The organism is Microbacterium sp. NPDC086615 (assembly GCF_040686055.1).
GTDB lineage: Bacteria > Actinomycetota > Actinomycetes > Actinomycetales > Microbacteriaceae > Microbacterium.
In genome coordinates this window covers 55,702-170,118 of the sequence record NZ_JBFBJJ010000005.1, presented here as the reverse complement: position 1 = coordinate 170,118, position 114,417 = coordinate 55,702, and the positions used below count along the sequence as shown (strand labels likewise).

The window sequence follows — 114,417 nt, the reverse complement described above, 5'->3', positions numbered from 1 at the left end:
GTCGTCGTGGTCGCGGCGTCGAACCGCAGCGCCTGCAGGCGCTTGCGCGCCATCCGCGCACCCTTGATGTCGTGATGGTGGAAGGTCACGCCGCCGCCGGGCTCCAGTCGCCGGGTCGCGGGCTTGCCGATGTCGTGCAGCAGGGCCGCGAGGCGGAGGGGCACGTCGGGCGCGGCATCCGGGTTCCGCTCCTTCTCGAGCGCGATCGCCTGGCGCAGCACCGTGAGCGAGTGCTCGTACACGTCTTTGTGGTGGTGGTGCTCGTCGACCTCGAGCCGCAGCGCGGGGACCTCGGGGAGGAACTCGTCGATCAGCCGCGTCTCGACCAGGACCCGGATGCCACGCACCGGGTCATCCGTCTGCAGAAGCCGCACGAGCTCGGCCTGGACCCGCTCGGGACTGACGATCCGGAGCGTCTCGCGCAGAGCGCTCATCGCGTCGAGGGTGTCGGGGTCGATCGCGAACTCGAGCTGCGACGAGAAGCGCGCCCCGCGCAACATGCGCAGCGGGTCGTCGCCGAAGCTCACGGCCGGGTCGATCGGGGTGCGCAGGCGTCCGGCGATGAGGTCTTCGACGCCGCCGGTCGGGTCGACGAGCGCCCGCGCGGGGACGCGCAGCGCCATCGCGTTGACGGTGAAGTCGCGACGGCTGAGGTCGGCTTCGAGCGTGTCGCCGAACTCGACGGTGGGCTTGCGGGTGACGCCGTCGTAGCTGTCGGCGCGATAGGTCGTGATCTCGACCTGCTCGCCCTTCACGCGGGCGCCGATCGTGCCGAAGGCCCGTCCCACGTCCCACTGCACCGACGACACGGGCTTCACGAGCGCGAGGATCTCGTCGGGGCGGGCATCGGTGGTGAAGTCGAAGTCGTGCGTCACGCGCCCGAGCAGCGCGTCGCGCACCGGGCCGCCCACAATCGCGAGATCGCGCCCCGCGTCGGCGAAGACGCGGGCCAGGGTGGCGACCACGGGATGCGCGGCGAGCTCTTCGAGGCGCGCGAGACCCTCGGCCATGTTCAGCATGCTTTCGAGCCTATCCGGGGCCGCTGACAGCACCGCAGCGGTGCCGCCTCCGGTTGAGTGTCCAAGACACGCCGTATCGCACCCCGCAGTTGCGGCGTGTCGTGGACACTCAAACAGGCGAGGGCCCTACGCGTCGAGGAAACGCAGAAAACCGGTCACGATGAGCTCGCGGACGCGGGGGAGGAGGTCGGCGCGGAGGTCATCGGCATCCACCTCGAGAAGCTCCGCGATCGCGCCGATCAGCGCTCCCACCTCGAGATCTCCGTCGCAGGCGCCGACGAGGGCGGCGAGCGCGGGGTCGACCTCGATCGTGCGACCGAAGCCCCCGCCCTGGCGGAGCTCGATCACCGACGGAGACTCCTCGCCGGGACGATGGTGCCGGGCCTCCGTGACGTCGGGCGCCACACGAAGGGTCGCCGCAGCCAGCCCGTCGTCGTCGAGCAGGGCGGCGCGGTCGTGCTCCTCGAGGCACGCGGCCAGGTGCGGACCGAACGCCGTCTCCCCACCGCCGGCGACCCGCTCGTAGCGCGCCAACGTCGGAGCCCCGGCGAGCGGTCGACGTAGGAGCACGTACCCGAAGCCGACGCCCGTGACCCCGCGCCGATCGAAGTCCTCGAGCCAGGCGTCGATCAGACGGGCGTAGGCGGGTGTCCCCGGCACCGTTCCCCCGTCGCGCACCCACAGCTCGGCGTAGGCGAGCGGGTCCAGTACCTCGCGCTCGATCACCCACGCGTCCAGTTCGGGGCCGACCCATCCCTTCACGCGGTCGAGTCCGCTCTCGTCCGCGCGGTACTCCCAGTTCCCGAGCGACTGCGCCACCCCGCCCGGCGCGAGGTGCGCCCCGACACCGGCGATCACCGAGGCCACGAGAGCGTCGCCCTCGAGCCCGCCGTCCCGGTACTCGTACGCCGGAACCCCCGCCACACGCGGGGTGATGACGAACGGGGGATTGGATGCCACCCGCTCGAACAGCTCTCCCTCGACGGGTTCGAAGAGCGAACCGTGCCGCGTCTCGATCCCGTCGACGTCGTTCAGAAGGGCGTTCAGGCGCGTGAACCGCAACGCCCGTTCGGAGATGTCGGTGGCGACCACTCGCGGCACCAGGCGACGCAGGCGGAGAGCCTGGATGCCACACCCCGTGCCGATGTCGAGAGCCGAGGCGGCACGCCAGGTGACCTGCAACCGAGCGAGCGTCTGAGACGCCCCACCGACGCCCAACACATGATCCTCGGGAAGAGGGCCGCCCAGCGCCGCCTCGTCGAGGTCGCTCGCGATCCACCACTCCTCCTCGCCGTCCGCGTCGGCGATGGCCTGCGGGCGGACGAGAACGGTCGGCGCCACGGTGTCTCCGTCCTCAACGGCGAGGCCCAGAGTGACGGCTCCCGCAATCCCGACTGACGGCAGGGTAGCGGCGAGGTCGTCGCGCCTCACCGCACGACCGAGCCCCCACAAGCGCCCCAGCACCGCGAGGGGATCGCGCCGGTCGCCCAGCGCACGCATCGCGGGGCCGAGCAGTCCGCGTGCGACGGCGTCGTCCGCTCGCGGACCCCACGCGCTCCTCAGCTCGGTGCTGCGGTAGCCCGCCGCCCGCAGGTCGTCGGCGAGGAGGCGGCAAAGCGTCGGATCGGGTTCGGGAAGCACCGCTCCATTCAACCGTCTTCGCGAGGCTATCGGGGGGCTCCGAGGTGGGCGGCCCTAGACTCGTCGCGGTGCGAGACCCCTCGCCCACCGACGCTCGTATGACCGTGATCTCCCAGCCCTCTGGCTCACCCGTGCTGCGGCGCCCTCTCACGCGCCGGCTGCTGGCGACCCTCGCGGCAACCGCCCTCGCGCTGGGTATGGCCGCGCCCGCCGCCGCCGTGGCTGCTCCGACGGCCACGCCGACGCCCTCCGCCACGGCGAGCGCCGCACTGGTGCTCGCGGTCGCTCCGGCGGCCAACGGCATCCTGCGCAGCGGAGACGCACTCACCGCGACCGCGACCCGAGCGAACCCCAGCGGGGGAAGCGCCCTCCCTGCCTCCTCCGTGGCCCTGTCGATCGGCACACAGGCCCTGGCCGACGACTCGGCGCTCACGCGCTGGCTCGACGGTGATTCGACGGGCGTGACGCTCCAGCAGATCGCCACCGGGATTCTGGATGCCACTCCCTCCGGCGCGCAGGCGTCGACGACGTTCAGCGTGCCCGCGACCGATGCCGCGGTGGCCGGTCGGGCCGCCGGTGTGTACCCGCTCCTCGCCCGCACGGCCGACGGCCTCACGGCGCTCAGCGTCGTGGTGGTGACCGCCGACGGGGGAACGCCGACGCCCCTGGGACTGGTCGTCCCGATCACCGCCTCGCCGATGACGCGGGGTCTTCTCACCGCGAACGAGCTCGTCGATCTGACGGCGGTCGACGGTCCGCTCTCGGCCCAGCTCGACGCCGTCGACGGCACGCGGGCGACCCTGGCGATCGACCCGGCGATCGTGGCATCCATCCGCGCACTGGGCTCGTCGGCACCTCCCACCGCCGTGGCGTGGCTGCAGAGACTGCTGTCTCTGCCCAACGAACGCTTCGCTCTGCAGTTCGGCGACGCCGACCTGGCATCGCAACTGCGCGCCGGGCTCACGGCGCCCCTCGCCCCGACCTCGCTCCAGTCGTACATGACCGCGAGCGATTTCACGCAGCCCCCTGCGGTCGCGAGCCCGTCGCCGGATCCCTCCGCGACCCCCGGTCAGCCGACGCTCCCCGACCTGGCGACCCTCCTCGACATCGGCTCTTCAACTCCGTCGGTGTATTGGCCGGCCTCCGGCTCCGCGGGTGCCGACACGGTGGCCGCTCTCGGCGGTCAGGGGACCGCGGATGCCCCCACACGAGTCCTGGTTCCCTCGAGCACCGTCGCCGGTGCGGGCGAGGCCGTCCCGGCGAACGCCAGCGTCGGAGGAGTGTCCACCCCCGTGTACGACGCCGAGGTCTCGGCGGCGCTGACCCGCGCGGCCGGCGAGAACGACACCACCCGACGGGGAGCCGACCTCGCCGCAGCGCTCGGCTATCTCGCCTTCGCGCGCACAGCGAACGCCGACCGCCCCGTCCTCGCCGTCCTCGACCGCGGCACGGACCGATCGCGTGGGAGCCTGCGCGCCACCATGACGGCCGTCACGACCGCGCCGGGCTTCACCGGGACGACCCTCGACGCGATCGCCGGGCAGCCGGCATCCGCGATCTCGCTCGTCGACGCTGCGGTCGACAGCACGCTCGTCGACGACGTGACGAACCTCGTCGCCGACGAGCAGGTCATCGACCGCTTCGCGACGATCCTCGAGCAGCCCGACCTGCTCACCGGTCGCGAGCGCGCCGAGGTCCTCCAGGTGCTGAACGTGGGATGGACAGGGGATGCCGCCCGCACGGCCGTCTCCGACCATCGCGCCGCGACACAGACCACGCTGAACGCGGTCGGCATCCTGTCGTCGGACTTCCGCCTGGTGAGCTCGAGCGCGCCGCTGCGTCCATGGGTGCGCAACGATCTCCCGTGGACGATCTCGGTCGTGCTCGCGGTCCGCCCCGACGACGCCCGACTCCGGGTGCAGGATCGCACCCCCGTCGAGGCCCAGGCCTCGGCGAACACGCGCGTCGAAGTGCCCGTCGAGGCGCGACTGGCCAACGGCGAGGTCAGCGTCGCCCTGCAGCTCTACAGCCCCACGGGAGAGCCCGTCGGCGCCCCGCAGGTCGTCGACGTCGAAGTGCGCGCCGAGTGGGAGAGCATCGGCCTCATCGTCGTGATCGTGCTCGTCGTGGTCTTCCTCGGCGTGGGCGTGATCCGTACCCTCGCACGTCGACGGCGCGCCGCCGCCGGCCAGGAACCAGAGCCGACACCCGACGACGAGCCGGCCGACGGACGCGCGCCCGCCGAGGGCGATGCCGTCGACGACGACCCCACCGCCCCCCACGCCTCCGAGGAGTCCCGCCCGTGAGCAGCATCGGTCGCGCGAGCGTCCTCATCGGGGCGGGCACCGTCGTCTCGCGGGTCAGTGGCCTGCTCCGCACGATCGTGCTCGTCGCCGCGATCGGATCCTTCGGCGGCGCCGGCGACGCGTTCGCTGTCGCGAACCAGCTGCCCAACAACATCTACGCGATCATCTCGACCGGCCTGCTGACCGCCGTCGTCGTCCCGCAGATCGTCAAGGCCGCAGCGCACGCCGACGGCGGCCAAGCGTTCATCTCGAAGCTCTTCACGCTCGGGACGGTCGGGCTGCTCGGCGCGACCGCCCTCGCGATGATCGCCGCGCCGTTCCTCGTGCAGGTGTACGCGAGCAAGTTCACAGCGGACCAACTCGCGCTGTCGACGGCGTTCGCCTATTGGTGCCTGCCGCAGATCTTCTTCTACGGCCTTTATGCGCTACTCGGTGAGATCCTCAATGCTCGACGGGTGTTCGGCCCGTACACGTGGGCACCCATCGTCAACAACATCGTCTCGATCGCCGGTTTCGGCGCGTTCATCCTGATCTTCGGCGGTCCCCAGACCCGGGTGGATGCCTGGACACCGAGCATGATCGCGGTGCTGGCGGGAACGGCGACGGCGGGCATCGTCGTTCAGACCCTCGTGCTGGTGTTCTTCTGGCGGCGGGCCGGCTTGGCGCTGCGGCCGGACTTCCAGTGGAAGGGCGTGGGCCTGCGCCACATCGCCCGACTGGCCGGGTGGACGTTTCTCATGGTCGTCGCGGGTCAACTCGCCGGCATCGTGCAATCCAACGTGCTCTCTGGCGCCTCTGGGGAGGACCCGGCGATCTTCGCGTCACAGAACGCCTGGCTCCTCTTCATGCTCCCGTACTCGATCATCGTGCTCTCGATCGGGACGCCGTACTTCACGCAGCTCAGCGAGCACGCGGCATCCGGACGGCACGACGAGGTGCGGGCCGACATCGCTCGCAGCATTCGTACGCTCGGGTTCTTCATCGTCGTGGCCGCTGCCGCCCTCGCCGTGGCCGCGGTACCCGCCAGCCGCATCTTCACCAACGGCGCCGAGCAGGCGACCGCCGCGGCTCCGGTGCTCCTGTGCTTCCTGCTCTGCCTGGTGCCTCTGGCCGTCCTGTTCGTCGTGCAGCGGACGTTCTACGCGTACAACGACACCCGGACCCCGTTCTTCTTCACGCTGCTGCAGTGCGCTCTCGTGGCCGGTGGCGCGGTTCTCGCGGGCCTCCTCCTCGATCGCAGCGTCCTCGCCGCGGGGGTGGCCCTCACCCAATCCTTCGCCAGCATCGTGCAGGTCATCGTCGCGAGCGTGCTGCTGCACCGGCGCCTCGGCGGGATCGGGGCTGCCGCGTGGCTCCCCGCGCTGGTCAAGTTCACCCTCGCGTCGCTTCCGGCCGCGATGGCCGGATTCGTCGTTCTCTCGCTCCTCGAGGGATCGACCGGCTGGATGACGACGAGCTCTCTCGCCGGAGCGGTCGGAGCCGGCCTGATCGGAACCGTCGTGCTGGCGGTGTACGTCGGCATCCTGGCCCTCTTCCGCACCCCCGAGGTGGTGTCGGCGTTCTCACTCGTGCGCCGGTTCCTGCCCCGACGCTAGCCCTCAGCCCCGCGGAATACCCCGGGGCTACCATGGGTTTCATCCGACGGAATTAACGAGAGGAAGGCGCAATCGTGCGTCACGTCATCATCATCGGGTCGGGTCCTGCCGGCTACACGGCCGCCATCTACGCCGCCCGGGCGAACCTCGAGCCCCTCGTCGTCGCGAGCTCCGTCGAAGCCGGCGGCGACCTCATGAACACGACCGAGGTCGAGAACTTCCCCGGGTTCCCCGACGGCATCCAGGGCCCCGACCTCATGGCCAAGATGCAGGCGCAGGCCGAGCGTTTCGGCGCGGAGGTCCTGTACGACGACGTCGTGTCGCTCGACCTCGAGGGACCCGTCAAGAAGGTCACGCTCGGCAGCGGCAAGGTCGAAGAGGCCGTCTCGGTCATCTACGCGACCGGCTCCGCCTACCGCAAGCTCGGCCTCGAGGGTGAAGACCGGCTCTCCGGCCGCGGCGTCTCGTGGTGCGCCACGTGCGACGGATTCTTCTTCCGCGACCGCACGATCGCCGTCGTCGGCGGCGGCGACTCCGCCATGGAAGAAGCCAACTTCCTCACGAAGTTCGCGTCGAAGGTGTACATCATCCACCGCAAGGACACCCTGCGTGCCTCGAAGATCATGCAGGAGCGCGCTTTCGCGAACCCCAAGATCGAGTTCATCTGGAACAGCGCGGTCGACGAGATTCTCGGCGACGAGGCCGTCTCCGGCGTCCGCCTGCGCTCGACCGTCGACGACACCACGCGCGAGCTGCCGCTCGACGGCCTGTTCGTCGCGATCGGAAACGACCCGCGCACGCACCTCGTGCACGACAAGCTCCAACTCACCGACCAGGGCACCATCTGGGTCGACGGACGCTCGTCCCGCACCTCGGTCGAGGGCGTCTTCGCCGCCGGTGACGTGATCGACCCCACCTACCGCCAGGCGATCACCGCGGCCGGCAGCGGCACGGTGGCGGCCCTCGACGTGGAGCACTTCCTCGCGGCACGCGGTGAGGCCGGCGAACCGGCTGTCGCCGACAGCCTCATCGAGGGCCTGCCCGACGCTGCGGTGGTCTGAGGAACAATTCGACGCCCTCGGGCGTTTCACCAACTGACGCTCTCACTAAGGAGAAAAGCACATGACCGCCAAGGCGACGACCTCCGCGACCTTCGAGCAGGACGTCCTGCAGGCCGACGGACCCGTTCTCGTGGACTTCTGGGCCGAGTGGTGTGGACCGTGTCGCATGGTCGCCCCCGTGCTCGACGAGATCCAGTCCGAGAACTCGGGCAAGATCACGATCCTCAAGCTCAACGTCGATGAGAACCCCGACCTCGCGATGAAGTACCAGATCACCTCGATCCCCGCGATGAAGGTGTTCCAGGGCGGCGAGGTCAAGACGACCATCATCGGCGCGAAGCCCAAGTACGCGCTCGAGCAGGACCTCGCGCCGTTCATCGGCTGAGTCCCCTCGCGAATCGAATCCCCGGTGCTTCGGCGTCGGGGATTCGTCGTTTCCGCCGGCGCATCGCCCCGGGGGTCGCAAGGACAATGGATGCCGAGCAGGGCCCGCGCTCGATCACGCCCGGGGTGCGCTGGGGTGAGGCCCACGGAGGCTTCATCATCGACGCGGCGGGGGAGAGGACGCTACGGGGTCGCGCTTCGGGGTTTGCGTCGCGCGGACCGTGTCTTACCGGGGTGTGCAACGCGCGCGGTGTGCGCCGTGCACGGATCGCGTCGTGCGCGGACCGCGTCGTGCGGGGGTGGGCGCCGTGCGCGGCTCGCGCTCTGCGCGGACCGCGGAATGTACGCCGCGCGGTCCCAACGTCGTACCGGGAGTGCGGCGCGTCAGGCGCCTGAGGGCCGTCAGGAGGCGTCGAGGCGCACGCTGGCGTCCCAGCGCCGGTGTGGCTCTTCTTCGCCCAGGATGCGCCACACAGCGCGCGTGAGCGGGGGATAGTCGAGAGCGATCTGCCGCAGGACGCGGTAGTTGCGCGCACGGTTCGGGCGCTGCCCGCCGTTCTCGGCGATGTTGTCGGCCCGCAGGGTCAGGACGACAAGCTCATCGACGCTCGGGAGGTCTTCCATGAAGTCCCACGGGTCTTCGCCACCGCGCAGCCGCTCATGGATGAGCACTGCCAGTTCGTCGGATGCCTCTGCCCGCAGCAGTTCCAGACTCGCCCGCCGGGGCGGGTCTTGCTCGTTCGCGGTCACCTTTCAAGGGTACGCGCGACCGGCGACACCCGGGGCTGTCCGTCAGCCGGTGTAGCCCTCTTCACCCAGGGCGGATAGGATGCGATTCAGGTCTTGAATCGAAGCGAAATCAATGCTGATCTGGCCTTTCTTTGCCGTCAGCGAAACGCGTACTTTGGTGTCGAGTCGGTCACCGAGCCGCTCCGCGACGTCGTCGAGACCGGAACGTCGCGACCCTGCCTTCGGCTTCTGTCGCGCGGGCGAGACCCCCGGCATCTTGGCCGCTGCTTCCGCAGCGCGCACGGAGAGATCCTCGTTGACGATCTTGTCGGCGAGCTTCTGCATCTCCTGCGGGTCGTCGAGCGACAGGATCGCGCGTGCGTGCCCCGCGCTGAGTACTCCCGCCGCCACCCGCTGCTGAACAGGCACGGGGAGCTTCAGCAAGCGAATGGTGTTGCTGATCTGTGGACGAGAGCGACCGATACGAGTGGCCAACTCCTCTTGGGTGATGCCGAAGTCCTCGAGGAGTTGCTGGTAGGCGGACGCCTCTTCGAGAGGGTTGAGCTGCGAGCGGTGGAGGTTCTCGAGGAGCGCGTCGCGCAGGAGATACTCGTCGTCGGTCTCGCGAACCACGGCGGGGATGGACTCGAGGCCCGCCTCCCTCGAAGCGCGCGTCCGGCGCTCGCCCATGATCAGTTCATAGGTGCCGTCGCCCTTGTCGCGGACGACCACGGGCTGGAGCACCCCGAACTCCCGCACGGAGTGCACGAGCTCCGCGAGGTCTTCGGGGTCGAAGTGCGTACGTGGCTGGCGAGGGTTGGGGACGATCGCCTTGGGGTCGATGTGTACGAGACGAGCGCCCGGCACCGAAACGAGGTCGTCCGCGGGCGAAGCCGCGTCCGTTCCAGCGGGGGACGCCAGCTGGGCCGACGAATCCTTCGCCGGCGCGCCGGGAAAGAACACGTCGACCGGACGCGCCTCCGATGCCTCCGCCGTGGGGATCAGGGCGCCGATACCGCGCCCGAGTCCGGTCCTCTTCGCCATCAGGAGCCCTTCGTCGTGGTGTCGCGGTTGACGATCTCGACCGCGGCTTCGCGGTAGGCGATGGCGCCCGCTGACTGGCCATCGTACGCGATCACGGTCTGCCCGAAGCTCGGTGCCTCCGAAACGCGCACAGAGCGGGGGATCACGGTATCGAGCACTTCGTCCGTGAAGTGGGAACGCACCTCGTCGGCCACCTGCTGAGCCAGACGGGTACGCCCGTCATACATGGTGAGGAGGATCGTGGAGACATGCAGCGTCGGATTGAGATGCTTCTGGATCATCTGAACGCTGCCGAGAAGCTGGCTCAACCCCTCCAGCGCGTAGTACTCGCACTGAATCGGGATCATGACCTCGTCGGCCGCCGTGAACGCATTGATGGTGAGCAGACCCAGCGACGGGGGACAGTCGATGATGACGAAATCGAGATGATTGCCATCGATCGCGAGGTAGTCGCGCAGCGCTCCTCGAAGACGGTGCTCGCGAGCGACCTGTGAGACCAGTTCGATCTCGGCGCCCGCCAGGTGGATGGTGCTGGGCGCGCACAGGAGGTTCGGTGACTCGGGACTCGTCTGGACGATATCCGCGAGAGGCACCTCGTTGATCAGAACGTCGTAGATGCTCGCGGTCTCTGCGTTGTGAGCGACCCCCAGCGCCGTAGAGGCATTCCCCTGCGGGTCGAGGTCGACCACCAGCACGCGCGCTCCCACAGACGCGAGAGCGGCGGCGATGTTCACGGCGGTCGTCGTCTTGCCGACGCCGCCCTTCTGGTTCGACACCGTGAAGACGCGCGTACGACCGGAGAGTTCGACCTTCGCGCTCTCGAGCGCCCGACGCCGCGCGGACAGATCGGCGATCTCGCGTGCGATGGGGGAGTCATAGAACGAGGATGACGATGGCGTTTCGTCGGACTGTTTCACGTGAAACGCTCTCCCTTGCCGTCGCCGAACTCGCCCAGTCTACCCGCGAGGCGGTCGCGACGATCGCCGAGCGCCGGTTATCCACAGAGTTGTGGGCGAGGTTCGAGCCCACTTCGTGGGGGTGGTCGGGATGCCGTTGCCTGCCTCGCCCACCCCAAGGCGCGGTCTTGTGGAGGTCGCCGGGGCGGTAAGACGCTGTGGACATCAGGGAGAGTGGCTAAGTCGCAGCCTGGTGTCGCGAGGCGTCAGCACCCTGCCACCCGTGAAGTGCCGCCTGCCACGAGCGACTCTCAGAGTGGCAAGTGACGACCACCGAGTCCTGACTGCCGAGCCCCAAGCACCAAGCACCAAGTCGGGAGCGCGAAGCGTCCAGCGACGAGCCCCGAGTGCAAGGTCTCGCGTGAGCAACGTCTGCGGTGCGCTCTGTGCTCGTATTCTGCGACATGCGCCGCGGGGGAGGACGAGCGACTCAACCAGGAGCCAAGGCGTGTCAAGACCACAGAGTTCGAGTGCACAGAGAACACGCGGAGGATCGCAATCAGCTCTGTTTCGCCGATCGAGCAACTCACCACGGGTCGCGAACTTCGCTGCCTGCCGGGCGAAGCCGTGCAGCAGGCTTCTTGCACGCCGTGCGTGGCGGGCGCGCCAGCGATCACGGCCACACAGCACTCACGGTGCCATGTCGACCAGCCTCGACGCGCGAGGAGTAGTCAGAACCGACAGGGGCGCTTCATGCAGCGCAGACAGCCCGGCTGGCATCGCGAAGGCTCGAACAGTCGGCGTTTCTCGCGATAGACCGTCGACCTCGTTCGACGAGGGAGACACAACCAACCGGACTCCTCCAGCGACACTCTGACGTGAGCGAGATCGACCCGGGAGCGACTGGATGCATGACCGATTGACGTGATCGGTTCTCGTGACGTGAACTTGATCAACTCTCCGCCGCTGGGGAGACTCTCCGGCTCCCGGCGACGTCCTGCACTCTTTCCCACGCGTGGGCACATCCCGCGCAGCGAGATCCGTTGGTCGGTTTCACGTGAAACACCCCGAAGCGCCGAACTGGCTTGCAGTTCGCGGTGCGGTCCGATTGTCCCAGTCACGCTCGCGTATCGATCACCCGTCGAAGCAATCGCCAGTCTCCTGCTTCAAGACACCCACTCCTCGCGCCTTCTTCACGTTGGGCGCGAGGCGAAGTCGGCCAGGAGGGCAACGCCGCGATCTTGACGAGACCGCCGTCGACTCACCCCGACTCTTTCCACTCCGGTGCCCCGTCGGCCCCCCACCACATTGGACCCGCGCGGTATTCTCTCTTCTTCATACTGACCCGAGCAGCACGCCGGCGCCCGCAACATGTTTCACGTGAAACACCGCTTGCGATAGACACAATGAGCCGATGGGGAACAGCGTCCTGGACGGTTCTCGCCGCGCACTCGCGCTAACCGCAGGTTCAGCACAACCCCAACGCGCGACCGGGCGACGATAGGTGGGAGCCAACCACTCAGCTCGCGACCCGGTCTCGACTGGCGGTTGAGTTGTCCCAGGAGAACGCCGCACGCCGCGGTGAGGGGTCGTCTCATCAGAAAGCACTGCCACGCCCGAGGCGTTTTCGCGCGGTGGCTCGTGCGAAAGTCGCGAGTCCCCGCGGACGGCCCGAACGCGGGTAACGACGCCGACGCTGCATTGGCTTCCAGCAGTCGTGGAGTACATCCGTCAGAGCTGGGGCTGAGCGGGTGCCGCCCGGACCTAGCTTTCACCCGCCGACACATCCCGCCCGCGTAGTCGTCTATGAACCGCGAGCCAGCAGGTATGCGGGCAGCGGACTCACTGCGAGATGCCTACACCCACACTCGATGTTGACACCAAGGCGTGAATTGCCCTCGGCGGATAGTTGCAGGTGTCAGTCGGGGCCGGACCCTGAGCAAGCACCTCGTGCGACCCATCTTGGATAATCGCCCATCCTCCGTCCGACGCCGTCCGGCAAGGCCGACGTTCGCTCCCGTGATGGCCTCACGTGCGCCGTAGCCACCAGAACAATGCAGGTCTCGCCGGCCGATCCTGGTGGACCGCTCGCACTGCTCAGCGTGCCCGCGTTCCACGTGAAACACGTCAGAGCCGTCGGCCGGACTCAGGCCACTCACCCAACACCATATGCGTGCACCTCATGGAGAATCGTGTTGGCACACGACCTCGGCGGGAACTTCCCTCGGCGCATCCGCCGCTCATGGGAAGGTCGACGCGTGCGCTCGGCTCCGGATTACACACCACAGGCTTGACCGCGGCCCTAACATCGCGGGGGAGATCGGGCTGATTCTGACCATCCACTTCAACGCCCCTTTCCCGCCTCGAGCAACCTCTACGCCGCTCAAGAGCAGCGCAGGCAGGATCTGGTGGCAAATGCTCGTGACGTACCGGGTGACATACCCCGGTCCAGACCGCGAACGTGCGACCAGCCATCGCGAAACGCGGGCACCACCCTTGAGGGACCTGTGGGGGATGAGCTCGGCGCATCATTCGATCAGGTCACTGTTTCGCACCCTGAGGCGTCCTGCTTTCAGCCACGAAGTCTTGCGCACACACAGGTTCCCGACCGCGCCCGGCGCCCTGCTTTCCACCGGGACAGTCGCGGGTCTTCTTTGGTCTGGACGGCGCGTATCGAAACCTCCGACCGTCCACTGCGTGTGACTTGCTCTGACGAGCAGTCCACTCACGTTCACAGGCCCCGACATCACCTGGAATGGACACGCTCGGCATCTTCGAGGCAATGGACCGGAGAACCCGCCGCCGTGCGCGACCTGCACGCGAACCACCGCACGCGTGGTGGCCTGGGCACGTACCTGCACGTGTCAACTGACTCCACGAACTCGCTCATCAGCCAGCCAAATCGACAAGCAGATGTCTCGAGATCACCGGCCTTTGCACATAAGCCTCGCGCGCCCGTGCGACCGTGGTGGTAGGTCTCGCGTGCCAGCAGCTCTTGCACAACTTGTGCGCTCCTGCGCTGCTAGGGCTTCTCGCGCGCGGACACCACTTACGTTCACACAGTACGCATGGGTCGGCAACGACATCCCGACGCCAGGGGACCGCGGGCGTACGACAAAGCATGTTTCACGTGAAACAGGAACGCCGATCGTGCGGGTCGGGTGCAATAACGATCGGATAGGCGTGACGTGCTCCTCGCGCCGCGAACTCGGCCCGCAGAACTGCCGCCACGCGGCGCCTCGACGTCAGGGGGAGTAGCGCACGGCTCGTTCCACGTGAAACATCACGCCTGGTCACACGCCTCAGACGTGCACACTCAGGAGGATCACGCGTGACGGGGCTTCAGCCCACTCAGACCGCTAGGCGACTCAGGCGTAGCGGATCTCGTGGACCTCTGCCATCGAGACGCGAGATGTATCCGAGACGCGACCCTGGCAGCGGCGCTTCTCCCACGCTTCCCTATGCACACGAAATGATCTCGGCAGTCGCGCGACGCCCAGCATCCTGCGACGACCGCCAAGATCACAGACGCCCGCGCGTCGCAGCATCCCATCACTTCCTCATCGAACCCCCTGTGCGACAACCGCGCTCCGCAGGACCATCACACGCAGCAGGTCGATCTGCTCGAACTCTCGATCCAACCTGGCACGCGAGCACGCAGGTCGGCTCGAGCAGCCCGCAGTGCGCCTTCACTTCCCTCCAGGAGCCGACAACCGTGTCACCCACGACCGTCTCGGCGGGCGACGCTCGTGTGCGCCGCGCCGCTCCGAGGGCGCCCGAAACCCGCGGCGGCACCGCACACACGCCGGGCTCCGAGGCCTAGCAACACGCCAGACACCAGTGTCCGGCGTCGCGGTGAGACGGTGAGCCGCGCAACACTGCAGGCATAATGGTGCGAGCGATGACCGGTAGAGCCGGGATGCCGTCCCATCGGGCCGCTCGCCCACGGAAACCGGGCGAGCGCCGGCCTCGCTCAAACGACTCTCGTGTCGAACACCGTCGCCTCTCACACCCTGATCGCGCCGGTCACCGACGACGTGCGCGTCGCCGTCTCGAGGTCTGTCTCCGACGCCTTGAGTCTCAACCGGGATCAGCCGAACAACGCGCGGGCGCGGTCACTCCTCCGTTCACGCCCCCGACACGAGCTCGCGCCGGGGAAGGGCCCTCGTGTCACACGACCTCGACATCGAACAACGCCCTCGCCGCCCATGCCCGCGAACCCTGGCAGTTGACAAGCTGTCCAACCGACATTGATGCCCATCGCAGAAGCCACTGCCCCTGCGTTCGGGGGCCGCAACTCCACCGCCGACAACGCCGCCGACGGCTCACGCCGGTGCTGGTCATCACCCTGAAACCACCCACTCTTGCGACCACGGGAGTCTTAGAGGTCGGGCACTTCCGACGATCACCAAGCAGCAGGCTTCCAGCCGCGGTGTACGGACACCTCCCCTGGCCGCGGGGGAGAGGTGAAGCGCGATCTCCCTTGGGCAGGACACCGAGCATGGCCTCCGCCACGCACCACATCCAGACGCGATCGGCTTCAGATGCTGATTAGAAGTCTCCGTCGAGCTTCTCCTGTCACCGCAATCGAGCGCAGGTGATTGAGGTCCCATGGCATTGCCCCACGGGCCCGCCAGATGCTTCCCACCAGACTCGGTCGAAAGGAGCCACGCCCACTTGGAAAAGGAATCGCACTCTCGCACCGCCGACGCACCGGGCCCATCACCGAGGGTGAGGATGCACATCCGTCATCGACACCACGGGACTCTGAGAGTGGCGTTTCACGTGGAACGCGCGCTCCTCATGCGGCGGTAACGTCCGCAGTGAGCATCTCAGGTTTGACGCACCCGGGCACCCGGTTCACACCGGAAGCATTGCGATGCACGTCTCTCAATCGAGAAGCTCGTGACGGTCGTACTGAAAGCGCCGCACGTACTTGTCATACATGTTCGCGGGCCAGGCTACGCATACGTCGAATCCGCGGCCCGAAGAGAACAGTGCTCCACCGAAGCCTCACCCGGGCTGGTGAGACAGCACCGCCATCAGTGGCGGTGATCAGGCTCGGGAGCGCCGGAAGAAAGAGCTCGTCAGCGCGACACCGTCGCGACGAACACGCGTGTCGGCTCGTCCAGCTGACCCTCGCCGACGACCTCAACGCGCACATCCGTCAGTCCGAAGCGGCGCACCTGCTTCGCGGCTGCGTCGATCTCGGCCGCGACATTCGCTCCCTTCAAGAGCACCAGTCGACCGCCCGGACGAACCAGGGGAGCGGTGAAGGGGAGCAAGGTGCGGAGCGCACTCACCGCACGCGCGGTGACGACGTCGAACGAACGCCCACCGGTCCACTCTTCCCCGCGCATTCGAGCGACCGTGACGTTCGAGAGTCCGAGGGCCTCCGCCTGCTCGGTCAACCAGATCGTCCGGCGCTCCATCGGCTCGATGAGCGTCCACTGCACGTCCGGGCGCGCGATCGCGAGAACGATCCCCGGCAGACCGGCACCAGAACCGATGTCCGCCGCCTGCCCTTCGAAGAAGGGCGCCGCGACAGCACTGTTGAGAATGTGACGTGTCCACAGACGTGGGACCTCGAGCGGACCGATCAGACCCCGTTCCTCGCCATGCTGCGCGAGAGCCTCGGTGAATCGCCGAGCGAGGCTGAGACGATCGCCGAAGATCTCCGCGGCGACAGCCGGCTCCGCCTCCAGCTCCAACGGCATCCGGGTCCTCAGCTACGGCGCAGAACGGTGTGACGATCCGCGCCCTCGCCGAAGGATTCGGACACGCAGCCGCGCTCCGCGGCGATGTCGTGGACGAGCTTGCGCTCGTAGCTCGACATCGCCGGCAGAGACGCCTGCGAAGCGCCCTCGTCCAGGCGTTCGATCGCGCGGTCGACGAGGTTCTCGAGCTGACGCTGGCGTGCGTCGCGCGAGCCCCCCACGTCGAGGATCAGCCGAGAAAAACGACCGGTGGCGTTCTGCACGGCCAAGCGCGTGAGCTCTTGGAGAGCCTGAACCGTGTCGGGGTGCGACAGCGACGACAGCGCGCTCGCGTCTTCCGCTTCGACGGACACGTAAGCGCGACCGGCGCGCACGTCGAGGGCGAGATCACCGTCGATATCGGCGATGTCGAGCAGACCTTCCAGGAAGTCGGCGGCGATGTCGCCCTCTTGCTCGAGCTGCTCTTCGGTGGCGGCGTTCTGGTCGGTCGAGATCTGCTCGGACGTCGTCATGATGTCTCCGGTCGTCAGGAGGAGGGGTCGGATGCGGCGGAGCCGGGGGCCGGCCGTGCCGGGGAGCCGCCGGGCTTGTTGCCCTGCTGCTTCTTCGCACGCTGCTTGCCGACCGGCTGCTGCCGCTTGGGCTGCGCTGCACGGGCGCGCTCGGCCTCCTCGAGGAGACGCTGCTGCTCGGCGCGGTACTTCTCGATCGGGACGACCTTGCCGCTCGAATCGATCGCCTTACCCTTGCGCGCGAGGCGCTCTTCGCGGGCCTTGGCCGCGTCCGATCCGGGGGTCGGCATCTCGCGGATGACGACGAACTGCTGGACCATCGTCCACAGGTTGCTGACGAACCAGTAGATGACGACACCGAGCGGGAAGAAGACACCCGAGAAGATGAACGCCAGCGGAAGGATGTAGAGCATCACCTTCTGCATCTGGTACGCCTGGCCGGTCTTCGCCTCGGGGGAGAGGTTCTTCGAGATGATCTGCAGCTGCGTGAAGAACTGCGAACCGATCATCAGCACCACCAGCGTGAGCAGGATCGCCACGGTGACCTGGCCGTCGGGCTGGCTCCACGCCGTCACGAGGTTCACGTGCATGGATGCCACGTCGAACAGACGTGCGTCGTAGAACTCGGTCGTGAGCTCGGGGGTGAGCAGACCCACACCACCGACGCCGCTCGCGGCGTGCTTCGACACGTCGTTCAGCACGCTGAACAGGGCGAAGAAGATCGGCATCTGCACCAGGAGCGGGAGGCAGCTCGAGACCGGCGTCGTGCCGTGCTTCTTGTACAGAGCCATGGTCTCGCGGCTCATCGCCTCGCGAGACAGCTGGTCGCGCTTGCCCTTGTACTTCTCCTGCACCTTGCGCAGTTCCGGAGCGATCTCCATCATCTTGCGCTGGCTCTTGATCTGCTTCACGAAGAGCGGGATCAGGGCGGCACGCACGATGAGCACGAGACCCACGATCGAGAGCACCCAGGTGAGGCCCGCGGCCGGCGCCATACCCAACGCCGTGAACAGCGCGTGCCAGCCCACCAGCACGAGCTCGACCATCCATTTCAACGGCCAGAGGATGGTCCCAATGAGATCGAATTGCACGATCAGTCCTTCCGGGAGGGCACGACGAATCCGTGCGGAGTGAGTTCGTGACGGAAGGCGCGGTGAGGACGGACATCGTCGATGCCTCCCTGAGCCCAGGGATGACAGCGTGCGAGGCGGGCCGCGGTCAGCGCGACACCCTTGACGAGTCCGTGCTGCTGCACGGCGCCTACCGAATAGGCAGAACAGGACGGGTAGTACTTGCAGACGTCGCCATAGACGTGCGAGATCGTCGCGCGATACGCGTGCAACAGGGCCAGTCCCGCGTTCCTGGGGAGGAGCGGGACGGATGCCACCACCGCGGACAGCTCGAAATGAGCCGTCCCGGTGGACGAGGTGGGGAGGGTCGAGGCGCTCATGCGAAAGCCTTCCGCTGCAAGCAACGAAGGACGTCGGACCGGAGCGACGCGTAATCGGCAGTCGCCGAGGAGGGGAGTGCCCGGATCACGACCGAGGCGCCCCCGCGGACAGACGGGAGCGCCTCGGCGCACACCGCCTTCAGGCGGCGGCGGACGGTGTTGCGGATCACCGCGGATCCGACCTGCTTGCTCACGATGAAACCGAAACGGGCGGGGCCGTCTTCGTCCACGCTGCCGACATAGGTCACGGCGTGCGTTCCGGCGCACCGAGTCCCCCGGCGGACAGTGGCTTTATAGTCCGATCCGCGGGTGAGTCGGTTCGGCTTCGCGAGCACCGGGTGAATCAGGCCGAGAGTTCGGTGCGGCCCTTGGCACGACGGGCCGCGAGGATGCCGCGGCCGGCGCGCGTGCGCATGCGGGCGCGGAAGCCGTGCTTCTTGGCGCGGCGACGGTTGTTGGGCTGGAAGGTGCGCTTGCTCATGGGTCACTCCGGAGGTGGTGTCGCCCGATGCTCTTCTGCCGGGGACGTGGGTCGGGACTGCCGTATAGGCATAAGTCAACCGACTAAGGCTACGTCGCGCGCGCCCTTAACTCAAACCGAGAAACCGACCGCCCATTATCCCCAGTCGTTGTCCACAGGCGTGGCAAAGACACGCGACAGCGTTCTACAGTGGATTTTGCTCCGGATGAGCCGCGAACTAGCGTGGCCCCGGAAGTTATCCACAGGTTCGACGTGACTCCGTCGGTCTGCCCGCGCGCCGAGATCCCGGAGGGGACATGTCATTGCACGAAGTACCGGATGTTCCCGTCTGGTCCGCCGTGCTCGACCACCTTCTCAAGGACGAGCGCGTCACGCCGCAGCTCCACGGCTTCCTGAACCTCGCCGTTCCCCAGGGCGTGATGGGCGGCACCCTGTACCTCGATGTCCCCAATGACCTGACTGCAGCGCAGATCAACAAGCGCATGCGGGCTCCCATCCTCGAGGCTCTGACCCAGGTTCAGGGGCCCGACCCCGAAGTGAACGCGTTCCGTGTGGTCGTGAATCCCGACCTGATCGATTCGCCGCGACCCACTCCTGCCGACGAGCGCTCCGTGTCGGCGCCGGCCGGTCACTCACTCATCCCCGAGCAGGCTCCGGAGCCGATCGTCCCGGCTTCTCGCAGCGACACCCGACTGAACCCGAAGTACACCTTCGACAACTTCGTCATCGGCCAGTCCAACCGATTCGCCCACGCAGCGGCTGTCGCCGTCGCCGAAGCGCCGGCGAAGGCCTACAACCCGCTCTTCATCTATGGGGACTCGGGACTGGGCAAGACCCACCTGCTGCACGCGATCGGCGACTACGCCGCGAGCATGTACGCCGGCATCCGCGTCCGATACGTCTCGAGCGAAGAGTTCACGAACGACTTCATCAACTCGATCGCGAACAACCGCGGCTCGGCGTTCCAGGCCCGATATCGCGACGTCGACATCCTTCTGATCGACGACATCCAGTTCCTCCAGGGGCGTGCCGAGACGCAGGAAGCCTTCTTCCACACGTTCAACACCCTGCACGACCACGACAAGCAGGTCGTGATCACGAGCGACCTGCCCCCGAAGCAGCTCACGGGCTTCGAAGATCGCATGCGGAGTCGCTTCGAGTGGGGCCTCATCACCGATGTGCAGGCACCCGACCTCGAGACGCGCATCGCGATCCTCCGCAAGAAGGCGCAGAGCGAGCGTCTCCTCATTCCCGACGACGTCCTCGAGTACATCGCAACGGTGGTGTCGTCGAACATCCGCGAGCTCGAGGGTGCCCTCATCCGCGTCTCCGCGTTCGCGAGCCTGAACCGGTCGACCCTCGACATGTCCCTCGCGCAGACCGTCCTCCGCGACATCATCGATCAAGACGACGCCAACGTCGTCTCGCCGACCGACATCATCACGGCGACGGCGCAGTACTTCAAGCTCTCGGTCGACGACCTCTACGGTTCGAGCCGATCCCAAGCCGTCGCGACCGCCCGTCAGATCGCGATGTATCTCTGCCGTGAGCGCACGAGCCTGTCACTGCCCAAGATCGGGCAGCTCTTCGGCAACCGCGACCACACGACCGTCATGTACGCCTACAAGAAGATCAGCGACCTCATGAAGGAGCGTCGATCGATCTTCAACCAAGTCTCGGAGATCACGAGCCAACTCGGACGTATGCGCTGAGAGCTCGTCTCCCGCACCGGGCCCGTCCGCATCCGCGGTCGGGCCTTTCGTCTTTTTCGCCCGGGAGAACCCGTCACAACCTCTTCCGCGAAGACTTCTCGCACGGTTCTACACAGTGTGGAAAACCTGTGGATAACTCCAAATCTCTGCGGATGACTTGTGTACGACGCGCCTTAACCTGTGGACGGCAGGCGCACCCCCTTCGAGTGCCGTCGTGTTAACTGCGCAGGCTCTCCGCAACGCCTCCACAGGTCACACTGGTGTCGTTCCCTTCTGTTAACAGGGATCCGTCGAGTTATCCACACTCTCCACAGCTGTTAACAAGATGAAAGATCCCATTTGAGTTAAGAGAGATTCGATGACCTTGTGGTGCGAAGGCACGCACATCGGGGGCGCCTCGGTCGGGGACTAGCATGGGTAAGCCATACCCGCCGTCAAGGGAGCGTCCGTGAAGTTCCACGTCAATCGCGATGTGTTCAGCGAAGCCGTCTCGTTCGTGGTCAAGCTCCTGCCGCAGCGCAATCCGCAGCCGATCCTCGCGGGTGTGCTCATCGAGGCCGGCGATCAGGGACTCACGCTCGCCGCGTTCGACTACGAAGCCTCCGCGCGGACGACGATCGAGGCGACGGTCGACGAGCCCGGCACGATCCTCGTCCACGGTCGTCTTCTCAGCGACATCGCCAGCCGCCTGCCGAACGCTCCCATCCAGATCGCCGTCGACGACGACGGCGGAATCCTGCTCACGTGCGGGTCGGCGCGGTTCACCCTCGCCTCGATGCCCGTCCAGGAGTACCCCGCCATCCCCGAGGTCACGGGTGAGTCGGGTCTGGTCCCCGCGGACGAGTTCGCCACCGCCATCGCGCAGGTGGCCTTCGCGGCGTCCCGCGACGACGTCACCCCCGTCCTCACCGGCGTCCAGCTCGAGGTGAGCGGAACGCGGCTCAGCCTCGTCGCCACCGACCGCTACCGCGTCGCGCTGCGCGAGATCCCCTGGGACGGCGGGCACGCGGCATCCGACGAGACGACCTCGGCGCTGGTGCCCGCGCGCACCCTGCAGGAGGTCGGCAAGACCTTCGCGCACGGCGGCGACATCTCGATCGCCTTCTCGGGCTCCGGCGATCGCGAGATCATCGCGTTCACCGCGGCGAACAAGACCGTCACGTCTCTCCTCATCAAGGGCAACTTCCCCCCGGTGCGCCGGCTTTTCCCCGAGCAGACCGAGCACCACAGCGTCGTGAACACCGCAGAACTGGCCGAAGCCGTCCGCCGTGTGGCGCTCGTCCTCGACCGCTCCGCTCCGCTGCGCTTCACCTTCGGCGCCGACGGAGTGTCGATGGACGCCTCGGGGACCGAGCAGGCGCGCGCCACCGAGACAGTGGATGCCACGCTGGTCGGCGACGAGGTCACGCTCGGCCTCAATCCGCAGTACCTGCTCGAGTCGCTCGGTGCCGTGCGCAGCGAGTTCACCCGCATCACGTTCACGTCGAGCGACAACGCGAACAAGCTGAGCCCCGTGCTGGTCACCCCGCAGACCTCGGTCGACAAGGGCGGCGAGGGCACGTTCAAGTACCTGCTCCAGCCGAATCTGCTGCTGCGCTGAGCCGGCCCGGGCCGATCCTCGGGCTTCGGTGTCGGAGGCGGCCGGTAGTCTGACTCGGTGATCGTGGAGCAGCTGGGACTCAGGGATTTCCGCAATTACGCGGAAGTCGACGTCTCGCTCGCCACCGGCGCCAACGTCTTCGTCGGGCGGAACGGCCAGGGCAAGACCAACCTCGTCGAGGCGGTCGCCTACCTGGCCACGCTCGGTTCTCATCGCGTCTCCAGTGACGCGCCGATGGTGAGAGACGGGGCGGATGCCGCGATCGTCCGCGCGCGTCTCGCCCACGGGGAGCGCAGCGTCCTGCTCGAACTGCAGCTCAATCGCCAGGGCTCCAATCGCGCGCGCGTGAACGGCGTGAACGTCCGCACCGCCGAGTTGCCGCGCTACGCGCAGGTGATCCTCTTCGCGCCCGAGGACCTTCAGATCGTCCGCGGCGACCCGTCCGCACGCCGGCGCTTCGCCGACCAGCTCATCGTGCAGCGGAGCCCCCGCATGGCCGCTGTCGTCGCCGACTACGACCGGGTCCTGCGTCAGCGCACCGCTCTGCTGAAGTCCGCTCGGGCGCGAGGGGTGCGCGGCGACGCCCTCGGCACGCTCGACGTGTGGGACGACAAGCTGGTCACCCTCGGGACCGAGCTCATCGAAGCCCGCCTGGCGCTGGCATCCGACCTGTCCGAACCGGTGGCGCGGGCGTATACGGCGATCGCCGGCGCCGACCACGAACCACGCCTCGAGTGGGCACTCTCCGTCGGAGGCGGCGACCCCGAAGAGGGCGACGCGGCGACCCCGACGTCGGCCGGGCCCCTCGCCGATCAGTTCCGCGCCGCCCTCACCGCTCGTCGTGCCGCTGAGCTCGAGCGCGGACTGACCCTCGTGGGCCCTCACCGTGACGACCTGGTCCTGCGTGTCCGCAACCTGCCCGTGAAGGGCTACGCCTCGCACGGGGAGTCCTGGTCGGTCGCGCTCGCTCTGCGCCTCGCCTCGGCCGAGATCCTGCGCGCGGAGTCGCGTCTCGGAGATCCGGTCCTCATCCTCGACGACGTGTTCGCAGAACTCGACGCCGGGCGCCGCGCGCGACTCGCCGAGCTCGTCGGCGGATACGAGCAGGTGATCGTCACCTCCGCGGTCGAAGAAGACGTCCCCGACGCCCTCCGCGCGCACGTGGTTCGGGTGGAGGCGGGGCGGATCGTGAGCGACGACGATGAGTGACGACGCCGAACTGCCCGAGACCATGGCGACCTACCTGCGCCTTCGAGGTCTCGAGCCGTCGCCCTACCGCAAGAAGAGGCGTCGTCGGCGCACGGACGAAGACGAGAACGCCCCCTTCACCCCCGGCCGCGATCCGCGCGGGCTCGGGGACGTGCTCTCGACGCTGACGCAGTCGGCGGGGTGGGAGCCGCAGCTCGCTCGCGAGGATCTGGTGCGTACCTGGCATGACGTCGCCGGCGCGGACACGGCTGCGCACACACGTCCCGTTGCGCTGGACGCCGGCACCCTCACGGTCCAGGCCGACTCCACGGCGTGGGCGAAACAGCTCCAGCTCATGCGCGCGCAGATCCTGTCGGAGATCCTGCGTCGCTTTCCCGAGGCGGGTGTCGAAGCGATCCGGTTCGTAGGACCCGACGTCCCCTCCTGGAAATGGGGGCCCAGAGCCGTTCCAGGCCGCGGCCCGCGCGATACCTACGGCTAGGCCATGGTCGATCCCGCCTCGGGTCGATTTATCGCCGCGTAGGGGCGTACACGCCATTTCTGCAGGTCGCGCGCGATAGGATGGAAGCTCCGAGAACCGATCTGGAGCGCGCGTACCCATGACGTCCGAAAACCCCGACAGCGTTTCCGAGGAACCCGAAGCACCCTCCACCAAGGTTCCCAACGAGTACGGGGCCGACGCCATCCAGGTGCTCGAAGGTCTCGAGGCGGTCCGCAAGCGCCCCGGCATGTACATCGGCTCCACCGGCGAGCGGGGCCTGCACCACCTCGTCCAAGAGATCGTCGACAACTCCGTCGATGAGGCCCTGGCCGGGTACTGCGACACGATCGAGGTCACGATCCTCAGCGACGGCGCTGTCCGCGTCGTCGACAACGGCCGCGGCATCCCGGTCGACATGCACCGCACCGAGGGCAAGTCGACGGTCGAGGTCGTGCTCACGGTGCTGCACGCCGGAGGAAAGTTCGGCGGTGGCGGATACGCCGTGTCCGGCGGTCTGCACGGCGTCGGTTCGTCGGTCGTGAACGCGCTGTCGACTCGCCTCGAGGTCGAGGTCAAGCGGCAGGGTCACGTGTGGCGCCAGTCGTTCCGTGATGGCGGACACCCTCTGGCCCCGCTCGAGAAGGGCGAAGAAAGCGACCAGACCGGGACGACGATCACGTTCTGGCCGGATGCCACGATCTTCGACACCATCGACTTCGACTACGACACCCTCCGCACGCGTTTCCAGCAGATGGCGTTCCTCAACAAGGGCCTGCGCATCAGCCTCCGCGACGAGCGTCCGCAGTCGGTGGTCGTCGAGGGCGAGCCGGGCGAAGAGGTCACCGAGGCGCGGAACGACTCGTTCCTCTACGAGCGAGGTCTCGTTGACTACGTCGAGCACCTCAACCGTGTGCGCAAGGCCGACGTCGTCAACGACGAGATCATCGAGGTCGAGTCGGAAGACACCGAGCGCCACATCGCGCTCGAGCTCGCGATGCAGTGGACCACGGCATACACCGAGAACGTGTTCACCTACGCGAACACGATCAACACGCACGAGGGCGGCACCCACGAAGAGGGTTTCCGTGCCGCGCTGACCACCCTGGTCAACCGTTACGCGCGCGCGAACAACCTGCTCAAAGAGAAGGACGACAACCTCACGGGCGACGACATCCGTGAGGGCCTCACCGCCGTCATCTCGGTGAAGCTGTCGGAGCCGCAGTTCGAGGGTCAGACCAAGACGAAGCTCGGGAACACCGAGGCCCGCGCCTTCGTGCAGAAAGTCGTCGGAGACAAGCTCGGCGACTGGTTCGATCGCAACCCGGGTCAGGCCAAGAACATCATCCGCAAGGCGATCGATGCGGCCACCGCGCGCCTGGCGGCGCGCAAGGCCCGCGAGACCGCTCGCCGCAAGAGCGTCTTCGAGTCGGCCGCGATGCCCGACAAGCTCAAGGACTGCACCTCGAAAGACCCCTCGATCAGCGAGATCTTCCTCGTCGAGGGTGACTCCGCCGGCGGCTCGGCCGTGCAGGGCCGCGACCCGCACACGCAGGCGATCCTCGCGCTGCGCGGCAAGATCCTGAACGTCGAGCGCGCGCGTCTCGACCGGGCACTGGGCAACAAAGAAGTCCAGGCGATGATCCAGGCCTTCGGCACGGGCATCGGCGAAGACTTCGACATGGCCAAGGCGCGCTACCACAAGATCGTGCTCATGGCGGATGCCGACGTCGACGGCCAGCACATCACCACGCTTCTTCTGACCCTGCTGTTCCGCTACATGCGCGGACTCATCGAGGCCGGTTTCGTCTATCTGGCTCAGCCGCCCCTCTACCGCCTGAAGTGGTCCAACCACCCGCACGAGTACGCCTACAGCGACCGTGAGCGCGACGCGATGCTCGTCGACGGCCAGGCCGCTGGTCGCCGTATCCCCAAGGACAACGGCATCCAGCGCTACAAGGGTCTGGGCGAGATGAACGACCACGAGCTCTGGGAGACCACGATGGATCCCGAGACGCGCACGCTGAAGCAGGTCACGATCGACGATGCCGCCGCGGCCGACGAGATCTTCTCGGTCCTCATGGGCGAAGACGTCGAGTCGCGCCGCAGCTTCATCCAGCGCAACGCCAAAGACGTCCGCTTCCTCGACATCTGATCTCTCGCCCGCGCGACCCCGCACGGAACCTCACGACGACGATCGACGACGTACTACGAAACTGAGAAGACATGGCTGACGACATCACGCCCGAGCCCGACGAGGTCCGGTCGGAACCCGCGCACAACCACGGCAGGATCGACCAGGTCGACCTCCAGCTCGAGATGCAGCGGAGCTACCTCGACTACGCCATGAGCGTCATCGTCGGTCGTGCCCTGCCGCGCGTCGAAGACGGTCTCAAGCCGGTTCACCGTCGCGTGATCTACGGCATGTACGACGGGGGCTTCCGCCCCGACAAGTCGTTCTCGAAGTGCGCCCGCGTGGTCGGCGAGGTGATGGGGCACTACCACCCCCACGGCGACGCCCCGATCTACGACGCCCTCGTGCGCCTCGTGCAGCCGTGGTCGCTGCGATACCCCCTCGCGCTCGGACAGGGCAACTTCGGCTCGCCGGGCAACCAGGGAGCGGCTGCTCCGCGCTACACCGAGACGAAGATGTCGCAGCTCGCGCTCGAGATGGTGCGCGACATCGAAGAAGAGACCGTCGACTTCGAGGACAACTACGACGGTCAGACGCAGGAGCCCGTGGTCCTGCCGTCGCGCTTCCCGAACCTGCTCGTCAACGGCTCGGTCGGCATCGCGGTCGGTATGGCCACGAACATCCCGCCGCACAACCTCCGCGAGGTCTCGGCCGGCGCGCTGTGGGCTCTCGAGAACCCGGATGCGACCCGCGAGGAGCTGCTCGAAGCCCTCATGGAGCGCATCCCGGGGCCTGACTTCCCGACCGCCGCGCAGATCCTCGGAACCCGCGGAATCAAGGACGCCTACCGCACCGGGCGCGGCTCCATCACGATGCGCGCCGTGGTGAACATCGAAGAGATCCAGGGCCGCACGTGCCTCGTGATCACCGAGCTGCCGTACCAGGTGAACCCCGACAACGTCGCGGTGAAGATCGGCGACCTCGCTCGCGAGGGCAAGATCACCGGTATCGCCGACATCCGCGACGAGACCTCGGGTCGCACCGGTCAGCGCCTCGTCGTCGTGCTCAAGCGCGACGCGGTCGCCAAGGTCGTGCTCAACAACCTCTACAAGCACACCCAGCTGCAAGAGAACTTCGGCGCGAACATGCTCGCGATCGTCGACGGGGTGCCGCGTACCCTGTCGCTCGACGGCTTCATCAGCCACTGGATCGACCACCAGCTCGACGTCATCGTCCGCCGCACCCGGTTCCGGCTCCGCAAGGCCGAAGAGCGCATGCACATCCTGCGCGGGTACCTGAAGGCGCTCGACGCCCTCGACGAGGTCATCGCGCTCATCCGTCGGTCTCCGACGGCTCAGGATGCCAACGAGGGACTGCAGAAGCTTCTCGACATCGACGACATCCAGGCGCAGGCCATCCTCGACATGCAGCTGCGTCGTCTGGCAGCGCTCGAACGGCAGAAGATCGTCGACGAGGCGACCGAGCTCGAGGCCCGCATCGCGGACTTCAACGACATCCTCGCGACCCCTGCCCGCCAGCGCACGATCATCCGTGACGAGCTGACCGGGATCGTCGACCGCTTCGGCGACGACCGTCGCACCCAGATCCTGCACGGCTTCGACGGAGACGTGTCGATCGAAGACCTGATCGCCGAAGAAGAGATGGTCATCACCGTCACGCGTGACGGCTACATCAAGCGCACGCGCAGCGACAACTACCGGTCGCAGCATCGCGGCGGCAAGGGCGTGAAGGGTGCGCAGCTGCGCGCCGACGACGTCGTGGAGCACTTCTTCGTCACCACGACGCACCACTGGCTCCTGTTCTTCACGAACAAGGGTCGCGTCTACCGTTCGAAGGCCTACGAGGTCCCCGAAGCGGGTCGGGATGCCAAGGGCCAGCACGTCGCGAATCTGCTCGCGCTCCAGCCCGATGAAGAGATCGCGCAGATCCTCGACATCCGCGACTACAACGTCGCCACCTACCTGGTGCTGGCGACCCGAAACGGTCTGGTGAAGAAGACGCGCCTCGACGAGTACGACACCAACCGGCAGGGCGGCGTCATCGCGATCAAGCTCCGCGGCCAGGTGGCCGAGGAGGGCGACGACACCGAGCCCGGCACGGCCGACGAACTGGTCAGCGCTCTGCTGGTCGACGAGGGCGACGACATCCTCCTCATCAGCCGGCTGGGAATGTCGCTGCGGTTCTCCGCGACCGACAGCGCGCTGCGGCCGATGGGTCGGTCGACGTCGGGTGTGAAGGGCATGGACTTCCGTGAGGGCGACAGCCTGCTCTCGGCATCCGTCGCCAAGGACGACGAGTACGTCTTCGTCGTGACCGAGGGCGGCTATGCCAAGCGCACGGCGGTGACCGAGTACCGCATGCAGAACCGCGGCGGTCTGGGCATCAAGGTGGCTCGTCTGACCGACGATCGAGGCGTCCTCGCGGGCGGAATGATGGTCTCCGAGGGCGACGAGGTCCTTGTGGTTCTTGCCAGCGGCAAGGTGGTACGCTCTGCCGTGGCCGAGGTGCCCGCCAAGGGACGCGACACGATGGGTGTCGTGTTCGCCCGTGCTGGAGGCGACGATCGCATCATCGCGATCGCTCGAAACGCCGAACGAAACTTGGCAGAGACGACGGAGACGACCACGGAGCCCGCCGCAGCCCCTGCGGACGAGGCCGACGCCTCCGCTCCCGAGACCCCCGAGGAAAGTACTGACGCATGAGCACGGTAGCCGACAAGCTCGCTAAGAAGTCGACTCACAAGACCCCCGCCAAGCAGGTCCGCCTGCGCCTGGTCTACATCGACTTCTGGTCGGCGGTGAAGCTGTCGTTCCTGGCCGCCGTGGCGGTCGCGATCGTGACCGTGGTGTCGTACTTCCTCATCTATCTCGTCGTGAGCGCCACGGGCCTCATCACGAAACTCGACGAGTTCTTCACGAGCTTCACCGACGGCGGCGCGACGCTGTCGCAGTACGTCGGGCTCCCCCAGGTGATGGCGTTCGCGGCGATCGTCGCGATCCTCAACCTGGTCGTCATCACGGTTCTCGGCGCGGTCGTCGCCGGAATCTACAACCTCGCGGTCAAGGTGACCGGCGGTCTTCTGGTCGGCTTCACCTCGAACTGAGGCCGATTCGGAAAAACCTCGGGATTCCGGTAAAGTCTTCGAGGTTGACGACATCACGTCGTCACAACGGGGCTATAGCTCAGGCGGTTAGAGCGCTTCACTGATAATGAAGAGGTCCCAGGTTCAAGTCCTGGTAGCCCCACCCCATCCCCACGGGGCCTTAGCTCAGTTGGTAGAGCGCCTGCTTTGCAAGCAGGATGTCGGGAGTTCGAATCTCCCAGGCTCCACATCTTCGTCACCCCGGCTCCGGCCGATGCGGGACTCTTCACGGTCCGAGGCGCACGCTGCCGCCGTCGCGCCGCTATGGTGTCGCAATGGACATGCGAGTCGCCGCCTATGCCATCGTCACCGGCTCGAGCGACCGTTTGCTGCTGGCGCACTGGGTCGAGGGCCGTCGGGCGGCGTGGACGCTCCCCGGGGGCGGTCTCGAGGCGGGGGAGGACCCCGAGCGCGCGGTCCGGCGCGAGGTGCGGGAGGAGACGGGCTACCGTGTGGTGGTCGATGAGCTGCTCGGCATCCATTCCCGAGTGATACCGGCGTCCGGGCGTCTGTCGGACGATGCCGACGGTCCGCTTCACACGCTGCGCATCGTCTACCGCGCCCACGTGGTCGGAGGGCGTCTCCGCCACGAGGTCGGGGGATCTACGGACCGTGCAGAGTGGTTCTCGTTGCCGGCGGTTCGCAAGCTTCGCCGTGTTCAGCTCGTGGACATCGCGCTCCGCATGGCGAAGATCTCGCCGCGCGGAACGGAGGAGTCAACGCTCACGCACGAGGCGCGGTGATATCGGCGACCGTCGCGTCGTACGCGTCGATCAGGTCGTCGGCCTCGACGAAGAGGCTGTAGCCGTGCGCCCCGGCCCCCATGGCGATGCGCTGCCCGACGATGCTCTCGTCGGCGTAGACCGGCCAGTCGGTCGTGCTGCCGATCGGCACGATCGTCCCGCGTTCGTATCCGGTCGCCGCCAGGGCGAGCTCGGGTTCGGGCAGTCGGAGCTTGTTGACTCCGACGACGGCGCGGAGCTTGGGCCACGAGATCGCCCGGTCACCCGGCACGAGCGCGAAGAGGTAGGTGTCGTCGGACCGCTTCACCACGAGCGTCTTCACGATCGCAGCGGACGGGATGCCGAGGAGCTCGGCCGCCTCGTCTAGGCTCGACGCCGCCGGACGCTCCCGGATATCGACGGAGAGGCCGCGCTCACGCGCGGCCTCTCTGACTCTGATGGTGGGGTCGCTCACGCGTCCGGTGCACGCAGCGGGTCGTCGGCCACCCACAGCTCGTCGTCGGCGCGCAGAGTCTGCCACGCGGCGTAGGCCACACCGGCCGCCGCGACCACGCCGAGGATGATGGCGATGACGCCGCCCGCGCCGATGCCGTCATTCTGGTGCGGAAGCTTCTTGGCGAGGTTCTTCGACGCCTTCTTGCCGTACTTCTCGGCACGCTTGGCGTACTTGTGGGCATCGAGCTCGAAGCCCTGGCCCTTCGCGAGACGGTCACGCGTGTCGCCCGCGGCATCCCACACCGACATCGCCCCGCCGACGACCGCACCGGCCGCCGGAATGAGCTTGTTGCTGAGGAAGCGGTTGCTGTACTTCACGCTCTTGTCGACGTAGGGCGCGGCGTACTTGTTGTAGCCGTCTTGGACGGCGGGGACGAGGTCTTCGCGGCTGAAGCGACCGAGCTGGTGGCCGGCTTCGCGAGCCACCTTTCCGCTCTCGCCCAGCAGCACCTGCTGCGACTCCCACACCTTCGCGGCGTGCTTCTGGAGCTTGCGCAGTTCCTTCTTGCTCTTGCGGCTGAGGCCCACGGCTCATCCTCCCTGTCGATGGGATGTACGTTGCTTCATCTTGCCAGACCGGGCGGTGCCCACCACGGACCCTTGCAGATAACTCTGAGAGAATGTACCCATGGCTACTCACACCGCCGTCGCGACCTTGCACACCAACCACGGCGACATCGTGGTCAACCTGTTCGGCGACCACGCTCCCCGTACCGTCCGCAACTTCATCGGCCTCTCCGATGGAACGCAGGAATGGACCAACCCCGCCACCGGCGCCAAGGGTGAGGGTCCGCTCTACAAGGACGTCATCTTCCACCGCATCATCCCGAACTTCATGATCCAGGGCGGCGACCCGCTCGGTCAGGGCATCGGCGGTCCCGGCTACAACTTCAACGACGAGATCCACCCCGAGCTCGATTTCACGCAGCCCTACAAGCTCGCCATGGCCAACGCCGGCCTGCGCCGCAACGCCATCACGGGCCAGGCCGAGGGCACCAACGGCTCGCAGTTCTTCATCACCACCGACCCGACGCCGTGGCTGCAGGGCAAGCACACCATCTTCGGTGAGGTGGCCGACGACGCGTCGAAGGCCGTCGTCGACGCCATCGCTGCGGTGCCCACCGGTGCCCAGGACCGTCCGAAGGCCGACGTCGTCCTGCACTCGGTCGACGTCGTGGCCGTCTGATCTTCGAGGCGGCGGCGGGTGTCCACGACCGACGAGTTCCGTCGTAACAGCGACAACTTCTGTTACCGGCATCCGGATCGACAGAGCTTCGTGCTCTGCCAGCGATGCCTGCGTACGGTCTGTTCGGAATGTCGCACACCCGCCGCCGTCGGCGTGATCTGCCCCGAGTGCATGGCTCAGCAGCGCGCCGCGGAGACCCCTGCCCAAAAGAAGGCGGAACGACGCTGGGCATCGCGTCGCCCGGCCGTCGTGGTCGCCTCGGGACGACCCCTCGCGACGCTGACGATCATCGCGATCACAGGCCTGGTCTACATCATCGGGATCATCCCCGGTCTCGGGTCGATCCTGAGCAACGCGCTCATGTTCTACGGCCCGTACCTCGTTCCGCAGTTCGGGGCGTTCGAGCCGTGGCGGCTGTTCACCGTCTCGCTCGTGCACTCCGGCTTCTTCCACATCGCGCTGAACATGCTCGCGCTGTGGTTCATCGGTCGAAACCTCGAACCGCTCCTGGGGCGATGGCGGTTCGTCGTCCTCTACGTCCTCGGCACACTCGGCGGATCCGTGGCGGTGGCACTCCTCGCGCCGCTGACCCCGGTCGTCGGCGCCTCGGGCGCGATCTTCGCCCTCTTCGGCGCCCTGCTCGTCATCGGGCGCCATATCGGCGCCGACATCCGCGTCATCGCCGTGCTGATCGGCATCAACTTCGCATGGCCGTTCGTCGTCGCGCTCATCACCTCGATCGGTACGGGCGACTTCATCTCCGCGCTCAACGGCGTCGGGATCTCGTGGCAGGCGCACCTGGGTGGCCTCATCACCGGGGCGGCCGTGGGCTTCGTCTACGCCCGGACGCGTCTCGCGCGTCAGAGAGCGTTGCAGATCGGGCTGCTGGTCGGGGTGGGCGCGGTGCTTCTCGCGCTGCTCGTGATCCCCGTCGTCGTGTACTACTGAGAGTTATCCACAGGCTCATCCACAGGTGGGGATGAATTACACGCGTGTAAGTCGGGTGAAATTCATCGCCAGCGCGTGGTCATCAGGAAGCCGACGAAGGCGATTCCGAAGCCGATGACGAGGTTCCACGGGCCGATGCCGGGAATGGGGAACTGCGAGTTGCTGAGGTAGAACACCAGGACCCAGACCAGGCCCACCAGCATGAGACCGATCATGATGGGCAGGAACCACACAGGGTTCGGTGCCGACGCGCCTTCGTTGCGCTCGGCGATCGGGTCGTCGCCGTTTCCAGTTCGAGCCATGCGGCCCAGTCTAATGCTCAGGTGCTGTGCGACCCACGGAACTAGAATCGCCTGGTGGACACCGCATCCTCTCCGCAGACGCGTCGCGACGCTCGCCGTGGCTCTCGCCGGCGTCCCGCTCCGCGGCGCCGGGTATCGGTCATCGGTGTCTTCGGTGACCTGCTGCTGACCGCGGGCGTGCTCGTGCTTCTGTTCGTCGCCTGGCAGCTCTGGATCGGCGACGCGATCATCGGTGCCCAGTACAAGAACGAAGCCAGTTCACTGACCGACAAGTGGGCGACCGAGACACCCGCCCCCGCTCCGTCACCGACCGCCTCGTCGTCTGGAGCGCCCTCCCCGACGGAGCCGGCCACCGCCGAGCCGCCCGCTCTGCCACAGCCCGGCGACGGCGAGGTCTTCGGCGTCCTGCGCATCCCGCGCCTGGGGTCGGACTACCAGTTCAAGCTGGCGGGCGGAGTGAGTTCGTCGGTGACACTCGACCCGATCGGCGTGGGGCACTACCCCGACAACGCGATGCCCGGTCAGGTCGGCAACTTCGCCATCGCGGGACACCGCGGCAGCCATGGCGCGCCGTTCGCCGACCTCCCCTCTCTCCACATCGGCGACGCCATCGTCGTCGAGACCCCCGACGGCTGGTACACCTACCGCTACCGCAACCTCGAGTACGTGCAGCCCGACGGCGTCGGCGTGCTGCTCCCCGTCCCGCAGGCCGCTCAGGTGGAGGCAACGGATCGGTTGATCACGATGACCACGTGCAGCCCGCGGTACGGATTCTCGGAGCGTGCCATCGGCTACGGCGTCTTCGAATCGTTCACGCCCCGCGCCAACGGCGCCCCTGCTTCGCTGACCTCTGGAGCCGCCTGATGTACGGAGCCCTCTGGCGTGTGCTGCCCGGACCCTGGTGGGTGCGGGTGCTCATCCTTCTCGTCCTCGCTGCCGCGGTGCTCTACGGACTCTTTTACTACGTCTTCCCCTGGGTGAGCGACATGGTCTACCCGCAGGAGGTCACGGTCGAGTGATTCGGTGGCGCGTGGTCGTCGTCGACAACCGCGACAGCTTCGTCCACACCCTCGCCGGGTACCTGAGCGATCTCGGTGCGAGCGTCGAGACGCTTCCCGCGAACGACCCGACGCTGCTCCACGCGGTCTCGACACGCGCCGAGGCCGTCGTCATCTCACCCGGGCCCGGTCATCCCGATCAGGCGGGAGGGTCGATCGAGGTCGTCCGAGCCGCACATGACGCGATGCGTCCGCTCCTCGGCGTCTGCCTCGGACATCAGGCGATCGCGGTCGCGTTCGGAGCCCGCGTCGACCACGCCCCCGAGCTCCTACACGGCATCACGAGCCACATCCGCCACGACGGACGAGGCGTGTTCGCCGACCTGCCCGACGGGTTCGCGGCGACGCGCTACCACTCCCTCGCCGTGTCGGACGGAACACTCCCCGCTGAGCTCGAGGTCACGGCGCGTACCGACAGCGGCGTGATCATGGGCCTCCGCCACCGGTTCGCGCCGATCGTCGGCGTCCAATTCCATCCGGAGAGTGTGCTGACCGAGGGGGGTCACCGGCTTCTCGGCAGATGGATGGAGGATGCCGGATGCCGCGGCGCCGCCGAGCGCGGGGCGACCCTCCACCCCCGCCGCGTCAGGAGCCCGAGCAGGACGTGAGCGTGATCTCGCTGTGGACCGGGACCTCACCGGGAGCCAACGACTGCGTCTTGACCGTGGGGCTCGGGACCGAGGCCGCGCAGCTGGGATCCTCTTCGACCTTGACCGTCAGCTGCGTCGCATCGGACTCGAGCTGGCGCTTAGCGGCATCCACGGTGTACCCCGTGTAGTCGACGATCACGACCTGGCCGCTGGCGACGATGAGGTTCACGGTGGTGTTCTTGGCGAGCTGCGAACCCGCCTCAACGTTCGTCACGGCACCGCCGCTCGCGACATTCGCGGAGATCACGGTGTTCGCGGCGAGAGCCGGGTCGTTCTGTCGCCGGACCGAACCGACGGAAAGCCCCGCCTGCTGCAGCGCGGTGCGCGCGGCCTCTTCGCTCATCCCCGAGAGGGTGGGCATGGTGGCGAGATCGGGGCCGCTCGAGACGTAGAGCACGACCTCCTGACCCTCCGCGACGGACGTGTCGGCGGCAGGCGTCGTCCGCGTGACGTTTCCGGCGGCGATCTTGTCGCTGGGTTCGTCGACGCGCTTGGCGACGAGGTCTTCCCCCTCCAGCGCCTCGACGGCCCGGTCGTACGACATGTCGACGACGTTGGGCACGGCTCGGCCGGCGGACGGGACGTTGTTCGAGGGCTGGATCTGCATCACCCAGAACAGCACGGCGACCAGGAGCACGGCGAGAACGGTGACACCCGCCCAGATCCAGGCGACGGGAGGGCCCGGCTGCGTACGGCGCATCGTCGTGTCGGTGCTGAGCTGGCGCAGCGACCGTGCGGTCTCGGCCGCCTGACGCGGGTTGGGTCCGTAGAGCTCGTTCGACAGCGCCGACATCTGACGCTTGGTCGGACCCTTGCCGTCCACGGTGGCATCCAGCGCTTCCCGGAAGCCGGCGGCATCCTGCGGGCGTTGGAACGGATCTTTCGCGAGGGCGCGGAGCACGATGGCATCCAGAGCCGTCGAAACGGATTCGTTGACCTCGCTCGGCGGCACCGGGGCTTCGCTGACGTGCTGGTACGCGACGGCCACGGGTGTCTCACCACGGAACGGCGGTCGGCCGGTCAGCAGTTCGTAGAGGACGACACCCGTCGAGTACAGGTCGGCACGCGCGTCGACCGACTCGCCCTTCGCCTGTTCCGGAGAGAAGTAGGCGGCCGTGCCGACGATCGCCGTCGTCTCGGCCACGGTCGACGAGGAGTCCGACACCGCGCGCGCGATGCCGAAGTCCATGACCTTCACACCGCCGGATTCGGTGATCATCACGTTGCCGGGCTTGATGTCGCGGTGCACGACACCGGCGCGGTGCGAGTACTCGAGCGCCTCGAGGATGCCGTCGACGTACCGCAGTGCGTCGTCGGTGGGAACGGGGCCCGCCGAGATGATGTCCTTGAGCAGACGCCCGTGGACGAGTTCCATGACGATGTACGGAACGGGACGTTGCTGGCCGTCCGGGCCCGTCTCCACGTCTTCGCCCGCGTCGAACACCCGCACGATCGTGGGGTGCGCCATGCGCGACGCGGCCTGCGCCTCGAGGCGGAAGCGCGTACGGAAGGCCGCGTCGCCGGCGAGATCGGCCTTGAGGACCTTGATCGCGACGGTCCGCCCGAGCGTCTGGTCGTAGCCGCGGTAGACGCTCGCCATGCCGCCACGACCGATGAGGTCGTCAACGCGGTAGCGTCCGGACAGGACGCGCGTCTCAGTGGTCACGAAGGAACTCCAGGGTGGTGCGTGTTCGAGGGGTCAGTTCTTGGGCGACGCGGAGGTCGTCGGCGACGGACCGCCGGAGATGGTGGCCGAGGCCTCGCCCGAGGGACCCGCGGTCCGATCGGTGCCCGAGCAGCTGACCGTGTAGGTGACGCGGAGAGTCGACCCGGGCGAGTTGCTCACCACCAGTTCGGCGTTGCGCTCGTCGGGGGAGAACGACGCCGTCGACGAGCCGTTGGTGGCGAAGGTGCCCTGCTCGGCGGTGAAATTGTACGACGTCACGTTGCCCGTGCCCGAGGGGCAGGTGTACTGCTGCCACGAAACCTGCACCGTGGCGCCGGCCGCGACCGACGACGGCAGAGTGGGTGTTCCCGGCTGGCTGAGGGGCGTCTCTTCGCCGTAGACCGTCACCGTGATGTTGGTGCCCGCGGGGTTACGACCGGTGGGGTCGACGATGTAGACCTTGCCGACCGCGTCGGCGCTGGTCGCCGCATTTCCGGTGGCGCACGTGGCGGCGAGGTTGTTCTCGCGGAGGATTGCGCGGGCCTCGTCACATGTGCGGCCGACCAGCTCGAGCGAGTCGACGTCGACGAGCGTCTGCGAGGGCGACGGAGCCGGCGTGGGCGTCGACGCGCTCGGTACCGGCGTGGCTGCGGTCGGAGCCGTGCTCGAGGGGGCCGCGTCGGGCTCGTTCTGGTTGGTCAGCAGAGCGGCGAGCGTTCCTCCGAGGACCAGGACGAGCAGCACGATCAGCGCGATGAGCGGCCACGTGAGCCGGCTTCGCTTCTTCTTCTGCGGCACGGTCTCTTCGGTGTGCTCCTCGGTGAGGAGCGACGTGGCCGCCGGCGTCGGCATGAGGCGCGTCGCCGCGCCCGTCTGTCCGGGAGACAGGAGCTGCGTGACGTCGTCGGCGATGGCGGCACCCGCGGCGATGGCGGGGACTGCGGCCGCGGCGGCGGTCAGGTCTCCCCGGCGCAGGGCCGTGGCGGCGCGCGAGACGGCGGCGGCCGAGGCGGGCCGGTCGTCGGGCTTCTTCGCGATCATCGCCATCACGAGGTTCTGCACCGGAACCGCCACGGTGGGCGGGAGCGGCGCGGGCTGCTCGTTGATCTGGGCCATCGCGATCGCGACCTGCGACTCGCCGGTGAAGGGGCGCTTGCCCGCGAGGCACTCGTACGCGACGATGCCGAGCGAGTAGATGTCGGTCGCCGGAGACGCCGGGTGTCCGGACGCCTGCTCGGGCGACAGGTACTGCACGGTGCCCATGACCTGACCGGTCGCGGTCAGCGGGACCTGGTCGGCGATGCGGGCGATGCCGAAGTCGGTGATCTTGACGCGGCCGTCGGGCGTGATCAGCAGGTTGCCCGGCTTGATGTCGCGGTGGACGAGACCGGCCGCGTGCGCAGCCTGCAGCGCGGCGGCGGTCTGCGCGACGATGTCGAGCGTCTTGTCGGTCGACAGCGAGCCCTCGCGCTCGAGGATCGTCGACAGGGCTTCGCCGGGGACGAGTTCCATGACGAGGAAGGCGCTGCCGTCTTCCTCGCCGTAGTCGAACACGCTGGCGATGCCCTCGTGGTTCACGAGGGCGGCGTGGCGGGCCTCGGCGCGGAAACGCTCGAGGAACCCGGGGTCGCCCATGTATTCGTCTTTGAGGATCTTGATGGCGACGGTGCGTCCGATCACATGATCGGTCGCCTCCCACACCTCACCCATACCGCCGATCGCAATACGCGTATCGAGCTCGTACCGTCCTCCGAAGGTCACTCCCTGCGTCGGTCTCATTTACCCAGCACCGCCTCCATGACCTTCTTCGCTATCGGGGCGGCAATGTCGTTGCCGCTCCCGCTCTGCCCCTGGCCCCCGCCGTTCTCGACCACCACTGCGACGGCGACCTTGGGGTCGTCGGCCGGAGCAAAACCCGTGAACCAGAGAGTGAACGGACGTGTCGATCCGTTCTCCGCGGTGCCGGTCTTACCGGCGACCTGGACCCCGTCTATTCTTGCATTCGACGCCGCGCCGTCCTGGACGTTCGCCGTCATCATCGAAACCATCTGTGCCGCGAGATTCGCGTCGAGCGCGCGGCCGAACTCGCTGTCAGCGCGCTCGTCGGTCACCGACAGGTCGGACTCGATCACGCGGTCCACCATCCGCGGGTTCATCACCACCCCGCCGTTCGCGATTCCGGCCGACACCATCGCCATCTGCAGCGGGGTCGCGGTCACCTGTCCCTGACCGAATCCGCTGAGCGCCGTCTGCGCGGCGTCGAGACCCGAGGGGTAGCTGGACGCCGTCGAGGTCAGGGGCATCGAGAACTGCTTGTTGAAGCCGTACTTCTCGGCTTCGGCCTTGATCGCGTCGTCGCCGAGCTCGACGGCCAGCTCGGCCATCGGGATGTTGCAGCTCAACCGCAACGCGGTGGCGATCGTGACGGTGTCGCCGCCGCCGCACGTGCCGCCGCCGGCGTTGCGCACGACGCTGCTCGACTGCGGCAACGTGTACTCGGCCACGTTCGGGAAGCTCGAGTCGGGGGTGTACTTTCCGGATGCCAAGGCCGCCGACGCCACGACCAGCTTGAACGTCGACCCCGGAGGGTTGAGGTTGCCCGCGATGGCGCGGTTGTCCATCGGCTGCGACGGGTCGGCGACCAGCTGATCGTAGGTCGAGTCGACGGCATCCGTGTCGTGGGACGCGAGGGCGTTCGTGTCGAAACTCGGCGTCGACACCATGGCCAGGATGCGGCCGGTCGAGGGCTCCATCGCGACGACAGCACCCTGCAGACCGCCGAGGGCGTCCCACGCGGCGCGCTGAACGTTGGCGTCGAGCGACAGCTCCACGTTCGCGCCTCGGGGCGCCTGACCCGTGATGGCGCGATTGATGCGCGAGAAGAACTCGTTCTCTCCCGAGCCGCTGAGCACCGAGTTCTCGGCATCCTCGATCTGGGTTCGCGAGTCGAGCACCGGGTTGACGTACCCGGTCACGGGAGCCCACATCTGCGCGTCGGTGTACTGGCGCTGCCAGCTGTAGACGTCGTCCGCCGGCACCGACTGCGCGATCGGGCTTCCGCTCGCGATGATCGAGCCGCGCTGGATCTCGTACGAGTCGTAGAGGGCGCGAGTGTTGCCGGGGGCATCGGTGAGATTGCCCGCCTGGGCGACCTGGATAATGCTCGTCGAGGCGAACAGGGCGAGGAACATCGCCAGCATGACGATGCTGAGGCGTCGGAGTTCTTTGGTCACGGTGCCTCCTCCGGTCGGGGAGCGCCGAGGGGCGCGGTGGGGGGCGCGATCGTGGGCGTCATCAACCGATCACCACCCGGGGGCGGCTGCGCACGGCATCCGAGATCCGCAGCAGGAAGGCCACGATGATCCAGTTGGCCACGAGCGAGGAGCCGCCGGCGGCCAGGAACGGGGTGGTCAGACCGGTCAGGGGGATCACCCGCGTGACGCCTCCGACCATGATGAACACCTGCAGCGCGATCGTGAACGAGAAACCTGTGGCCAGGAGCTTTCCGAAGTCGTCTTGACCCGCGAGACCGATGCGGATGCCGCGGCTCGCGAACACCATGTAGAGCGCGAGGATCGCGAACAAGCCGACGAGACCCAGCTCTTCACCGAGGCTCGGGACGATGTAGTCGCTCTGCGAGAGCGGCGTGATGTACGGGCGGCCCTGGCCGAGACCGGTGCCGAAGAGTCCGCCGTGCGAGAGGCCGAAGATCCCCTGCACGAGCTGATAGCTGCCGCCGTCGCGGTTGATGACCTCGGGGTTGAACGCGTCGAGCCAGTTGGCGAAGCGCCCGTTGACGTAGGGGAGGACCCGGGATGCCAAGAACGCTCCGGTCGCAGCGAGGACGACACCGATCAGCACCCAGCTCGTCTTGCCGGTCGCGACATAGAGCATCGCGACGAACATGCCGAAGATGAGCAGACCCGTACCGAGGTCGCGCTGGAGCACGATGATGCCGAGCGAGACGAGCCAGATGATCAGGAGTGGGCCGAGCTCGCGCGCGCGGGGCCAGGTCATGAAGAGGAACCGGGTGCCCGTGGAGGTCAGGCTCTCACGGGTGCGCACGAGGTAGCCGGCGAAGAAGATCGCGAGGCAGATCTTGGCCAGCTCACCCGGCTGGAACGACACGAACCCGAGCGAGACCCACACGTCGGCGTTCTGCTCGGTACCCAGGCCCGGGACGAACGGCAGGAGCAGGAGCAGGATGCCGATGAGACCCGAGAGGTAGGTGTAGCGGAAGAGCACGCGGTAGTTGCGCACGAAGATCACCACAGCGAGGGCGGCGACCAGAGCGATGGCCGCCCAGGCGATCTGACGGTTCGACGTGGCATCCCAGCCCTCGAGGCGGACCGCGAGGTCGATGCGGTAGATCATCGCGATGCCGATCCCGGTCAGCACCGTGGCGATCGGCAGGACGAAGGGGTCGGCGTCGCGGGCGCGCAGGCGCAGCACGACGTGGAGGATCAGCGCGAGGACGGCGGGAATGCTCGCCAGCGTGAGGAAGCCCGACTCGATCGCGCCGGTGGCGCCCAACTGCACGAGGACGAGAGCGGCGCCGTAGACGGCGATCGCGAAGATCAGCAGGCCCAGCTCGCGATTGCGCTGCGTGGCGGGGACGCGGATCTTCTTCAGGGCGCGCATCACGGCCGTGTCGGTCGACACGGCGTTGTCGCGGGTCAGCTTCTGATCGGTCATCCGCCGGCCTCCGGGGTGGGACGCAGACGCTCCACGATCTGTTCGGCGTCGGACAGGGAGCGCGCCGAGATCGTGGCCTCGACCGTCTGGCGGTCGAAGTCCGAGAGGTCGGCGAGGACGATGTTGGTGTCTTCGTACACCGACGACAGCGAGATCGGGCCGATGGACTGCTGCACTCCGCGGTAGATGACGACGGAATCGTCGTCGGCGCCCACGTAGTACCGCGTCTGGGTCCAGTTGTAGCCGGCGAAGAGAGCGAGGCCGATGCCGGCCAGCACGATCAGGAGTGCGGCGAGCCAGCCGAGGCGGCGCCGACGGGCGCGGCGCCGGTCTTCCTCGATGAGCTCCTCGAGGAACTCGGGCGCGGGTTCGAAGTGCGTCGGCTCGTTCGCGGCCTGGCGGACGGGGTGCAGCCAGTTCGATCGCGCCGGTCGGCCCGCGGGAGCGACGGCTCCAACCGGGTTCAGCGCCGAACCGACGATCGTCGGCGTGCCGGTGAAGACGGGGTGCTGGCCGCCGACGTCGACGATGACGACGGTGACGTTGTCGGGCGCCCCTCCGTCGAGCGCCTGCTTGAGGAGCGCGTCCGCGGTGCGGGCGGGCGGCATCCCGAGGGCGAGGGTGCGGTCCGTGTGCGTGTCGTCGACGACGCCCGAGAGTCCGTCGGAGCACAGCAGCCAGCGATCGCCATCCTGCGTCGGCATGATGAACGTGTCGATCTCGGGATCGGGGTCCATGTCGCCGAGCACGCGCATGAGGACCGAGCGGCGCGGGTGGTACCGCGCCTCTTCGGGGGTGATGCGACCCGAGTCGACCAGGCGCTGCACGAACGTGTGGTCGGTCGTGATCTGGGTGAGTTCGCCGTCGCGGTAGAGATAGATGCGCGAGTCGCCGATGTGGCCGATGACGGCGTAGTCGTCGACCATGATCAGCGCGCTGACGGTGGTTCCCATGCCCGCGAGCTCGGGTCGGCGCGCGACCGTGTCGATGAGCTCGGCTGCCGTGTCGGACAGGGCGTCGCGGAGGGCGTGCTCGGCGTCGGCGGGGGTCGGGAAGGGCTGGTCCAGCTCGGTCATGCGGTGGATCGCGAGGCTCGACGCGACGTCACCGCCCGCGTGGCCGCCCATGCCGTCGGCGACCACGAAGAGATTCGAGCCGGAATAGCCCGAATCCTGGTTGTTGGAGCGCACCTTGCCCGTGTGGGAGATGGCGGCGCTCGAGCCCTGGAAGACCATGGAGGAGGGTTACTTCCTCAACTCGAAGGTCGTCGCGCCCACCTTGATCGGGGCGCCGACCTTCACCTGCACCGGGGATGCCACGCGCACCCCGTCGTGCGTGGTGCCGTTGGTCGAGTCGAGGTCTTGCAGCATCCACTGGTTGCCCCACAGCACGAGCCGCGCGTGGTGGCTGGAGGTGTAGTCGTCGCGGACCACGAGACCGGACTCGCTCGAGCGGCCGATCGTGAGCGGTTCGGTGCCGAGCGGGAGCTCGAGACCGACCTTCGGGCCGCTCGTGATGACGATGCGCGAGACGGTTTCGGTGGTGGCGAGCCCGCCGGCGGGCGCGGGCGCCGGGGCGGGCTGCCGCTTGACCTGGGTGGTCACCGCGTCGGGAGACGCGACCGGGGCGGGAGCGGCGGGGGCGGATGCCGCCGGCTCGGGCAGCTTTCGCACCTTGACGCCGAAGAGGTCGGCGCGCAGCGAGTACACCACGCCGAAGACGAAGAACCACAGGAGGACGAGGAAGCCTCCCTGCAGCAGCAGAAGAGTCAACGGACTCATGACAGGGGCCCCCGCTCCCGAACGTCGAACAGGCGCGTGGCGTCGGAAACCGCCGCGCGTCGCGCCGGCTGCGCCTGCGCCACCACACGGAACACGATCGTGGTGCGACCGATGGAGATGGTCGAATCGGGCGGAAGTGCGGCTTCTGACACTTTACGGCCGTTGAGGGTCGTGCCGTTGGTGGATCCGAGGTCGCGGACCATCGCGCGCTCGCCGTCCCAGAGGATCTCGACGTGCTTGCGGCTGGTGCCGGCGTCGGGGATCGTGATGTCGGCGTCGCTGCCGCGCCCGATGACCGTGCGCGCGCGGGTGAGCTCGTGCCGCGTGCCGTTGATGTCGACGACACCGCGCCACGAGACCTGGCCCTCGCTGGTCTGCGAGTCGACGCGGAGGGTCCCCGTCGACAGCGACTCGTCGCGTTCGATCGAGATGGCCAGGGGGCCGGCGAACGAGTACCCCTGTGTGCTGGCGTGCTTCTTCACGAGCGTGGTGAGCTCGGTGACGAGGGTCGACCCCAGGGCGCTCATCTTCTCGTCGTCGGCGGGCGAGAGGCGCACCGCGAACGCGTTGGGCGCGAGGATGCGGTCGCGGGTGACCACGACAGCCTTCTTGTCGAGTTCACTCCGCAGCGCGGAGGCGATCTCCACCGGCTGGATGCCACTGCGGAAGGTCTTCGCGAACGCACCGTTGACGGCGCGTTCGAGACCCTTCTCGAAACTGTCGAGTAGTCCCACGAGACTCCTTCGGGCAGGCAGACCAGTAGGCACATCGTAGTCAGGGCGGCTGAGCAGGTCATGGATGACGCCTGCAGAGCCCGCGTTTCGCTGTGTTGACGCGGCCGTGATATTCTCGGGAAGTTGGTCGCGTGGCATCCTCGATGTCGCGCACGCGCGAGTGGCGGAATAGGTAGACGCGCTGGCTTCAGGTGCCAGTGCCTTCACGGGCGTGGGGGTTCAAGTCCCCCCTCGCGCACAGATGAGAAAGGCCCCCGGGTTCATCCCGGGGGCCTTTCTCATCTCTGCGGGAGCGGGAGGGCTTGGGACCCATTCTGGGTTGGGTCCACGCCGCCCGAGGCTCCGCGCGCCGCGAAGCGGCGTGTGGAGAGGCGGTGGGGAAAGTCCCCCCTCGCGCACACAACGAAGAAGGGTCCCGGGTTTTCCCGGGGCCCTTCTTCGTTGTCTGGTCAGGGGCGGCCGCGGCCGGGGCAGCACCCGAATCGGACACGGCGAACAGAATCGGATGCCACGCCCTCTGGCATCCGATTCCGTTGCGCTCGTCCGAATCTGCCGGGGGCGCCGCTCGGGTCAGGAAGGTTTCGCGGTCAGCCGCGCCTGCATCCACACCACCAGGAGTACCACCGCGGCACCGGCCGCTGCGAGGAGCACCGGGAGAGCGATCTCGTCCGAGGGTGCGAGGGCCTGCCCGGCGTCGTCCTGCCAGGGCCAGAGCGCGCGGAGGGAGCCCAGCATCAGCCCCGTCATGAGGGCGAGCATGCCCGCGTGGAACCGCGCCAGGAGAAGGCGCAGAACGTTGACGAAGAGGCTGAGCCCGACGACCGCGCCGACGGCGAAGGCCAGGATGTAGGGCATGTCGCGCTCGTTCAGGGCGACCAGCGTCGTCTCGTAGAGGCCGAAGACGAGGAGCAGGAACGCTCCCGAGAGCCCCGGCAGCACGAGGGCGCAGACGGCGACCGAAGCCGCCAGCGCGACGACGATGAGCGGCGGGTTCTCGACGGCACCGGAGGGCAGGCCGGTGAGGACGAATGCAGCTACGGCGGCGAGGAGCGTCAGCAGGCCAAGCCGCCACGTCCACTCGCGGCCCAGCAGGCGGACGGGAATGAGCAGGGATGCCGCGATCATGCCGCCGAAGACCGCGCGCGTCTCGGTCGGGTACTCCTGCACCAGCGGAGCGAGGATGCGCGCACCCAGCACGACCGCGAGCACCATGCCGACGAGCACGGGGGCCACCACACGCCAACGGACGGCCCGGAAATGGCGGGCGCTGCGCGCCAATCCACGTCCGCGCACGACGTCGGTCACCGCGACCGTGCCGCGCACGATATGGCTCGCCGCATCGATCAGCGTCGCGTACACCCCCACGATCAGCGCGACGGTTCCGCCGCTGACCCCCGGGATGACTTCCACCGCCCCGATCAGGGCGCCGCGGACCACATCGAGAGCGGGGCGGAGAGGTGAGCGTCGGTCGGCAAGGGTGTCGGCCATTCGTTCCACGCTAGGTGAGGGTCACCCGGTCGCCAAACCGCTCCCGTCCCACGCGCGCCGGCCCGCACGAGGTTTCGCGGTTTACTGGGCGGATGCCGAAGACCCGACGCACCGGCCTGATCGTGACGCTCGTGTTCGGCGGCGCTCTCGCCGTCCTGGTGGTGTGGCCGCAGCTCGTCGGTGCGCAGCGGCTTCAGGGGGTGGCGCTGCTGATCCCGTTCCGCGGCATCCTGGCTCTCGGATTCGCCGCGCTCGCCGTCGTCGCGGGGCTGGTCGCGGTGCTCCGGCGGCGGTGGGGCGTGGCGGCGGGGCTGGCGATCGTGCTCGCCGCGGCGTCTCTCGGCAACGCGGGCGTGCTCGTCGCGCGCGGTGGGGGCGGGGCGGCTGCTGACGGCGAGCTCGTCGCCGTGGCCTGGAACACGTACGGGGGCGGGGCGTCGCCCGAGAGCATCGCCCGACTCGTCCGCGAGACCGGGGCGGACGTCGTGAGCCTTCCCGAGACCGACGCGGACGCGGCAGCGGAGGTCGTCGGCATCCTGTCCCGCGAGGGCATCCGCATGACTCCTTCGACGTTGCAGGCCGCTCCCGGGGACGATCCCGTCCCCACGACGCTTCTCGTCGCGGATTCGATGGGACCGTACGTCCTGGATCTCGCGGCCGGGTCGACGCCCGGGGTTCCCAGCGGTGTCTTCCGACCCGCTCAGGGAGACGGGCCGACGCTCGTCGCCGCGCACCCGTTGCCCCCGTTGCCGCTCATCATGACCGATTGGACCGAGGGGATGGACTGGGTGGCGGCCCAGTGCGCGAGCCCCGACGTCATCCTCGCGGGCGACCTCAACTCGACGCTCGATCACCTCGCGGGTCTCGGGCGGAACGGCGGCACGGTGGGGGAGTGCCGGGATGCCGCCGCGGAGGCGGGAGCGGCCGCGGTGGGCACGTGGCCGGTGCGCCTGCCCACGGGACTTGCGGCACCCATCGACCACGTGCTCGTCGGGTCGGCGTGGGAGGTGCGCGGCTTCGAGGTCAGAACCGACTTCGACGACGCGGGCAGTGACCACCGACCGATCGTCGCGACCCTCTCGCGGCGCTGACCTTTACGCGGCCGCTCGCGCGCGCCTAGGTTGGGCGCATGTCGGAGAAGCGCAGAGAAGAAGAGGCCTACGCCCTCGCCGCCCAGCAGGCCGCCGCAGCAGAGGAGGACAGCGCCACGGACGACACGTCGGTCGACGCCGACGAGACGCTCGAAGAGAGCGAAGAACCGAACTAAGCCGACTCGACGCGGCGGTTGTGAACCGCCAGGGCGACGAAGTACGGGACGAGCAGGAACACCACGGCCACCGAACCCGCCAGGAACGGCACGAGCCAGGACGGCCCGTCGAGCCGCCCCCAGGGTGCGAGCCCGACGCCGAGGGTCAAGGTGGCCGCTCCGAACGCGCGCGCAGCGATGGCCCTGCCCGGGGCCTTCGGCGGGTTCCGCCACACCGGGACGCGCTCGCCGCGGTAGGCGCGGACGGTCAGAGCGATCGACCACCACCACAGCGCCCCGCCGGCGATGATCAGCACCACACTCGGAACGATCCCGCCCCACGTCACGTCGTTCATGTCGAGGTCACTCCAGAGTCGGGGGAAGGACGTAGACGATGTCGTCCCCGTCGCGCGAGTCCTCCACGAAGCCCAGCCCGGCGAGCACGGCGTGCGAGGGGTCGTCGTCGGCGGCGAGGCAGGCGTAGAGGGGGCGTTCGGGTTCGAGGACCGTGAGCAGGCGGAGGGCTTCGGTGGCCACACCCTCGACGGCATCGGGAGTCACAGCGAGGAGGATCTCGCGGTCGTCGTCGACATCGAGCGTGGCGGCGAGGCCGACGATGGCGCCGTCGGCGACCACCGCGCGGGCGGCCACGCGATCCTCGGCGACCCAGGCGTCGAAGGCCTCGCGGTTCTCGATCGTGGCGCGCGGCCACGAGGAGGCACTGTCGCGGACGGCGGCGAAGGCGGCATCCCGATCGTCGTCGGTCAGCTCGCGCAGGTCGATGTGGGCCATGGCGCCACGCTACCGGGGGCACCGTGCGGGGCGCTCGACGCTTGCGCGCTCAGGCGAAGCCGTGCAGAGCGAGGAAGGTCCACGTCGCGCCGTTCGCGTCGCGCGCGGCAAGCTGCGTGCGCAGATGCGCGAACAGCGTGGCTCTGGTGTCGCCCGTGATGCTCTCCCACCCCTCGAGGTTTCGCCGCAGGACGAGGTCGGTCTGCTCCAGCGTCCTCTGGAAGGGGATGTTGTGCGAAGCCGCGACCATGAGGGCATACAGGTCCAGGACAGCGGCCACGTACGTCTTCGAGGAGTCGGCGTCGCGCATCGCGTCGATGAGGGTGAGGGCGGTCTCGATCTCCTCGGGGGTGCAGCGCGGCAGCGCGACGCGCATCGCCGACGCGATGTTGTGCGCGGCGTACTCGCGCATGTCGGTGCGGGCGCGGTCGGTGAGCGCGGCGACGCGCGTATAACGGTTCGCGGCGACCTCGACGAGACCGATGCGTTGGAGCTTCTGCAGCGCTTCGCGGACGGGCGTTCGTGAGATGCCCATGTACGCGGCCAGCTCCACGTCACGGAGACGGTCTCCGGGGCGGAGGCGGCCGTCGACGATGGCCTCGCCGAGGGCCGCGTAGGCCTCATCGACGAGGGCCAACCGAGACCGTGGAGCGCTCATCACGCGGAGTCTACGTCGCGCAAATATCACAGTCTCGGACTTTGCGTTACGTATTCACAGCTTTCATGTCGCGCGGAGGCCTTCTGCGGCTGTAATGTCATCACCGTCACGCCTCGCGTGACATATCCGGGGGGATCCGTCGACGCCCGGGCTTCGAGCTCTGCTCAGCCCGGGCGTCGTATGGGCTTCGGCCCCGTTTCGGCATGCAACGTTTGTGTCACGGGTTCGTGCACCGTTTCGACGCGGACGCTACTTTTGGGGCAAGTCCGGCGCGCTCGGTGCCGGCTCAAGCGGAAAACGGCATGTCGATGAGCACGCAGGGCACGGTCAAATGGTTCAACGCGGAGAAGGGCTTCGGCTTCATCGCGCCCGATGACGGCGGGCAGGACGTCTTCGCGCACTACAGCGCGATCCAGTCGGGCGGTTACCGCTCTCTCGAAGAGAACCAGCGCGTCGAGTTCGAGATCGCGCAGGGCCCCAAGGGCCTGCAGGCGGAAGACATCCGCCCCCTCTGATCCCTCGACCCCGGCGACCCCGGGGTCGATTCGGTCGGGCGCGGCGGCATCCCCGTGTCCGGCCGATCAGCCTGTCCGACCGATTAGCGTTCGTGGCGCATGAGGTCGAGGCCGGCCGCGGCGAACTGCCTGATCGTCGCGTGCGGCAGGAACGCCCGCGTGAGGGCGGTGCCGATTCGCGTGAGGTCGGCCTCGTCGCGGTAGAGCAGGTACATGGTCTCGTAGCGCGGTTGGAACTTCTGCTTGAACCGGTGCAGGGACGCGAAGCCGTAGACGGGCTCGAGCATCGTGGCCATGCGCTGCTGCAGGTCGGCGATGGGGCCGGCATCGGCGGGATACTCGTGCGCGAGGGGCGCGCCCGACAGCGACATCACATCCGCGCCCTCGCTGGAGAACTGCAGCGCCGACGAACCGATCAGGTACTCCATGACGGGGCCGAAGCCTCCGTCGCGTCGGCGCATGAGATCGAGCGTCCATCCGCGCACGCGGCCCTCGCCGTACACCGGCAGCCACGACAGGAAGCCGTCGACGTCACCGGCGGGCGAGATCGCGAGCGCCACCCGCACCTCGGGATCGCTCGCCTCGTGGAGCGTGCCGAGGGTGAATCCCATCTCGGGGAGGCCCTTCTCGCCGACCCAGCTGTCGGAGATCGCCCGCAGTTGCTGTCGGATGCCCCAGGTCTCGTCGGCGAGGCGGGAAAGCCGGAAGGTCATGCCCTCGCGCTCGCCTCGGTTCAGCGAAGTGCGGACGGCTCCCCAGGCCTTGCCGGCGAACTTCAGGCCCGGAAGGTCGACGATCGTGTCATCGGCCACGACGATGCTGCGCCAGTCTTCGGGCACTGCCGCGCGCGACTCTTCTCCGGCGCTGAAGAAGCAGGGGGCGAGGCCGGCGCTCTCGGCTCGGTCGATGAACGCGCGCACGGCCCGCGGACGATCGCCCGCGGGGCCGAGGGCGTCGCCGAGCGCGAGAGCGACGCCGGTTCGGCGCTGGAACGCCACGATGCCGCGGCCGAACCGCGCGTATGACATGCCCTCCCACGTCGCCATCCATGACAGGGTGCCCCCGCCGGATCTGTGCAGCTCGTCTTTGACGTCGGCGACCGTGGGGGCGGGCGTCTCGCCCAGCGCCGCCTTCGGCCGCGCGCGGAACGCGGCGCGCACGAGCACGAGGTAGATGAGCACGATGGTCCACAGCAGCGACGAGGCGAGGGTGAACGTGAGGTCGACGCCGAAGACGGCCTCGACGCCGGTGGCCCCGGTGAAGAGCACCAGCGCGGCCAGCAGAACAACCAGCGCTGCGTTGAGGGCCGCATAGGCGATGAGCACGATCCACGCCCACGGACGGCCGCGCCGGATGCCGGTCGCGACGACGAGCACCAGCAGCGTGTTCCCCGCGACGTCGACCCACGATCCCGAGACGGGCTCGGACGTCCCGAAGGGGCCGGTGGTGGGGCTGAAGAACGTCAGGATCTCGATCGCACCGAGGGCGCAGACGACCACGAAGGCGATGAGCCGTTGCTCGCGCACCGACACCCGCTGCGGGCGCAGCGAACGGTCGACGATCAGCACGAAGACCACCGCGAAGGCATGCTCGAGATCGGGGAGCGTGCCCCAGTAGATCAGCGTCACGGAGAGCCCGGCCACCAGCACGGTCCATGCGCGCAGGCGCCAGGGGGAGGGCAGGAGCGAGACCGCGGCGGCGATGGTCGCGACGACGCCGCCCGAGGGGCCCACATCGAGCACGGCCGCCTGCTGCTGAGCCCACGGCCAGGGGAGGAGTGCCGCCGCCCAGAGGAAGAGCGCGGATGCCAGGACCGAGACGAGCTGGCCCGCGGCGAAGTACCCCGCGGCGACCCGCGAGCCGCGGCGGTACTCGACGTACCCCATGCCCACGAGGCCCAGGAGGATCGGGGCGTACACCCACGGCGCGTCGAGGAAGAACGTGCCGGTGACCGGAGTCCACCACCTGCCTTCTTGAAGGGCTGGGAGACCGTACGCCACGGACGGGAACAGGTCGGAGGTGGAGAACGGATGCCACAGCCCCGCTCCCACGACGCCGACGACGAGCAGAATCCCGGCGAGCACGAGCGTCGCGGGAACCCGACGCATGAGCTGGAGCGTGCGGCGTGCCGTGGTGTTCTCCCCCATGTCGCTCACGATAGGGCACCGGAGGTGCGCCCTGTCAGCGCGCGGCGGCCGCCTGCCAGGCCTTTCGGGCGTTGGCGAGGGCAACACCCGCGTCGGTCGCGGCGCGGGCGGCCGCGAGCTCGCGTCGGGCGCGGTCGCGTCGCAGGCGCGCATCGATCGTGCGGTCGTCCCGCGCCTCTGCGGCCGCGAGAGCCGCTCGCGCGCACGCGAGCGTCCCCGGGAGCGCGGCGCGCGCGGCCTCGAGTCGCCGTCGCGGGCCGGGAGCCTCGCCGAGCAGCTCGTCTCGGAGCTCGCGGACGCGGGCGACGGTCTCGATCGCGGCGCGCGGCCGCTTCCGGGCATCGACCGCCGCGGCATCGAGGTCGTTCGTCGCTTCGCGCAGTCGCGCGGCGGCGTCGGGCGCGCACTCGTCGGGACGGGTTCCGGCAATGTCGATGGCGGCCGCGAGCTCCTCGCGCGCGGCGGCGAGCTCGGCGTCGGCGTTGTCGGCGGCCTGGAGGGCGATGCGGTGGGCGTCTTCGACGGCTTTCAGGTGTCGAGCGGTCCGGCGCGTGGCATCCGTCGCCTCGTGGACCAGGCGATCGATCTCGCCGCCGTCCGTGGCCGCGTCGGCGGCGGCGAGCGTCTCGTCCGCGTGGGCCAGAGCGGCGGCGGCGGCATCGGCGGCCTCGGCCGCGTCGTGCCAGTCGCTCTCGTCGAATCGCTCGCGCAAGCTCGCGATCAGCGGCGCGGGATCGCCGGCGGTGCGGACGACGTCATCGCGTCGCGCTCGCGCGGCCCTCACACGGTCGGACGGGGCTCCGTGCGTGTGTGCCCACTCGACGAGCTCGGCGCGCGTGCGGGCGACCTTCTCGAACTGCGCCTCGAGCTGAACGCGCAGGGCCTCGGCCTCGATCCGGCGCTGAGCGGGGATCGCCGACGAAGTCTCGAGGGCGGCGACCTCGACGAAACCGCGGTCGCGCGCGCGGAGGGCGGCCGCGCGACCGCGTCGCAGAGAGCTCGTCGAGTCGCCGTCGACCACGGCGTCGGCGGCCTCGAAGGCGACGTCGAGTTCGGTGGCCGCGTCGTCCAGACGGAGGAGGGCGTCGGCCGCGGCGAGGCGCGCCGCGTCGGCGGCGGCTCGCATACGAGGGGAGCGGCGTCGGGTGCGGACGACCATCACGACGACGGAGGTCACGAGGAGCGCCCCGACGATGGCCAGCGCGGTCGGAACCGCCCAGGCGACATCAGACACGGGTGACGGTCCCGCTGTCGCTCTCGGCATCGAGCTCGTCGTCGTGGACGAGGAGCAGCGCACGCAGCTGGTCGATGTCGTCGACCGCGGCCTGGGCGCCGTCGGCCTCATAGGGCCAGCTGAAGCCCCAGCGGACGAAGATCACCGGCACGCCGGCATCCGCCCCGCCCTCGACGTCGTGATGCCGGTCGCCGATCAGGACCGGACGCGAGGTGTCGACGCCGTTCGCCTCGAGACGGCGGAGTGCTTCGCGCACGATGTCGGACTTCGCGCTCAGACTGCGCTCGTCGAGCGACGCGCCGACGATCGCCTCGAGGTCGGGGGCGAGGCCGAAGTGGTCCATCAGCGCGACGACCTGGACCTCGGGCTTCGAGCTCGCGGTCGACTGCGGGACGCCCGCGGCGTGGAGATCGTGCACGAGGTCGGCGACGCCGGGGTAGAGGCGCGCGCTGACAGTGTATCCCTCGCTCTTGTTGAGGCCGCGGTAGAAGGCGACGGCCTCGGTCGACTGCTCCGGCGTCATTCCGACGTTCACCTGGAACGACTCGAACATCGGCGGACCGATCCACCGCGACAGCTCGTCGCGGGTCGGGGGCGTGCGCCCGAAGTGCTCGAGCGTGATGGTCAGTCGGCGGAGGATCCCCTCGGACGCGTCGACGAGAGTGCCGTCGACGTCCCACAGGACACACGAGAATGGGGAACGCACAGGCATATGTCCACGCTACCGGCGCGATCGGACGCGAGCGTCAGGGCGCGGCGGTCACCTCTCGACGGTCACCACGGGGCGATTGCTCCCGTGGCGACCGCGGAGGCGCGTGGGGACGCCGGTCGCATCGTGAGGTCGACACCCGCCGTGGAGATACCCGCCGTGACCTTGACGCCCGACCGGCAGACCTCGGCGAACGGCGTCGGCGATTCGACCGGGCGCACGCAGACGGTGTACGTGCCGGGAGCGGCTTCGATTGCGTAGGCGCCGGGGGATCCGGCGTCCGACCGCCCGGTCGTGACGGTGCGCCCGGCCTCGTCCTTCACCGTGACGGTGGCGAACGCCCACGTCGTGGCACCCTTCGCGGGCGCGGCGGCCACGCGACCACTGATGATGCCCGCACGCGTGAGCTTGGTGGTCGGAGCGGTCACCGTGGCACCGACGGCCACCTTGATGACGGCGGCGTCCTCACGCGTGCGACCGCTCGGGGCCCACCCCGGCGCATACGACGATGCGGAGTCCGTGTCGGCTCGCGTGAACTGCACGCGGTACGAGCCCGCGGGGAGATCGTCGAAGCGATACGAGCCGGTCTCGTCCGTCCACCGTTCGGTCATCGGCCAGGTCTCGCCCTCCCGCCACAGCGCGACCGCGATCCCGCTCGTGGCGTCGGCCACCTTCCCCTTGATGACTCCCAGCCGCGGCGTCGTGAAGGTCAACGCCTGGGTGCCCGCTTTCGCGGTGAAGGTTCGTGTCGAGAGGGCCGTGCCGCTGAGGGTCCGCACGTCGATGCGATACGACGTGCCGGCGCGCAGGGTGGACGGGAACGAGAACGCGCCGAGGGAGTCCGTCCGGGCCATCACCGTGCTCGCGCGGCCCTGCAGGGCGGAGACACGGTCGAGAGGGGTGAGCTGCACGGTCGCCGAGCCGACCGGCGTCCGGTCGGTGGCATCCAGGACCTTCCCGGTGACCGAGGCGTCGCCCAAGGTGAGAGCGAACGAGGCGGTCGATGTCTCACCCGCGCGCACGGTGATCTTCTTCGCCGTCGTGTTCGACGCGCCGCCGTACCAGGTGTCGACGACGCCGGGAGAGGTGGAGGACGCGAAGACGCGGTAGGTGCCGACCGGGACGGCGAAGGTGCCGGTCACCGAGTTCGAGCCCGTGCTGCTGCGAGAGGGGTCGTACACGCGTCCGCTGGAACTCACGACGACGATGCGGGCGTAATACGACGCGCCCGTCGCGGTAACGGTGAGCGTTCCCGCGGTGCCCCGCGGTGTGGCATCGAAGATTCCGAGGTCGACGACCTTGCCGCCGGTCACGGTGAACCGCGTGGCCGCGTCGGCGGTGACGGCGCCGCCGAGGTAGACCCCGTCGACGGATGCCGTGTACGTCCCCGGCGCGAGAGCCTCGAGTCGCACGGATGAACCTGCCGTTCCGCCTGCGTTCGCCGCGTACTGCGCGGATCCGTCGGCCCAGCGGTAGAGCTGCAGGCTCCGGTACGTGGAGGATCCCGTTCCGGCGGGGAGGACGGCGGTGACGGTTCCGCCCGAGAGCGCGGACAGGTTCTTCGTCAGCGCGGTCGTGGCCACGGTGAACGCGGCGGCGGTCCGGGGGTCGGTGCCTCCGCCCGACCACGTCTCGGCGAGCCCGCTTCCCGCAGCGGGCGTGAACTGAGCGATGTAGGAGCCTGCGATCACTCCCCGTAGGCGGTAACGGCCGTCGGTCCCCACCGTCGCGGGCGTCGCGGGTCCTCCCTGGGAGGAGGTGAGCCGAACCGTTCCCCCGGACACCGGTGTGCCCGTCGCCCTTACCGTGACGATACCCGAGACGGTGACGCCGGGGACCTTGACGTCGATCTTCGCGGTCTTGGCGACCGTGACGAAGGTCGCGCCGGCGAGGATGTCGGTCGAACCCGCGTAGACGGTCCCGCCGCCCGCGCTCACGCCGGCCGTGACGTCGCCCGAGATGCCCACCACGGTGTAGGCCCCCGTCGCGTCGGTCGTCGCCGACCCGACACGCGCGGCGGTCCGCGAGTACAGGGTCACGGATGTCGCGGCCACCGGGGATCCGTCGGCGTAACGCACGGTGCCCGAGACGGTGGTGCCGACAGCGAGGGTCATGTCCGCTGTCACGTCGCGCCGGGAGCCGGAGTCGATCGTGACGGAGTTCGCCGTGGCCAACGAGGCCTTGTCGTTGTAATACTCGGGCAGCAGATCGCCCGCCGCGGGCTTCGCGTGCAGCGTGTACGTGCCGGGCGACAGCTTCGGGAATGAGTACGTGCCGGTCGAGGTCGTCGTCGCCTGACGCGACCACTGCCACGATCCGTCGTCGCCGCGGCGGTACACCTCGACGGACACTCCGGCGACGGCCGCACCTCCGGTTCGCGTGATCGTGCCGGAGATCGAGCTCGAGCGCGCGAGTGTCGCGTCGATGCCCGACTGATCCTGCCCGCCGGCGAGCGTCACGGACTGAGCGCTCGCGAAGTCGGGCTTGTCGTTCCACCATTCGTCGAGCACGGGCGCGTCCCACGAACTGAACTTGATCTTGTACGACCCGGCGGCGAGGCCGGTCACGACGTACCGTCCGTCGGATTCAAGGCGTCCCTGGAACGAGGTTCCCCACTCGTTCGAGGCGGGGACCGCGGAGACGGAGATCTGATCTGCCCGTACCCCCGCGGGCAGGGTGACGGTGCCGGAGATCGAAGCCGACTTGCGCAGGGTGGCGTTGATGCCGGTGACGTTCCGAGAGCCCAGCACGATCGCTGTGGCCGAGTCGAAGTCGGGCTTGTCCTTCCACCACTGGTCGAGGGCATTGAGTCTGGCCGCTGAGAAGCGCACCTTGTAGGTGCCGGGCTCCAGTCCGTTCACCACGAACGTGCCGTTCGGGGAGGCCATCGTCGTGGCCTTCGGCGACCACGGCTGATCGAGCGTGTACGCCGACACCGAGACGTCCATGCCCGATCCCGTGGATCCCGCGGGGAGGGTCACGGTGCCCGAGATCGTGTACGACAGGGCGAGTGCGGCATTCACGCCCGTTCGCTTCTCACCCGCCGACACCTTCACGGGCTTCGCGGAAGCGGCATCCTTCGCGTCGTCCCACCACTCCGCAACCACCGGCGAATCGTAGGACGCGAACTTGACGATGTACGAACCGGCGGAGAGGCCGGACAGCGTGTACGCGCCGTTCTGGTCGGCGGCCACGCTGGCGACGTTGAGCCACGGCTGGGCCTGTGTCGAGGCGCTCACCCAGACGTGCCCCTGGCCGGCGGCCACTCCCTTCGGGAGGGTCACTGTTCCGGAGATCGTGGCCGAGGGCGCGAGCCTTGCGTCGATCCCCGTCCGCACCTCGCCGCTCTTGACCGTCAACGGCGTAGCCGAGGCGAAATCGGGGGCGTCGTTCCACCACTCGCTCCCGACCGGGACGTTGTACGCGGAGAATTTGACCTTGTACGTGCCAGCGGGGACGTTGGTCACGGTGTAGGAGCCGTCGCCCTCGATCAGGACGGCGCCGACGGACGAGTACTCCGACGTGGTCGGGGCGACCGTGATCATGAGGGAGCCGTGCGGCGCGGTGACGCCGTCCGGGAGGGTGATGCGGCCCGAGATCGTCGCGCCGTTCGCGAGCGAGGCGTTGACGCCGGCCCGCTTCTCGCCCGCGGCGAGGGTGACGACCGTGGCGGCGTAGTAGTCCGGCTTGTCGTTCCACCACTCCGCCACGAGCGTGCCCGAGGGGGAGAAGTTGAGCTTGTAGCCACCGGCCGACAAGCCCGTCACGCTGTAGGTCCCGTCCGTGCGGACGAAGGTCGACCCCACCAGGGTGTACCCCGTCTCGGAGAACACCTGGACGCGGATGGACGTCTGCCCGAGGGACGTTCCGGAGGGCACGCTGACGCGGCCCGAGATGCTGGCCGTATCGGTGTCGGGGGCGGGAACGGCGGGGGTCTTCGTCGGGGACGCCGACGGGCGGGGCGTGGGCGTCGCCGTCCGGCCGGGCGTGGGCGAGGCGGTGGGCTTGGGGGTGGTGGTCGGCTCCGACGTCGCGGTCGGCGTGGGCGTCGGCGTCGGCGTCGCGGAGCGGGCGGGCGTCGGAGTCGCGGAGGGCGTCCGGGTCGGTGTTGCGCTGATGGTGGCACTCGGCGTCGCGGGAGTGGGGGAAGCGGACCGTGTCGGCGACGGGGTGGCGACCGCGGCCATTCCTCCCGGCGCGTCGGGCGCCTCGGCGTACGCCGCGGGTGCGACGAGCGACGAGCCCACGAGAGTGAGCCCGACCACGGCCGTGATCCAGGCACGCAGCAATGACCGCGCAGGTGCGCGCATAGTTCCCCCCCCGGGCGGCCTCACGGCCGGCAGCGCGGGTTTCGGGTCCCGCGGTTCAGCGCGGAAGCGCCTCCCGCTGGGTCAGTCCTATCGCAACCTGGGAGTTGGCTGCAAGCTCGCGGTCGGGGCGAGGCTCAGAACAGGCGCGGAGCCCCCGAGTCGATGCCCTTCATCTCGTCGTAGTCGAGGGTGAGACACCGGATGCCGCGGTCTGTCGCGAGCACGCGGGCCTGGGGCTTGATCTCTTGTGCGGCATAGACACCCGTCACGGGGGCGAGCCGGGGATCGCGGTTCAGCAGCTCGAGGTAGCGCGTGAGCTGCTCGACGCCGTCGATGTCGCCGCGACGCTTCACCTCGATCGCGACCGTGCCGCCGTTGTCGTCGCGCAGCAGGAGGTCGACCGGACCGATCGCGGTGGGGTACTCGCGTCGCACCAGGGTCAGCCCCTCGCCGACGACGGAGACCTGCTCGGCGAGGAGGCGCTGCAGGTCGGCCTCCACCCCGTCCTTGATGAGACCGGGGTCGACGCCGAGGTCGTGAGCGGTGTCGTGGATGATCTCGTGGATGCGCACGAGCAGAGCGTCGCCGGTCTTCGCGTGGGTCACGCGCCAGCGCTCGACGACGCCGTCTTCGACATCGACGTCATCGGGCTGCTCGACGACGAGGCTGCAGGGCGGGCTCATCCAGTTGAGCGGCTTGTAGGAGCCGCCGTCGGAGTGCACGAGCAGCGACCCGTCGCCCTTGTGCACGAGCAGACGAGTGGCGAGGGGAAGATGCGCGTTGAGGCGGCCGGTGTAGTCGACGGAGCAACGGGCGATGACGAGACGCACCTGACGAGCCTAATCGCGCTCGCCACGCGGCACGTCGCTGACTCCCCACTTCGGATCGGAGGCGAACTCTTCGATCAGGGGGAGATGCAGGGCCCGGCCGATGTCTGCGGGTGACGGCGTCACACCGCTTTCCCATGCCAACATGTACCGCCCGCCGTCCAGCTCGAGCGCGCCCAGGTCTTTCAGGGTTTTCAGATCACGGGCCGCATAGCGCTTGAGGTAGGAGTCCGTACCCCTGGTCGGATCCGTGAGGAGCTTCTTTCCGGTGAAGACACTCGGCGCGAGTGACGTGCCGATCACCCGCGTCACGATCGCCCCCCATTCGCGGGTGAAGTCGACGACGGTGTGGATGCCGCGGTCTCGGGCGAACCGGACGGCGAGGGCGTGCAGAGTGTGGTGCTTACTCAGGACGCGTCCTTCGACGAGGAACGTGCGACGATCGCCCGCGAGGGTCTTCTGCTCGACCTTCTGCTCGAAGAGCACCTGGGCCTCGGCGGACTCTGCGGGTATGCGGCGTGCAACGTCAGCGACAGCGGCGCGTACGAGCTCTTGCACGTCGCTGGGTAGTGGCCAACGGTCGTCGAACTGCTCGTATCGATGCGTGGCGCGACGGTGCAGTTGCACGAGGAACTCGCGCGAGGCGGGGCGCATCTCGGCAAGGTTCATGGCCTCGTACACCTCAGCCCTTGTGAGCGACTCGTGGATCGCGAAGGCCTCGTGGAGTTCAGCGATCTCGCGTTCTCTCTCGCTGGCCGCCGTGAGGCGTTCCTGCGCCTCCACAGCTCGTTTCTCGTTCGCGCGCGCAAGTTCATCGAGCTCGGCCTCTCTCGCTCGCGCCCCTCGTTGGATACCGTTCTTGATCATCCAGGCGATGGGTGCAAGGACCACAGTGACGAAGAGTCCGCCGAGGTCGAAGGAGAAGAACTCCACTGATCTGCCCACGCCTTCCGAGCGGGCGGCACCGGTGATTCCGATATCCGCTCGACGCTCTGGTGCCCAGGCTATTCGGACACGACGGCTCCTCTCGGTAGAGGGGCTTTGCAGGGCGAGTCAGGACGGCCCGCTCGGTATTCAAGCAACCGGGCTTGCTGCCGCACCGATCTGCGGCGCGCCGCATCGAGGTCCAGAACACCCGGGCACTTTCTCGCGACGTATTCGGGTGTCCCGGACGTCGAGCCCGGAGGGGGTAGCCGGCTCGATGTCAGCGGCGCGCGTCCTCTCGTTTCGTCGCGTCAACGGGGAGCGGTTTGGCCGCCCCCGAGAAGAGCCCGGATGCCACGATCAGCCCGACCACGATGAACAGCGTCGGAAGCAGCCCGATGTGGTCGCCGATCCAGCCGAGGATCGGGGGACCGCAGAGGAAGGCGACGTAGCCGATCGTGGCCGCGGCGGCGACGCGGGAGGCCGCCTTCGCGGGGTCGTCGGCGGCGGCGGACATGCCGATCGGGAAACCGAGCGACGCACCGAGGCCCCACAGGGCGGCGCCGATGAAGACCAGCGGCCCGAACGGCGCGACGATGAACAGCAGGAGCCCGGCGGCGGCGGTCGCTGCGAGCACGCGCAGCACCACCACGCGGCCGAGGCGATCGACGACGGGACCACCGGCGATCCGTCCGACCGTCATCGCGACCGAGAAGACGGCGAGGACGGCGGGACCGGCCTCTTCGGGAGCGCCGTGACCGAAGACGACGGCCGAGGGAAGCCAATCGTTCGCGCTTCCCTCGGCGAAAGCCATGCCGAGCATGATGACGCCGAGTGTGTAGGTGCGCGGCTCCTTCCACGCCTGGAGAGAGGTGCTGAGGCGCTCGCGCCAGTGCGCGCGCTCCTCGGCGGCAGGGGCGTCCATCGCCACCTCGCGGCGCGGGACGTTGGCGATCGAGACGAACGCGACCACGAGGATCACCACCGCCATCGCCACGCAGTGCGCCAAGACCGAGATGCCCATGCTCACCGCGACGAATCCGAGCCCGGCGCCGATGACGGTGCCGAAGCTGAAGAAGGCGTGCAGCAGCGGCATGATCGTGCGGCCGGTGGCCTTCTCGAGCGCGGCGCCTTCGACGTTCATCATTACGTCGACCGCTCCGTTGCCGAACCCGAACAGCGCCAGTCCCACCAGGGCGACCCCGAACACCTGCAGGGCGTCGGCGCCGAACCCGATGATCGCGAGCCCCACTCCGACGAGGACGAGAGCGGTGAGCATGCCGGTGCGGGCGCCGAGACGCGCGAGGACGGCGGGGGCGACCGAGAGGCCGATGATGGATGCCACGCCCATGCCGAGCAGGAGCAGGCCTACGCCGGAGTTCTCGATGTCGAGGGACGCGCGGATCGCGGGGACGCGAGACGCCCACGTCGAGATGCTCAATCCGCTCGCCAGGAAGATCGCGCAGATCGCGATGTGCCAGCGCACGAGCCGGGAGCGGGTGAGGGTCGTGTCCATGCGATCACTGTACCGAATCGATTCGACGTGAATCGAATCGATTCGGAAAGAGGGCGTGTCGCGGGTACGATCGGCCCGTGAGCACGCGACGGGCGACCATCAGCGACGTCGCCCGCGCGGCGGGTGTCTCGGCGTCGACCGCCTCGGTGGTCTTCAGTGGCAAGACGCCGACGTCGGAGTCGACACGAGCCCGCGTTCTCGCGGCGGCTGCCGAGCTCGGCTACACCGGTCCCGACCCCCGTGCCGCCTCGCTGCGTCGCGGACGATCGGGCATCGTCGGAGTGGTCTTCGACGAGCACCTCGGCACGGCGTTCCTCGACCCGGTCACGACGCACATGATGGACGGGCTCGCCGACGGCGTGTCCCGTCTCGGCGCGGCCCTGCTCCTGCTCCGCGACGACGGCGAGACGGTGAGCGAACCCTCGCTGCACACGGCTCCGATCGACGCCGCCGTGCTGATCGGGTGCAGCCCGCGGATGCGGGACTCTCTCGAGATCGTCCGCGCCCGTGGCATCCCCGTCGTCGTCATCGAGGGCGACGCGGGCGAGGGTGTTCCGCGCGTGCTGCTCGACAACGTCGAGGCGCAACGCGAGGCCGCCCGCCACCTTGCTCATCTCGGACACCGCGACGTGGTCATCGTGACCCTGCCGACGGATGCCGCGCGTCGCCGTGGATGGATCGCCGACGACGCGGAGGTCCGCGTCGACGTGACGGCGGATCGGCTCGCCGGGGCGCGGGAGATCTTCCCCGGGGCGCGGGCGCTCGCCGCGGCGGGGAGCTCGATCGACGAGGGCATGATCGCGGGTCGGACGATCTTCGCCGACCCCGGTTCCCGCCCGACCGCGGTGATCGCGCAGAGCGACCTGCTCGCCGCAGGGATCATCCGCGCGGCCGAAGAGGCGGGACTCCGCGTGCCACACGACATCAGCGTCACCGGGTTTGACGGCGTCGTGGTCGACGGTCTCGCTCCGCACGTGCTGACGACGCTCGTCCAGCCCGCCACCGCGAAAGGACGGGCCGCGGGTGAGGCCGTCGCGGCGATGCTGCAGGACGAACCCCCGTCGGGACTCGATCTCGCGTGCACCTTCCGCGCGGGCACGACGACTGCTCCGCCGCGTACCACATGATCCCGCCGGTGCCGGGACTCTCATGCTTCGCATAGAATAGAAGCGACACCCCGAGAGCCGAGGCCCAGAGCCCGTCGACCCCGAGGAGGCCCACCTTGTTGGTACTCCTCAGCGCGTTCGCTCTCGTCCCCCTGATTCTCCCGTGGCTCGTCGGCCGCATCGGAGCACGGGCGTTCTATGTCGCGGCACTGCTTCCCGCCGTCGCTTTCGTGCAGGCGGTCTTCGCCGCTCCTGCCGCCTTCTCCGCAAACATTCCCTTCGAGGAATACCGCTGGATTCCCGCCATCGACGTCTCGCTCTCGATGCGGATGGACGTCCTGAGCTGGCTTCTCACCCTCGTGGTGACGGGTGTCGGAGCCCTGGTGATGCTCTACTGCCGCTGGTACTTCCGCGGCAAAACCACCGGCGTCGGGCAGTTCTCGGCGGTCCTCCTCGCCTTCGCCGGCGCGATGTACGGTCTCGTGCTCACCGACGACATCGTCGTGCTGATCATGCTGTGGGAGGTCACGAGCGTGCTGTCGTACCTGCTGATCGGCTACTACCACGGACGCGCGGCAAGCCGCCGTGCCGCACTGCAAGCCTTGCTCGTGACGACGCTCGGCGGCCTGGTCATGCTGATCGGCGTCGTCCTGGTCGTGGTGCAGTCGGGCACCTCGAGCCTGTCGACGATCCTCGCCGACCCGCCCACCGGCACCGTCGTCGACATCGCCGTGCTGCTGCTGCTCGTCGGGGCGCTGAGCAAGTCCGCGATCTTCCCCTTCCACTTCTGGCTCCCCGGCGCGATGGCGGCACCCACGCCCGTGAGTGCGTACCTCCACGCCGCCGCCATGGTCAAAGCCGGCATCTACCTGATCGCGCGCCTGTCGCCGGCCTTCGCCGAGACGCCGTTCTGGCGTCCCACCCTCATCACGCTCGGCGTCTTCACGATGCTGCTCGGCGGCTTCCAGGCGCTGCGCGAACGGGATCTCAAGCGCATCCTCGCCTTCGGCACGGTGAGCCAGCTCGGCTTCCTGACCGTCATGCTCGGGTACGGAACGAGGGATGCCGCTCTCGCCGGTGTCGCGCTCCTGCTCAGCCACGCGCTGTTCAAGTCGTGCCTCTTCCTCGTCGTCGGCGTCATCGACCGCCAGCTCTCCACCCGTGACATCGGCGAACTGTCCGGCCTCGGACGACAGGCGCCGGTCATGGCGACCGCCTCGTTCATCGCGATCGCGTCGATGGCCGGTGTTGCCCCGACCCTCGGCTTCGTCGCGAAAGAGACCGCGCTCACCGCGCTGCTGCACGAGGCCGAGGCCGGAGCGGGCTGGGGCGTCGTCGCCCTGGCCGGCATCGTCGTGGGATCGGCCCTGACGGCGGCCTATGGCATCCGATTCCTGTGGGGCGCGTACTGGACCAAGCGCGATGTCGAGAAGACGGACTGGCCCGACCCCCCGATGGGCTTCCTCGCCGCACCCGTCCTGCTGGCCGCGGCGTCGCTGACGCTGGGGTTCCTCGCACCGATCGTCGACCACTGGCTCGCGCCGTACGCCGACGGGCTCCCCGAGGCGACACCGGGTATCGCCGCGCCCGACTATCCGTACCACCTCGCGCTCTGGCACGGACTCGAGCCCGCTCTGTTCATCTCGCTCGGCACGCTCGCCCTGGGTGCGGCGGTGTTCTGGGTCGTACGAAAGACCCAGCTCCACAAGCGTCGCCGGGTGCTGCCGTTCACCGCCAACGACGCGTACAACGTCGTGCTGCGTGCGATCGACCGCTCGTCCGAGTGGGTGACCGCGCGGTTCCAGCGCGGCTCGCTGCCCTTCTACGTCGGGACGATCTTCGTCGTCCTCGTCGTCGCCGAGGGAACGGCGCTGCTCGCGTCGAAGGAGTGGCGCGCCCAGCTCGACGCGTGGCAGTCGCCCGCGCAGCTCATCTCCGCTCCGCTCATGATCGCCGCCGGCATCCTCGCCGTGCGGGCACGGAAGCGGTACACGGGTGTGGCGCTGGTCTCGGTGACGGGGCTCGGCATGGTCGTGCTCTTCGCGACGAGCGGCGCGCCCGACCTCGCCCTCACCCAGGTGCTCATCGAGACCGTGACGCTCGTCGTGTTCGCTCTCGTCCTCCGCCGCCTGCCGGCGCGGATGGGCGAACAGAACGCCTCGGTCGCCCCGATCGCCCGTGCCATCCTCGGCGTCGGCGTGGGTCTGACCATGGCCCTCGTCGCGATCGTCGCGACCGGAGCGCGGCAAGACCTCCCCATCTCGCTCGAATGGCCCCCGCTGGCGTACGAGATCGGTCACGGACGCAATGTCGTCAACGTCGCCCTCGTCGACCTGCGCGGCTGGGACACGATGGGCGAGCTGTCGGTGCTGGTCCTCGCGGCCACGGGCGTGGCATCCCTCGTCTTCATCACCGACCGCAGTGACAACCTCGCGCGCCGGTCGGGCACCGCGCGCGCCCGCGTCGGCCTCGGTCGCCGCCGCCCGCTCGTCGAGACCGGCGAGGGCGTCCGAGCGCAGCGCGTCGGTGAGACCGGCGCTCCGCGGGCGTGGCTGGTCTCGGGCGCCAAGGTGCAGCCCGAGAACAGGTCGATCCTGCTCGAGATCATCGTCCGGGTGCTCTTCCACTCGATCATGATCGTGTCGCTCTATCTGCTGTTCGCCGGACACAACCTGCCCGGAGGCGGCTTCGCGGGTGGCCTCGTGGCGGGGATGGGCCTGGTCATGCGCTACATCGCGGGCGGGCGCTGGGAGCTCGGTGCGGCGGCTCCCACCGACGCCGGCCGACTCCTCGGCGCGGGGATGGCGATCGCGGTGCTGTGCGCCGTCGTGCCCCTCTTCTTCGGCTATGCGCCGCTGCAGAGCTTCACGTTCGAAGGAGAGCTGCCGCTCATCGGGCACTGGGAGTTCGTCACCAGCACGATCTTCGACGTCGGCGTCTACCTCGTCGTGATCGGCCTCGTCCTCGATGTCCTGCGGAGCCTCGGCGCCGAAGTGGACCGTCAGTCGCAGCACCCCGAAGACGCGGAGGTGGTCACCCCGTGAGCATCTCGCTGGTCCTGGTCATCATCATGGCCGTGCTCTTCGCGTGCGGCGTGTACGCGATGCTGGAGCGCAGTCTCACCCGCGTCCTCATCGGATTCCTCCTGCTCGGCAACGCCGCCAACCTGCTGCTGCTGATCGTGATGGGTGTTCCGGGGAAGGCACCGTTCTACGACGGCGGAGAGACCGATTCCGCGGAGATGTCCGACGCCCTCCCGCAGGCTCTGACGCTCACCGCCATCGTGATCACGTTCGCGATCTCCGCGTTCCTGCTCGCGCTCATCTACCGTTCGTGGCAGCTGGGCCAGGCGGACACCGTGATCGACGATGCCGACGACGTCGCACTCCGCACGCGCGCCGCCGACGAGCCCGACGACGCGATGGACGAAGAATCCCGCTCCGACGACGAGGACGTCACCACTGACTTCGTCGGCGACGTCGCCTCGCCGATCCGCGTCCTGCACCAGGGCGATCTGTCGCAGCTCGTCGACGACGCCCCGGTCGATCGGGTGGCCGTGCGCCGCACCGACGACGACACCCGCGATACCCAGGATGGTGATCGCCCGTGAGCGCCCTCGTTCCCCTGCTCGTCGCCATCCCGCTCATCGGCGCTGCGATCAACCTCGTCTTCGGCCGTCGCAAGAAGACGCAGATCGCCGTGTCGGTCGCCTCGCTCTCGGCCGTGCTCGTGCTCGGGGCGATCCTGCTGGTCGAGGTCGACGCGCACGGTCCTCTCGCCGTCGCGATCGCGGGGTGGGACATCCCGTTCGGCATCGTGCTGTACGTCGATGTGCTCGCAGCCCTCCTCGTGGTCGTCACGAGCATCGTGCTCCTCGCGGTCCTGCTCTTCTCGATCGGCCAGGGCGCGGCCGACAACGACGAGGACACGCCGGTCTCGATCTTCTATCCCGCGTACCTGATCCTCGGCGCGGGCATCTTCAATGCCTTCATCGCGGGCGACCTGTTCAACCTCTACGTCGGTTTCGAGATCCTCCTCGTCGCCTCGTACGTGCTCATCACGCTCGGCGGCACCGAGTCGCGCATCCGCACGGGCGTCGTCTACATCGTCGTCTCGCTGGTGTCGTCGATCCTCTTCCTCGCCGCGATCGGCATGGTCTACGGCGCGCTGGGCACCGTGAACATGGTGCAGATCAGCGAGCGCATGGCACTCCTGCCGCAGGACACGCAGACGATCCTGCACCTGATGCTGCTTCTCGCCTTCGCGATCAAGGCGGCGGTGTTCCCGCTGTCGTTCTGGCTCCCCGACTCGTACCCGACGGCTCCCGCGCCCGTCACGGCCGTGTTCGCCGGCCTGCTCACGAAGGTCGGTGTCTACGCGATCATCCGTACCGAGACGCAGCTGTTCGTCGACAACGACCTGAACTTCCTTCTGATGATGGTGGCGCTGTCGACGATGATCGTCGGCATCCTGGGCGCGGTCGCGCAGGCCGAGCTCAAGCGCATCCTGTCGTTCACGCTCGTCAGCCACATCGGCTACATGATCTTCGGGCTGGCGATCAACACGCCTCTCGCGGTGGGCGCGACGATCTACTACATCGTCCACCACATCATCGTGCAGACGACTCTGTTCCTCGCCGTCGGCCTCATCGAGCGCCGCGCGGGCAGTACGTCGATCCTCAAGGTGAAGGGACTCATGCGGGCGGCCCCGGTGCTCGCGGTGCTGTACTTCATCCCGGCGATCAATCTCGGCGGCCTCCCGCCGTTCTCGGGCTTCATCGGCAAGTACGCCCTCTTCGATGCCGCCGCGCAGGTGGGCACGCCCGTGATGATGGTGCTGATCGTCGGCGGCATCGTCACCTCGATCCTCACCCTCTACGCCCTCATGCGCGCGTGGAACCTGTCGTTCTGGCGTGAGGACGACGACTCGACCGAGACCATGGAGCGCATCGCGTACCTCGGCAACGCGCCCGCCGCGGCGATCTCGACCGAGCGCCGCACGATCCCGAAGATCATGACCCTCGCGACAGTGGGGATGGTCGTCGTCACGGTTGCGCTCACCGTCTTCGCCGGTCCGCTGCTCGACATGTGCCTGCGCGCGGGTGTGACGATCACCGACGGTGTGAGCCTCGTGCAGCTGCAGGAGCAGGGGGGCCAGGGATGAGCCCTTCGCGTCGTTCCCAGGTGTCGTTGTTCCTGCACCAGCTGCCCTTCCTGGTCTGGCTCGTCGCCCTGTGGATGATGCTGTGGGGGCAGTTCACCTGGCTCGCCTTCGTCACCGGCCTCGTCGCCGCCATCGTCGTCACACGCGTCTTCCGCCTCCCGCCTGTCGAGCTGTCGGGCCGCATCAACCTCTGGTACGGCCTGATCTTCGTCGTCACCTTCCTCGGCGCCGTGATCCGGGGTTCGCTCATCGTCGCGTGGCAGGTGCTCGACGTCCGGCGGCAGCCGGGCGCCGCGATCATCGCGGTGCCCCTGCGCGTCGATGACGACGTGATCATGGCCCACACCGCCGTCACGGCATCCCTCATCCCGGGCTCACTCATCGTCGATGTCGACCGCGAGAACCGGACGCTGTACCTGCACACCATCGGCGTCCGCAGTGACGAGGATGCCGAGCACCAGCGCCGCGTCGTGCTCGGGTGGGAGGCCCGCATCACGCGTGCCGTCGGCTCCCGCGAAGAACTGCAGGAGCTGCGCGCGAAGATCGCCGAGTCCGAGGCCGATGCCCACCGCAGCACGGAGTCGCCGAGAGAGGGGAGGACCCCGCTGTGACCACCGCCCTCGTCGTCGTCATCCTGGTCGTTTTCGCCGCCGCGGCCGTGCTGGCGCTCATCCGCCTCGTGATCGGTCCCTCGATCCTCGACCGTGCGGTCGCCGCCGACGTGCTGTTGACCGAGGTGGTCTGCATCCTCGGTGCCGACATGGTGATCAACCACCACACGCGGTCGCTTCCGGCCATGCTCATCATCGCCGCGGTCGGCGTGTTCGGATCGATCGCGGTCGCTCGTTTCGTCGCGCGGAAGGAGAATCCGCGATGACCCTCGAGAGCGTCCTCGACACGATCGCCCTGATCCTCGTGCTGATCGGCGCGATCCTGTGCCTCACCGCGACGATCGGACTGCTGCGCTGGAAAGACGTCCCCACCCGTCTGCACGCGGCGACCAAGCCCCAGGTGCTCGGCGTGCTGCTCATCGTCGTCGCCGTCGAGCTCGCTCTGCGGTCGTGGGAGGCCCTGGCCTTCGGCATCCCGATCGTGCTCATCCAGTTCGCGACGGCGCCGCTCGCGGCGCACATGGTCGGCCGGGCCGCGTACCGCAACCGGACGACCGACGAAGAGAACCTTTACGTCGACGAGCTGAACCACGGCACGGAGTCACCGGCGTCGACGCACACCGAGTCGCGGCCCGAGAGCTGAGAGCCGCCCCACGGCGACGACAGCTCAGGACCGCCCCACGGCGATGGCGTGAGAAACGCTATCTCTGCCCAGACACGCGGCGGCACGGTGTTTCTCGGCAGGATCAGCGTTTATCAGTGGGGGCGCTCAGACGCCGGACCGGCGCACGTCCTCCTGAGCCTGGGGAGAAGGCGTGCCCTGCTCCGGATCGGGGGTCTCGGTGCGGTGGTCGAGCTCGCGCGCCTCGCGCTCCTCGCGGCGACCCTCGGCGAGGAAGGCCAGGCGATTGAGGCACTCGTGATTGCGTGCCACGAGCAGCGGCTTCCACAACACCGACGGCAGAATCGACGCGGCACCGGTCACGGGCTCCTCGGCGATCGTGACCGCGATGCCGTCTGCGTGCGGGCGCACGTCGATGCGGATCACTCCGCGGCCCAGGATGCCGGCCTCCGGACGAAGACGCAGGCGTCGGGGAGGATCCCACTCCACGAGCTCGGTCTGGTCGTGGATCATGACGGGCCACACGCCGAGCGAGTGGTGGATGCGCGAGCCCTCCTTCGGCCACTCCTCGTCGACGTCGCGCATCCGTGCCGCGCCGACGACCCACACGGGATAGAGCCAGCCGTCCGACAGCACCGCGAAGAGGTCGTCGGGCGTACAGCGCATGAGGCGGGTGTTGCGGGCGGCCATGGCATCCCTCCGGTCGGCGTGTCTCGACTCTAGAGGGCGGGTGGGGAGGGGGTCTCCGGCCTTGACGCGCGGGGCGCGGAGCGGCGCGACGGAGGGAGGGCGAGGGACGAGCGGAGGAGGGATGCCGCGTGTCGGCCCTCCGCTCGTCCCCGACCCTCAGCTCGTCACCGCCGGTGAGATCACCTGAGGCGTCAGCCGCGTGGGCGCGGTTCTCTCAGCAGCACTCCTTCGTGTGACCGCAGCCGCAGGCTGGTGCGGAGGTCGAGCACGCGGATGCCGCGGCAGGTGCGGGAACGTCGAGAGTGGGGTTCTGGTCGAAGAATCCGTGAGGCACGAGGGAGAAGCCTGTGCTGTCCACCGGCATGATGGGCCAGTCCTCCGTGCGCGGAAAGTGGGTCAACCCGAAAGTGTGCCAGAGCACGATGTCGTGCCCATCGATATCGGCATCCCGTTCGATCCACCGGTCGATTGCGCCGTACCCGTCGTTCTGGTTGACCAGTTCCCCGGAGGGGAATCGCTCGCGAGGGGAGTACCGGGTCACCCAGAGATCGTGTGTCGTGAACGCGGCGCGCCGGGCGATGGACGACCCCGCATCGGCGAGCAGACTCGGCTGGCCCTCGGGGCGCAGCGTGTACCCGACCGGCTTACCGACGATGTTCGTCACGTCGGGATTCACGACGTGCCAGACGCGACCGCGCTTGCCGTCGGCATCCCTCACCCCCTCCTTCTCGCTCCGCAGCCTGCGGGTGGAGAGCGTGAAGCCGTTACCGTGCGGGTTCTCCGCCGACACGGGCACCCGCTGCGCCTCGAGCTCGTCGACCGCGTTGCGCGTGCCGTCGAGAGTCACGTCGAGACGCGCCGAGAAGAGGTGCTGGTGGTAGGGAGCGCCGATACCCGGGGCGATCTGCGATGCCCAGGGGTAGTCGCTTCCGTCGGGCTGCGCGCCCGGGTACGCGGAAGCGAAGACGACGCCGGTGGCCTTGCATTCCAGTTCTATGCGCCCGTCGAGGTACAGGTACCAGGAGAAGCCGTAGTCGTAGTTGCCGACGGTGATGAAGAAGGAAACGACCAGCCGGCGATTGCGGCGGGTGTCGGTCGAGTGGTAGTACTCGTCGGTGTGCTTCCAGAGGATCGACGCATCCTCCTCGTGCAGGCAGATGGCGTTGCGGATGGTCTGCGCTCGCCCGTCTGTCGCCGCGATCGTCGCGTCGAAGTAGTGGATCTCACCGAGGCAGTCGCATCCCAGCGCCAGCGAGTTCGCCGACTTGCCGAGTGAATACTCGCCCGCGTCGAAGTAGTTCTGCCAGAAGCGCACCGGACTCGGATCGCCGTACGGAACCACCATCTCCGCGATCGACGCGCGGTACATGATCGATCGATGGCGCTCGCCGTCGGTGAACCCGATCTCGTGCAGCGTGAGGCCCTCGACCTGGTTGAAACCGATGCGAAAGCGCCACTTCTCCCACTCCACGACGTCGCCGTCGACGTGAAAGCTCGGGCCCTCGGGCTGTGTGATGACGATCGGCTTCTGCGTCGTCCGCGGTGCGGGGAGGCCGTCGGCGCGATGGAAGTTGTACGGAGTTCTCGGCACCTCGAACACGCGATCGTCGATGAGCTTCAGCACCTCGCCGGTCACGAGATCGACGTAGGCCACCACGCCGTCGATGGGGTGCGCCCAGGCGTTGTCGTCCTGTTCGAGCTGAAGAAAAGACAGGCAGCGGACGATACGGCGTCCGTCCTCATCGGCGAAACCGAAACGTCCCGCGGACAGTGCCGAGATGCGCACGAGCGAGACGTCATCGATCTCGCGCCGCGCCATCGCGGCCACCCACCCGTCGTGACGACGCAACAGCTCCTCGATGCGATCGAACTCTTCGAGCACGATGGGTGGTTGTCCCTCCGTGACGACGTCGACTGTCCGTCGCGAGACGATCCGCCCGGCCGTGACATCCACGACCACCTCGGTGACGGTACCGTCGCGGCGATCCATCAGCACACTGCCCACGAGACGTTCGCAGACAGTGCCGTCGAGAACGGCCGCCTTGTCGGGCTCGATGAGGTTCACGAGCATGAACGCTGTCGCTTCATGGTCGAATCCCGTGTCCAGCAGGACGGAGCGATTGATCTCGATCTCTGCCGCGCTCAGACGGTCGAGGGGGTGCGTCATGGTCAGGTTCCTGTCACTCGGGAAGTCAGCGCCCGGCGAACCAGGTCGTCTTCAGGGTGGTGTAGTTGTCGAAGGCGTGGAGGGAGAGGTCTCGACCGAAGCCGGACCGTTTACGCCCGCCGAAAGGCGTCGTCACATCGAGTGCGTCGACGGTGTTGACCGAGACCGTGCCGACCTGGAGCGCTCGTGCGACGCGCAGGGCACGATGGACGCTGTCGGTGAACACGGATGCCGCCAGCCCGTAGGGACTGTCATTGGCCAGGCGCACGGCCTGGGCCTCGTCGTCGAACGGCACGATCGCCAGGACAGGCCCGAACACCTCCTCGCGCCAGAGCTCGGAGTCGGTGGGCACGTCGGCGAACACCGTGGGTTCCAGGAAGGCACCGGCTGCCCCCGCGACGACGTCGCCTCCTGCGATCAGGTGCGCCGTCGCTCGGGCGCGGTCGACGAATCCGCGGACGCGGTCGAGATGACGCCCGCTTACGAGAGGCCCCATTCCGGTGCGCGGATCGAGAGGGTCCCCGACGGTCAACGCTCGCGCACGAGCGGCGATGCGGTCGGAGAGCTCTGCAACCACCGGCCGCTCGACGAGGAGGCGTGAGGTGGCCGAGCAGACTTGGCCGCTGCATGTGAAGATTCCGGCGGCGGCGAAGTCGGCCACGGCGTCGAGATCGGTTGCGTCGGCGAAGACGATGTTCGCGCTCTTGCCGCCGCACTCCAACCACACGGCCTTGCCGTTGGAACGGCCCGCGTATTCCAGGAACTTCTTGCCGACCTCGGTCGAACCGGTGAAGGCGATCACGTCGACGTCGTCGTGCATTCCCAGGGCCTGGCCCGCCTCGTGGCCGAAGCCCGGAACGACGTTGAGCACTCCCGAGGGGAGGCCGGCGGCGGCGGCGAGCTCCGCGAGACGCAGCGCCGACAGCGGTGTGTCCTCGGCGGGCTTGAGCACCACGCTGTTTCCCGCTGCCAAGGCCGGAGCGATCTTCCAGATCGCGGTTTCGAGCGGATAGTTCCAGGGGACGACGGCCCCCACGACCCCGACCGGCTCGCGCGTGACGATCGCGAGATCCGTCCCCGCAGTCGGCGCGACCTCGCCGTAGACCTTGTCGATGGCCTCGGCGTACCACCGGAGGATGGCGGCGCTGCCGGGTGCGTCGATGGTCGACGTATCGGCGATGCGCTTCCCGCCGTCGAGCGAGTCGAGCAGGGCGAGTTCGTCGGTGGCGCCCTCGATCGCGTCGGCGACGGCGAACAGGATCCGCTTGCGTTCCCGCGGTGCTGCGCGCGACCAGCTCCCGGCGTCGAAGGCGCGTCGGGCGGCGAGGACGGCTCGATCGACCTCTCGTGGACCGCAACGGGCGACGTGCGCCAGCACCGCGCCCGTGGCGGGATTGACGGTTTCGAAGGTGGCGCCGTCGGCGGCGTCGACGAACTCGCCGTCGATCCATGCTCGCGTGCGCGGCTCGATCGTCGAGGCCAGACGGATCCAGTCATCGTGCGTGCGCATCAGGCTCCTCGGGTGTGTGCGGCGTGGGGTGGGAGACAAGGGCGTCGACGACGGTCTGCGCCAGCAGTGTCGCGCCGTCGATCGCCGCGCGATCTCCGGCGGGGCTGATCGTCGCGGCGGCGAACGCCGCCTGGTGGTTGACCGCCGGGGCGGATCCGATGCTCAGGTAAGGGTGGATCGAGCGGACGCGCAGGGAGACGTTGCCCATGTCGGTGGACGCCATGTTCATCCCCGCGGGACGCAGCTCTTCGGCATCCATGTCCCGCCCTCGTTGCGCAGCGCGGGCCGCGAAGAGCCGCGCGAGCTCGGTGTCGTTGCGGAACTCCGAGTACCGCGGGCTCGTCTCGTCGATGTCGAGCGTGCATCCGGTGGCGAGCGCGCCCGCTTCGAAGCACGCAGTCACGCGACGAAAGGCCGCGTCGAGTTCCTCGAGCGTTTCAGCGCGGACGTACCAGTTGCCGCGTGCCGACCCCGGGATGGCGTTCGGTGCGGTTCCTGCCGTGCGCACGATGCCGTGCACACGGACCGAGGTGGGAAGTTGCTGGCGCAGCAGCCCGATGGCGACCTGCGCCACCGTGAAGGCGTCGGCCGCGTTGATCCCGAGCGTGGGGTACGCCGACGCATGCGATTCCCGGCCGGTGAAGACGACGTCGAAGTGCGCGACGGCGAGGGGGCGAGCCCACAGGGCATCGGCGGGTCCGGGGTGGATCATCACGGCGAGGTCGACCCCGTCGAAGATGCCGGCATCGAGGAGGTGGATCTTGCCGCCGCCGCCCTCCTCGGCGGGCGTTCCGATCACCATGATCGTTGCGTCGAGCTCGTCCGCGAGCGGGATGAGGGCTGCGGCGGCTCCGACGGCGGCGGCGGCGATGATGTTGTGCCCGCATGCGTGCCCCAGTCCGGGCAGCGCGTCGTACTCGGCGATCAGGGCGACGGTCCGCGAGCCACGCCCCGCGCGCGCGACGAAGGCGGTGTCGAGGCCACCTGCCCCGCGTTCGACGCTCATGGCGAGGCCATACAGGCGTTCGATGAGCAGAGCGACGGAGCGGTGCTCGTGCCACGCTGTCTCGGGGTCCGCATGCAGCGCGTGACTGACCTCGAGGATGAGATCGCGGTGACGCAGCACGGTCTGCGCCGCGAGCTGCGCGAGTTCCTCACTCATCGCCGGGAACCCCATACGAGGGAGCCGAAGCGGGGGCGACGGCCCGTGTCAGGTAATCGTTCTTCTGCGGCATCCACAGGGAGAGAAGACGACGCAGTTCGCGGACGGGATCGTCGTGGTCGTCGACACGGAGGTCGCTCACGCGCCAGGATGCGCCTTCGACGACGGCAAGACCGGCGGATCGGAGTGGACCCGCTTCGCCCCCCGCCGCGGCGGCGGCTTCGAGCGCCGTCATGAGACGTTCCTCCAGCGTGCCCGCGGCCGTGGTGAAAGCGATGACCATCTCGTTCAGCACCGCGTCGCTCGCGAGGAGGTTTCCCGCGGCGACGCACCCGTCACCCGTCTGCGCTCCGTGGATGCCGAGCGCGAGCGGACCGGAATGAACGGCGACGCGGCCGTGGCGGTCGACCGCGGTGACTTGCCGATAGGCCGCGAACGGGTCGGCGGACAGGGCATCAGCGACTGCGGCATCCGGGGTTCGCTCTTTCGCGAGAAGGTCGAGGACCGCACTCCCGAGCGCAGGATTCGTCACGTTCTGCGACGCGACCGCACCGACTCCGGCGCGCAGGTGGGAGCATCGGGAGGCCACGGCGGGGCTCGACGAGGAGATGACCAGACCGAACGCACCGTCGAGATGCGCCGCCAACGACAACGTCACAGCGTCACCTCGTGATCGTCGGCGGGATCGCTGATGACGGCGGTGGCGTCGATTTCTACGAGCCACTCCGGGCGGGCCAGGGCATCGACGACGAGCCCGGTCGATACGGGGTAGACGCCCTTCATCCAACGCCCCATGACCCGGTAGACCGGTTCGCGATAGCGGATGTCGGTGAGGTAGACGACGACCTTCACGATGTCGTCGAGACGAGAGCCGGCCTCGCGCAGCAGCATGTCGATGTTCGCCATCGCCTGCTCCGTCTGGGCCTCGACGTCGCCGATGCCGATGCTTTCGCGCGAGTCGAGGTCTTGTCCGATCTGGCCTCGAAGGTACACGACACCCCCGGCGACGACAGCTTGGCAGAGGTCGTTGTCGAGGTGCTGCTCGGGGTAGGTCAGCCGTGTGTTGAACGGCCGGATGCGAGTGTGCGCGGTCATCGGGCGATCTCCGAGTCGAAGGAAGGGGTGAAGGCGGTCTCGTCGGTGGGTCGGTAGTCGGCGTACATCCGTTGAACGGCGATGTGGTCGCTCACGTGCTTGGCGTCGTGCCAGACGCCCCAGATGAAGCTCGAACCGCGCCGAGACTGCCACGGCAGGCCGAGGTAGTAGATGCCCGGCTCGGCGGAGACACCGCGCCGGTGCGCGGGCCGACCGTCGTCGTCGACCGCTCCGTCGGGCAGCCATCGGTAGTCCGAGGCGAAGCCCGTCGCCCACACGACCGAGGTGACGCCCGCTTCTCGCAGGTCGAGGGTGCGCAGGGGGTGACGCATCTCGTCCGGGTCGGGACCGAACTGGCGTGCGTCGGGCTCCTCTGGCAGATCGAGTCCGATCCGCTCGGCGTAGGCGTCGGCTTCGTCGAGCAGATCGAGGTAGTTCGCGTCGCCCGCTGCGATGTTGCGCGCCAGATCGTCACCGAACTGCACGATTCCGTCCCGATACGCGTTCGTCCGGCCGACGAGGGTCACTCCTGCCGCGGCCAGCGAGCGGAAGTCCACGGTGTGCCCGCCGTCGGCGCCGCTGACGGCGATGGTGACGTGGTCCGCTCCGCGCGGAGGGGTAGCGGCATCCCATTTGTCCAGCACGCCCAGCCACCAGACGAAATCACGGCCCCGGTAGCGACGGGGGGGCCGGTCGTGGGGGCCGACTGAGAGGTACACCTGCCGGCCCGATCTCTGCAGTTCGGCGGCGATCTGCACGCCCGAGCTGCCCGCGCCCACCACGAGCGTCGCGCCAGCGGGGAGGAGGTCCGGGCGGCGGTATCCCGAGGAATGCACCTGCACGACGTCGGCGTCCGCGGGAAGCACGGGCGGGATGACCGGGGTCTGGAACGCTCCGGTCGCCGCCACGACGTATCGCGCTCGGTACACCCCGTCCGACGTGTCGAGAAGAAAACCGGGCTCGCCGGCGATACGTCGAACGGAGTGCACCTCGACGCCGCACCGCACGGGCGCGGCGAACTTCTCGGCGTACGCGCGCATGTACTCGGCGACCTGATCCTTGGTGGCGAACTCGTCCGGCGCGACGTCCGAGAACTCCATACCCGGGAATCGGTCGTGCCAGGCCGGTCCGTTCGCGACGAGGGAGTCCCAGCGTTCCGACCGCCAGCGTTCGGCGATGCGACCTCGCTCGAGCACGAGATGACGCAGACCGGCGCGCGTGAGGTGCTCGCTCATCGCGACACCCGCTTGACCGGCTCCGACGACGATCACCTCCACGTCACGGTCGTCGGGAACGGTGCTCGTCTGCGGGATGGATGACATGGCGCGGCGCTTTCGTTCGGGAGAGAAGTCCCCCCGAGTCTGTGAAGACACGCGATGTCCGTGCAAATAGTGGACGACGGTGGTCATCATCTAAAATTGAGATGCAAGCCGCAGAGAAACTTCTGTGAAACACATCGGAAATGTGAAACATGCGTCCTCCCGCCAAGCCCGATATCTCACTGGCCCAACTTCGCTACTTCGTGGTCGCCGCGGAGCAGGGGAGTATGACGTGGGCCGCCGACGAGCTCTTCATCGCACAATCCGCGATCTCGACCGCGATCGCCAACCTCGAGAAGACGCTCGGTGCCCAGCTACTGATCCGTCGCCGGGCGAAAGGTCTTCAGCTGACGCCCGCGGGGATCGAACTGCTCCAGCGCAGCCGTGGCATCCTGGCGGCCGTCGACGACGCCGTCCAGGCGTTGCGCCCCGAGAACACGTCGGGGCGGGTGAGCGTCGGGTGCTTCCGCACAATGGCACCGTTCTATCTGCCCGATATCGTCAGTGCCCTCGAAGCCAGCCATCCCGAACTTCAGCTCGACGTCATCGAGCTGCTGGCCGACGGGGTGAACGACGCGCTCCGGGAGCAGTCCATCGAGATCGCGCTCACGTACGATCTGGGGCTGGCCGCCGACGTGGACCGGACGGTGTTGTCCTCGGTGCCCTTGTACGTCGCGGTGGGCGCGCAGCATCCGCTGGCCTCGCGCTCTCACGTACGTTTGGCCGAACTCGTGGACGAACCCATGGTGCTGCTGGACCTGCCGGTGAGCCGGGACTACTTCTTGAAGGCGTTCACCGACCAGGGTCTGCGACCGTCCGTGCGCTATCGCTTCGCGAACTTCGAGGGTGTCCGTGCGATGGTGGCGAGCGGTCACGGCTTCACGCTGCTCAATCAGCAGCCCAAGTTGAGCTACACCTACTCCGGCGGCGAGCTGCATCGGCTCGCCATCGTGGAGCCGACGAGGCCCCTCGACATCGTGCTGGCCCGACGTTCTTCGGTCCCTCTCACGCGCAAGGCGAGTCTGTTCGCCGCGGAGGCGCGCCGCGCCGTGGACTCCGTCCTTCACGGCCGCGTCACGGAGCCGGCTTCATAGACGACGTGTCCGGACACGACCGTACGGCGCACGCGCGCGGCACCGAGACCGGCTACGTCCCGCACGTCGCGGTCGATCCACACCAGGTCGGCGAGGAGCCCCTCGCGGAGGGCACCCGTCACGTGCTCGCACCGATTGATCCATGCCGCCGCGGACAGATAGGCGTCCAGTGCCGTGCCGAGCGAGAGAGCCTGCTCGGCGAGAAGAGGTGTCGTGAACACGTCATCGCCGATCGCATGCGGATCCTCCGGTACGCCGGTGCGGGTGACGGCGGTGCGTACCGACCACAAGGGATTGGGATCGGTGACCGGCCAGTCGCTCCCGCCGACGATACGGCCACCGGCGCCCGCGATCGCGGCGAAGGGGAAGTGCCGATGCTCGCGATGCCTGCCGAGGAGGGGCAGCTTGCGGGTCACGATCTCCTCATCCCTGCGGGCCCAGATGGCCGTCACGTTCGCGCTCGCGTCGAGTTCGGCGAACCGGGGGATGTCGGCGTCGTCCACGATGTCGAGGTGAGCGATGTGATGCCGGTGCGGGGACGCGCCACGGCGCTGCCGGACGATCGCGAGGGCGTCCAGGCAACTGCGGACGGCACCGTCGCCGACCGCGTGGAAGTGGATCTGGAAGCCGGCCGCGTCCAGAGCCACGCTCAGTTCGTCGAGATCCTCCTGAGGGATGAACTGCACTCCGCGATCGTGGGAGTGTCCCTCGAACGGGTCCAGCATGGCGGCCGTCCGATTCTCGACCATGCCGTCGACCATCACCTTCACGGTTCCACCGTCGATGCGACCGCCACGTGCGAGGCGGTCGCGCGTCGCACACAGGTCCTCGATCTGCTCGAGGCCCCGTTCGCGATCCCACCAGAGGGCGGCGATGACCCGGGCGGTCAGGAGGCCGCGTGAAGCGGCCTCCTCGTATGCGGGCAGCGCGTCGGGCCCGATGTCCGAAGCGCCGACGGCCGCATCTTGCCAGGTGGTGACGCCGACGGAGTGCAGACGCCGCTGAGCGGCGAGCAGGGCGGCGACGAGGGTCTCGGCATCCGGTTCGGGCAGGAGGGGGGTCACCAGTCCCACGGCCGCCTCCACCAGCATGCCGGTGGGTGCTCCGCCCGAGTCACGGAAGATCCGTCCGCCGTCGGGGTCAGGCGTTCGGGCGTCGATACCGGCGGCAGCGAGGGCGGCGCTGTTGACCCACACGCCGTGCGCGTCGTGACTGTAGAGGACCACGGGGCGATCGGCGACGACGGCGTCGAGGTCGGCCACGGAGGGGAAGCCGCCGGGGAAGACATCTCCGAACCACCCGCCACCGCGCAGGACCGCGGTGTCGGGATGGGCGCGGGCGAACTGCTCCACCAGGTGGAGGTATTCCTGACGGGAGTGGGCCGGCGTCAGGTCGATCCCGAGAAGCTGCAGCCCGGCCAGGACCGGGTGCACGTGGGCATCCTGGAACCCCGGCAGGAGGGTGCCTCCCTCGAGGTCCACCACTTCGTCGGCGGAGGGTGCAGGCGCTTCGGCCGCGAGAACGCGGCGGATGCGCTCGCCGTCGACGAGGAGGTGTCCCGCTCGGGCGACTCCTCCTCCGAGATAGAGCAAGCCATTCGTGTACAGCGTGGTGGTCATGGTGACACTCCGGTCGTATCGGGACCCCTCACTGTTTGGGGTGCACATTTCACATTTGTAACGGAGATATTTCCGTCGAATTGCATCTCTTTTTTTGATGAACGAGGACACGTTCCGCTATTTGCGAAGACCGGTTTCCGCTCCCGATGCTGGTCGAAACGCCCGACACCGTCTTTGGAAGGACACCCATGTTCCGCTCCACTCGTTTCCCGCGCGCACTCGCCGCCGTCGGGTTCGCCGCGGCCGCCGCGGTCGCACTCGCCGCCTGCTCCGGCCCCACTTCTGCCTCATCCGACGGCACGTCCGACGAGACCGTCGGAATGGCCATTCAGCCGTGGCTCGGCTACGGACCCTGGTACATCGCCCAAGAGAAGGGCTACTTCCGGGATCAGGGCGTCGACGTCAAGATCACGAACTTCTCGAACGACGCCGACATGAGCGCCGCCTTCGCATCCCATCGGGTGCAGGTCGCCAATGTCGCGAGCCACAGTGCCCTGAAGCTGAAGGAGCAGGGTCTCGACATCTCCATCGTGCTGCTGCTGGATGCCTCTCTGACCGCCGATGCGATCCTCTCCGACGGGGGAATCACCAAGGTCGCCGATCTCGCAGGCCAGCGCGTCGCATTCGAGGAGGGCTCGGTGAGCAACCTCCTTCTCGGCTACGCGCTCGATCAGTCGGGCCTGAGTCTCTCCGACATCACGCCCGTCCCGATGGATCCGTCGGAAGCGGCCACCGCCCTCGTGGGCGGCAGTGTTCCGGTCGCCGTCACCTACGAGCCCTACATCTCCGAAGCGCAGCAGGCCAGCGGGGCCCTCGAGAAGATCTTCACAGCCGGCGAGAAGCCGGGCCTCATCAGCGATGTCCTCGTCGTGGACAACGGCTACCTCAAAGACCATCCCGACGCTGTCCAGAAGGTCGTGAATGCCTGGGGTCCGGCGGTGAGCTACTACGAGAGCAATGCCGCCGACGCCCGCTCCATCATCGCGACGAACGTGGGCAGCGACGTCGAGGCCCTCACGAGTGCGTTCGACGGCGTCGAGTTCTTCCCCCTCGACGACAACAAGACGCGACTGGTGGGCGACTACGCGACGTCGGTTCTGCCCACCGTGCAGGACATCGCGATGCAGATCGGCCTGTTGAAGGGTGACACCGATCTCGCGGAGCTCATCGACTCCACCTTCGTCGAGAATGCGCCGTGACGCGGGAATCCGCGTGGAGTCGACTCCCATGACGACCCTCTCCTCCGCGACCTCCGTCGCGCGTCGTCCGCCTGCGACGAAGTCCGCCCGGTCCGTCGGAGGCGTGCCACTCTCACGCCGTCAGTACCTCATCACCGCCGTCATCGGCTTCGCCACCCTGCTCGCGCTGTGGACCGCTGTGTCCATGTCCGGGATCGTGAGCGCTCTCTTCCTGCCCTCGCCGGTCGCTGTGGTCGATCGACTCATCGAGCAGTCCGCCAACGGCGAACTGTGGTCCGACATCGGCGTGAGCACCTACCGGGTCATGCTGGGCTTCCTCGCCAGCACGGTCTTGGCCGTGCCGATCGGTCTGCTCTGCGGGTCGTTCGTGCGTGTGGAAGCGGCGGTCGAACCCATCATCGACTTCATCCGCTACATGCCGGTGGTGGCCTTCGTGCCGCTGACGATCCTCTGGGTGGGAACCGATGACTCGCAGAAGTTCCTCATCATCTTCCTCGGCACGTTCTTCCAGCAGGTGCTGCTCTTCTCCGATGCGGTCCGTCGGGTCCCGGTGTCGTATCGAAACCTCGGGGCGACGCTCGGATTGACGCGTGCGCAGATCCTCGTCCGAATCGTGTTGCCCTCCGCCCTTCCACGGATCTGGGACGCCCTGCGAATCAGCCTGGGGTGGGCGTGGACCTGGCTCGTGGTCGCGGAGCTCGTGGCCGCGACCTCGGGGATGGGCTATCGCATCACGCAGGCGCAGCGGTTCCTCGAGACCGACCTCATCATCGGTTACGTCATCATCCTCGGCCTGCTCGGTCTCGTCTTCGACCAGATCATGCGCGCACTCGGCCGTCGTTTCTTCCGTTATCTGAAGGGTCGTTCGTGATGTCCGTCTCCGCCGTTCTCTCTCCGAAAGTCCGTCTCGAGCACGTCGACAAGAGTTTCGGTGACGTCCACGCCCTCAGCGACGTGTCGTTGACACTGGGAGATCGGGAGTTCGTCTCGGTCGTCGGGGCGTCCGGATGCGGCAAGAGCACTCTCCTGTCGATCATCGCCGGTCTCGAGGCGGCGACCAGCGGCGAGGCGTCCATTCAGGACGTCCCGATCTCCGGACCGGGCCGTGATCGTGGAGTCGTCTTCCAATCGGCGACCCTTCTGCCCTGGCTCACGGCCATCGACAATGTCGTGTTCGCCCTCCGGGGCGAGCGGGGTATGGGCCGCCGGGAGCGCTTCGACCGCGCGCGTGATGTCCTCTCGCAGGTGGGCCTTTCGGGTTTCGAGGACGCGTATCCCGCCCAGCTCTCCGGAGGGATGCAGCAGCGCGTCGCCCTGGCTCGCTCGCTCGCCTACGGCCCGGAGGTCCTCCTCATGGACGAGCCGTTCGGAGCGCTCGATGCCCTCACGCGTCGCACCATGCAGGAACTGCTGACCACGGTGTGGGAGCGCAACCGCATGACCGTGATGCTCATCACCCACGACATCGAGGAGGCGGTCTTCCTGTCCGATCGTGTCGTAGCGATGACTCCACGCCCCGGTCGTGTGCGTGCGGAGTTCGACATCGAGCTCCCGCGCCCGCGCACCCCCGACGTGATCGGCAGCCCCGAGTTCCATCGCTACTACACGGACATCCTCGGTCTCATCCACCATGGATGACGTTTACGACTACGTGGTCGTCGGAGGCGGCACCGCCGGGTGCATTCTCGCCGCCCGCCTCAGCGAGGACTTGTCCGTCTCGGTGTGTCTGATCGAAGCCGGGCCGAGCGATGAGCACGAGCCGCGCGCGGGCGCGATCCGGAGATGGGCCGAAATGCTGGAGGGGGAGTACGACCGCGACTATCGCAGCGTGCCCCAAGAGCGCGGCAATTCGGCGATCCGGCAGGCGCGGCTGCGCATTCTCGGTGGATGCTCGACGGGAAACACGATGATCACGTGGCGACCCTTGCGCGGTGACGTCGAGGAGTGGGCCGCGATGGGCGTCGAGGGATGGGATTACGACACGCTCTCGTCCGCCTACGACCGCATCGTCGGTCCCATCACTCCCGTGGCGGCTGCCGATCGAAACGCCGACGTCGCAGACGCCGTGGAGGCGGCGGCATCCGCACTCGGGCTGACGCGGCGCGAGACGTGGAACGACAGCGAGTTCACGGAGGGCGCAGGATTCTTCGAGATCGGCTACGACCCCGAGACGAATCTGCGCTCATCCACCTCGAGGAGCTACCTCCACGGGGTGGAGCGGCCGAACCTGACGCTGATGCTGAACGGCGCGGCCGATCGAGTGCTCTTCGACGGCGGTCGCGCGGTGGGCGTCGTCGTCGGAGTACGCCGTATCGGCGCTCGTCGCGACATCATCCTCAGTTGCGGCGCGATCGACACCCCTGCGCTTCTCATGCGCTCGGGGATCGGTCCGGCCGCGGTCCTCGAAGAGGCCGGTATCGCGGTGAGAGTGGACCTTCCCGGTGTGGGGGAGAATCTGCAGGACCACGCCGAGGGGCTCATCGTCTGGGAGACGAAACGTCCGCGAAGCGGGGTCTGTGCGACGGGGTGGGACGCCGGCTACGTGTGCCGCGTTGACGCAGACAGCACCGTCCCTGACATCTCGACCCACATCCCGGTCGAGTCGTGGACCGTCCACGCCGAGGATCACGGCGCGGTCATTCCCCCGAACAACGTCTCCTTCGCGCCCAACGTCGCCAAGCCCCGAAGTCGCGGGAGGGTGTGGATCACCTCCCCCGACCCGGAGGCCGCTCCGATGATCGACTACCGGGCCTTCACCGATGCGGAGGGGAGAGATGAACGGATGCTGATCGAAGGTGTCCGGCGTGCGCGCGCTGTCGCCCAGCAGGAGCCCTTCGCGTCGCATGTGCTCCGAGAAGTGTTCCCCGGCCCGCAGGTGACGAGCGAGGACGACCTCGGAGCGATTCTGCGGGCGACTCACCAGACGGTGTACCACGTGTCGTGCACATGCCGGATGGGAGCTCGCGACGATCCCTTCGCCGTGGTCGACAGTCAGCTTCGCGTTCGAGGCGTAGACGGATTGCGCGTCGTCGACGCTTCGGTCCTCCCCACGGTCACCGCGCTCAACCCCGTGGGAACGGTCATGGCGATCGCGGAGCATGCTGTCGATGTGCTGCGTGCGACGTCGCGCGATGACAGGTTCTGAGGGTCGTCTTCGTCCGGTCGGGCGTCATCGCGCGGCGATCCTCGGAGTCGCTGTGCATCACGGCGTGATGGGCGGGGCGATGGTCCCGTGCCTCCTGCCGGCCCCTTCCCGGGGCCTGCACCTTGTTGCACTTCTCGTTCTCCTCGGACTGAGCGGATGGCACGCGCGGTCCGCGCGTCGTCACCCGACGCGGCTGGGTCTGCTCTTCGATACGTGCGTCATGGTGGTCCTGACCCTCGCATCGCTCACCGCCCACGACGCAGGTGCCGTCCCCGGGCATGGTGCCGGGTCTCACGGGCCTGGTCCGGACGTCATGACGGCCGTCGCCGTCGTCGGGTGGGTCGCTCTGCGCCTCGCGTGCTGGCGTTCCACCGCGAAGATCGAGGGAGCCCGACGTTCGGTGGCGGCGGCGACCGTCATGGTCGTCCTCATGATCGTCGTCGCCACCGCTCCGGCGCGAGGGTGACGTCAGCCGATCAGGCTCGGCTGCAGGTCGCGCAGGGTGCGGTGGTGCGTCATCCGCGTCACCCCCAGCGCGGCCAGGAGCACCCCGCCGAGCATCCACGCGCCCAGCACCAGCAGGTCGGGCCCGACGCGTGAGACGTCTCCGCCGTACATGACCTGGCGCATGGCATCCACCACGTATCCCATCGGCAGCACGTGGTGCAGGGCCGCGAGAGGTGCGGGCAGCGTCTGCCACGGGAAGGTTCCGCCCGCCGTGACGAGCTGCAGCACCATCAGGACGAGTCCGAGGAACTGTCCCACCGAGCCGAGCCAGACGTTCAGGGCCAGCACGATCGCGGCGTACGTCGCGGAAGCGAAGAGCAGGATGCCGAGGGCGGCCCACGGATTCGCGAACGAGAACTGCAGCGCGATGGCGAGCACCGTGAACAGCCCCACCATCTGCAGGGCTCCGAGTCCCGCGGGGGTCAGCCAGCCCGCCAGCGTCACCCGGACGGGCGAGCGCAGCGCCGTGATCGCGCGCTTGGACACGGGCTTCACGATGAGGAACAGCGCGTAGATCCCGATCCAGCCGGCGAGGGCGGCGAAGAAGGGGGCCAGGCCGGCGCCGTAGTTCTGCGCCTTGGTGACAGCGCTCGTGCCGACCGCGACGGGATCGCTGATGGCCGCGGCCTGCGCCTTGCGCGTCGCGTCGTCGGAGTCGGGGATCTGCTGCACGCCGGAGTCGAGCCCGTCGCGCAGCTGCGTCGCGCCGGTCGAGAGCTGGCCGATGCCACTGTCGAGCTGACTCGCGCCGTCGCGGAGCTGCGCCGAGCCGTCTCGCACTTGAACGGCTCCGGATGCCGCCGTCGCGGCGCCGTCGGCCAGAGTCGAGGCTCCGTTTGCCAGGGTGTCCGCACCGCTGGCCACCGAGGCGCTGCCGTCGGCGACCTGGCGTGCGCCGTCGTCGAGCTGGTTGATCTGGCTGACCGTGCTCTGAACCTTCTCGTTCGCTGCGGTGAGGCGGTCTCCGACGGCGTCGAGGCGCGCGAGGATCTCGGCTTGACGCTCCGGACTCACATGTGCAGCCTCGAGAGCCGAGACGATGTCGGCGCGGGCCTCGGGCAGGCGATTCGCCGCATCCTGCGCGATCGAGCCGACCTCGCGGGCCGCGGAGTCGATGCGGTCCACTCCGCCCGCGACCTGCTGGGCGCCGTCCGCCACGCGCGCGGAGCCGTCGCGCAACGAGGCGCTGCCGTCGCGCAGCTGGTTCGCGCCGCTCGAGAGCTGCGCGGTGCCGTCCGCCAGCTGCGCCGAGCCGTCGGCGAGGGTCGCCGAACCGCTCGCGAGCTGGGACGACCCGTTCTTCGCGGTGCCGAGACCGTCGACGAGCTGCGTCGCCCCGTTCGTGGCATCCACCAGGCTGACCCGGATCGTGTGCAGGGCGTCGAGAAGCGACAGCCCCGCCTCGTCGACGACCTTCTTCGCCACCGACGCCTGGATGCGCGCCACGGCCTGCGTACCGATCGTCGACGCGAGGTAGTTGTTCGCGTCGTTCGTGCGCAGCTCGATGTCGGCCTGCCGCGGCGAATCGCTGGAGAGGGATGCCACGGCCTCGGTGAAATCGGCGGGGAGCGTCACGACGAAGTCGAAGTCGCCCGCCGAGAGGCCGGCGTCGGCCGCGTCGGAGGACACCCGATGCCACTCGAAGGTGTCGCTGTCGAGAAGCTGCTCGGCTGCTTCGTCGCCGAGATTGCGCTGCTGGCCGTTGACCTGGGCGCCCTGATCGTCGACGACGAGGGCGACGGGGACGCTCGAGAGGTTGCCGTACGGGTCCTGGTTCGCCCAGAGGTACAGCCCGCCGTAGAGGATGGGGACGCACAGCAGGGCGATGAGCGCGATCACCGACATGCGCGTCGAAGTGAGGCGACGCAGCTCGGCGGTGATCATCTGCGGGATCTTCATCGCGCCTCCTCCTCGGTCGTGGCGGTCGGGGCTGATGCCGCGAGAGTGGGGCCGTCGTCGGCGCCGCCGAGGAGCGCGATCGCGGTCTGCGACGCCTGCCCCGCGATCACGAGCACGGCGTACCCGCGCTCGGCGAACTCGCCGGCGAGGCGCCACCACGCGGCGGGCTCCCCGCCGTGGCGGTCGGGCGCGACGAGGACGAGACCCTCGACGTCTTTGCGCAGCGCCGCGAGCTCGAGGAGCAGACGGACCCGGGCGGCCGGATCGACGTTGCCGATCGGTAGGCTCGCGAGCGCATCGAGCCCGATCCCCTCGAGCCACCGCGCCGCAGCGAAGGGCGTGGGCGCGTGTCCGGCGAACATCAGCTCCTCGGCGACGACGCCCGTGACGGTGACGTTCGGTTCGGGCTCGGACACGACGGGAGCGTCGACCAGGGCGACGCGGCGGCGGATGGCCTTGGCATCCGTTCGTCCGTCGATCGTGACCTCGCCGCTGTCGATCTTCATGCGACCGGATGCCACGAGCCCCAGCACCGTGGGTCGTTGCTCGGTCTCGGCGAGGGCCAGGGTGGCCCGGCCGGTCTCGAACGAGGTGGAGGTCGGGGGGAGGACCCGTTCGGCCCGGCCCTTCGCGACCTCGGACAGGACGATTCTCACTGCTTCTCCAGTTCGGGGTGCTCGGCGAGGAGCGCCTGCGCCTCGGTCCAGGAAAGCCCGGCGATGCCGAGCACGGCGCGCACCGCGATCGAACGGGCGGTCGATGCCCCCGCGTCGACGCGGCTGACGACCGTGCGGCCCGTCTCTTCGAGCAGGCGCGAGAGGGTCGGGGCGGGCAGGTCGGTGCGCAGCTCGCCCGCCTCCTGCCCGCGGCGGACGATCGCGTCGATCCGGCGGCGCAGCGGCGCGAGGGCCGCGGAGGTCTCGGGGAGGTGCGCGTCGTCGAGGGCGAGGGCGGCGGCGGCCTGCACGTAGGCGGCTTCGGCCCAGAGCTCGGATGCCAGGCGCGCGAGCGCCACGCGGGAGTCGGTGTCGTCAACGCGGTCGGCAATCGCGTTGAAGCGGACGGCTCCTGCGGCGATGACCTCGCGGATGATGGCGTTGCGGTCGTCGAAGTGGCCGTACAGGGCGCGGCGCGAGAGGCCGGCGCGGCGCGCGATCGCGTCGATCGAGACGCGGGGGTCGTGGCCGATCGCGGCGGTCGCCGCGTCGAGGATGCCGGCGCGGTTCTCGACGGCGTCGCGGCGGGTGGGTGTGCTCACGAGCGTCCACTGTACATCGAAAGTGCACGAGTGTGTGCAACTTCAAGGCATGCGTTTCGGCGGCTCGGGCTCGATAGACATCCGATGTATCCTGACGCATTCAGGGGCGAAAGCAGAGGGGGCACCGATGGCTGTCACGGACGAGGCGATCCTCAAGATCAAGGACATGATCGTGTCGGGCGAGGTGGGGCCGGGTGGCCGCCTCCCTCCGGAGAAGGATCTGAGCGAGAGATTGGGTCTGTCCCGAAACTCGCTGCGCGAAGCCGTCAAAGCTCTCGAGGTCATCAAGGTGCTCGATGTGCGCCGCGGCGACGGCACATATGTGACGAGCTTGCAGCCCGACCTTCTCTTGGAGGCCATGTCTTTCGTCGTCGACCTCCACCAGAACGACTCGATTCTGGAGGTCCTCGCGGTGCGCCGTCTCCTCGAGCCTCGCGCGGTGGCGCTGGCGGCCCGCGCGATCACCGACGCGCAGATCGCCGAACTGACCGACATGATCGAGGGTGTGCGGGGCGACACGCTGATCGATCAGCTCGTCGCCCACGACGTCGAGTTCCACGGCCGCATCGCCGAGTCCACCGGTAACACCTACCTTGCGAGTCTGCTCGAGACGCTCTCGGGGCAGACCGTGCGCGCGCGCATCTGGCGCGGCATCACCGAGGGTGGTTCGGTCGACCGCACGATCGACGAGCACCGCCGCATCCTCGACGCCCTCCGAGCTCGGGACGCCGAACTCGCCGAGGCCCTCATGCTCGCGCATGTCTCGGGTGTCGAGCACTGGCTGCGCGCTGCGTCGTGACGCGAGTCGGCCGGCCCCGCGCGTTCGGCTCGGACGCGGTTGCACCGAATCGATGAGACCGCGTCCGTCGGTCTCACCGGTACGGGTGCGGGCATGTCGAGGCGGTTCGACGTCGCGCCCCACGATGTGCCCGCGCAACAACTCGATGGCGGCGACCTGTACGTCGTTACCTCGGCCGATGGGGAACGCGAACGCGTGGCCCTCGAGCCTGTCGGCGGCGTCGATGCCGAGCGCCACGTAAGCCGCGGAGGAGTCGGGGTCGGGGTTCATCGCATCCGACCCGTTTGTCGAACAGTCGGCGTTCTTCTGTTCCGCGCCACTTTGCCCGGATCCCCTGAGGTCGAAATCGAGCCATCTGCCGTCGTCGACCGCGAACCCGACCCTGCGCGGAGAGCGCGCGCGCAGGGGGCGCGTATCGAGTCGGTCAAGTCATCCTACAAATTCGCCGACTTCTTCCCCTGAAAGCGCGATATTTGCAGTTTGACACCCTAAACATCGGATGGTTCAATCAGTTCAGCGCTCCCCGAAGGCGCGTGGAAGCCGCAAGGCCTCAATATCAAAGGAGATGTCATGAGAGCACGTACGGCGTCGGCAATCGCCGTCACCACGGTAGGACTGCTCGCCCTGTCCGGTTGCTCCGGCCAGAGCGGTTCCGACAGCAAGGACCTGGTGTGGTCGATGTGGGTCGGCTCGTCCGCAGACCAGGAGGCGTGGCAGGCCGTCGGTAACGCCGGCGGCGAGGCGGCGGGCGCGACGGTCACCCTGCAGGGCGCACCGTTCGCCGATTACTGGACCCGCCTCAGCACACAGCTGGGTACGTCGAGCGCACCCTGCATCGTGTCGATGCAGAGCCTGCGCGTCAGCCAGTACGCCGACTCGCTGCTGCCCCTGAACGACCTGATCTCGTCGACCGACACCGACGTCTCGGGCTTCGACGCCGGTGCCCTCAAGGCCCTGGCGGTCGGCGACCAGCAGTACGCCCTGCCGTACGACACCGGTCCCATGGTGCTGTTCTACAACCGCGACCTGTTCGACAAGGCGGAAGTGAAGCCCGAAGCCGGCTGGACGGTCGACGACTTCGAGGCGGCCGCGGCCAAGCTGAAGTCGGCGGGCACGGTCGCCTTCGGCACCACCGTCGAAGACCTCTACCTGGAGAGCAGCATCCTGGCCTACAACGGCGGCGAGGCGGTTTCCACCGACGGCACGATCGACGTCAGCAATCCCTCGTTCGTGAAGGGCGTGGAGTGGCTTGCGGGCATGGTCGAGGACGGTACCGCGGCCCCCGCCAACGGCCCTGACCCGACCGCCGAAGACAACGCGTTCCTGGGCGGCACCGTCGCCTCGATGGTCGGCGGCCCGTGGCTCGTCCTCGACCTGAAGAGCCGCGCGCCCTTCACCCTCGGCGTGACGACGGTGCCTTCGGCCGCCGGCGAGCAGAAGACGTACTCAGCCGGCAGCGGCTTCGGCATCTCGAAGAACTGCAACAACCCCGACGCCGCCTTCAAGGCCATCACCGCGATGACCTCGGAGGAGACGCTGTCCACCCTCGCCGCTGACGGTCGTGCTTTCCCGGCGCGTACAGCGGCTCAGAAGGTGTGGTTCGACAACACCGGAGTCGAGGGCATCGAGGACACCTTCGCCAGCGCCCTCAAGAGCGCGGTCGCCCTCCCCGGCAGCACGAAGAGCGACCAGTTCAACCAACTGCTCGCGCAGTACGGTCCGCAGGCCGTGAACGGCACGGAGCCCGCACAGGACGTGCTCGACGAGATCACGTCCCAGCTCGGCAACTGACATAGCCTCCCCTCTGAACACAGGAGTGACTTCTCGATGACTACTCTCCTCGCGCCGCAGCCGACGACGAAACCGCCCACCGGCGGGGCCCGTCCTCGTCGGTCGCGGACCGGGGGCGCGTGGGGCGCGATCTTCGTCGCGCCCCACGCGATCGGCCTGGCGCTGTTCACGCTCGTCCCGATCGGCATCGCCCTCGTGATGAGCCTCAATGACTGGCCGATGATCGGATCGCCGACGTTCGTCGGGCTCGACAACTTCACCGACCTGCTGGGCAGCAGAACGTTCCGCACCGCGATGCTGAACACCCTGCTGTTCGTCGTTCTGTACCTGCCCCTGAACGTGATCGTTTCGCTCGGAATGGCGGCGTGGCTGACTCCCAAGATCAAGCACCGTCAGATCTTCCGCGTGCTCTTCTTCCTGCCCACCGTGACGCCGATCGTTGCGAACGCGGTGGTCTGGCGCATGCTGTATCAGCCCGGCGGTGCCATCGACGCGACCTCGCAGACCCTGTTCGGGCTGCGGGCCCCCGACTTCCTCGCCGACCCGCACTGGGCCATGATCGCCATCGTCGTCATGAGCGTCTGGCAGGGCTTCGGCTACAACATGATCGTCTTCTCATCGGCGCTGGATGCCGTGCCCGAGAACCAGCTCGAGGCGGCGGCGCTCGACGGCGCGAGCCCGTGGACGACGTTCTGGCGCATCAAGCTGCCGTTGATCTCTCCGTCGCTGTTCTTCGCCACCGTCATGACGCTGATCACCTCGTTCCAGGTGTTCATCCAGCCCTACATCATGACCAAGGGCGGCCCCGGCGAGTCGACCATCACGCTGGTGCAGTTCATCTACAACCAGGGCTTCACTTTCCAGAAGCTCGGTCTCGCCGCCGCGGCCGCCTTCATCCTGTTCGTCGTCATCCTGGGGGTCACCGCGGTGCAGTTCCTCGGCCAGAAGAAGTGGGTGCACTATGACTGAGCTCGCTCTCCGCACGCGCGGCTCCCAGCGCCGCTCCGCCTCGACAGACGCGCCGCGTGTCACATCCCGCAGCGTGTCTCGCGTGCGCTCGTCGATCGGCTACGCGCTGCTGATCCTGGTCGCGCTGCTGTTCCTCTCGCCGCTCATCTTCATGGTGGCCACCTCGCTCAAGCCGCCGGCAGAGGTGTTCACCTCGCCGCCGACGCTCGTCGGCTCGGTCATTCAGTGGTCGAACTACGCCGACGTGTTCGACTACGCCCCGTTCGGCCGGTACCTCGTCAACGGCATGATCGTGGCGATCGGTGGAACACTCCTCACCCTGGTCGTCTCGGCATTGTCCGGATATGCCTTCGCGAGGCTGCGCTTCCGCGGGCGTGGAGCCACCTTCGCCGTGTTCCTGGCCACGATGATGCTGCCGCAGGAGGTCATCATCGTCCCCGCCTTCGTGTTGATGCGCGAACTCGGCTGGGTTAACTCGTACCAGGCCCTCATCGTGCCGTGGGCCTTCACGGCTCTCGGCGCCTTCCTGCTGCGGCAGTTCTTCATGACGGTGCCGCAGGAGCTCGAGGACGCCGCGCGTATCGACGGTGCCGGCACGGTCACCACGTTCCTTCGCATCATGCTGCCGCTGGCGCGTCCGACCCTCGCGGTGCTCGCGGTGTTCACCTTCATCACCTACTGGAACTCGTTCCTGTGGCCGCTCATCGTCGTGAACGACGTCACCCAGCTCGGCACGATCCCGCTCGGTCTGCAGTTGTTCGTCGGCCAGCAGGGCACGCAATGGCACTTGATCATGGCGGCATCCGTCATCTCGATGCTGCCGACCACCGTGCTGCTGATCGTGCTCCAGCGTTACCTGATCCGCGGCATCGTCACGTCCGGCCTCGGCGGACGCTGACCCGCTCCTTCCCCTGTCTTCTCGAAAGGTCCTGAGTCATGGCGATGTTCGCTGACAATCCCGTCCGCCCCGAGCCGTATCAGCGGTTCGAGCACGAGACGCCGGAGTGGTTCCAAGACGCCAAGCTCGGCATCTTCATCCATTGGGGCCCCTACTCCGTGCCCGCGTGGGCGGAGCCGATCGGTGCTCACGGCACCTTCGACAAGGTGTACTGGGACACGCACAATCCCTACGCCGAGTGGTACTACAACACCATGCGCATCGAGGGCAGCCCGGCCCACGCCCACCAGCAGGAGGTCTACGGCGGAGCCCCGTACGACGATTTCCTCGACACGTGGACCGCCGAGCGCTTCGACGCGTCGAAGGTGATGGATGCCATCGCCCGCACCGGCGCGCGGTACGTGGTGCCGACCTCGAAGCATCACGACGGCGTGACGCTGTGGGATGCCCCCGGCACCGGTGAGCGCAACACCGTCCGCCGCGGACCGCACCGTGACCTGATCGGCGAGATCCACGATGCCGCCGTGGCGCACGACGTGCGGTTCGGCGTCTACTATTCGGGCGGTCTCGACTGGCACTTCGGCGGTAACCCGCCGATCTGCGGCGACCTCGGTGACGAGCATCGTCCCAACGACAAGGCGTACGCCGACTACGCCTACGAGCACGTGGCCGACCTCATTCGTCGGTACCACCCCGCTGTGCTGTGGGGCGACATCGAGTGGCCCGATGCGGGCAAGCCCGAGGGCGAGCGCAGCCTGGTCCAGATGCTCGACCTCTACTACGCCGAGGTGCCCGACGGCGTGGTGAACGACCGGTGGGGAATGACGCACTGGGACTTCCGCACCACCGAGTACGAGGCGGGCAGCGCCGCCCACGAGGGCGCCTGGGAGCACACCCGCGGCATCGGCTTCTCGTTCGGACACAACCGACTCGAAGACGCGTCTCATTCGCTGAGTGGGACGGATGCCATCCGCCTGTTCGTCGACACGGTCTCGCGCGGCGGCAACCTGCTGTTGAACATCGGTCTCACCGCCGAGGGCGAGATCCCCGAGCTGCAGGCGCGCACCTTGGATGCACTGGGAGCCTGGAACGCCGTGCACGGCGACGCGATCTTCGGGTCGCGTCCGCTGCGGGCCGACGTCGCACCCACCGACGAGCCGTGGACCCGCTGGACGCAGTCGGACGACACGGCGCACCTGTTCGTGGAGGTTCCCGCCGGGCGCACCGCTCGCATCGCGGCCCCGTCGAGGGAACTGCTCCTTCGTGACGCGGCGGCGGGTCCCGGTGTGGAGCGGCTCGCCGTAGAAGACGGTGTGATCGTCGTCACCGCCGCGGTCGATGCTGTGCCCGGCCCCATCCGCATCGACGTTCCCCTGGATGCCGGCTGATCGGTATCCCCGTCATGGCGGGAGAGCTCTCACGGATCATGAGCGGTCGAGGGACGAGGGCGGGCGAAGCGCGGGCGTGACCAGGGGTGCGAACGCACGAGAGCCCGCGACGCCGAAGCGCTGCGGGCTCTCGTCGAGTCGTTTCGTCAGTCGGTGCCGGCGTCGAACGCGGCGGACTCGCCCGCGGCATCCGTCGCCTCGGCGAGGCGCTCTCCGGCGGCCGAGAGGGGAGCGGCGGGCTCGATGATCTCCTGAGCCCCACCGACCGCGACGTCGCCGACGAGTTCGCCGGTCGGACCGCCGATGAGGCCCTGGGCCGCGTACTGCTCGAGGCGCGCGCGCGAGTCGGCGATGTCGAGGTTACGCATCGTGAGCTGGCCGATGCGGTCGACGGGGCCGAACGCGGCGTCGCCGACGCGCTCCATCGACAGCTTCTCGGGCGAGTACGACATCCCGGATGCCACGGTGTCGAGGATCGTGTAGTCCTCGCCGCGGCGCAGGCGCACGGTGACCGAGCCGGTGATGGTCGAGCCGACCCACTTCTGGATCGACTCGCGCAGCATGAGCGACTGCGGTTCGAGCCAGCGGCCCTCGTACATGAGGCGGCCGAGGCGACGACCCTGTTCGTGGTACGTGGCGAGGGTGTCTTCGTTCAGGATGCTGTTGACCAGGCGCTCGTACGTGAGGAACAGCAGCGCCATGCCCGGTGCCTCGTAGATGCCGCGCGACTTGGCCTCGATGATGCGGTTCTCGATCTGGTCGCTCATGCCCAGGCCGTGACGCCCGCCGATCGTGTTGGCCTCGCGGACCAGCGCCACCGGGTCGTCGTAGCGCGTGCCGTTGATCGCGGCCGGGCGGCCGGCCTCGAACTCGACGGTCACGTCTTCGGTCTCGATCTCGACCGCGGGGTCCCAGAAGCGCACGCCCATGATGGGCTCCACGATCTCGAGCGACACGTCGAGGTGCTCGAGCGTCTTCGCCTCGTGCGTGGCGCCCCAGATGTTGGCATCCGTCGAGTAGGCCTTCTCGGCGCTGTCGCGGTAGGGGAAGTCGTGGGCGACGAGCCACTCGCTCATCTCTTTGCGGCCGCCGAGCTCGGTGACGAAGTCGGCATCGAGCCACGGCTTGTAGATGCGCAGGGCGGGGTTGGCGAGCAGGCCGTAGCGGTAGAACCGCTCGATGTCGTTGCCCTTGTAGGTGGAGCCGTCGCCCCAGATGTCGACGCCGTCTTCTTTCATCGCGCGCACGAGCAGCGTGCCGGTGACGGCGCGGCCCAGCGGCGTCGTGTTGAAGTACGTGCGACCGCCCGAGCGGATGTGGAAGGCGCCGCACGCCAGGGCGACGAAGCCCTCTTCGACGAGCGCGGTCTTGCAGTCGACCAGGCGCGAGACCTCGGCGCCGTACTGCGTGGCGCGGCCCGGGATCGACGCGATGTCGTCTTCGTCGTACTGCCCGAGGTCACCGGTGTACGTGCAGGGGATGGCGCCCTTGTCGCGCATCCACGCGACGGCCACCGAGGTGTCGAGGCCACCCGAGAAGGCGATGCCGACGCGCTCGCCGACGGGAAGGGACTGCAGGACCTTGGACATACGCCGATTCTATCGGGGGAGGATGCCGCGGCCCGACCCGTGTGGAGGTCGAGCGCCCCGTTCGAGGGCTGGGGAGGAGGAGTGTCAGCCGACCGTGACGGCGGTGATCTCCACCGGAGTCGCGGGCGCACCGTCTGCGGCGCCGCCCTCGACGCCGGCCTGGCCGATCTTCTCGACCACGGCGAGGCCCTCGGGCGACATCTTTCCGAAAACGGTGTACTTCGGCGGCAGCTTCGTGTCGGCGTAGACCAGGAAGAATTGCGAGCCGTTCGTGCCGGGCTGGCCGGTGTTGGCCATCGCGACCGTTCCCGCGGGATAGGTCTCGTTGCCGTCGAGTTCGTCGGCGAACGTGTACCCCGGCCCGCCGCGACCCGTTCCGGTGGGATCGCCGCACTGGAGCACGAAGATGCCCTGCGTCGTGAGGCGGTGGCACTGCGTGTCGGTGAAGTACTGCTGCTGCGCGAGCGACACGAAGCTCTCGACCGTGCACGGCGTGCGCGCGCCCGTGAGGGTCATCGGGATCTGCCCCGCCGAGGTCTCGAGGGTGACTTCGACATCCCCGGTCGGCCGCTCGGTGTCGGCGCTCGGAGGGGTGACGTCGACCGAGGGCTTCCCCGACGTGGGGTAGGCGCACGCGCCGGCCGCGCTCGGCTCGCTCGCGGGCGGCGCGGAGGGGGTCGGCCCCGCACATCCGGCGAGCAGGAGCAGGGCGGAAGCGGCGAGAGCCGCCGAGATCAGTCGCGTGCGCACGCGCTCCAGGGTAGAGCGCCCGGGGCGTGGCATCCATTCGCTGTGCAGGCCTGCGGAGGCGGTGTCGGACCCTCTCGATAGGATGGGGTGTACCGCCGGACAACATGCGAGGAGCACTCATGCCCGGAATCGTGATCGTCGGCGTCCAGTGGGGCGACGAGGGCAAGGGCAAGGCCACCGATCTGCTCGGTGAGCGCACCGACTGGGTGGTGAAGTTCAACGGCGGCAACAACGCCGGCCACACCGTCGTCATCGGCGACGAGAAGTACGCGCTGCACCTGCTGCCCAGCGGCATCCTGTCTCCGGGGGTCACCCCCGTCATCGGCAACGGCGTCGTCGTCGATCTCGAGGTGCTGTTCAACGAGCTCGAGGCGCTGAATGCGCGCGGTCTCGACACCACGCGCCTGAAGATCAGCGCCAACGCGCACATCATCACGCAGTACCACCGCACGCTCGACAAGGTCACCGAGCGCTTCCTCGGCAAGCGCATGATCGGCACCACCGGCCGCGGCATCGGTCCGGCCTACGCCGACAAGATCAACCGCGTGGGCATCCGCGTGCAAGACCTCTTCGACGAGAACATCCTGCGTCAGAAGGTCGAGGGCGCCCTCGACCAGAAGAACCACCTGCTGGTCAAGGTCTTCAACCGTCGTTCCATCACGGTCGACGAGGTCGTCGAAGACCTGCTCTCCTACGCCGAGCGCGTGCGCCCGATGGTCGCCGACACCTCGCTGCTGCTGAACGAGGCTCTGGATGCCGGCGACGTCGTCGTCTTCGAGGGCGGCCAGGCCACCATGCTCGACGTCGACCACGGCACCTACCCCTTCGTCACGTCGTCGTCCGCGACGGCGGGCGGCGCCTCGACCGGCTCGGGCGTCGGACCGAACCGCCTCGACCGGATCGTCGGCATCGTGAAGGCGTACACGACGCGCGTCGGATCAGGCCCCTTCCCGACCGAGCTGTTCGACGAGAGCGGCGACTGGCTGCGCTCGCGCGGCTTCGAGTTCGGCACGACCACGGGTCGTCCTCGCCGCGTCGGCTGGTACGACGCCCCGATCACGCGCTACGCGACGCGCATCAACGGCATCACCGACCTCGTGCTGACCAAGCTCGACATCCTCGGCGGTCTCGAGCAGATCCCCGTCTGCGTCGCGTACGACGTCGACGGTGTGCGCTTCGACGACCTGCCCGTCAACCAGACCGACTTCCACCACGCGAAGCCGATCCTCGAGTACTACCCGGGCTGGAGCGAAGACATCTCCACCGCGCGCACCTTCGACGACCTGCCGCAGAACGCGCAGGACTACGTCCTCGCGCTCGAGAAGATGAGCGGAACGCGCATCTCGGTCATCGGCGTCGGCCCCGCGCGCGACCAGGTGATCGTGCGACACAACCTGATCGACTGACATGCGCTTCTGGGTGGGGGCCTACGCGGGCGACGCGGGGTCGGCCGAGGGCATCGGCATCCTGCAAGCCGGAGACGCCGATTCGGTCTGGGCATCGGGTCCTCTCGGCATGGTCGGCACCGCCGTGCCCGCGCCCGGCTCGGCGTCGTGGCTCGCCGCCCACCCGACGCACGACCTGCTCTATGCCGCGCTCGAATCCGACGGCACGGTGCAGGCCTACCGTCGCACGAGCGAGACGCGCCTGACCCCGGTCGGCCCCGCGATCGAGGCGGGGGAGTCGGTCTGCCACGTCGCGGTATCGCCCGACGCGAGTTTCCTCGTCGCGAGCTGCTGGAGCGACGGACGGGTCGTCCGGATCGACCTGGATGCCGCGGGCCGCCCGTCGCGGCCCCGGATCGCCGCCGAGGCCATCGATCCCTGGGGCTCCGACTCCCCGGAGACCGGCGTCTCGACCGGCGCGCGCGTCTCCGGTGCCGTGGTCCCCGACCTCGCCGCCGCCGCGCGCGCCCTGCGCGAAGCCGCCGGCGACGAGTACGGCGACCTCGTGCCGGCGTACGACGCCGTGCCCGAGACCGACGCCGAGTCCGAGGAGGCCGCGATCGGCCCCCGCGTGTCGCGCACGCACCAGGCGATCTTCCTCCCCGGCGGTCTCGTCGTGACGACCGACATGGGCCTCGACCTCGTCCGGTTCTGGCGCTCGAGCAGCGACGGCCTGAGATTCGTTCAGCAGGTCGCGCTGCCGAAGGGCAGCGGCCCGCGGCACGGGCTGTGGCATCCGTCCGGTCACCTCTACGTCGTGACCGAGCTCAGTCGCGAGGTGTTCGTCCTGGCTCCGGATGCCGAGACCCGCTGGCGCGTCATCTCGGGGCAGCCGCTCCTCGGCAGCCTCGACACCGACACCGCGGCCGAGCTGTGCGCGAGCCGCGACGGCAGCACGCTGTACGCGGGGGTGCGCGGCAGCGACACGATCGGCGTGCTGGCCGTGCGCGGGGCCGGCGAGGCGCTGCAGTTCACCGCTCTCGCCGACGCGGGAACCCACTGGCCGCGGCACCACGTGGTCGTGAACGACACACTCCTGGTCGCCGGGCAGCTCGCCGACGAGATCGTCTCGCTCCCCCTCGATGCCCGCACCGGCGTGCCCGGTCGCGTTCGTCACCGCACCGCGTCGCCCTCGCCGACGCGGCTGCTGCCGATGCGCTGAGGTGGCACGCGAGGAGACCTGGATGCCGTTCGTCGACCTGCACTGCCACGGAGCACTCGGCCACGGCTTCGACGACGCCGACCTCGACGGCGTGCGCGCCGCGGTGGACCACCATCGCGCGCACGGGACACAGGCCCTGCTCCTGAGCCTCGTCAGCGCCCGCGTCGACCGCGTCGCGCGCCGTCTCAGCGAGTTGGCCGAGATGCTCCCCCTGCTTCCCGGAGTCGCGGGCGTGCATCTCGAGGGACCGTTCCTCGCCCCCGGCCGTCGCGGCGCGCACGACCCGGCGGCTCTGACCGTTCCCTCGTCGGAGGCCGCTGAGCGTCTGATCGAGGCGGGGGACGGCATCGTGCGCTCGGTGACGATCGCTCCCGAACTTCCCGGCGCGGGCGAGGCGATCGAGCGGTTCGTCGCCGCCGGGGTCGTCGTCGCGGTCGGCCACACCGAGGCCGACTACGACGCTGCCGCCGCGGCGTTCGATCGCGGCGCGCGCCTCCTCACGCACGCGTTCAACGCCATGCCGGGGCTCGGGCATCGGGCACCCGGACCGGTCGGCGCCGCTCTCGCGCGCGATCACGTCGTGCTCGAGGTGATCGCCGACGGTGTCCACGTGCACCCCGTCGTCATGCGGACGCTCTTCGACGCGGCTCCCGACCGCGTCGCGCTCGTCACCGACGCGATGTCGGCGACGGGGTTGGGGGACGGCTTCTACCGGCTGGGCGGACTGGACGTCGAGGTCCGCGACGCGCAACCCGTGATCGCGGGAACGGACACCCTTGCCGGCTCGACCCTGACGATGGACCGGGCCGTCGCCGCGGCCGTCTCCGCGGGAGTGCCGGAGGCCGTGGCGCGAGCGGCGGCCTCGACGGTCCCGGCCGGAGTGCTGTCGTGAGCGCTACTTCTTGGCATCCTGTCGCGGGATGACGATCTGCTTGATGATCAGCAGGACCGAGGCCGTCACGGGGATCGCGACCAGGGCGCCGAGCAGGCCGAGGAGCGTTCCGCCGACGAGCGCGCCGATCACCACGAGCGAGCCGGGCACCGAGATCGTCCGGTTCATCACGCGGGGCGTGAGGAGATATGCCTCGACCTGCATGTAGACGAGGTAGACGATCGCGAAGATGAGCCCGGAGGTCGGGCTCACGATCAACGTGAAGACCGTCGCGACCGCCCAGAACAGCACCGATCCGACGAGCGGGATGAGCGTGATGCCGAATGCGAGCGCGGCGAGCAGGGCCGCGAAGGGCTGCTGCAGGATCGTCAGCACGATGAACGCGAACACGGCATTGCACAGGGCGAGGACCACCATGCCGGCCAGGTACCCACCGACCGAGTCGGTGATCTGTCCGGTCATGTCGGAGACCGTCGCGCGGCTGCGGGCGGGAGTAAGCCGAACGAGGCTGTTCTTCATCTTCGGCAGGGCCGCCAAGAAGTACAGGCTCAGCACGAGCACGATGATCGCTCCCGAGATGAACGTGCCGATCGTGATGCCGACCTGCAGAAGGCCGCCGCCGATGGCCGCGATGTTCGTCGGGTTGGTGACGAAACTCTGCACCTCTTTGAGCACGTCGCCCAGGCTGTCGCCGAAATTCGCCTCGACCCAGCGGACGGCGTCGCTGCTGATGAGATCGTTGACGAAGGTCGGGATGTCGCCGACGAACTGCTCGACCTGCCGGACGACCGGTGGGATCAGCAACCACAGCGCCGCGGCCAGGATGACGGCGAGGCCGCCGAACACGATGACGATCGACCACGCGCGGGAGATCCCGCGGCGCACGAGCATGCGCACCAGGGGATCGAGCGCGAGAGCCACGAAAAGCGCGATCGCGATGTAGATGAGCACGGTCGACAGACTCGAGAGCGCGAGCCCGAGAAGGATCGCGGTGAGGCCGCCGAGGGTCAGGAAGAAGCCCGCCGCGTAGGGCCGTGAGATCGCGGACCAGACGGGACGGTCGCGCGAGGTGGATTCGCCGGCGTCGGCGCCTTCGGCAGTCGGGTCGGGACGCGTCGATCGGCTCATGGTCACACTGTAGGGGTCGGCTGAGAGCTGACGACCGTGCGCGCGCCCGCGCGATAGTCTCGGATCGACTCGGGAGGACACATGACGGACGCCGACCCCACGACGATCCTGCAGAACCTGCGGGGCAGCATCGACAACATCGACGCCGCGCTCATCTTCCTGCTTGCCGAACGCTTCCGGTGCACCAAGCAGGTCGGCGTGCTCAAGGCGAAGCACGGGATGCCGGCATCCGACCCCGCTCGCGAGGAGCAGCAGATCGCGCGCCTCATGCGACTCGCCGAGGACGCCGATCTCGACCCGGCCTTCGCCGAGAAGTGGTTCAACTTCGTCGTGGCGGAGGTCATCCGTCACCACCGCTCGGCTGCCGCGCACCCCGCGGACTGATTTTCGCTCGTCGTAGGGGCCTGGCGGCCTCGCCCCTCGCGCGAGATCGACGATCATGTGCTTACGGAGTGGATGTGAGCGACACCCTGGACGACGGATCGCTGCTTCTTCGCAACGCGCGGGTGTGGCGCAGACCGGACGAGAGCGTGTCCGGCCCGCAGGACGTGCTCCTACGCGGCGGTCGTATCGCCGGCATCGGGCTGAGCGCGAAAACGGATGGGGGCACGCCGGAAGTGGATCTCGCGGGCCGAGTGACGACCGCCGGCTTCTGGAACTGTCACGTGCACCTCACAGAGGCAGTGTGGTCTGAGCGATCTCGTGCGCACGCGCCGGGTCTTCAGTCCGCCATCGACGACATGATGCTCAGTCGGGGCTTCGTGACGGTGGTGGATCTGGGCTCGCTCCCGCGGACGACGAACGCCCTCATTCAAAGAATAGAGACGGGTCAGCTTCGCGGTCCCGCGATCGTGACCGCGGGTATCGGGATCCGGCCTTGGCGTGGCATCCCGTTCTACATGAGGGATCTCGTCCCCTGGTTTGCGCGATGGATGCTGCCCATGCCGTTGACCCGGGTCGGCGCTCGGTGGGCGGTTACCTCTCAACTGCGAACGGGGGCGGGCGTCGTCAAGCTCTTCACGGGCTCCTACGTGACCCCGGAGAGAGTGAAACCGATGCGTGCCGCGGTGGCGCGCGCTGCCGTCGAGCAGGCACACCGACAGGGGGTAAGAGTCTTCGCTCACCCGTCGAACCGGTCGGGAACAGCCGTCGCGCTCGATGCGGCTGTCGACGCGCTTGCTCACGTTCCCGATGACACAGAAGGTACGGCCGAGCTCCTGGCGGAGGCGGCGCGACGCGGGATGCGGATGATCCCCACGCTGCACATGTTCGCCTCCACGGTGAGATCGGACCCGGAGTATCTGCGCCCGATTCACGAGGCGCTGAGCGACTTCATCCGGCACGGGGGCAAGGTGCTGTTCGGCACCGACGTCGGCTACATGCCGGAACGGGAGACTCGACCGGAGTTCGAAGCGATGGCGGATGCCGGCATGAGCGTCCAAGACATGCTTCGCGCATTGACCACCGAACCCGCTTCCTTCTTCGCCGACGAGGAGCGCGGTGCGGTCGACGTCGGCCACCACGCCGATCTGACGATCCTCGACACCACATCGGAGAACGTGCGGCCCGCGGATCTCGCCCAGATCTACGCAACCATCAGGGGCGCGAAGAGGATCTGGCCCGCCTCTTTCTTGTAGCGATTCCATTCCGCACCATTCCTCCCATTGCCCCCCTCCGTTGCCGCCCCGACACCCAACCGATGCGATGCGACACGCCCGGGACGACCGCGGTGTCGGCGGTGTCGGCACCCGCTGAGAGGATGACGCACGCGCGCGCGCGTGCCACGCGGCATCCGGAATCGCAAGACGGTACGCGAACTTGCCAGTCGATCCATCAGCATGAAAACGTAGTGACGGCCCGGTTTTGGGCCGCCCACTCGACCAGTCCGCGGTCGTGGTGACGACTCGGGGGAGTCGACACCGCGAGCGTACGGTCGGCAGTCGGGGCCGCGGGATCCGACATCCCGCGCCAACGCGCTCCACCCCCCCCTGAGCGCCGGCGACTGCCACCCGGGCGTGACCGATGCGGCCACCCGAGGCCGCCGAGGTGCACCAGTGACACATCCGCCTGCCCTTGCGCCGCGCCCTTCCGCGACGCCGGCTCTAGCCGCCAGGAATCTGTTCAAGGTCTTCGGACGCTCTCCGCAAGCCGCCGTCGAGAAGCTCCGCTCCGGCGCGCGCCGCGACGAGATCGCCGACCACGGGACCGCCGCCGTCATCGACGCGAGCTTCGAGGTCCAACCCGGCGAGATCTTCGTCATCATGGGTCTCTCGGGTTCTGGCAAGTCCACGATCATCCGCATGCTGAACGGCCTGCACGAGGCGACCGCCGGCACCGTCGAGGTGAAGGGCGACGCCCTCACCGGCGTCGGGGCCTCGCGCCTGCGGTCGCTGCGCCGCGAGCGCCTCGCCATGGTGTTCCAGCACTTCGCGCTCCTCCCGCACCGCACGGTGGCGGCCAACGTCGCCTACCCGCTCGAGCTCCGCGGCGTCGGCAAGGCCGAGCGCCTCGCGAAGGCCGACGAGATCCTCGCGCTCGTGGGTCTCGAGGGGTGGGGCGACAAGTTCCCCTCGGCCCTGTCGGGCGGCATGCAGCAGCGCGTCGGCATCGCCCGCGCGCTCGCCGCCGACACCGACATTTTGCTGATGGATGAGGCGTTCAGCGCCCTCGATCCGCTCATCCGCCGCGAGATGCAGGAACAGCTCATCGAGCTGCAGCGCACGCTGAAGAAGACCATCGTCTTCATCACTCACGACCTCAACGAGGCGATGTTCCTCGGCGACCGCATCGCCGTCATGCGCGACGGACGCATCGTGCAGATCGGCACGCCCGAAGACATCCTCACCGACCCCGCCAACGACTACGTCGAGCAGTTCGTGCAGGACGTCGACCGTGCCCGGGTGCTCACCGCCGGCAACGTCATGGAGCGTCCGCGTCCGCGCGTCGACGCCTCGGCCGGTCCGCGCACCGCGCTGCGGCAGATGCGCGACGCCTACATGTCGGCCGTGTACGTCACCGCCCGCGACCGCAAGCCGCTCGGCATCATCACGGATCGGGATGCCATGAAGCTGGTCCGCGCGGGCGAGAGCTCGCTCGCGTCGAAGCTGCGTCCGCTGCCGCAGAGCGTCCGCGAGGACGACGTGCTGATGAACCTGTTCGTCCCCTCGGTCGAATCGCCCCTGCCACTCGCCGTGCTCGACGCGGAGGGACGCCTGGCCGGCGTCATCCCGCGTGTCACGCTGCTCGCCGCCCTCGGCCCCGGCCCCAGCTCCACGGAGGAGATCACCGTGCTCCCGCAGCCCCTGCCCTCCGCCGAGATCGACGCGGTGCTCGAGGCCCCGGTCGCGGCCTCCGAGACCGAGGGGGTGCGCTGATGGACGGCTTCCGTATCCCGGTCGGCTCGTGGGTCGACGCCGGCGTGGACTGGCTCCGCGACAACCTCTCCGGATTCTTCGACGTCATCGCCGTGACCGTTCGCTTCCTGGTCGGCGGGCTGAGCGACGTGCTGCTCGCCGCGCCGATCGTCGTCGTGATCGTCGTCGCGGCCCTGCTCGCGTGGCTCCTGCGCTCGTGGAAGCTCGCCCTCGGCACGGTGATCGGCTTCGCGCTCATCCTCGCGATGGGGCAGTGGGTCACCGCGATGCAGACGCTCGCCCTCGTGCTCGTCGCGACCGTCGTCGCGGTGGCGATCTCGGTTCCCCTGGGGGTCTGGTCGGCCCGGAACGCGACCGTTCGCGCGGTGCTCAAGCCGATCCTCGACTTCATGCAGACGATGCCCGCCTTCGTCTACCTGATCCCCGCGATCACGTTCTTCAGCATCGGCGTCGTGCCGGGTGTCGTCTCGACCGTCATCTTCGCGCTGCCCCCGGGGGTGCGTCTGACCGAGCTCGGCATCCGTGGTGTCGACTCCGAGACCGTCGAGGCGGGGCAGGCGTTCGGCGCGACGCCGGGACAGATCCTCCGCGGCATCCAGCTCCCGCTCGCGATGCCCACGATCATGGCCGGCGTCAACCAGGTCATCATGCTCGCTCTGTCGATGGCGGTCGTCGCCGGCATCGTCGGTGCCGACGGCCTGGGCAAAGAGGTCGTGCAGTCGATCTCGACGGTCAACCTGCCCAAGGGCGTCGAGGCTGGCCTGAGCGTCGTCATCCTCGCGGTCTACCTCGACCGGCTCACCGCGGCCCTCGGCAACCGCGCCGACAACCGCTCGTCGCTACTGGCGATCCTGGGCCGTCGTCGGGTCGCCGGATCGACGGATGCCACGGCTCGCCCCGCCGCTCCGGCACCGGAGCCGGCTGCCGAGGCGTCGGAATCGCGCACCCCGGTCTCGACCGGCGCCTGAGTCAGCGGCATCCCTCTCTCCCTCGTGAGGGGTCGGGTGCACCGCCCCCTCACGCGGAAGAACCAACGGAATCACGGACGAAAAGGAAGAGAACACAGCAATGAACAAGCGACACCTCACCAGTGCCCTCGCCCTCGGTGCCGTCAGCGCCCTCGCTCTCGCCGGCTGCGCCAGCGGCAACCAGGCCGAAGGCGGCTCGGGTGGCGACGACAGCAAGGGCACCATCACGCTCGGCTTCCTGCCCTCGTGGACCGACGGCCTCAGCACCGCCTACCTGCTCGAGGACCAGCTCGGCAAGCTCGGCTACACCGTCGAGATGCAGACCCTCACCGAGGCGGGTCCGCTGTACGCCGGTCTCGCGCAGGGCGACGTCGACATCTACCCGTCGGCCTGGCCCGAGCTGACGCACGCGGATTACATGGACAAGTACGGCGACAAGATCGACGACCTCGGCGCGTACTACGACAACGCCAAGCTCACGATCGCCGTCCCGAGCTACGTGGACATCGACTCGATCGACCAGCTCAAGGACAACGCCGCGCGGTTCGACGGCAAGATCTACGGCATCGAGCCGGGCGCGGGACTGACGAAGCAGACGCAGGAGGTCGCGATGCCGGGGTACGGCCTCGACGGCCTCGAACTCGTGACCTCGTCGACCGCGGCGATGCTCACCGAGCTCGACAACGCCATCGCCGCCCAGAAGGACATCGCGGTCACGCTGTGGCGGCCCTTCTGGGCGAACGACGCCTACGACGTCAAGGACCTCGCGGACCCGCAGGGGCTGATGGGCGAGCCCGAGGCCCTGCACTTCCTCGGCACCTCCGGCTTCGCGGAGAAGTACCCGGATGCCGCCGAGCTCATCGCCGGCATCACGCTCGACGACGAGCAGTACGGCTCGCTCGAAGACCTCGTCGTGAACGAGTACGGCGAGGGCAAGGAGCCCGAGGCCGTGCAGGCGTGGCTCGAGCAGAATCCGAGCGCGTTTTCGACGCAGCGCTGACGTGACGAGCGGCGGCGGTCCCCTGTGAGGGGGTCGCCGCCGCGCGCCACTCGTTGCGCGCCGCCCTCCGCGCCGCCGCAGGTCAGCGGATCGCGCGCGCGGCCGTGAACCTGGTGACGAAACCCGGGTGCCCGGCGGGCATCGCGAGCACCGAGTCGGGTGCGCGGCCGGCGAGCTGCGGGAAGCCCGCGTCCGCGACGAGGTCGTCGTCGAGCGCGTCCAGCCGGGCCTCGACGAGCGGCCACGGCTCGTGGGTGTTCGCGGCCCAAATGGTGCGGCCGAGGTGCCGCTCGTGGAAGCCCCATCGGGCGGTCAGGAAGCGCGACAGCGGAGTGTCGACGGTGTCGGTGCCCCGTGTCGCGCGCACGCGGGTTCCGGGATGCCGACCCCCGTGGCGCCGCGACCGGAACTCGATTCGCGCGCCGTCGGTGCGTACCCCCGCTCGCGCCCACCGATACGGCAGGCCGAACAGCGCGCGGGCGGCGAGGACCGGCGCGAGATGCTCGGCCTCGAGGGTGCGGAACACGACCCCGCGGCGTCCCTCGTCGTCGACGGCGTAGGTGCGGACGTTGATCTCGGTGAAGGTGCCGAGGAGGGGCACCGGCGGAAGCGGCAGGAAGCGGAACTCGCTCAGCGCGAACGGCACGAGACCCACCCACGCGGAACCGTCGTGAACGTCGGGGCGGGTTCCGGCCGGCAGGAGCGGCGCGACCTCGGCCGGGTCGACCCGCCAGTGCACGAACACCGCGCGATTCCACCGCTGCGCGATGACCGCGCGGCCGGGCAGGTCGGGGGCGTGTCGTTCGGTGTCCACCGGCTCATTCTGGCCCCGGCGTCGCCGCGCGGAGGGAGACTGGACAGATGGCCCCCTCATCAGGTGCGGACCCTCGGCTCGTGGCATCCATTCGCGAACTGCTCGCGGCTCGGGATGCCGATAAGACGATCTGTCCGTCGGAGGCCGCCCGCGCGGTGGGCGGCGACGACTGGCGCGACCTCATGCAGCCCGCGCGGGACGCGGCGCACGAGCTGGTCGGTCTCGGCGAGGTCGAGGTGACGCAGAAGGGCGAGGTCGTCGACGTGATGACGGCACGGGGTCCGGTGCGGATCCGCCGGAAGCGCTGAGCTACGCGGCGGTTCCCGTGCGGCAGCGCGGGCGGGACTGCCGCGGGGTCAGACCGCGGGCGCGGATGGAGCGGAATCGGATAGGTGAACCGGAATCGGATGCCGCCGGGCCGCGCGTCCGATTCTGGTGCGGTGCCCCGATTCCGGCGCGGTGAGGCGCGACCGCGCGGCTCGGAGCGGGGTCAGACCGCGGGCTCGGGCGGCGTCCGCGGTGCGGGCTCAGCGCCGCGCGGCAGCTCGAGCGCGACCTTCTTCTCGAGCTCCTCGACCGCGTCGTCCGAGAGCCAGATCAGGCCGTCGAGCTCCTCGCGCACGCGCTTGTACGCGAGCTGGCGCTCGTTCGGCGTCGCGGCTTGGTCGGTCGCGACCGTGAGCAACTGCTTCGCGGTGTCGAGACGCTTGCGCTCATCGGGCGAGAAGGCTGCGTCCTTCACTCGGCGGGCATCGCGTTCGGCCACCTCGAACGCGACCTCGTAGTCGGTGACGGCGTCGCGGTACTCCTTGAGCCGCTCGGGGGAGAGCGTCTCACCGTCGCGGGGCCGGAGGTTGTCCGCGACCTTCTTCGCGCGCAAGAACGCGGCGGTCAGCGGCTGGCGGCCGTCGCTCATCGCCGGGTAGGTGATGAGCTTGTCGGCGTCGAGCTCGTACTCCAGCCAGCGGTGCGTCACGGCGTCCTGCGCGGCGATGATGCGCTGCTGGTCGTCGATGCCGACGGGGGCTGCCGCGAGGGGAGCCGCGGGGGCTCCGCCCTGCGCGCGGATCAACTCGATCTGCTCCCGGTGCCGACGGCGGGCCTGCACTTCGCGGCGCTTGATCACGCCGTTCACCGCCCCCATCGTCATCCCGAAGAGCGGAAACACGAGCCACCAGTAGCTGCCCGCGAATGTCCAGAAGTCGTGCACCCCCGTCATGCTACGCCGGTCCGCGATGACGACCTCGCCGGGATCACTCGGGGTCGGCGCTCTTCCGGCCGCGCTTCGTGTTCCGTTCGTTCCAGCTGCGCGCGGCGGCGCGCCCCATGGACTCCATCGACCGGGCGAGGGCGCGCTGGGCGGACTCGGCGAGATCGGATGCCATGCGACCCCACGCCTCGGACCCGTCGAACGTCGGAGGCGGGGTCTTGTCACCGTGGCGGGCGATGCGCTCCGCGTGGTCGAACGCGTTCACCGTGCGGCGGACCGCGTCGCGGTACGCGAGGAAGTCCGCGGGTTCGAGGCGCGTCTGTGCCGATGCGGGGCGAAGCCACTGCGCCTTCTCGTGTGCCCGGAGGAACTCGGCGAGCAGAGGCGACCGAGAATCCGACATCCCCGGGAAGTCGATCGCGAGCGCCGGATCGGTCTCGTAGGCCATCCAGCGCGCCAGAACGGCGTCGTGTTCAGCGAGCAGACGGTCGACCGGCAGGGGCGCGCTCCCGCCACGGATGGCCGGGAGCATCGCCTGCGCGGCCTTGACTGCGGCTCGTCGCGCCCGCAGATCGGCCGTCGCGGCGCGCAGAGAGTGCTGGGCCGCGACGAGGCGCGCTCGCGCCGCCGACACGGCTTCGGAAGAGCCTCGGGATGCCGCCCGCTCCGCCTGTGCGCGAACCACCTCGGCATCGGCGATCTTGACCTCGGCTCGCCCGCGGGTGATGGCCTGCCGTGCGGTGAGGAGGTCGAGCTGCGCCGCGTCGAGTTCGAGTCGACGGGCCGCGTTCTTGCTCATCGGGCGGGACGCCCAGGCGCGAGCCGCGCGGTCCCCCGTGGTGGTGGCGCCGGAGGGAAGAGCGCGCTGCTGACGGGAGCGGCGCACGCCGATCCAGCCGAGTGTGCCGGCACCGGCCGCCGCGGGCCCGATCCACCACCACTCGGCCAACAAGACCATCAGCGGCTCCACGCTCCCATGCTACGTCGGGCATGCGACGCGTCGCTTGCCGTCGGGCCGGATTCCGCAGGGGCCGGGGCGGGGGCAGGACCGGGGCGGGGGCAGGGGCTGGGACCGTGGCCGGGGTGGGGGCCGGGGCTGGGGCTGGGGCTGGGGCTGGGGCAGGACCGGGGCCGGGGCCGGGGCCGGGGCCGGGGCCAGGAGACGCGGACCCCATCGATCCGTGGTCGCAGATTCGGATCAGTGCAGCGGATTCGGATGAGATCGGAGTTTTCGTCCGGATCTGCTGCCTCGGTCCGATTCTGCGCGGGCGGTCGTGCGCGCGCGGGCAGCGCGGGAGTCACGCGCGCGGAAGCAGCGCGCACCGGAGCAGCGCGCACCGGAGCAGCGCGCACCGGAGTCGCGCGCGCCGGGCGTCCCGCCTCGCGTCAGCCGAAGATCAGCGTCAGCACCGTCGCTCCGCCGCCCGTGAGGACGAGGGCTGCGATCACGACCCACGCGGTCACCTTCACGCGGCGCTGTCGTTTCTCATCGAACACGGACATGTCGTCGTCGTTCGTCACCGCGTCTCCTCTCGGTGTGGGCGGGCGGTTTGGGGCGGGCGAGTGGTTCGGGTCCGGCGGGCCGAGCCTCAGGCCACCGGCTCGGCGACCGTCGGACCGAAGACCGCGGGGAGCGTCTCGGTCGACAGGCGACGCAGCTCCGCGACGGGCACCGTGAAGACATCCTGGATCTCCAGGGATGCCTCGGTGCCGGGCTCGACGTCGGTCACGCCGATGCGGAGCACCGGGTATCCGCGGCCATCGCAGAGGCCGCGGAACTTCACGTCTTCCTCGCGGGGAACGCTCACCAGCACGCGCCCGGTGGACTCGCTGAACAGTGCGGCCGTGGCATCCACTCCGTCACGCTCCATGAGTTCGGTGAGCCACACGCGCGCGCCGACGCCGAAGCGCATGACGCCCTCGGCGAGGGCCTGGGCGAGACCACCCGACGACAGGTCGTGAGCGCTCGAGACGAGTGACTGCGACCCCGCGGCCTGGAGCAGCTCGGCGAGCTTGCGCTCCTGCGCGAGGTCGACCTTCGGCGGGCGACCGCCGAGGTGGTCGTGGATGGTGCCCGCCCACTGCGAGCCGTCGAGCTCGTCGGCGGTGACGCCGAGCAGGTAGAGGTTCTCGCCGGCATCCTGCCATCCGCTCGGGATGCGGGCTGCGACGTCGTCGATGATGCCGAGCACACCGACCACCGGGGTCGGGTGGATCGGCTGGTCGCCGGTCTGGTTGTAGAACGAGACGTTGCCGCCCGTGACGGGGATGCCGAGCTCGAGGCATCCGTCGCTCAGGCCCTCGACGGCCTGGCTGAACTGCCACATGACCTCGGGGTTCTCGGGGCTGCCGAAGTTGAGGCAGTCGGTGACAGCGGTGGGCACAGCTCCGGAGACGGCGACGTTGCGGTACGCCTCGGCCAGCGCCAGCTTCGCGCCGTTGTAGGGGTCGAGCTGGTTGTAGCGGCCGTTGCAGTCGGTCGCGATTGCGAAGCCGAGGCCGGTCTCTTCGTCGACGCGGATCATGCCGGCGTCGTCGGGGAAGCTCAGCGCGGTGTTGCCGAGCACGTAGTAGTCGTACTGGTTCGTGATCCACGAGGTGTCGGCGAGGTTGGGGCTCGCCACCAGCGTCGTGAACTGCTCGCGGAGGGTCTCGGCATCCGACGCCCGGGGAAGTGTCGCGGCGGTGTCGTCGTTCAGCGCGTCGATCCACGTCGGGTAGGCGACGGGACGCTCGTAGACGGGGCCGTCGACGGCGACCGTCGAGGGGTCGACGTCGACGATGCGCTCGCCGTACCAGTCGATGACGAGGCGCCCGTCGCCGGTGACCTCGCCGAGGACGCTCGTCTCGACGTCCCACTTGCCGACGACGGCGAGGAACGCATCGAGCTTCTCGGGCGCGACGATCGCCATCATGCGCTCCTGCGACTCCGACATCAGGATCTCTTCGGGAGTCAGCGAGGGGTCGCGCAGGAGGACCTTCGACAGTTCGACCTTCATGCCGCTGTCACCGTTGGCGGCGAGCTCGCTCGTCGCACACGAGATGCCCGCGGCCCCGAGGTCTTGGATGGCCTCGACGAGGTCGTCGCGGTACAGCTCGAGGCAGCACTCGATCAACACCTTCTCGGCGAACGGGTCGCCCACCTGCACCGCGGGACGCTTGGTGGGGCCGCCGTCGGCGAAGGTGTCGGATGCCAAGATGCTCGCGCCACCGATGCCGTCGCCGCCCGTGCGGGCACCGAACAGCACGACTTTGTTTCCCACACCGGTGGCGTTGGCGAGCTTGATGTCTTCGTGGCGCATGACGCCCACAGCGAGGGCGTTGACGAGCGGGTTGCCCTGGTAGACGGCGTCGAACACCGTCTCGCCGCCGATGTTCGGCAGGCCCAGGCAGTTGCCGTAGAACGAGATGCCGCTGGTGACGCCGTGCACGACGCGCGGGGTGTCGGGGTGGTCGATCGCGCCGAAGCGCAGCTGGTCCATGACCGCGACCGGGCGCGCGCCCATCGAGATGATGTCGCGCACGATGCCGCCGACGCCGGTGGCCGCGCCCTGGAAGGGCTCGATGTAGCTCGGGTGGTTGTGCGACTCGACCTTGAAGGTGACCGCCCAGCCGTCGCCCACGTCGACGACGCCGGCGTTCTGCCCCATGCCGACCATGAGCCGGGTCTTCATCTCGTCGCTGACCTTCTGGCCGAACTGACGGAGGTAGATCTTGCTCGACTTGTAGGAGCAGTGCTCGCTCCACATGACCGAGTACATCGCCAGCTCACCGCTGGTGGGGCGGCGGCCCAGGATCTCGCGGATCTTCGCGTACTCGTCGCTCTTGAGGCCCAGGGCGCCGTACGGCTGATCCTTCTCGGGCGTCGCGATGGCGTTCTCGACGGTGTCAGCAAGAGCTGTGCGGGCGGCGGGGTTCGGGGTGGTCACGCGGCTGAGCTCCAAGAATCGCAGGGGCCGGACGGGCATCAGTCTAGTTGGGGCCGCCGATCCTGAGCCGCCGACGTGGACAGGTCGCGGCCTCGGCCCCGCTGGGGAGGAGCAGTGGGGTGTGGCATCCGTTCTGCGGGTCCGGGTGCGGCCGCCGGCGCGGGCCGCCGTCGGTGCCCGCGCCGTCGTGCGGAGTTCGGCGGCCACACGCCGGTTCCGGATGCCGCGGGGCGGCGTGTCTGGGGAAAAGTCCGCGTGACGGTGCGTGGGCAGCTGCCGTTCCGTCGCGACCCGCGGGCTCCGCCGGACCGCGCGGCGGCGGCGAAACGTGCGCGAGACATACCGGCGGTAGCGTGCGTCGCATGTACGACGACTTCGGACGCTGATCGGGCCTCGGCCCCCGCGCGACCGCCGACCGGCGCTCGCCTCTTCAGCGTTCCCACCGACCTTCGGATGGTCGGGTGGGATGACCGAACAGGACTACTGCCATGTCTTCATCCGATTTCGCCAACGTCGTCGGCCTCGCCGGCGTCACGCTCGTCGTCGTCAGCTACTTCCTGCTGCAGATCGGCAAACTGCGCGTCGAACAACTGAGGTACTCGCTCGTCAACGCGATTGCCTCGATCCTCGTGCTGATCTCGCTCGCTGCCCACTGGAACCTCTCCTCGGCCATCATCGAGGGCTTCTGGCTTCTGATCAGCCTGTACGGCTGCGTGAAGTGGCTCCGCGGGCGTCGAAAGGCCGTGTCGACGTCGTGACGGCGCCGGGAACCGGTCGTCGTGCGTTGCGATGGCCGGTTCTCGGCATCCTGCCTTTCCCGTCCGCACCGTCGTGCGGAGGTCGGCGTCGACGCGCCGGTTCCGGATGCCGCCGGGCGGCGTGTCTGGGGAGGACTCCGCGTGACGGCACGTCGGGGGCCCGCCCCGGGTTGTGCCCGGAAGGGGAAGGCGACAGGCTGAGCGGCACCGGACCGAAAGGCGTGCCATGGCCATCCTCAATTTCCAGCTCGTCGTCTCGGGCGACCTCGCCGCGGCGCAGGACGCCACGCGGTCGGCCCTCGAAGCAGCGGACTTCACCGTGACTGACAAGGGCGACCACTGGAAGGCCGCGCACGGCAGCATCGCCCGGACGATGTTCCAGGGATTCATCACGAGCGAGGACTCGCTGCGCGAGGTTCTCGACGTGACCTTCACCGATCTCGGCGGCACGGTCCAGGTCGATCTGCACCGTCCGATCTTCCAGCCGGGCGGCGGCAACGACGACGGTCTCGTCCAGGTGAGGCTCTACGACGCCTATAAAGAGGCGGTCGGCAAGGTCGCCGCCGACCTCGAGGGCCGCGGCATCCTGGTCAGCAGCAAGATCTGAGGCGGGCGGCCGCGACGTTCCGTCAGGCGGAGTCCGGGCGCGACGCGCCGGTTCAGGATGCCGCGGCACGGCGTGTCGGCGATGATCTCCGCGTGACGGTCCGGGGCGTCATGCCCGACGCCACCGCGCAGAAGCATCGCATGAGAAGGAGGGCGACATGACGTCGACGTGCGCCATCGTCGGCGGCGGACCCGCGGGGCTGGTGCTCGGACTTCTGCTCGCGCGGAGTGGCATCCGGGTCACGGTTCAAGCGTGATTCCGGCGTTCGTCATCGGGGTCGGCCCGCGGCCGGAACGGGCGCCGAGCTGGGCGCGGCCCGAGAGCGACTGAGCGGGGCCACGTGGGGGATGGCGGGCGTCTGGGGCCGAGGGGCCCGCGGGGGCGATCCGGGCGGAACGCGCGCGGTGCCGGTTCCCGAGATGCGCTGGATCCGGAGACACACGCCAGATCCGGACGGAATCGTGAGTTCGATCCGGATCTGCGTTCGTGATCCGGATCCGGCGCGCACGGCCTGGGCGGGTGCCGCTACCATCGCGCCATGACCTCTCCCGTGGCGCCGGTGCGGACGAGCACTCTCGCGGTGATCGGCTTCATCGCGGCGTTCATCGTGCCGATCGCCGGTCTCGTGATCGGCATCGTCGCGCGGAATCAGCTCGCGCGGCCGGACAACGTCGAAGCGGGCGTCGGGTTCGCGCGGTGGGCCATGATCATCGGGGCGCTCGGAACAGCGGCAAATGTCGTGTTCATCGTCATCTGGGCATCGTTCATGACCCGCGCGTTGTCGTCGTTCTGATACCCGAGCAGCGCGATCGCCGAAGGATTGACTGTGCCGCTCACTGGGTGGGCGAACGAGGAGCTTCAGTCGTCTTCCTCGTCATCCGAACTGGCGACCTGTTCGATGCGGACCTGGAACTCGGGGATCTCGCGCACGGTTTGGGTGAGAGAGATCACCTCGCCCGCCCACTCGATCGGCGGAGTGGGGGACGAACCCAATTCCGCACGAGCAGCTTTCACATCGACATTGTCGCTCCATTGCCAGGCGAGAAGCGGGGTCAACCCGTGCTCGGAGACCTCAGAGCAGAAGAGATCGATGGCTTCGGTGACCTCCGGTGCCGTGGAATCGATCCACGACGAACCTATGGTCACAGTCGTGGCTCCGCGTTCGATCGCCAACGCGTGAGCTGCCCAATCGATACGCAGCGTCACTTGGATCCAGCACTTGGACTCCGCATCCATCCCGCGAAGGAGGAAGTGCGAGACCCAGCGACGCGTGACCAGTTTCGTCGCGTGGTCGAGTGATCGTGGGCTCGCTGATATCGCTCGGCGCAAAGCGACTCGAACCTGGTGCACCAAGAGCGACAGTCGAGCGTGGGATGACGAGTTCGAGGAGGATCGCGAGTGGGAGCCGGTCATCACAGGGCCTCCTTGCTGTCTCGTCGACTCGAAGCGAGCACCTCGGCGCTGCGAAGAATCGATTCGACCGTCGGCGGTGGAACGATCGGATCGTGTCCATCTCGGATGAGCGCGAGGAGTTCCGTGAGGGAGCGCTTTGCTATCGCATCCGACAACGACGTGTTCTGCGCGAAGGCGACGGCATCCGCGAAGAAGGAAACGGGCTGCGTGGGGTGGTTCGTGACGAGCACCTCGGCGAGGCCTTCGAGCCCTGCCGGGAGGATGTCCGCCACGACGAACGTTCTCTCCGCGACAGTCGGTTCCCAGCGGAAGAGGTCGGAGCGACCCGTGCGCATGACGGGCGCGTGGAGAAGCGAGAAGTCGTTGCCGGTGAGGATGATGGGGACCCGGCGGGTGTCAAAACCCTCCACGATGGTCGGAGAGTCCGACAGGTTCATGAGGGCGTTGTTGACCATCTGTCGGTTCATCGTGTACTGGACGTTGGCGCCCCAGCTCCCGAGCGCGGTGTCGATGTCGTGGATGACCAGGGCGGCACCGAGTGCTCCGCCCCTGAGCGCTTCGCCCGCCTCTCGGTACGTGTCCCGAATGAGTTGAGCGGGGTACCCGGCATTCGGGCTCTCAAGTTGGTCCCCCGCGATCGAGAAGACTTTCACCCCAGAGTCGCCGGCGACCGCGTCGACCGCGAAGGTCTTGCCGCTTCCCGGCTCGCCCTCGATGCAGAGGATGAGTGGGATGTGTCGCAGCGCGGCGGCGGCGAGGTTGCGGAAAAGATGCAGCTCGATCCGCTCACGCAGGCGGTGTGGCACCGGGGACGTCATCGCGCATCCGCCTCTCGGCGCTTCCGTACGCGTTCCGCCAGCAACTCGAGAGAGTTCTTCGAAGGTGATGAAGAAATGGCGCGTGCCATCCACGTCACTTCGTCGTGGCCACCGTTCGCGGGCGACCCGGTCGCGGACAGGGCGGGTCCGGGAGGCGGTGCGATCGGAGGCATGTCGGGAATTTCAATCGGCGTGCCGTCTCGGATGATGATGGGGCCTTGAAGGGACGGGGAGATCCTCAGACCCGCTATGCCTTCCACCAATCGGGTGACCGCGTCGATCACCGCGTTCGGATCCGGCGACCCATGTGAAGCAGTGAGGCGCTCGATCTCGAGTTCCAGCTTGCGGATGCGGAGTTTGCGTTCCTTGCCGTCGAGCCAGTGCCGGAGAATGTCTCGCGCGATGCCGATCGGGGTTGTCAGCAGGCCGGATGGGGTGCCCGTCGGTTCGATCATGGTCGCCATTCTGGCGATGGAGAACGTTCGTGTAGTCGTTGCTGGCTGTGGTCCACCCTGTGATGCCACGACCTTCACCCTCTCGCCTTGAACTGCGGGGTGAGACTGCGGGGTGTTGACGCGGCCCGCATCGACGATGTCTCCGTCCGCCCCTTGCTGTTGTCGACAGCGGGGATGACGGCCGGATGAGCTCAGACCCTCAACTCGCGGTCTTCGCGATGCGGACCCGGATGTCTTTCATCAGCGGCTGGTCGCTCTGGCGGCTGTAGTCGTCGGGGCCGAGCAGCACGTTGAGCTCGGGGAAGTACCCGGCGGCGCTGCCGCGCGGGGTGTCGTACT

At 68.6% G+C, this 114,417-nt stretch carries 106 protein-coding genes, 3 tRNA genes and 1 pseudogene (2 of these 110 cut by a window edge); 54 read left to right on the top strand and 56 right to left on the bottom strand.

Translation table 11 applies throughout. From position 1 onward, the window contains the following. A protein-coding gene (locus tag AB0O24_RS07500; protein ID WP_363373716.1) for a CCA tRNA nucleotidyltransferase crosses the window boundary here: on the bottom strand, positions 1-1,019 show its 5' portion. The gene continues 409 nt to the left of window position 1, outside the view; the window shows 1,019 of its 1,428 coding nt (coding positions 1-1,019); its start codon is at positions 1,017-1,019; its stop codon lies beyond the left edge, outside the window. 126 nt (positions 1,020-1,145) lie between these two features. Next, the gene (locus AB0O24_RS07495; RefSeq protein ID WP_363373714.1) at positions 1,146-2,660 is read right to left on the bottom strand and encodes a methyltransferase; all 1,515 of its coding nucleotides are present in this window, start codon (positions 2,658-2,660) and stop codon (positions 1,146-1,148) included. A 68-nt stretch (positions 2,661-2,728) separates the two neighbouring features. Here AB0O24_RS07495 and AB0O24_RS07490 point away from each other — a divergent pair, with 68 nt between their 5' ends. The 4 genes from AB0O24_RS07490 (at position 2,729) to trxA (ending at position 8,007) form a co-directional block, all read left to right on the top strand. Next, positions 2,729-4,966 carry a DUF6049 family protein gene (locus tag AB0O24_RS07490; RefSeq protein WP_363373712.1) on the top strand — a complete coding sequence of 746 codons (2,238 nt, stop codon included), beginning with the start codon at positions 2,729-2,731 and terminating at the stop codon, positions 4,964-4,966. Continuing rightward, entirely contained in the window at positions 4,963-6,561 is a 1,599-nt protein-coding gene (gene murJ, locus AB0O24_RS07485; RefSeq protein ID WP_363373708.1) for a murein biosynthesis integral membrane protein MurJ, read from the top strand. The genes AB0O24_RS07490 and murJ overlap by 4 nt, the downstream gene beginning before the upstream one ends. A gap of 74 nt (positions 6,562-6,635) precedes the next feature. Then, on the top strand, positions 6,636-7,622 hold the full coding sequence (trxB, locus tag AB0O24_RS07480; RefSeq protein ID WP_275796776.1) for a thioredoxin-disulfide reductase: 987 nt from the start codon (positions 6,636-6,638) through the stop codon (positions 7,620-7,622). Between the two features lie 61 nt (positions 7,623-7,683). Beyond that, positions 7,684-8,007, top strand: coding sequence for a thioredoxin (gene trxA, locus AB0O24_RS07475; RefSeq protein ID WP_058596206.1), 324 nt, complete (start codon positions 7,684-7,686; stop codon positions 8,005-8,007). A gap of 401 nt (positions 8,008-8,408) precedes the next feature. Here the strand turns inward: trxA and AB0O24_RS07470 are convergent, their stop codons facing one another. The 9 genes from AB0O24_RS07470 to rpmH form a co-directional block, all read right to left on the bottom strand. Then, positions 8,409-8,756 carry a hypothetical protein gene (locus AB0O24_RS07470; protein ID WP_058596205.1) on the bottom strand — a complete coding sequence of 116 codons (348 nt, stop codon included), beginning with the start codon at positions 8,754-8,756 and terminating at the stop codon, positions 8,409-8,411. 42 nt (positions 8,757-8,798) lie between these two features. Continuing rightward, positions 8,799-9,779 carry a ParB/RepB/Spo0J family partition protein gene (locus AB0O24_RS07465; protein ID WP_363373704.1) on the bottom strand — a complete coding sequence of 327 codons (981 nt, stop codon included), beginning with the start codon at positions 9,777-9,779 and terminating at the stop codon, positions 8,799-8,801. Beyond that, a complete protein-coding gene (locus AB0O24_RS07460; protein ID WP_307383856.1) occupies positions 9,779-10,696 on the bottom strand; it encodes a ParA family protein in 918 nt (305 codons plus the stop codon). The genes AB0O24_RS07465 and AB0O24_RS07460 overlap by 1 nt, the downstream gene beginning before the upstream one ends. A 5,066-nt stretch (positions 10,697-15,762) precedes the next feature. Continuing rightward, the gene (gene rsmG / locus AB0O24_RS07455) at positions 15,763-16,392 is read right to left on the bottom strand and encodes a 16S rRNA (guanine(527)-N(7))-methyltransferase RsmG (protein WP_363373702.1); all 630 of its coding nucleotides are present in this window, start codon (positions 16,390-16,392) and stop codon (positions 15,763-15,765) included. A gap of 8 nt (positions 16,393-16,400) precedes the next feature. Next, positions 16,401-16,904: a R3H domain-containing nucleic acid-binding protein gene (locus AB0O24_RS07450; protein ID WP_363373699.1), complete on the bottom strand. Its 504-nt coding sequence runs from the start codon at positions 16,902-16,904 to the stop codon at positions 16,401-16,403. A gap of 14 nt (positions 16,905-16,918) precedes the next feature. Next, positions 16,919-17,995, bottom strand: a complete 1,077-nt coding sequence (yidC, locus tag AB0O24_RS07445; protein WP_363373696.1) for a membrane protein insertase YidC — start codon at positions 17,993-17,995, stop codon at positions 16,919-16,921. 2 nt (positions 17,996-17,997) lie between these two features. Then, positions 17,998-18,354 (bottom strand): membrane protein insertion efficiency factor YidD, encoded by a 357-nt coding sequence (gene yidD, locus AB0O24_RS07440; protein ID WP_013584600.1) that lies wholly within the window; start codon positions 18,352-18,354, stop codon positions 17,998-18,000. After that, positions 18,351-18,689: a ribonuclease P protein component gene (gene rnpA, locus AB0O24_RS07435; RefSeq protein ID WP_275796790.1), complete on the bottom strand. Its 339-nt coding sequence runs from the start codon at positions 18,687-18,689 to the stop codon at positions 18,351-18,353. Before rnpA ends, yidD begins: the two co-directional genes overlap by 4 nt. Positions 18,690-18,697: 8 nt before the next feature. Further along, positions 18,698-18,835 (bottom strand): 50S ribosomal protein L34, encoded by a 138-nt coding sequence (gene rpmH, locus AB0O24_RS07430; RefSeq protein ID WP_013584598.1) that lies wholly within the window; start codon positions 18,833-18,835, stop codon positions 18,698-18,700. A gap of 296 nt (positions 18,836-19,131) precedes the next feature. Here rpmH and dnaA point away from each other — a divergent pair, with 296 nt between their 5' ends. From dnaA to AB0O24_RS07380, 10 genes are all read left to right on the top strand, one after another. Then, complete coding sequence (gene dnaA / locus AB0O24_RS07425; RefSeq protein WP_275796818.1) at positions 19,132-20,547, top strand: chromosomal replication initiator protein DnaA; 1,416 nt, start codon at positions 19,132-19,134, stop codon at positions 20,545-20,547. A gap of 448 nt (positions 20,548-20,995) precedes the next feature. Next, the gene (gene dnaN, locus AB0O24_RS07420; protein WP_275796820.1) at positions 20,996-22,147 is read left to right on the top strand and encodes a DNA polymerase III subunit beta; all 1,152 of its coding nucleotides are present in this window, start codon (positions 20,996-20,998) and stop codon (positions 22,145-22,147) included. 57 nt (positions 22,148-22,204) lie between these two features. After that, positions 22,205-23,356, top strand: a complete 1,152-nt coding sequence (gene recF / locus AB0O24_RS07415) for a DNA replication/repair protein RecF (protein ID WP_275796822.1) — start codon at positions 22,205-22,207, stop codon at positions 23,354-23,356. Then, positions 23,349-23,837, top strand: coding sequence for a DciA family protein (locus AB0O24_RS07410; RefSeq protein ID WP_275796824.1), 489 nt, complete (start codon positions 23,349-23,351; stop codon positions 23,835-23,837). Before recF ends, AB0O24_RS07410 begins: the two co-directional genes overlap by 8 nt. Before the next feature lie 118 nt (positions 23,838-23,955). Then, a complete protein-coding gene (gene gyrB / locus AB0O24_RS07405) occupies positions 23,956-25,989 on the top strand; it encodes a DNA topoisomerase (ATP-hydrolyzing) subunit B (RefSeq protein WP_058596194.1) in 2,034 nt (677 codons plus the stop codon). Positions 25,990-26,060: 71 nt separating this feature from the next. Beyond that, positions 26,061-28,691 carry a DNA gyrase subunit A gene (gene gyrA, locus AB0O24_RS07400; protein WP_275796827.1) on the top strand — a complete coding sequence of 877 codons (2,631 nt, stop codon included), beginning with the start codon at positions 26,061-26,063 and terminating at the stop codon, positions 28,689-28,691. Then, positions 28,688-29,092, top strand: a complete 405-nt coding sequence (locus AB0O24_RS07395; protein WP_058596192.1) for a DUF3566 domain-containing protein — start codon at positions 28,688-28,690, stop codon at positions 29,090-29,092. The genes gyrA and AB0O24_RS07395 overlap by 4 nt, the downstream gene beginning before the upstream one ends. Positions 29,093-29,160: 68 nt before the next feature. Further along, positions 29,161-29,234: transfer RNA gene (locus AB0O24_RS07390), tRNA-Ile, on the top strand. Positions 29,235-29,246: 12 nt separating this feature from the next. Next, a tRNA-Ala gene (locus AB0O24_RS07385) sits at positions 29,247-29,319 on the top strand. A gap of 87 nt (positions 29,320-29,406) precedes the next feature. Further along, the gene (locus AB0O24_RS07380; protein WP_307383826.1) at positions 29,407-29,874 is read left to right on the top strand and encodes an NUDIX hydrolase; all 468 of its coding nucleotides are present in this window, start codon (positions 29,407-29,409) and stop codon (positions 29,872-29,874) included. On the opposite strand, the gene AB0O24_RS07375 is transcribed toward AB0O24_RS07380, so the two are convergent. Beyond that, positions 29,855-30,328 (bottom strand): YbaK/EbsC family protein, encoded by a 474-nt coding sequence (locus AB0O24_RS07375; RefSeq protein WP_363373689.1) that lies wholly within the window; start codon positions 30,326-30,328, stop codon positions 29,855-29,857. The two genes, AB0O24_RS07380 and AB0O24_RS07375, sit on opposite strands and share 20 nt — an antisense overlap. Next, the gene (locus tag AB0O24_RS07370; RefSeq protein WP_058596189.1) at positions 30,325-30,897 is read right to left on the bottom strand and encodes a hypothetical protein; all 573 of its coding nucleotides are present in this window, start codon (positions 30,895-30,897) and stop codon (positions 30,325-30,327) included. The genes AB0O24_RS07375 and AB0O24_RS07370 overlap by 4 nt, the downstream gene beginning before the upstream one ends. A gap of 100 nt (positions 30,898-30,997) precedes the next feature. Here AB0O24_RS07370 and AB0O24_RS07365 point away from each other — a divergent pair, with 100 nt between their 5' ends. Beyond that, entirely contained in the window at positions 30,998-31,555 is a 558-nt protein-coding gene (locus AB0O24_RS07365) for a peptidylprolyl isomerase (RefSeq protein ID WP_275796832.1), read from the top strand. A gap of 171 nt (positions 31,556-31,726) precedes the next feature. Further along, entirely contained in the window at positions 31,727-32,503 is a 777-nt protein-coding gene (locus AB0O24_RS07360) for a rhomboid family intramembrane serine protease (protein ID WP_275796857.1), read from the top strand. A gap of 62 nt (positions 32,504-32,565) precedes the next feature. On the opposite strand, the gene AB0O24_RS07355 is transcribed toward AB0O24_RS07360, so the two are convergent. Continuing rightward, a complete protein-coding gene (locus AB0O24_RS07355) occupies positions 32,566-32,805 on the bottom strand; it encodes a cell division protein CrgA (protein WP_058596186.1) in 240 nt (79 codons plus the stop codon). A gap of 54 nt (positions 32,806-32,859) precedes the next feature. Between AB0O24_RS07355 and AB0O24_RS07350 the strand changes: the two genes are divergently transcribed. The 3 genes from AB0O24_RS07350 to AB0O24_RS07340 are packed head-to-tail and all read left to right on the top strand — an operon-like array spanning position 32,860 to position 34,471. Beyond that, a complete protein-coding gene (locus AB0O24_RS07350) occupies positions 32,860-33,669 on the top strand; it encodes a class E sortase (protein WP_275796835.1) in 810 nt (269 codons plus the stop codon). Then, on the top strand, positions 33,669-33,824 hold the full coding sequence (locus AB0O24_RS07345) for a hypothetical protein (protein ID WP_193751324.1): 156 nt from the start codon (positions 33,669-33,671) through the stop codon (positions 33,822-33,824). The genes AB0O24_RS07350 and AB0O24_RS07345 overlap by 1 nt, the downstream gene beginning before the upstream one ends. Further along, positions 33,821-34,471: a gamma-glutamyl-gamma-aminobutyrate hydrolase family protein gene (locus tag AB0O24_RS07340; protein ID WP_275796840.1), complete on the top strand. Its 651-nt coding sequence runs from the start codon at positions 33,821-33,823 to the stop codon at positions 34,469-34,471. Before AB0O24_RS07345 ends, AB0O24_RS07340 begins: the two co-directional genes overlap by 4 nt. Here the strand turns inward: AB0O24_RS07340 and pknB are convergent. From pknB to AB0O24_RS07305, 7 genes are all read right to left on the bottom strand, one after another. Beyond that, positions 34,449-36,179 carry a Stk1 family PASTA domain-containing Ser/Thr kinase gene (gene pknB / locus AB0O24_RS07335; protein ID WP_275796842.1) on the bottom strand — a complete coding sequence of 577 codons (1,731 nt, stop codon included), beginning with the start codon at positions 36,177-36,179 and terminating at the stop codon, positions 34,449-34,451. The two genes, AB0O24_RS07340 and pknB, sit on opposite strands and share 23 nt — an antisense overlap. A gap of 33 nt (positions 36,180-36,212) precedes the next feature. Continuing rightward, positions 36,213-37,958, bottom strand: coding sequence for a protein kinase (locus tag AB0O24_RS07330; protein ID WP_363373683.1), 1,746 nt, complete (start codon positions 37,956-37,958; stop codon positions 36,213-36,215). Further along, positions 37,955-39,412 carry a penicillin-binding transpeptidase domain-containing protein gene (locus AB0O24_RS07325; RefSeq protein WP_307383803.1) on the bottom strand — a complete coding sequence of 486 codons (1,458 nt, stop codon included), beginning with the start codon at positions 39,410-39,412 and terminating at the stop codon, positions 37,955-37,957. The genes AB0O24_RS07330 and AB0O24_RS07325 overlap by 4 nt, the downstream gene beginning before the upstream one ends. Positions 39,413-39,473: 61 nt before the next feature. Continuing rightward, positions 39,474-40,874, bottom strand: a complete 1,401-nt coding sequence (locus AB0O24_RS07320) for an FtsW/RodA/SpoVE family cell cycle protein (protein ID WP_275796848.1) — start codon at positions 40,872-40,874, stop codon at positions 39,474-39,476. Continuing rightward, the gene (locus AB0O24_RS07315) at positions 40,871-42,109 is read right to left on the bottom strand and encodes a PP2C family serine/threonine-protein phosphatase (RefSeq protein WP_275796850.1); all 1,239 of its coding nucleotides are present in this window, start codon (positions 42,107-42,109) and stop codon (positions 40,871-40,873) included. Before AB0O24_RS07315 ends, AB0O24_RS07320 begins: the two co-directional genes overlap by 4 nt. Positions 42,110-42,118: 9 nt before the next feature. Beyond that, the gene (locus tag AB0O24_RS07310) at positions 42,119-42,655 is read right to left on the bottom strand and encodes an FHA domain-containing protein (RefSeq protein ID WP_307383796.1); all 537 of its coding nucleotides are present in this window, start codon (positions 42,653-42,655) and stop codon (positions 42,119-42,121) included. Then, the gene (locus tag AB0O24_RS07305; RefSeq protein ID WP_275796855.1) at positions 42,652-43,389 is read right to left on the bottom strand and encodes a DUF3662 and FHA domain-containing protein; all 738 of its coding nucleotides are present in this window, start codon (positions 43,387-43,389) and stop codon (positions 42,652-42,654) included. The genes AB0O24_RS07310 and AB0O24_RS07305 overlap by 4 nt, the downstream gene beginning before the upstream one ends. A gap of 154 nt (positions 43,390-43,543) precedes the next feature. On the opposite strand from AB0O24_RS07305, the gene AB0O24_RS07300 reads away from it, so the two are divergent. Beyond that, positions 43,544-43,627 (top strand) — tRNA-Leu (locus AB0O24_RS07300). 332 nt (positions 43,628-43,959) lie between these two features. Here AB0O24_RS07300 and AB0O24_RS07295 read toward each other — a convergent pair. Next, positions 43,960-44,877 (bottom strand): DUF368 domain-containing protein, encoded by a 918-nt coding sequence (locus AB0O24_RS07295; RefSeq protein ID WP_363373678.1) that lies wholly within the window; start codon positions 44,875-44,877, stop codon positions 43,960-43,962. 92 nt (positions 44,878-44,969) lie between these two features. On the opposite strand from AB0O24_RS07295, the gene AB0O24_RS07290 reads away from it, so the two are divergent. Both AB0O24_RS07290 and AB0O24_RS07285 read left to right on the top strand, forming a co-directional pair. Next, a complete protein-coding gene (locus tag AB0O24_RS07290; RefSeq protein ID WP_275799617.1) occupies positions 44,970-45,968 on the top strand; it encodes an endonuclease/exonuclease/phosphatase family protein in 999 nt (332 codons plus the stop codon). A 38-nt stretch (positions 45,969-46,006) separates the two neighbouring features. After that, positions 46,007-46,144, top strand: a complete 138-nt coding sequence (locus tag AB0O24_RS07285; RefSeq protein WP_193751243.1) for a hypothetical protein — start codon at positions 46,007-46,009, stop codon at positions 46,142-46,144. On the opposite strand, the gene AB0O24_RS07280 is transcribed toward AB0O24_RS07285, so the two are convergent. Genes AB0O24_RS07280 through AB0O24_RS07270 form a run of 3 tightly spaced genes read right to left on the bottom strand, consistent with a single transcriptional unit; the run spans position 46,141 to position 47,573 of the window. After that, positions 46,141-46,479, bottom strand: coding sequence for a hypothetical protein (locus AB0O24_RS07280; protein ID WP_275799619.1), 339 nt, complete (start codon positions 46,477-46,479; stop codon positions 46,141-46,143). The two genes, AB0O24_RS07285 and AB0O24_RS07280, sit on opposite strands and share 4 nt — an antisense overlap. 7 nt (positions 46,480-46,486) lie before the next feature. Beyond that, the gene (locus AB0O24_RS07275; RefSeq protein ID WP_058627341.1) at positions 46,487-46,915 is read right to left on the bottom strand and encodes a GNAT family N-acetyltransferase; all 429 of its coding nucleotides are present in this window, start codon (positions 46,913-46,915) and stop codon (positions 46,487-46,489) included. Positions 46,916-46,964: 49 nt separating this feature from the next. Then, complete coding sequence (locus AB0O24_RS07270) at positions 46,965-47,573, bottom strand: GntR family transcriptional regulator (RefSeq protein ID WP_307383773.1); 609 nt, start codon at positions 47,571-47,573, stop codon at positions 46,965-46,967. 308 nt (positions 47,574-47,881) lie between these two features. On the opposite strand from AB0O24_RS07270, the gene AB0O24_RS07265 reads away from it, so the two are divergent. Then, complete coding sequence (locus AB0O24_RS07265) at positions 47,882-48,088, top strand: cold-shock protein (RefSeq protein WP_058595582.1); 207 nt, start codon at positions 47,882-47,884, stop codon at positions 48,086-48,088. An 83-nt stretch (positions 48,089-48,171) separates the two neighbouring features. Here AB0O24_RS07265 and AB0O24_RS07260 read toward each other — a convergent pair whose 3' ends face one another. From AB0O24_RS07260 to AB0O24_RS07230, 7 genes are all read right to left on the bottom strand, one after another. Then, positions 48,172-50,235: a DUF2156 domain-containing protein gene (locus AB0O24_RS07260; protein WP_363373673.1), complete on the bottom strand. Its 2,064-nt coding sequence runs from the start codon at positions 50,233-50,235 to the stop codon at positions 48,172-48,174. Positions 50,236-50,269: 34 nt separating this feature from the next. After that, a complete protein-coding gene (locus AB0O24_RS07255) occupies positions 50,270-51,469 on the bottom strand; it encodes a hypothetical protein (protein ID WP_275799626.1) in 1,200 nt (399 codons plus the stop codon). Further along, on the bottom strand, positions 51,462-52,181 hold the full coding sequence (locus tag AB0O24_RS07250; protein WP_275799628.1) for an HAD hydrolase-like protein: 720 nt from the start codon (positions 52,179-52,181) through the stop codon (positions 51,462-51,464). The genes AB0O24_RS07255 and AB0O24_RS07250 overlap by 8 nt, the downstream gene beginning before the upstream one ends. Before the next feature lie 62 nt (positions 52,182-52,243). Beyond that, complete coding sequence (locus AB0O24_RS07245; protein ID WP_363373670.1) at positions 52,244-56,488, bottom strand: carboxypeptidase regulatory-like domain-containing protein; 4,245 nt, start codon at positions 56,486-56,488, stop codon at positions 52,244-52,246. Between the two features lie 134 nt (positions 56,489-56,622). Next, positions 56,623-57,318: an endonuclease NucS gene (gene nucS, locus AB0O24_RS07240; protein WP_363373668.1), complete on the bottom strand. Its 696-nt coding sequence runs from the start codon at positions 57,316-57,318 to the stop codon at positions 56,623-56,625. A gap of 9 nt (positions 57,319-57,327) precedes the next feature. Further along, the gene (locus AB0O24_RS07235; protein ID WP_363373665.1) at positions 57,328-58,248 is read right to left on the bottom strand and encodes a hypothetical protein; all 921 of its coding nucleotides are present in this window, start codon (positions 58,246-58,248) and stop codon (positions 57,328-57,330) included. Between the two features lie 271 nt (positions 58,249-58,519). Further along, positions 58,520-59,755 (bottom strand): MFS transporter, encoded by a 1,236-nt coding sequence (locus AB0O24_RS07230; RefSeq protein WP_363373662.1) that lies wholly within the window; start codon positions 59,753-59,755, stop codon positions 58,520-58,522. A 77-nt stretch (positions 59,756-59,832) separates the two neighbouring features. Here AB0O24_RS07230 and AB0O24_RS07225 point away from each other — a divergent pair, with 77 nt between their 5' ends. From AB0O24_RS07225 to mnhG, 7 genes are all read left to right on the top strand, one after another. Continuing rightward, on the top strand, positions 59,833-60,882 hold the full coding sequence (locus tag AB0O24_RS07225; protein WP_275799634.1) for a LacI family DNA-binding transcriptional regulator: 1,050 nt from the start codon (positions 59,833-59,835) through the stop codon (positions 60,880-60,882). Positions 60,883-60,977: 95 nt separating this feature from the next. Next, positions 60,978-63,905 carry a Na+/H+ antiporter subunit A gene (locus AB0O24_RS07220; RefSeq protein ID WP_363373658.1) on the top strand — a complete coding sequence of 976 codons (2,928 nt, stop codon included), beginning with the start codon at positions 60,978-60,980 and terminating at the stop codon, positions 63,903-63,905. Beyond that, positions 63,902-64,471: a Na(+)/H(+) antiporter subunit C gene (locus tag AB0O24_RS07215; RefSeq protein ID WP_363373656.1), complete on the top strand. Its 570-nt coding sequence runs from the start codon at positions 63,902-63,904 to the stop codon at positions 64,469-64,471. Before AB0O24_RS07220 ends, AB0O24_RS07215 begins: the two co-directional genes overlap by 4 nt. After that, positions 64,468-66,024 carry a Na+/H+ antiporter subunit D gene (locus AB0O24_RS07210; RefSeq protein WP_275799640.1) on the top strand — a complete coding sequence of 519 codons (1,557 nt, stop codon included), beginning with the start codon at positions 64,468-64,470 and terminating at the stop codon, positions 66,022-66,024. The genes AB0O24_RS07215 and AB0O24_RS07210 overlap by 4 nt, the downstream gene beginning before the upstream one ends. Then, complete coding sequence (locus AB0O24_RS07205) at positions 66,021-66,635, top strand: Na+/H+ antiporter subunit E (RefSeq protein WP_275799642.1); 615 nt, start codon at positions 66,021-66,023, stop codon at positions 66,633-66,635. Before AB0O24_RS07210 ends, AB0O24_RS07205 begins: the two co-directional genes overlap by 4 nt. Next, on the top strand, positions 66,632-66,901 hold the full coding sequence (locus AB0O24_RS07200) for a monovalent cation/H+ antiporter complex subunit F (RefSeq protein ID WP_275799644.1): 270 nt from the start codon (positions 66,632-66,634) through the stop codon (positions 66,899-66,901). Before AB0O24_RS07205 ends, AB0O24_RS07200 begins: the two co-directional genes overlap by 4 nt. Beyond that, a complete protein-coding gene (gene mnhG / locus AB0O24_RS07195) occupies positions 66,898-67,278 on the top strand; it encodes a monovalent cation/H(+) antiporter subunit G (protein WP_363373651.1) in 381 nt (126 codons plus the stop codon). The genes AB0O24_RS07200 and mnhG overlap by 4 nt, the downstream gene beginning before the upstream one ends. Positions 67,279-67,404: 126 nt before the next feature. On the opposite strand, the gene AB0O24_RS07190 is transcribed toward mnhG, so the two are convergent. The 7 genes from AB0O24_RS07190 to AB0O24_RS07160 all read right to left on the bottom strand — a co-directional run bounded on the left by AB0O24_RS07190 (position 67,405) and on the right by AB0O24_RS07160 (position 75,203). Further along, on the bottom strand, positions 67,405-67,947 hold the full coding sequence (locus tag AB0O24_RS07190; protein ID WP_363373648.1) for an SRPBCC family protein: 543 nt from the start codon (positions 67,945-67,947) through the stop codon (positions 67,405-67,407). Positions 67,948-68,161: 214 nt separating this feature from the next. Further along, entirely contained in the window at positions 68,162-70,114 is a 1,953-nt protein-coding gene (locus AB0O24_RS07185) for a primary-amine oxidase (protein WP_275799650.1), read from the bottom strand. Between the two features lie 25 nt (positions 70,115-70,139). Then, positions 70,140-71,624, bottom strand: a complete 1,485-nt coding sequence (locus AB0O24_RS07180; RefSeq protein WP_307383751.1) for an aldehyde dehydrogenase family protein — start codon at positions 71,622-71,624, stop codon at positions 70,140-70,142. After that, complete coding sequence (locus AB0O24_RS07175) at positions 71,608-72,786, bottom strand: amidohydrolase (RefSeq protein ID WP_275799654.1); 1,179 nt, start codon at positions 72,784-72,786, stop codon at positions 71,608-71,610. Before AB0O24_RS07175 ends, AB0O24_RS07180 begins: the two co-directional genes overlap by 17 nt. Next, on the bottom strand, positions 72,779-73,444 hold the full coding sequence (locus tag AB0O24_RS07170) for a DUF1028 domain-containing protein (protein ID WP_275799655.1): 666 nt from the start codon (positions 73,442-73,444) through the stop codon (positions 72,779-72,781). The genes AB0O24_RS07175 and AB0O24_RS07170 overlap by 8 nt, the downstream gene beginning before the upstream one ends. Then, positions 73,441-73,881, bottom strand: a complete 441-nt coding sequence (locus tag AB0O24_RS07165) for a RidA family protein (protein ID WP_275799657.1) — start codon at positions 73,879-73,881, stop codon at positions 73,441-73,443. The genes AB0O24_RS07170 and AB0O24_RS07165 overlap by 4 nt, the downstream gene beginning before the upstream one ends. Then, on the bottom strand, positions 73,878-75,203 hold the full coding sequence (locus AB0O24_RS07160; RefSeq protein WP_363373644.1) for an NAD(P)/FAD-dependent oxidoreductase: 1,326 nt from the start codon (positions 75,201-75,203) through the stop codon (positions 73,878-73,880). Before AB0O24_RS07160 ends, AB0O24_RS07165 begins: the two co-directional genes overlap by 4 nt. Positions 75,204-75,352: 149 nt before the next feature. Here AB0O24_RS07160 and AB0O24_RS07155 point away from each other — a divergent pair, with 149 nt between their 5' ends. Continuing rightward, a complete protein-coding gene (locus tag AB0O24_RS07155) occupies positions 75,353-76,294 on the top strand; it encodes a LysR family transcriptional regulator (protein ID WP_275799660.1) in 942 nt (313 codons plus the stop codon). Here AB0O24_RS07155 and AB0O24_RS07150 read toward each other — a convergent pair. Then, positions 76,264-77,913: an amidohydrolase gene (locus tag AB0O24_RS07150; protein ID WP_363373640.1), complete on the bottom strand. Its 1,650-nt coding sequence runs from the start codon at positions 77,911-77,913 to the stop codon at positions 76,264-76,266. The genes AB0O24_RS07155 and AB0O24_RS07150 overlap by 31 nt on opposite strands. Positions 77,914-78,101: 188 nt before the next feature. Between AB0O24_RS07150 and AB0O24_RS07145 the strand changes: the two genes are divergently transcribed. From AB0O24_RS07145 to AB0O24_RS07125, 5 genes are all read left to right on the top strand, one after another. After that, the gene (locus AB0O24_RS07145; RefSeq protein ID WP_275798087.1) at positions 78,102-79,112 is read left to right on the top strand and encodes an ABC transporter substrate-binding protein; all 1,011 of its coding nucleotides are present in this window, start codon (positions 78,102-78,104) and stop codon (positions 79,110-79,112) included. 103 nt (positions 79,113-79,215) lie between these two features. Beyond that, a complete protein-coding gene (locus AB0O24_RS07140) occupies positions 79,216-79,983 on the top strand; it encodes an ABC transporter permease (protein ID WP_275798085.1) in 768 nt (255 codons plus the stop codon). Further along, positions 79,983-80,750 carry an ABC transporter ATP-binding protein gene (locus tag AB0O24_RS07135; protein WP_275798091.1) on the top strand — a complete coding sequence of 256 codons (768 nt, stop codon included), beginning with the start codon at positions 79,983-79,985 and terminating at the stop codon, positions 80,748-80,750. The genes AB0O24_RS07140 and AB0O24_RS07135 overlap by 1 nt, the downstream gene beginning before the upstream one ends. Continuing rightward, complete coding sequence (locus AB0O24_RS07130; RefSeq protein ID WP_363373637.1) at positions 80,743-82,257, top strand: GMC oxidoreductase; 1,515 nt, start codon at positions 80,743-80,745, stop codon at positions 82,255-82,257. Before AB0O24_RS07135 ends, AB0O24_RS07130 begins: the two co-directional genes overlap by 8 nt. A gap of 313 nt (positions 82,258-82,570) precedes the next feature. Continuing rightward, positions 82,571-82,723: a hypothetical protein gene (locus AB0O24_RS07125; protein WP_275798081.1), complete on the top strand. Its 153-nt coding sequence runs from the start codon at positions 82,571-82,573 to the stop codon at positions 82,721-82,723. 2 nt (positions 82,724-82,725) lie between these two features. Here the strand turns inward: AB0O24_RS07125 and AB0O24_RS07120 are convergent, their stop codons facing one another. The 3 genes from AB0O24_RS07120 to AB0O24_RS07110 are packed head-to-tail and all read right to left on the bottom strand — an operon-like array spanning position 82,726 to position 85,921. Next, on the bottom strand, positions 82,726-84,663 hold the full coding sequence (locus tag AB0O24_RS07120) for a YhgE/Pip domain-containing protein (RefSeq protein ID WP_363373634.1): 1,938 nt from the start codon (positions 84,661-84,663) through the stop codon (positions 82,726-82,728). After that, complete coding sequence (locus tag AB0O24_RS07115) at positions 84,660-85,319, bottom strand: hypothetical protein (RefSeq protein ID WP_275798077.1); 660 nt, start codon at positions 85,317-85,319, stop codon at positions 84,660-84,662. Before AB0O24_RS07115 ends, AB0O24_RS07120 begins: the two co-directional genes overlap by 4 nt. Continuing rightward, positions 85,316-85,921: a TetR/AcrR family transcriptional regulator gene (locus AB0O24_RS07110; protein WP_275798076.1), complete on the bottom strand. Its 606-nt coding sequence runs from the start codon at positions 85,919-85,921 to the stop codon at positions 85,316-85,318. The genes AB0O24_RS07115 and AB0O24_RS07110 overlap by 4 nt, the downstream gene beginning before the upstream one ends. Positions 85,922-86,048: 127 nt before the next feature. Here AB0O24_RS07110 and AB0O24_RS07105 point away from each other — a divergent pair, with 127 nt between their 5' ends. Next, positions 86,049-86,720, top strand: coding sequence for a FadR/GntR family transcriptional regulator (locus AB0O24_RS07105; RefSeq protein ID WP_275798074.1), 672 nt, complete (start codon positions 86,049-86,051; stop codon positions 86,718-86,720). A 105-nt stretch (positions 86,721-86,825) separates the two neighbouring features. On the opposite strand, the pseudogene AB0O24_RS07100 reads toward AB0O24_RS07105, so the two are convergent. Then, positions 86,826-87,005, bottom strand: a pseudogene (locus AB0O24_RS07100) (fuconate dehydratase); the annotation flags it as partial. Positions 87,006-87,290: 285 nt separating this feature from the next. Between AB0O24_RS07100 and AB0O24_RS07095 the strand changes: the two are divergent. The 4 genes from AB0O24_RS07095 (at position 87,291) to AB0O24_RS07080 (ending at position 91,766) form a co-directional block, all read left to right on the top strand. Next, positions 87,291-88,511: a sugar ABC transporter substrate-binding protein gene (locus AB0O24_RS07095; RefSeq protein WP_363373629.1), complete on the top strand. Its 1,221-nt coding sequence runs from the start codon at positions 87,291-87,293 to the stop codon at positions 88,509-88,511. Between the two features lie 36 nt (positions 88,512-88,547). Then, entirely contained in the window at positions 88,548-89,480 is a 933-nt protein-coding gene (locus tag AB0O24_RS07090; protein ID WP_307383721.1) for a sugar ABC transporter permease, read from the top strand. Between the two features lie 73 nt (positions 89,481-89,553). Further along, entirely contained in the window at positions 89,554-90,378 is an 825-nt protein-coding gene (locus AB0O24_RS07085) for a carbohydrate ABC transporter permease (RefSeq protein ID WP_363373626.1), read from the top strand. 38 nt (positions 90,379-90,416) lie between these two features. Then, positions 90,417-91,766 (top strand): alpha-L-fucosidase, encoded by a 1,350-nt coding sequence (locus AB0O24_RS07080; RefSeq protein WP_307383717.1) that lies wholly within the window; start codon positions 90,417-90,419, stop codon positions 91,764-91,766. Between the two features lie 146 nt (positions 91,767-91,912). On the opposite strand, the gene argG is transcribed toward AB0O24_RS07080, so the two are convergent. Together argG and AB0O24_RS07070 are read right to left on the bottom strand one after the other, a co-directional pair. After that, a complete protein-coding gene (gene argG, locus AB0O24_RS07075; protein ID WP_363373623.1) occupies positions 91,913-93,355 on the bottom strand; it encodes an argininosuccinate synthase in 1,443 nt (480 codons plus the stop codon). 84 nt (positions 93,356-93,439) lie between these two features. Beyond that, complete coding sequence (locus AB0O24_RS07070; protein WP_275801174.1) at positions 93,440-94,105, bottom strand: peptidylprolyl isomerase; 666 nt, start codon at positions 94,103-94,105, stop codon at positions 93,440-93,442. Between the two features lie 119 nt (positions 94,106-94,224). Between AB0O24_RS07070 and AB0O24_RS07065 the strand changes: the two genes are divergently transcribed. Genes AB0O24_RS07065 through AB0O24_RS07055 form a run of 3 tightly spaced genes read left to right on the top strand, consistent with a single transcriptional unit; the run spans position 94,225 to position 97,604 of the window. Further along, entirely contained in the window at positions 94,225-95,511 is a 1,287-nt protein-coding gene (locus AB0O24_RS07065) for an adenylosuccinate synthase (protein ID WP_307383709.1), read from the top strand. A gap of 1 nt (position 95,512) precedes the next feature. Continuing rightward, complete coding sequence (locus AB0O24_RS07060; RefSeq protein ID WP_363373619.1) at positions 95,513-96,712, top strand: beta-propeller fold lactonase family protein; 1,200 nt, start codon at positions 95,513-95,515, stop codon at positions 96,710-96,712. A gap of 22 nt (positions 96,713-96,734) precedes the next feature. Then, on the top strand, positions 96,735-97,604 hold the full coding sequence (locus tag AB0O24_RS07055) for an amidohydrolase family protein (protein WP_363373616.1): 870 nt from the start codon (positions 96,735-96,737) through the stop codon (positions 97,602-97,604). Positions 97,605-97,607: 3 nt separating this feature from the next. Here the strand turns inward: AB0O24_RS07055 and AB0O24_RS07050 are convergent, their stop codons facing one another. Then, positions 97,608-98,732, bottom strand: a complete 1,125-nt coding sequence (locus AB0O24_RS07050) for an AI-2E family transporter (protein WP_363373613.1) — start codon at positions 98,730-98,732, stop codon at positions 97,608-97,610. Positions 98,733-98,813: 81 nt separating this feature from the next. On the opposite strand from AB0O24_RS07050, the gene AB0O24_RS07045 reads away from it, so the two are divergent. The 5 genes from AB0O24_RS07045 (at position 98,814) to AB0O24_RS07025 (ending at position 104,074) form a co-directional block, all read left to right on the top strand. Continuing rightward, the gene (locus AB0O24_RS07045) at positions 98,814-99,116 is read left to right on the top strand and encodes a chorismate mutase (RefSeq protein WP_058623337.1); all 303 of its coding nucleotides are present in this window, start codon (positions 98,814-98,816) and stop codon (positions 99,114-99,116) included. Positions 99,117-99,190: 74 nt separating this feature from the next. Then, positions 99,191-100,369, top strand: a complete 1,179-nt coding sequence (locus AB0O24_RS07040) for an amidohydrolase family protein (protein ID WP_363373610.1) — start codon at positions 99,191-99,193, stop codon at positions 100,367-100,369. A gap of 417 nt (positions 100,370-100,786) precedes the next feature. Continuing rightward, complete coding sequence (locus AB0O24_RS07035) at positions 100,787-102,106, top strand: glycine betaine/L-proline ABC transporter ATP-binding protein (protein WP_363373607.1); 1,320 nt, start codon at positions 100,787-100,789, stop codon at positions 102,104-102,106. Beyond that, positions 102,106-103,074, top strand: coding sequence for an ABC transporter permease subunit (locus AB0O24_RS07030; protein WP_275798485.1), 969 nt, complete (start codon positions 102,106-102,108; stop codon positions 103,072-103,074). Before AB0O24_RS07035 ends, AB0O24_RS07030 begins: the two co-directional genes overlap by 1 nt. Positions 103,075-103,174: 100 nt before the next feature. After that, positions 103,175-104,074 (top strand): glycine betaine ABC transporter substrate-binding protein, encoded by a 900-nt coding sequence (locus tag AB0O24_RS07025; RefSeq protein WP_363373604.1) that lies wholly within the window; start codon positions 103,175-103,177, stop codon positions 104,072-104,074. A gap of 82 nt (positions 104,075-104,156) precedes the next feature. Here AB0O24_RS07025 and AB0O24_RS07020 read toward each other — a convergent pair whose 3' ends face one another. Beyond that, the gene (locus AB0O24_RS07020) at positions 104,157-104,888 is read right to left on the bottom strand and encodes a DUF2071 domain-containing protein (RefSeq protein ID WP_363373601.1); all 732 of its coding nucleotides are present in this window, start codon (positions 104,886-104,888) and stop codon (positions 104,157-104,159) included. A gap of 47 nt (positions 104,889-104,935) precedes the next feature. On the opposite strand from AB0O24_RS07020, the gene AB0O24_RS07015 reads away from it, so the two are divergent. Continuing rightward, complete coding sequence (locus AB0O24_RS07015) at positions 104,936-105,196, top strand: DUF3253 domain-containing protein (protein ID WP_275798022.1); 261 nt, start codon at positions 104,936-104,938, stop codon at positions 105,194-105,196. A gap of 182 nt (positions 105,197-105,378) precedes the next feature. Here the strand turns inward: AB0O24_RS07015 and AB0O24_RS07010 are convergent, their stop codons facing one another. From AB0O24_RS07010 to purL, 4 genes are all read right to left on the bottom strand, one after another. Beyond that, positions 105,379-106,107, bottom strand: a complete 729-nt coding sequence (locus AB0O24_RS07010) for a hypothetical protein (RefSeq protein ID WP_307383693.1) — start codon at positions 106,105-106,107, stop codon at positions 105,379-105,381. Between the two features lie 34 nt (positions 106,108-106,141). Further along, positions 106,142-107,068 carry a hypothetical protein gene (locus AB0O24_RS07005; protein WP_275798018.1) on the bottom strand — a complete coding sequence of 309 codons (927 nt, stop codon included), beginning with the start codon at positions 107,066-107,068 and terminating at the stop codon, positions 106,142-106,144. A 416-nt stretch (positions 107,069-107,484) separates the two neighbouring features. Beyond that, a complete protein-coding gene (locus AB0O24_RS07000; RefSeq protein ID WP_275044580.1) occupies positions 107,485-107,619 on the bottom strand; it encodes a hypothetical protein in 135 nt (44 codons plus the stop codon). A gap of 68 nt (positions 107,620-107,687) precedes the next feature. Continuing rightward, positions 107,688-110,066 carry a phosphoribosylformylglycinamidine synthase subunit PurL gene (purL, locus tag AB0O24_RS06995; RefSeq protein ID WP_363373597.1) on the bottom strand — a complete coding sequence of 793 codons (2,379 nt, stop codon included), beginning with the start codon at positions 110,064-110,066 and terminating at the stop codon, positions 107,688-107,690. Between the two features lie 449 nt (positions 110,067-110,515). Between purL and AB0O24_RS06990 the strand changes: the two genes are divergently transcribed. The 4 genes from AB0O24_RS06990 to AB0O24_RS06975 all read left to right on the top strand — a co-directional run bounded on the left by AB0O24_RS06990 (position 110,516) and on the right by AB0O24_RS06975 (position 112,185). Further along, positions 110,516-110,785 carry a hypothetical protein gene (locus AB0O24_RS06990; protein WP_275798014.1) on the top strand — a complete coding sequence of 90 codons (270 nt, stop codon included), beginning with the start codon at positions 110,516-110,518 and terminating at the stop codon, positions 110,783-110,785. A gap of 226 nt (positions 110,786-111,011) precedes the next feature. Further along, positions 111,012-111,392 carry a hypothetical protein gene (locus AB0O24_RS06985; RefSeq protein ID WP_363373594.1) on the top strand — a complete coding sequence of 127 codons (381 nt, stop codon included), beginning with the start codon at positions 111,012-111,014 and terminating at the stop codon, positions 111,390-111,392. 157 nt (positions 111,393-111,549) lie between these two features. Further along, a complete protein-coding gene (locus AB0O24_RS06980) occupies positions 111,550-111,648 on the top strand; it encodes an FAD-dependent monooxygenase (protein ID WP_275798010.1) in 99 nt (32 codons plus the stop codon). 282 nt (positions 111,649-111,930) lie between these two features. After that, positions 111,931-112,185, top strand: coding sequence for a hypothetical protein (locus tag AB0O24_RS06975; RefSeq protein ID WP_275798009.1), 255 nt, complete (start codon positions 111,931-111,933; stop codon positions 112,183-112,185). 65 nt (positions 112,186-112,250) lie between these two features. On the opposite strand, the gene AB0O24_RS06970 is transcribed toward AB0O24_RS06975, so the two are convergent. The 4 genes from AB0O24_RS06970 to AB0O24_RS06955 all read right to left on the bottom strand — a co-directional run. Further along, complete coding sequence (locus AB0O24_RS06970) at positions 112,251-112,598, bottom strand: hypothetical protein (protein WP_275798007.1); 348 nt, start codon at positions 112,596-112,598, stop codon at positions 112,251-112,253. Between the two features lie 206 nt (positions 112,599-112,804). After that, positions 112,805-113,623 (bottom strand): AAA family ATPase, encoded by an 819-nt coding sequence (locus tag AB0O24_RS06965; RefSeq protein ID WP_275798005.1) that lies wholly within the window; start codon positions 113,621-113,623, stop codon positions 112,805-112,807. Then, the gene (locus AB0O24_RS06960) at positions 113,620-114,078 is read right to left on the bottom strand and encodes a hypothetical protein (protein WP_275798003.1); all 459 of its coding nucleotides are present in this window, start codon (positions 114,076-114,078) and stop codon (positions 113,620-113,622) included. The genes AB0O24_RS06965 and AB0O24_RS06960 overlap by 4 nt, the downstream gene beginning before the upstream one ends. 199 nt (positions 114,079-114,277) lie before the next feature. Then, positions 114,278-114,417: the 3' end of an FdhF/YdeP family oxidoreductase gene (locus AB0O24_RS06955; RefSeq protein WP_275798001.1), read on the bottom strand. Its footprint extends 2,185 nt past the window's final position; only the last 140 of its 2,325 coding nucleotides appear in the window; its start codon lies beyond the right edge, outside the window; it ends in the stop codon at positions 114,278-114,280.

Excerpts from the sequence above, each read along its gene's own strand:
- trxA (WP_058596206.1), top strand. The coding sequence starts at position 7,684 with ATGACCGCCAAGGCGACGACCTCCGCGACCTTCGAGCAGGACGTCCTG.
- AB0O24_RS07465 (WP_363373704.1), bottom strand. The coding sequence starts at position 9,779 with ATGGCGAAGAGGACCGGACTCGGGCGCGGTATCGGCGCCCTGATCCCC.
- rsmG (WP_363373702.1), bottom strand. The coding sequence starts at position 16,392 with ATGCCGTTGGAGCTGGAGGCGGAGCCGGCTGTCGCCGCGGAGATCTTC.
- AB0O24_RS07450 (WP_363373699.1), bottom strand. The coding sequence starts at position 16,904 with ATGACGACGTCCGAGCAGATCTCGACCGACCAGAACGCCGCCACCGAA.
- yidD (WP_013584600.1), bottom strand. The coding sequence starts at position 18,354 with ATGAGCGCCTCGACCCTCCCCACCTCGTCCACCGGGACGGCTCATTTC.
- rpmH (WP_013584598.1), bottom strand. The coding sequence starts at position 18,835 with ATGAGCAAGCGCACCTTCCAGCCCAACAACCGTCGCCGCGCCAAGAAG.
- dnaA (WP_275796818.1), top strand. The coding sequence starts at position 19,132 with ATGTCATTGCACGAAGTACCGGATGTTCCCGTCTGGTCCGCCGTGCTC.
- AB0O24_RS07410 (WP_275796824.1), top strand. The coding sequence starts at position 23,349 with ATGAGTGACGACGCCGAACTGCCCGAGACCATGGCGACCTACCTGCGC.
- gyrB (WP_058596194.1), top strand. The coding sequence starts at position 23,956 with ATGACGTCCGAAAACCCCGACAGCGTTTCCGAGGAACCCGAAGCACCC.
- gyrA (WP_275796827.1), top strand. The coding sequence starts at position 26,061 with ATGGCTGACGACATCACGCCCGAGCCCGACGAGGTCCGGTCGGAACCC.
- AB0O24_RS07395 (WP_058596192.1), top strand. The coding sequence starts at position 28,688 with ATGAGCACGGTAGCCGACAAGCTCGCTAAGAAGTCGACTCACAAGACC.
- AB0O24_RS07380 (WP_307383826.1), top strand. The coding sequence starts at position 29,407 with ATGGACATGCGAGTCGCCGCCTATGCCATCGTCACCGGCTCGAGCGAC.
- AB0O24_RS07365 (WP_275796832.1), top strand. The coding sequence starts at position 30,998 with ATGGCTACTCACACCGCCGTCGCGACCTTGCACACCAACCACGGCGAC.
- AB0O24_RS07360 (WP_275796857.1), top strand. The coding sequence starts at position 31,727 with ATGGCTCAGCAGCGCGCCGCGGAGACCCCTGCCCAAAAGAAGGCGGAA.
- AB0O24_RS07355 (WP_058596186.1), bottom strand. The coding sequence starts at position 32,805 with ATGGCTCGAACTGGAAACGGCGACGACCCGATCGCCGAGCGCAACGAA.
- AB0O24_RS07345 (WP_193751324.1), top strand. The coding sequence starts at position 33,669 with ATGTACGGAGCCCTCTGGCGTGTGCTGCCCGGACCCTGGTGGGTGCGG.
- AB0O24_RS07330 (WP_363373683.1), bottom strand. The coding sequence starts at position 37,958 with ATGAGACCGACGCAGGGAGTGACCTTCGGAGGACGGTACGAGCTCGAT.
- AB0O24_RS07320 (WP_275796848.1), bottom strand. The coding sequence starts at position 40,874 with ATGACCGATCAGAAGCTGACCCGCGACAACGCCGTGTCGACCGACACG.
- AB0O24_RS07315 (WP_275796850.1), bottom strand. The coding sequence starts at position 42,109 with ATGGTCTTCCAGGGCTCGAGCGCCGCCATCTCCCACACGGGCAAGGTG.
- AB0O24_RS07310 (WP_307383796.1), bottom strand. The coding sequence starts at position 42,655 with ATGAGTCCGTTGACTCTTCTGCTGCTGCAGGGAGGCTTCCTCGTCCTC.
- AB0O24_RS07295 (WP_363373678.1), bottom strand. The coding sequence starts at position 44,877 with ATGGCCGACACCCTTGCCGACCGACGCTCACCTCTCCGCCCCGCTCTC.
- AB0O24_RS07290 (WP_275799617.1), top strand. The coding sequence starts at position 44,970 with ATGCCGAAGACCCGACGCACCGGCCTGATCGTGACGCTCGTGTTCGGC.
- AB0O24_RS07285 (WP_193751243.1), top strand. The coding sequence starts at position 46,007 with ATGTCGGAGAAGCGCAGAGAAGAAGAGGCCTACGCCCTCGCCGCCCAG.
- AB0O24_RS07280 (WP_275799619.1), bottom strand. The coding sequence starts at position 46,479 with ATGAACGACGTGACGTGGGGCGGGATCGTTCCGAGTGTGGTGCTGATC.
- AB0O24_RS07275 (WP_058627341.1), bottom strand. The coding sequence starts at position 46,915 with ATGGCCCACATCGACCTGCGCGAGCTGACCGACGACGATCGGGATGCC.
- AB0O24_RS07270 (WP_307383773.1), bottom strand. The coding sequence starts at position 47,573 with ATGAGCGCTCCACGGTCTCGGTTGGCCCTCGTCGATGAGGCCTACGCG.
- AB0O24_RS07265 (WP_058595582.1), top strand. The coding sequence starts at position 47,882 with ATGAGCACGCAGGGCACGGTCAAATGGTTCAACGCGGAGAAGGGCTTC.
- AB0O24_RS07260 (WP_363373673.1), bottom strand. The coding sequence starts at position 50,235 with ATGGGGGAGAACACCACGGCACGCCGCACGCTCCAGCTCATGCGTCGG.
- AB0O24_RS07250 (WP_275799628.1), bottom strand. The coding sequence starts at position 52,181 with ATGCCTGTGCGTTCCCCATTCTCGTGTGTCCTGTGGGACGTCGACGGC.
- AB0O24_RS07245 (WP_363373670.1), bottom strand. The coding sequence starts at position 56,488 with ATGCGCGCACCTGCGCGGTCATTGCTGCGTGCCTGGATCACGGCCGTG.
- AB0O24_RS07230 (WP_363373662.1), bottom strand. The coding sequence starts at position 59,755 with ATGGACACGACCCTCACCCGCTCCCGGCTCGTGCGCTGGCACATCGCG.
- AB0O24_RS07205 (WP_275799642.1), top strand. The coding sequence starts at position 66,021 with ATGAGCCCTTCGCGTCGTTCCCAGGTGTCGTTGTTCCTGCACCAGCTG.
- mnhG (WP_363373651.1), top strand. The coding sequence starts at position 66,898 with ATGACCCTCGAGAGCGTCCTCGACACGATCGCCCTGATCCTCGTGCTG.
- AB0O24_RS07190 (WP_363373648.1), bottom strand. The coding sequence starts at position 67,947 with ATGGCCGCCCGCAACACCCGCCTCATGCGCTGTACGCCCGACGACCTC.
- AB0O24_RS07185 (WP_275799650.1), bottom strand. The coding sequence starts at position 70,114 with ATGACGCACCCCCTCGACCGTCTGAGCGCGGCAGAGATCGAGATCAAT.
- AB0O24_RS07180 (WP_307383751.1), bottom strand. The coding sequence starts at position 71,624 with ATGCGCACGCACGATGACTGGATCCGTCTGGCCTCGACGATCGAGCCG.
- AB0O24_RS07175 (WP_275799654.1), bottom strand. The coding sequence starts at position 72,786 with ATGAGTGAGGAACTCGCGCAGCTCGCGGCGCAGACCGTGCTGCGTCAC.
- AB0O24_RS07165 (WP_275799657.1), bottom strand. The coding sequence starts at position 73,881 with ATGACCGCGCACACTCGCATCCGGCCGTTCAACACACGGCTGACCTAC.
- AB0O24_RS07160 (WP_363373644.1), bottom strand. The coding sequence starts at position 75,203 with ATGTCATCCATCCCGCAGACGAGCACCGTTCCCGACGACCGTGACGTG.
- AB0O24_RS07155 (WP_275799660.1), top strand. The coding sequence starts at position 75,353 with ATGCGTCCTCCCGCCAAGCCCGATATCTCACTGGCCCAACTTCGCTAC.
- AB0O24_RS07150 (WP_363373640.1), bottom strand. The coding sequence starts at position 77,913 with ATGACCACCACGCTGTACACGAATGGCTTGCTCTATCTCGGAGGAGGA.
- AB0O24_RS07145 (WP_275798087.1), top strand. The coding sequence starts at position 78,102 with ATGTTCCGCTCCACTCGTTTCCCGCGCGCACTCGCCGCCGTCGGGTTC.
- AB0O24_RS07135 (WP_275798091.1), top strand. The coding sequence starts at position 79,983 with ATGTCCGTCTCCGCCGTTCTCTCTCCGAAAGTCCGTCTCGAGCACGTC.
- AB0O24_RS07130 (WP_363373637.1), top strand. The coding sequence starts at position 80,743 with ATGGATGACGTTTACGACTACGTGGTCGTCGGAGGCGGCACCGCCGGG.
- AB0O24_RS07125 (WP_275798081.1), top strand. The coding sequence starts at position 82,571 with ATGACGGCCGTCGCCGTCGTCGGGTGGGTCGCTCTGCGCCTCGCGTGC.
- AB0O24_RS07120 (WP_363373634.1), bottom strand. The coding sequence starts at position 84,663 with ATGAAGATCCCGCAGATGATCACCGCCGAGCTGCGTCGCCTCACTTCG.
- AB0O24_RS07105 (WP_275798074.1), top strand. The coding sequence starts at position 86,049 with ATGGCTGTCACGGACGAGGCGATCCTCAAGATCAAGGACATGATCGTG.
- AB0O24_RS07095 (WP_363373629.1), top strand. The coding sequence starts at position 87,291 with ATGAGAGCACGTACGGCGTCGGCAATCGCCGTCACCACGGTAGGACTG.
- AB0O24_RS07090 (WP_307383721.1), top strand. The coding sequence starts at position 88,548 with ATGACTACTCTCCTCGCGCCGCAGCCGACGACGAAACCGCCCACCGGC.
- AB0O24_RS07080 (WP_307383717.1), top strand. The coding sequence starts at position 90,417 with ATGGCGATGTTCGCTGACAATCCCGTCCGCCCCGAGCCGTATCAGCGG.
- argG (WP_363373623.1), bottom strand. The coding sequence starts at position 93,355 with ATGTCCAAGGTCCTGCAGTCCCTTCCCGTCGGCGAGCGCGTCGGCATC.
- AB0O24_RS07065 (WP_307383709.1), top strand. The coding sequence starts at position 94,225 with ATGCCCGGAATCGTGATCGTCGGCGTCCAGTGGGGCGACGAGGGCAAG.
- AB0O24_RS07060 (WP_363373619.1), top strand. The coding sequence starts at position 95,513 with ATGCGCTTCTGGGTGGGGGCCTACGCGGGCGACGCGGGGTCGGCCGAG.
- AB0O24_RS07055 (WP_363373616.1), top strand. The coding sequence starts at position 96,735 with ATGCCGTTCGTCGACCTGCACTGCCACGGAGCACTCGGCCACGGCTTC.
- AB0O24_RS07050 (WP_363373613.1), bottom strand. The coding sequence starts at position 98,732 with ATGAGCCGATCGACGCGTCCCGACCCGACTGCCGAAGGCGCCGACGCC.
- AB0O24_RS07045 (WP_058623337.1), top strand. The coding sequence starts at position 98,814 with ATGACGGACGCCGACCCCACGACGATCCTGCAGAACCTGCGGGGCAGC.
- AB0O24_RS07030 (WP_275798485.1), top strand. The coding sequence starts at position 102,106 with ATGGACGGCTTCCGTATCCCGGTCGGCTCGTGGGTCGACGCCGGCGTG.
- AB0O24_RS07025 (WP_363373604.1), top strand. The coding sequence starts at position 103,175 with ATGAACAAGCGACACCTCACCAGTGCCCTCGCCCTCGGTGCCGTCAGC.
- AB0O24_RS07015 (WP_275798022.1), top strand. The coding sequence starts at position 104,936 with ATGGCCCCCTCATCAGGTGCGGACCCTCGGCTCGTGGCATCCATTCGC.
- AB0O24_RS07010 (WP_307383693.1), bottom strand. The coding sequence starts at position 106,107 with ATGACGGGGGTGCACGACTTCTGGACATTCGCGGGCAGCTACTGGTGG.
- purL (WP_363373597.1), bottom strand. The coding sequence starts at position 110,066 with ATGCCCGTCCGGCCCCTGCGATTCTTGGAGCTCAGCCGCGTGACCACC.
- AB0O24_RS06990 (WP_275798014.1), top strand. The coding sequence starts at position 110,516 with ATGTCTTCATCCGATTTCGCCAACGTCGTCGGCCTCGCCGGCGTCACG.
- AB0O24_RS06985 (WP_363373594.1), top strand. The coding sequence starts at position 111,012 with ATGGCCATCCTCAATTTCCAGCTCGTCGTCTCGGGCGACCTCGCCGCG.
- AB0O24_RS06980 (WP_275798010.1), top strand. The coding sequence starts at position 111,550 with ATGACGTCGACGTGCGCCATCGTCGGCGGCGGACCCGCGGGGCTGGTG.
- AB0O24_RS06975 (WP_275798009.1), top strand. The coding sequence starts at position 111,931 with ATGACCTCTCCCGTGGCGCCGGTGCGGACGAGCACTCTCGCGGTGATC.
- AB0O24_RS06965 (WP_275798005.1), bottom strand. The coding sequence starts at position 113,623 with ATGACGTCCCCGGTGCCACACCGCCTGCGTGAGCGGATCGAGCTGCAT.
- AB0O24_RS06960 (WP_275798003.1), bottom strand. The coding sequence starts at position 114,078 with ATGATCGAACCGACGGGCACCCCATCCGGCCTGCTGACAACCCCGATC.